Annotated in this window: 116 protein-coding genes, 1 tRNA gene, 3 pseudogenes and 1 riboswitch (2 of these 121 cut by a window edge); of the genes and pseudogenes, 76 read left to right on the plus strand and 44 right to left on the minus strand. The window is 38.1% G+C overall.

What is annotated here, in order from left to right:
* Positions 1–44, plus strand: a pseudogene (queF, locus tag ACM5BR_RS02265) (preQ(1) synthase); its annotated part reaches 286 nt to the left of the window's first position; the annotation flags it as partial.
* A gap of 71 nt (positions 45–115) precedes the next feature.
* Here the strand turns inward: queF and ACM5BR_RS02270 are convergent.
* Entirely contained in the window at positions 116–298 is a 183-nt protein-coding gene (locus tag ACM5BR_RS02270) for a YkvS family protein (RefSeq protein ID WP_416825564.1), read from the minus strand.
* 371 nt (positions 299–669) lie between these two features.
* Here ACM5BR_RS02270 and ACM5BR_RS02275 point away from each other — a divergent pair, with 371 nt between their 5' ends.
* The 8 genes from ACM5BR_RS02275 (at position 670) to ACM5BR_RS02310 (ending at position 7992) form a co-directional block, all read left to right on the plus strand.
* Entirely contained in the window at positions 670–1278 is a 609-nt protein-coding gene (locus tag ACM5BR_RS02275) for a histidine phosphatase family protein (protein ID WP_416825565.1), read from the plus strand.
* Between the two features lie 240 nt (positions 1279–1518).
* Positions 1519–1713 carry a hypothetical protein gene (locus ACM5BR_RS02280; RefSeq protein WP_416825566.1) on the plus strand — a complete coding sequence of 65 codons (195 nt, stop codon included), beginning with the start codon at positions 1519–1521 and terminating at the stop codon, positions 1711–1713.
* 29 nt (positions 1714–1742) lie between these two features.
* Positions 1743–2087: a YolD-like family protein gene (locus ACM5BR_RS02285; protein ID WP_416825567.1), complete on the plus strand. Its 345-nt coding sequence runs from the start codon at positions 1743–1745 to the stop codon at positions 2085–2087.
* Between the two features lie 158 nt (positions 2088–2245).
* The gene (locus ACM5BR_RS02290; RefSeq protein ID WP_416825568.1) at positions 2246–3088 is read left to right on the plus strand and encodes an SPFH domain-containing protein; all 843 of its coding nucleotides are present in this window, start codon (positions 2246–2248) and stop codon (positions 3086–3088) included.
* A 475-nt stretch (positions 3089–3563) separates the two neighbouring features.
* Positions 3564–3923 carry a class Ib ribonucleoside-diphosphate reductase assembly flavoprotein NrdI gene (nrdI, locus tag ACM5BR_RS02295; RefSeq protein ID WP_416825569.1) on the plus strand — a complete coding sequence of 120 codons (360 nt, stop codon included), beginning with the start codon at positions 3564–3566 and terminating at the stop codon, positions 3921–3923.
* Entirely contained in the window at positions 3910–5994 is a 2085-nt protein-coding gene (gene nrdE / locus ACM5BR_RS02300; RefSeq protein WP_416825570.1) for a class 1b ribonucleoside-diphosphate reductase subunit alpha, read from the plus strand. The genes nrdI and nrdE overlap by 14 nt, the downstream gene beginning before the upstream one ends.
* Positions 5995–6015: 21 nt before the next feature.
* Entirely contained in the window at positions 6016–6981 is a 966-nt protein-coding gene (gene nrdF, locus ACM5BR_RS02305) for a class 1b ribonucleoside-diphosphate reductase subunit beta (RefSeq protein WP_416825571.1), read from the plus strand.
* 42 nt (positions 6982–7023) lie between these two features.
* Positions 7024–7992: a quinone oxidoreductase family protein gene (locus tag ACM5BR_RS02310; RefSeq protein WP_416825572.1), complete on the plus strand. Its 969-nt coding sequence runs from the start codon at positions 7024–7026 to the stop codon at positions 7990–7992.
* Positions 7993–8042: 50 nt separating this feature from the next.
* On the opposite strand, the gene ACM5BR_RS02315 is transcribed toward ACM5BR_RS02310, so the two are convergent.
* Positions 8043–8810 carry a class I SAM-dependent methyltransferase gene (locus ACM5BR_RS02315; protein ID WP_416825573.1) on the minus strand — a complete coding sequence of 256 codons (768 nt, stop codon included), beginning with the start codon at positions 8808–8810 and terminating at the stop codon, positions 8043–8045.
* Positions 8811–9475: 665 nt separating this feature from the next.
* Here ACM5BR_RS02315 and ACM5BR_RS02320 point away from each other — a divergent pair.
* Together ACM5BR_RS02320 and ACM5BR_RS02325 are read left to right on the plus strand one after the other, a co-directional pair.
* Positions 9476–9964 carry a GyrI-like domain-containing protein gene (locus tag ACM5BR_RS02320; RefSeq protein WP_416825574.1) on the plus strand — a complete coding sequence of 163 codons (489 nt, stop codon included), beginning with the start codon at positions 9476–9478 and terminating at the stop codon, positions 9962–9964.
* 122 nt (positions 9965–10086) lie between these two features.
* Positions 10087–10263: a hypothetical protein gene (locus tag ACM5BR_RS02325; RefSeq protein WP_416825575.1), complete on the plus strand. Its 177-nt coding sequence runs from the start codon at positions 10087–10089 to the stop codon at positions 10261–10263.
* An 87-nt stretch (positions 10264–10350) separates the two neighbouring features.
* Here the strand turns inward: ACM5BR_RS02325 and ACM5BR_RS02330 are convergent, their stop codons facing one another.
* Positions 10351–10806, minus strand: a complete 456-nt coding sequence (locus tag ACM5BR_RS02330; RefSeq protein ID WP_416825576.1) for a hypothetical protein — start codon at positions 10804–10806, stop codon at positions 10351–10353.
* Between the two features lie 286 nt (positions 10807–11092).
* Between ACM5BR_RS02330 and ACM5BR_RS02335 the strand changes: the two genes are divergently transcribed.
* The gene (locus ACM5BR_RS02335; protein ID WP_416825577.1) at positions 11093–12136 is read left to right on the plus strand and encodes a CPBP family glutamic-type intramembrane protease; all 1044 of its coding nucleotides are present in this window, start codon (positions 11093–11095) and stop codon (positions 12134–12136) included.
* Between the two features lie 117 nt (positions 12137–12253).
* Here the strand turns inward: ACM5BR_RS02335 and ACM5BR_RS02340 are convergent, their stop codons facing one another.
* Positions 12254–12436 (minus strand): DUF3913 family protein, encoded by a 183-nt coding sequence (locus ACM5BR_RS02340; protein WP_416825578.1) that lies wholly within the window; start codon positions 12434–12436, stop codon positions 12254–12256.
* 309 nt (positions 12437–12745) lie between these two features.
* On the opposite strand from ACM5BR_RS02340, the gene ACM5BR_RS02345 reads away from it, so the two are divergent.
* On the plus strand, positions 12746–12949 hold the full coding sequence (locus tag ACM5BR_RS02345; RefSeq protein WP_416825579.1) for a hypothetical protein: 204 nt from the start codon (positions 12746–12748) through the stop codon (positions 12947–12949).
* 45 nt (positions 12950–12994) lie between these two features.
* Positions 12995–13396 carry an SseB family protein gene (locus ACM5BR_RS02350; RefSeq protein ID WP_416825580.1) on the plus strand — a complete coding sequence of 134 codons (402 nt, stop codon included), beginning with the start codon at positions 12995–12997 and terminating at the stop codon, positions 13394–13396.
* A gap of 90 nt (positions 13397–13486) precedes the next feature.
* Here ACM5BR_RS02350 and ACM5BR_RS02355 read toward each other — a convergent pair whose 3' ends face one another.
* Complete coding sequence (locus ACM5BR_RS02355; protein WP_416825581.1) at positions 13487–14410, minus strand: S66 peptidase family protein; 924 nt, start codon at positions 14408–14410, stop codon at positions 13487–13489.
* Positions 14411–14508: 98 nt separating this feature from the next.
* Between ACM5BR_RS02355 and ACM5BR_RS02360 the strand changes: the two genes are divergently transcribed.
* On the plus strand, positions 14509–15588 hold the full coding sequence (locus tag ACM5BR_RS02360; RefSeq protein ID WP_416825582.1) for an NAD(P)H-dependent flavin oxidoreductase: 1080 nt from the start codon (positions 14509–14511) through the stop codon (positions 15586–15588).
* A 352-nt stretch (positions 15589–15940) separates the two neighbouring features.
* Here ACM5BR_RS02360 and dltD read toward each other — a convergent pair whose 3' ends face one another.
* The 5 genes from dltD to ACM5BR_RS02385 form a co-directional block, all read right to left on the minus strand.
* On the minus strand, positions 15941–17116 hold the full coding sequence (gene dltD, locus ACM5BR_RS02365; RefSeq protein WP_416825583.1) for a D-alanyl-lipoteichoic acid biosynthesis protein DltD: 1176 nt from the start codon (positions 17114–17116) through the stop codon (positions 15941–15943).
* A complete protein-coding gene (gene dltC / locus ACM5BR_RS02370) occupies positions 17113–17352 on the minus strand; it encodes a D-alanine--poly(phosphoribitol) ligase subunit 2 (protein ID WP_416825584.1) in 240 nt (79 codons plus the stop codon). Before dltC ends, dltD begins: the two co-directional genes overlap by 4 nt.
* A 66-nt stretch (positions 17353–17418) precedes the next feature.
* Positions 17419–18567 carry a D-alanyl-lipoteichoic acid biosynthesis protein DltB gene (dltB, locus tag ACM5BR_RS02375; protein ID WP_416825585.1) on the minus strand — a complete coding sequence of 383 codons (1149 nt, stop codon included), beginning with the start codon at positions 18565–18567 and terminating at the stop codon, positions 17419–17421.
* The gene (dltA, locus tag ACM5BR_RS02380; RefSeq protein ID WP_416825586.1) at positions 18564–20075 is read right to left on the minus strand and encodes a D-alanine--poly(phosphoribitol) ligase subunit DltA; all 1512 of its coding nucleotides are present in this window, start codon (positions 20073–20075) and stop codon (positions 18564–18566) included. Before dltA ends, dltB begins: the two co-directional genes overlap by 4 nt.
* A 14-nt stretch (positions 20076–20089) precedes the next feature.
* Positions 20090–20236, minus strand: coding sequence for a teichoic acid D-Ala incorporation-associated protein DltX (locus ACM5BR_RS02385; RefSeq protein WP_416825587.1), 147 nt, complete (start codon positions 20234–20236; stop codon positions 20090–20092).
* 239 nt (positions 20237–20475) lie between these two features.
* On the opposite strand from ACM5BR_RS02385, the gene ACM5BR_RS02390 reads away from it, so the two are divergent.
* Positions 20476–21642, plus strand: coding sequence for a M20 metallopeptidase family protein (locus ACM5BR_RS02390; protein WP_416825588.1), 1167 nt, complete (start codon positions 20476–20478; stop codon positions 21640–21642).
* 153 nt (positions 21643–21795) lie between these two features.
* Here ACM5BR_RS02390 and ACM5BR_RS02395 read toward each other — a convergent pair whose 3' ends face one another.
* Together ACM5BR_RS02395 and ACM5BR_RS02400 are read right to left on the minus strand one after the other, a co-directional pair.
* Positions 21796–22221: a GNAT family N-acetyltransferase gene (locus ACM5BR_RS02395; protein WP_416825589.1), complete on the minus strand. Its 426-nt coding sequence runs from the start codon at positions 22219–22221 to the stop codon at positions 21796–21798.
* Between the two features lie 158 nt (positions 22222–22379).
* On the minus strand, positions 22380–23849 hold the full coding sequence (locus ACM5BR_RS02400; protein WP_416825590.1) for an amino acid permease: 1470 nt from the start codon (positions 23847–23849) through the stop codon (positions 22380–22382).
* A gap of 98 nt (positions 23850–23947) precedes the next feature.
* A riboswitch (Lysine riboswitch) is annotated at positions 23948–24139 on the minus strand.
* Positions 24140–24443: 304 nt separating this feature from the next.
* Between ACM5BR_RS02400 and ACM5BR_RS02405 the strand changes: the two genes are divergently transcribed.
* Complete coding sequence (locus tag ACM5BR_RS02405) at positions 24444–26015, plus strand: peptide chain release factor 3 (protein WP_416825591.1); 1572 nt, start codon at positions 24444–24446, stop codon at positions 26013–26015.
* Between the two features lie 51 nt (positions 26016–26066).
* Here the strand turns inward: ACM5BR_RS02405 and ACM5BR_RS02410 are convergent, their stop codons facing one another.
* Positions 26067–26237, minus strand: a complete 171-nt coding sequence (locus tag ACM5BR_RS02410; protein WP_416825592.1) for a hypothetical protein — start codon at positions 26235–26237, stop codon at positions 26067–26069.
* A 281-nt stretch (positions 26238–26518) separates the two neighbouring features.
* Between ACM5BR_RS02410 and ACM5BR_RS02415 the strand changes: the two genes are divergently transcribed.
* Positions 26519–27229 carry a VIT1/CCC1 transporter family protein gene (locus ACM5BR_RS02415; RefSeq protein ID WP_416825593.1) on the plus strand — a complete coding sequence of 237 codons (711 nt, stop codon included), beginning with the start codon at positions 26519–26521 and terminating at the stop codon, positions 27227–27229.
* 190 nt (positions 27230–27419) lie between these two features.
* On the plus strand, positions 27420–28652 hold the full coding sequence (locus ACM5BR_RS02420) for a YeeE/YedE family protein (protein ID WP_416825594.1): 1233 nt from the start codon (positions 27420–27422) through the stop codon (positions 28650–28652).
* Between the two features lie 54 nt (positions 28653–28706).
* Here ACM5BR_RS02420 and ACM5BR_RS02425 read toward each other — a convergent pair whose 3' ends face one another.
* Complete coding sequence (locus ACM5BR_RS02425) at positions 28707–29273, minus strand: hypothetical protein (RefSeq protein ID WP_416825595.1); 567 nt, start codon at positions 29271–29273, stop codon at positions 28707–28709.
* Positions 29274–29690: 417 nt separating this feature from the next.
* On the opposite strand from ACM5BR_RS02425, the gene ACM5BR_RS02430 reads away from it, so the two are divergent.
* The 9 genes from ACM5BR_RS02430 to ACM5BR_RS02470 all read left to right on the plus strand — a co-directional run bounded on the left by ACM5BR_RS02430 (position 29691) and on the right by ACM5BR_RS02470 (position 37765).
* Entirely contained in the window at positions 29691–31160 is a 1470-nt protein-coding gene (locus ACM5BR_RS02430; protein WP_416825596.1) for an efflux RND transporter periplasmic adaptor subunit, read from the plus strand.
* 1 nt (position 31161) lies between these two features.
* Positions 31162–31887 carry an ABC transporter ATP-binding protein gene (locus ACM5BR_RS02435; protein WP_416825597.1) on the plus strand — a complete coding sequence of 242 codons (726 nt, stop codon included), beginning with the start codon at positions 31162–31164 and terminating at the stop codon, positions 31885–31887.
* The gene (locus ACM5BR_RS02440; protein ID WP_416825598.1) at positions 31884–33101 is read left to right on the plus strand and encodes an ABC transporter permease; all 1218 of its coding nucleotides are present in this window, start codon (positions 31884–31886) and stop codon (positions 33099–33101) included. Before ACM5BR_RS02435 ends, ACM5BR_RS02440 begins: the two co-directional genes overlap by 4 nt.
* A gap of 190 nt (positions 33102–33291) precedes the next feature.
* Positions 33292–33888, plus strand: a complete 597-nt coding sequence (locus tag ACM5BR_RS02445) for a hydrolase (protein WP_416825599.1) — start codon at positions 33292–33294, stop codon at positions 33886–33888.
* Positions 33889–34084: 196 nt separating this feature from the next.
* Positions 34085–34804, plus strand: a complete 720-nt coding sequence (locus ACM5BR_RS02450) for a YwaF family protein (protein WP_416825600.1) — start codon at positions 34085–34087, stop codon at positions 34802–34804.
* Between the two features lie 158 nt (positions 34805–34962).
* Positions 34963–35106: a hypothetical protein gene (locus tag ACM5BR_RS02455; protein ID WP_416825601.1), complete on the plus strand. Its 144-nt coding sequence runs from the start codon at positions 34963–34965 to the stop codon at positions 35104–35106.
* A 197-nt stretch (positions 35107–35303) separates the two neighbouring features.
* Positions 35304–36029 (plus strand): ABC transporter ATP-binding protein, encoded by a 726-nt coding sequence (locus ACM5BR_RS02460; RefSeq protein WP_416825602.1) that lies wholly within the window; start codon positions 35304–35306, stop codon positions 36027–36029.
* Positions 36026–37078: an ABC transporter permease gene (locus tag ACM5BR_RS02465; protein WP_416825603.1), complete on the plus strand. Its 1053-nt coding sequence runs from the start codon at positions 36026–36028 to the stop codon at positions 37076–37078. The genes ACM5BR_RS02460 and ACM5BR_RS02465 overlap by 4 nt, the downstream gene beginning before the upstream one ends.
* A gap of 36 nt (positions 37079–37114) precedes the next feature.
* Positions 37115–37765 (plus strand): TetR/AcrR family transcriptional regulator, encoded by a 651-nt coding sequence (locus tag ACM5BR_RS02470; protein WP_416825604.1) that lies wholly within the window; start codon positions 37115–37117, stop codon positions 37763–37765.
* Positions 37766–37875: 110 nt separating this feature from the next.
* Here the strand turns inward: ACM5BR_RS02470 and ACM5BR_RS02475 are convergent, their stop codons facing one another.
* Positions 37876–38154 carry a gamma-type small acid-soluble spore protein gene (locus tag ACM5BR_RS02475; RefSeq protein ID WP_416825605.1) on the minus strand — a complete coding sequence of 93 codons (279 nt, stop codon included), beginning with the start codon at positions 38152–38154 and terminating at the stop codon, positions 37876–37878.
* A 228-nt stretch (positions 38155–38382) separates the two neighbouring features.
* Between ACM5BR_RS02475 and shc the strand changes: the two genes are divergently transcribed.
* Positions 38383–40263, plus strand: a complete 1881-nt coding sequence (gene shc / locus ACM5BR_RS02480) for a squalene--hopene cyclase (protein WP_416825607.1) — start codon at positions 38383–38385, stop codon at positions 40261–40263.
* A gap of 12 nt (positions 40264–40275) precedes the next feature.
* Here shc and ACM5BR_RS02485 read toward each other — a convergent pair whose 3' ends face one another.
* Together ACM5BR_RS02485 and ACM5BR_RS02490 are read right to left on the minus strand one after the other, a co-directional pair.
* Positions 40276–40746: a CBO0543 family protein gene (locus tag ACM5BR_RS02485; RefSeq protein ID WP_416825608.1), complete on the minus strand. Its 471-nt coding sequence runs from the start codon at positions 40744–40746 to the stop codon at positions 40276–40278.
* The gene (locus ACM5BR_RS02490; protein WP_416825609.1) at positions 40643–41833 is read right to left on the minus strand and encodes a DUF2515 domain-containing protein; all 1191 of its coding nucleotides are present in this window, start codon (positions 41831–41833) and stop codon (positions 40643–40645) included. The genes ACM5BR_RS02485 and ACM5BR_RS02490 overlap by 104 nt, the downstream gene beginning before the upstream one ends.
* A 307-nt stretch (positions 41834–42140) precedes the next feature.
* Between ACM5BR_RS02490 and ACM5BR_RS02495 the strand changes: the two genes are divergently transcribed.
* The 11 genes from ACM5BR_RS02495 (at position 42141) to ACM5BR_RS02545 (ending at position 53472) form a co-directional block, all read left to right on the plus strand.
* On the plus strand, positions 42141–44015 hold the full coding sequence (locus ACM5BR_RS02495) for a XylR N-terminal domain-containing protein (RefSeq protein ID WP_416825610.1): 1875 nt from the start codon (positions 42141–42143) through the stop codon (positions 44013–44015).
* Positions 44016–44231: 216 nt separating this feature from the next.
* Positions 44232–45743 (plus strand): 4-hydroxyphenylacetate 3-hydroxylase family protein, encoded by a 1512-nt coding sequence (locus ACM5BR_RS02500; RefSeq protein ID WP_416825611.1) that lies wholly within the window; start codon positions 44232–44234, stop codon positions 45741–45743.
* Positions 45744–45757: 14 nt separating this feature from the next.
* The gene (locus tag ACM5BR_RS02505) at positions 45758–46234 is read left to right on the plus strand and encodes a flavin reductase family protein (protein WP_416825612.1); all 477 of its coding nucleotides are present in this window, start codon (positions 45758–45760) and stop codon (positions 46232–46234) included.
* A gap of 14 nt (positions 46235–46248) precedes the next feature.
* The gene (locus tag ACM5BR_RS02510; protein WP_416825613.1) at positions 46249–47118 is read left to right on the plus strand and encodes an adenylyltransferase/cytidyltransferase family protein; all 870 of its coding nucleotides are present in this window, start codon (positions 46249–46251) and stop codon (positions 47116–47118) included.
* 66 nt (positions 47119–47184) lie between these two features.
* Positions 47185–48147, plus strand: a complete 963-nt coding sequence (locus ACM5BR_RS02515) for a catechol 2,3-dioxygenase (RefSeq protein ID WP_416825614.1) — start codon at positions 47185–47187, stop codon at positions 48145–48147.
* Positions 48148–48276: 129 nt separating this feature from the next.
* Positions 48277–49062 carry a 2-keto-4-pentenoate hydratase gene (locus tag ACM5BR_RS02520; protein ID WP_416825615.1) on the plus strand — a complete coding sequence of 262 codons (786 nt, stop codon included), beginning with the start codon at positions 48277–48279 and terminating at the stop codon, positions 49060–49062.
* A gap of 3 nt (positions 49063–49065) precedes the next feature.
* Positions 49066–49947: an acetaldehyde dehydrogenase (acetylating) gene (locus ACM5BR_RS02525; RefSeq protein WP_416825616.1), complete on the plus strand. Its 882-nt coding sequence runs from the start codon at positions 49066–49068 to the stop codon at positions 49945–49947.
* Positions 49944–50945 (plus strand): 4-hydroxy-2-oxovalerate aldolase, encoded by a 1002-nt coding sequence (gene dmpG, locus ACM5BR_RS02530; protein WP_416825617.1) that lies wholly within the window; start codon positions 49944–49946, stop codon positions 50943–50945. The genes ACM5BR_RS02525 and dmpG overlap by 4 nt, the downstream gene beginning before the upstream one ends.
* A gap of 21 nt (positions 50946–50966) precedes the next feature.
* Positions 50967–51758, plus strand: a complete 792-nt coding sequence (locus ACM5BR_RS02535; protein WP_416825618.1) for a 2-keto-4-pentenoate hydratase — start codon at positions 50967–50969, stop codon at positions 51756–51758.
* Between the two features lie 29 nt (positions 51759–51787).
* Entirely contained in the window at positions 51788–51991 is a 204-nt protein-coding gene (locus ACM5BR_RS02540) for a 2-hydroxymuconate tautomerase (protein ID WP_416825619.1), read from the plus strand.
* 5 nt (positions 51992–51996) lie between these two features.
* On the plus strand, positions 51997–53472 hold the full coding sequence (locus ACM5BR_RS02545; RefSeq protein ID WP_416825620.1) for an aldehyde dehydrogenase: 1476 nt from the start codon (positions 51997–51999) through the stop codon (positions 53470–53472).
* 81 nt (positions 53473–53553) lie between these two features.
* Here the strand turns inward: ACM5BR_RS02545 and ACM5BR_RS02550 are convergent, their stop codons facing one another.
* Both ACM5BR_RS02550 and ACM5BR_RS02555 read right to left on the minus strand, forming a co-directional pair.
* A complete protein-coding gene (locus tag ACM5BR_RS02550) occupies positions 53554–53772 on the minus strand; it encodes a hypothetical protein (RefSeq protein WP_416825621.1) in 219 nt (72 codons plus the stop codon).
* Between the two features lie 83 nt (positions 53773–53855).
* Positions 53856–55529 (minus strand): ribonuclease J, encoded by a 1674-nt coding sequence (locus tag ACM5BR_RS02555; RefSeq protein WP_416825622.1) that lies wholly within the window; start codon positions 55527–55529, stop codon positions 53856–53858.
* A 381-nt stretch (positions 55530–55910) separates the two neighbouring features.
* On the opposite strand from ACM5BR_RS02555, the gene ACM5BR_RS02560 reads away from it, so the two are divergent.
* From ACM5BR_RS02560 to ACM5BR_RS02570, 3 genes are all read left to right on the plus strand, one after another.
* Positions 55911–56438: a YcxB family protein gene (locus ACM5BR_RS02560; protein WP_416825623.1), complete on the plus strand. Its 528-nt coding sequence runs from the start codon at positions 55911–55913 to the stop codon at positions 56436–56438.
* 10 nt (positions 56439–56448) lie between these two features.
* A complete protein-coding gene (locus ACM5BR_RS02565) occupies positions 56449–57210 on the plus strand; it encodes an MBL fold metallo-hydrolase (RefSeq protein WP_416825624.1) in 762 nt (253 codons plus the stop codon).
* Between the two features lie 203 nt (positions 57211–57413).
* Positions 57414–57839 carry a ferritin-like domain-containing protein gene (locus ACM5BR_RS02570; RefSeq protein ID WP_416825625.1) on the plus strand — a complete coding sequence of 142 codons (426 nt, stop codon included), beginning with the start codon at positions 57414–57416 and terminating at the stop codon, positions 57837–57839.
* A 90-nt stretch (positions 57840–57929) separates the two neighbouring features.
* On the opposite strand, the gene ACM5BR_RS02575 is transcribed toward ACM5BR_RS02570, so the two are convergent.
* The gene (locus tag ACM5BR_RS02575) at positions 57930–58286 is read right to left on the minus strand and encodes a nuclear transport factor 2 family protein (protein WP_416825626.1); all 357 of its coding nucleotides are present in this window, start codon (positions 58284–58286) and stop codon (positions 57930–57932) included.
* 261 nt (positions 58287–58547) lie between these two features.
* On the opposite strand from ACM5BR_RS02575, the gene ACM5BR_RS02580 reads away from it, so the two are divergent.
* The 6 genes from ACM5BR_RS02580 to ACM5BR_RS02605 all read left to right on the plus strand — a co-directional run bounded on the left by ACM5BR_RS02580 (position 58548) and on the right by ACM5BR_RS02605 (position 61598).
* Entirely contained in the window at positions 58548–58775 is a 228-nt protein-coding gene (locus ACM5BR_RS02580; RefSeq protein ID WP_416825627.1) for a hypothetical protein, read from the plus strand.
* A gap of 297 nt (positions 58776–59072) precedes the next feature.
* Entirely contained in the window at positions 59073–59258 is a 186-nt protein-coding gene (locus ACM5BR_RS02585; protein ID WP_416825628.1) for a hypothetical protein, read from the plus strand.
* A gap of 370 nt (positions 59259–59628) precedes the next feature.
* Positions 59629–59961, plus strand: coding sequence for a PadR family transcriptional regulator (locus ACM5BR_RS02590; RefSeq protein WP_416825629.1), 333 nt, complete (start codon positions 59629–59631; stop codon positions 59959–59961).
* Complete coding sequence (locus tag ACM5BR_RS02595) at positions 59958–60533, plus strand: hypothetical protein (RefSeq protein ID WP_416825630.1); 576 nt, start codon at positions 59958–59960, stop codon at positions 60531–60533. Before ACM5BR_RS02590 ends, ACM5BR_RS02595 begins: the two co-directional genes overlap by 4 nt.
* A 341-nt stretch (positions 60534–60874) precedes the next feature.
* Positions 60875–61045 (plus strand): hypothetical protein, encoded by a 171-nt coding sequence (locus ACM5BR_RS02600; RefSeq protein WP_416825631.1) that lies wholly within the window; start codon positions 60875–60877, stop codon positions 61043–61045.
* A complete protein-coding gene (locus ACM5BR_RS02605; protein ID WP_416825632.1) occupies positions 61032–61598 on the plus strand; it encodes a hypothetical protein in 567 nt (188 codons plus the stop codon). The genes ACM5BR_RS02600 and ACM5BR_RS02605 overlap by 14 nt, the downstream gene beginning before the upstream one ends.
* Before the next feature lie 601 nt (positions 61599–62199).
* Here the strand turns inward: ACM5BR_RS02605 and ACM5BR_RS02610 are convergent.
* Positions 62200–62272, minus strand: a tRNA-Ala gene (locus tag ACM5BR_RS02610).
* A 132-nt stretch (positions 62273–62404) separates the two neighbouring features.
* Positions 62405–62941: an HXXEE domain-containing protein gene (locus tag ACM5BR_RS02615; RefSeq protein ID WP_416825633.1), complete on the minus strand. Its 537-nt coding sequence runs from the start codon at positions 62939–62941 to the stop codon at positions 62405–62407.
* Between the two features lie 311 nt (positions 62942–63252).
* Here ACM5BR_RS02615 and ACM5BR_RS02620 point away from each other — a divergent pair, with 311 nt between their 5' ends.
* From ACM5BR_RS02620 to ACM5BR_RS02640, 5 genes are all read left to right on the plus strand, one after another.
* Positions 63253–64452, plus strand: a complete 1200-nt coding sequence (locus ACM5BR_RS02620) for an MFS transporter (RefSeq protein ID WP_416825634.1) — start codon at positions 63253–63255, stop codon at positions 64450–64452.
* Positions 64453–64571: 119 nt separating this feature from the next.
* Complete coding sequence (locus ACM5BR_RS02625; RefSeq protein WP_416827815.1) at positions 64572–64913, plus strand: ArsR/SmtB family transcription factor; 342 nt, start codon at positions 64572–64574, stop codon at positions 64911–64913.
* Positions 64914–64926: 13 nt separating this feature from the next.
* A complete protein-coding gene (locus tag ACM5BR_RS02630; RefSeq protein WP_416825635.1) occupies positions 64927–65079 on the plus strand; it encodes a metallothionein in 153 nt (50 codons plus the stop codon).
* 213 nt (positions 65080–65292) lie between these two features.
* Positions 65293–65859 carry a hypothetical protein gene (locus tag ACM5BR_RS02635; protein ID WP_416825636.1) on the plus strand — a complete coding sequence of 189 codons (567 nt, stop codon included), beginning with the start codon at positions 65293–65295 and terminating at the stop codon, positions 65857–65859.
* 425 nt (positions 65860–66284) lie between these two features.
* Entirely contained in the window at positions 66285–67043 is a 759-nt protein-coding gene (locus ACM5BR_RS02640; protein ID WP_416825637.1) for a TrmB family transcriptional regulator, read from the plus strand.
* Positions 67044–67184: 141 nt separating this feature from the next.
* Here the strand turns inward: ACM5BR_RS02640 and ACM5BR_RS02645 are convergent, their stop codons facing one another.
* Positions 67185–68354, minus strand: coding sequence for an MFS transporter (locus tag ACM5BR_RS02645; RefSeq protein ID WP_416825638.1), 1170 nt, complete (start codon positions 68352–68354; stop codon positions 67185–67187).
* A gap of 447 nt (positions 68355–68801) precedes the next feature.
* Here ACM5BR_RS02645 and ACM5BR_RS02650 point away from each other — a divergent pair.
* The 4 genes and pseudogenes from ACM5BR_RS02650 to ACM5BR_RS02665 form a co-directional block, all read left to right on the plus strand.
* Positions 68802–69098: pseudogene (locus tag ACM5BR_RS02650) on the plus strand (cytidine deaminase); the annotation flags it as partial.
* A 65-nt stretch (positions 69099–69163) separates the two neighbouring features.
* Positions 69164–70345 (plus strand): NupC/NupG family nucleoside CNT transporter, encoded by a 1182-nt coding sequence (locus ACM5BR_RS02655; RefSeq protein ID WP_416825639.1) that lies wholly within the window; start codon positions 69164–69166, stop codon positions 70343–70345.
* Positions 70346–70625: 280 nt separating this feature from the next.
* Positions 70626–70985, plus strand: a complete 360-nt coding sequence (locus tag ACM5BR_RS02660) for a P-II family nitrogen regulator (protein ID WP_416825640.1) — start codon at positions 70626–70628, stop codon at positions 70983–70985.
* Between the two features lie 5 nt (positions 70986–70990).
* The gene (locus tag ACM5BR_RS02665) at positions 70991–72292 is read left to right on the plus strand and encodes an ammonium transporter (protein ID WP_416825641.1); all 1302 of its coding nucleotides are present in this window, start codon (positions 70991–70993) and stop codon (positions 72290–72292) included.
* Positions 72293–72340: 48 nt separating this feature from the next.
* Here ACM5BR_RS02665 and ACM5BR_RS02670 read toward each other — a convergent pair whose 3' ends face one another.
* Positions 72341–72889: a pyridoxamine 5'-phosphate oxidase family protein gene (locus ACM5BR_RS02670; protein WP_416825642.1), complete on the minus strand. Its 549-nt coding sequence runs from the start codon at positions 72887–72889 to the stop codon at positions 72341–72343.
* 266 nt (positions 72890–73155) lie between these two features.
* Here ACM5BR_RS02670 and ACM5BR_RS02675 point away from each other — a divergent pair, with 266 nt between their 5' ends.
* The 6 genes from ACM5BR_RS02675 to ACM5BR_RS02700 all read left to right on the plus strand — a co-directional run bounded on the left by ACM5BR_RS02675 (position 73156) and on the right by ACM5BR_RS02700 (position 80740).
* The gene (locus tag ACM5BR_RS02675) at positions 73156–74865 is read left to right on the plus strand and encodes an ABC transporter ATP-binding protein (RefSeq protein ID WP_416825643.1); all 1710 of its coding nucleotides are present in this window, start codon (positions 73156–73158) and stop codon (positions 74863–74865) included.
* A gap of 32 nt (positions 74866–74897) precedes the next feature.
* A complete protein-coding gene (locus tag ACM5BR_RS02680; protein WP_416827816.1) occupies positions 74898–76733 on the plus strand; it encodes an ABC transporter ATP-binding protein in 1836 nt (611 codons plus the stop codon).
* Positions 76734–76957: 224 nt separating this feature from the next.
* On the plus strand, positions 76958–77521 hold the full coding sequence (locus ACM5BR_RS02685; RefSeq protein WP_416825644.1) for an FAD-dependent oxidoreductase: 564 nt from the start codon (positions 76958–76960) through the stop codon (positions 77519–77521).
* A 240-nt stretch (positions 77522–77761) separates the two neighbouring features.
* Positions 77762–78295, plus strand: a complete 534-nt coding sequence (locus ACM5BR_RS02690) for a YceI family protein (protein WP_416825645.1) — start codon at positions 77762–77764, stop codon at positions 78293–78295.
* A gap of 173 nt (positions 78296–78468) precedes the next feature.
* Positions 78469–79911 carry a DEAD/DEAH box helicase gene (locus ACM5BR_RS02695; RefSeq protein ID WP_416825646.1) on the plus strand — a complete coding sequence of 481 codons (1443 nt, stop codon included), beginning with the start codon at positions 78469–78471 and terminating at the stop codon, positions 79909–79911.
* Between the two features lie 115 nt (positions 79912–80026).
* Positions 80027–80740 (plus strand): DsbA family oxidoreductase, encoded by a 714-nt coding sequence (locus tag ACM5BR_RS02700; RefSeq protein ID WP_416825647.1) that lies wholly within the window; start codon positions 80027–80029, stop codon positions 80738–80740.
* A gap of 51 nt (positions 80741–80791) precedes the next feature.
* Here ACM5BR_RS02700 and trpB read toward each other — a convergent pair whose 3' ends face one another.
* The 4 genes from trpB to ACM5BR_RS02720 all read right to left on the minus strand — a co-directional run bounded on the left by trpB (position 80792) and on the right by ACM5BR_RS02720 (position 83700).
* Positions 80792–81961, minus strand: coding sequence for a tryptophan synthase subunit beta (trpB, locus tag ACM5BR_RS02705; RefSeq protein ID WP_416825648.1), 1170 nt, complete (start codon positions 81959–81961; stop codon positions 80792–80794).
* Positions 81962–82036: 75 nt separating this feature from the next.
* Positions 82037–82585: a YpiB family protein gene (locus ACM5BR_RS02710; protein WP_416825649.1), complete on the minus strand. Its 549-nt coding sequence runs from the start codon at positions 82583–82585 to the stop codon at positions 82037–82039.
* A 106-nt stretch (positions 82586–82691) separates the two neighbouring features.
* Complete coding sequence (locus ACM5BR_RS02715; protein ID WP_416825650.1) at positions 82692–83330, minus strand: hypothetical protein; 639 nt, start codon at positions 83328–83330, stop codon at positions 82692–82694.
* Positions 83331–83499: 169 nt separating this feature from the next.
* Entirely contained in the window at positions 83500–83700 is a 201-nt protein-coding gene (locus ACM5BR_RS02720; RefSeq protein WP_416825651.1) for a cold-shock protein, read from the minus strand.
* A 244-nt stretch (positions 83701–83944) separates the two neighbouring features.
* Between ACM5BR_RS02720 and ACM5BR_RS02725 the strand changes: the two are divergent.
* The 3 genes and pseudogenes from ACM5BR_RS02725 to ACM5BR_RS02735 form a co-directional block, all read left to right on the plus strand.
* A pseudogene (locus ACM5BR_RS02725) lies at positions 83945–84097 on the plus strand (zinc ribbon domain-containing protein); the annotation flags it as partial.
* A 185-nt stretch (positions 84098–84282) separates the two neighbouring features.
* Positions 84283–84639 (plus strand): nucleotide excision repair endonuclease, encoded by a 357-nt coding sequence (locus ACM5BR_RS02730; protein ID WP_416825652.1) that lies wholly within the window; start codon positions 84283–84285, stop codon positions 84637–84639.
* Between the two features lie 66 nt (positions 84640–84705).
* A complete protein-coding gene (locus ACM5BR_RS02735; RefSeq protein ID WP_416825653.1) occupies positions 84706–85659 on the plus strand; it encodes a TRM11 family SAM-dependent methyltransferase in 954 nt (317 codons plus the stop codon).
* Positions 85660–85721: 62 nt separating this feature from the next.
* On the opposite strand, the gene ACM5BR_RS02740 is transcribed toward ACM5BR_RS02735, so the two are convergent.
* From ACM5BR_RS02740 to adhP, 7 genes are all read right to left on the minus strand, one after another.
* A complete protein-coding gene (locus ACM5BR_RS02740) occupies positions 85722–87185 on the minus strand; it encodes a sigma-54-dependent transcriptional regulator (RefSeq protein ID WP_416825654.1) in 1464 nt (487 codons plus the stop codon).
* 42 nt (positions 87186–87227) lie between these two features.
* Positions 87228–88868 (minus strand): sensor histidine kinase, encoded by a 1641-nt coding sequence (locus ACM5BR_RS02745; RefSeq protein ID WP_416825655.1) that lies wholly within the window; start codon positions 88866–88868, stop codon positions 87228–87230.
* 11 nt (positions 88869–88879) lie between these two features.
* Entirely contained in the window at positions 88880–90028 is a 1149-nt protein-coding gene (locus ACM5BR_RS02750; protein ID WP_416825656.1) for an iron-containing alcohol dehydrogenase, read from the minus strand.
* A 153-nt stretch (positions 90029–90181) separates the two neighbouring features.
* Positions 90182–90628 carry a collagen-like protein gene (locus tag ACM5BR_RS02755; protein WP_416825658.1) on the minus strand — a complete coding sequence of 149 codons (447 nt, stop codon included), beginning with the start codon at positions 90626–90628 and terminating at the stop codon, positions 90182–90184.
* Between the two features lie 316 nt (positions 90629–90944).
* Complete coding sequence (locus ACM5BR_RS02760) at positions 90945–91133, minus strand: hypothetical protein (protein WP_416825660.1); 189 nt, start codon at positions 91131–91133, stop codon at positions 90945–90947.
* 469 nt (positions 91134–91602) lie between these two features.
* Complete coding sequence (locus ACM5BR_RS02765) at positions 91603–93096, minus strand: aldehyde dehydrogenase family protein (RefSeq protein WP_416825662.1); 1494 nt, start codon at positions 93094–93096, stop codon at positions 91603–91605.
* Positions 93097–93162: 66 nt separating this feature from the next.
* Positions 93163–94173: an alcohol dehydrogenase AdhP gene (gene adhP / locus ACM5BR_RS02770; RefSeq protein WP_416827817.1), complete on the minus strand. Its 1011-nt coding sequence runs from the start codon at positions 94171–94173 to the stop codon at positions 93163–93165.
* Positions 94174–94626: 453 nt separating this feature from the next.
* Here adhP and ACM5BR_RS02775 point away from each other — a divergent pair, with 453 nt between their 5' ends.
* A complete protein-coding gene (locus ACM5BR_RS02775; RefSeq protein ID WP_416825664.1) occupies positions 94627–100152 on the plus strand; it encodes a lamin tail domain-containing protein in 5526 nt (1841 codons plus the stop codon).
* Between the two features lie 533 nt (positions 100153–100685).
* A complete protein-coding gene (locus ACM5BR_RS02780; protein ID WP_416825665.1) occupies positions 100686–101504 on the plus strand; it encodes an aldo/keto reductase in 819 nt (272 codons plus the stop codon).
* 78 nt (positions 101505–101582) lie between these two features.
* On the opposite strand, the gene ACM5BR_RS02785 is transcribed toward ACM5BR_RS02780, so the two are convergent.
* From ACM5BR_RS02785 to ACM5BR_RS02800, 4 genes are all read right to left on the minus strand, one after another.
* Positions 101583–103451, minus strand: a complete 1869-nt coding sequence (locus ACM5BR_RS02785; protein WP_416825667.1) for an ABC transporter ATP-binding protein — start codon at positions 103449–103451, stop codon at positions 101583–101585.
* The gene (locus tag ACM5BR_RS02790) at positions 103448–105175 is read right to left on the minus strand and encodes an ABC transporter ATP-binding protein (protein ID WP_416825668.1); all 1728 of its coding nucleotides are present in this window, start codon (positions 105173–105175) and stop codon (positions 103448–103450) included. The genes ACM5BR_RS02785 and ACM5BR_RS02790 overlap by 4 nt, the downstream gene beginning before the upstream one ends.
* Positions 105168–105647 carry a MarR family winged helix-turn-helix transcriptional regulator gene (locus ACM5BR_RS02795; RefSeq protein ID WP_416825670.1) on the minus strand — a complete coding sequence of 160 codons (480 nt, stop codon included), beginning with the start codon at positions 105645–105647 and terminating at the stop codon, positions 105168–105170. The genes ACM5BR_RS02790 and ACM5BR_RS02795 overlap by 8 nt, the downstream gene beginning before the upstream one ends.
* A 306-nt stretch (positions 105648–105953) precedes the next feature.
* Positions 105954–106454, minus strand: coding sequence for a GNAT family N-acetyltransferase (locus ACM5BR_RS02800; protein ID WP_416825672.1), 501 nt, complete (start codon positions 106452–106454; stop codon positions 105954–105956).
* 164 nt (positions 106455–106618) lie between these two features.
* On the opposite strand from ACM5BR_RS02800, the gene ACM5BR_RS02805 reads away from it, so the two are divergent.
* The 3 genes from ACM5BR_RS02805 to ACM5BR_RS02815 are packed head-to-tail and all read left to right on the plus strand — an operon-like array spanning position 106619 to position 107667.
* Complete coding sequence (locus ACM5BR_RS02805) at positions 106619–106828, plus strand: spore coat associated protein CotJA (protein ID WP_416827818.1); 210 nt, start codon at positions 106619–106621, stop codon at positions 106826–106828.
* Positions 106828–107085 carry a spore coat protein CotJB gene (locus tag ACM5BR_RS02810; protein WP_416825674.1) on the plus strand — a complete coding sequence of 86 codons (258 nt, stop codon included), beginning with the start codon at positions 106828–106830 and terminating at the stop codon, positions 107083–107085. Before ACM5BR_RS02805 ends, ACM5BR_RS02810 begins: the two co-directional genes overlap by 1 nt.
* A 12-nt stretch (positions 107086–107097) precedes the next feature.
* Positions 107098–107667: a manganese catalase family protein gene (locus ACM5BR_RS02815; protein ID WP_416825675.1), complete on the plus strand. Its 570-nt coding sequence runs from the start codon at positions 107098–107100 to the stop codon at positions 107665–107667.
* Positions 107668–107869: 202 nt separating this feature from the next.
* Here ACM5BR_RS02815 and ACM5BR_RS02820 read toward each other — a convergent pair whose 3' ends face one another.
* Both ACM5BR_RS02820 and ACM5BR_RS02825 read right to left on the minus strand, forming a co-directional pair.
* Positions 107870–108136, minus strand: a complete 267-nt coding sequence (locus tag ACM5BR_RS02820) for a hypothetical protein (protein ID WP_416825677.1) — start codon at positions 108134–108136, stop codon at positions 107870–107872.
* Positions 108137–108466: 330 nt separating this feature from the next.
* Positions 108467–109204 (minus strand): NADPH-dependent oxidoreductase, encoded by a 738-nt coding sequence (locus tag ACM5BR_RS02825; RefSeq protein ID WP_416825679.1) that lies wholly within the window; start codon positions 109202–109204, stop codon positions 108467–108469.
* 281 nt (positions 109205–109485) lie between these two features.
* Here ACM5BR_RS02825 and ACM5BR_RS02830 point away from each other — a divergent pair, with 281 nt between their 5' ends.
* Positions 109486–109800, plus strand: a complete 315-nt coding sequence (locus ACM5BR_RS02830; RefSeq protein WP_416825680.1) for an ArsR/SmtB family transcription factor — start codon at positions 109486–109488, stop codon at positions 109798–109800.
* A gap of 151 nt (positions 109801–109951) precedes the next feature.
* On the opposite strand, the gene ACM5BR_RS02835 is transcribed toward ACM5BR_RS02830, so the two are convergent.
* From ACM5BR_RS02835 to ACM5BR_RS02845, 3 genes are all read right to left on the minus strand, one after another.
* Positions 109952–110308, minus strand: coding sequence for a PH domain-containing protein (locus tag ACM5BR_RS02835; RefSeq protein WP_416825681.1), 357 nt, complete (start codon positions 110306–110308; stop codon positions 109952–109954).
* Between the two features lie 235 nt (positions 110309–110543).
* Entirely contained in the window at positions 110544–111902 is a 1359-nt protein-coding gene (locus ACM5BR_RS02840) for an MATE family efflux transporter (RefSeq protein ID WP_416825683.1), read from the minus strand.
* Between the two features lie 119 nt (positions 111903–112021).
* Entirely contained in the window at positions 112022–112423 is a 402-nt protein-coding gene (locus ACM5BR_RS02845; RefSeq protein ID WP_416825685.1) for a sporulation protein, read from the minus strand.
* Positions 112424–112854: 431 nt separating this feature from the next.
* Between ACM5BR_RS02845 and bacA the strand changes: the two genes are divergently transcribed.
* The 3 genes from bacA to ACM5BR_RS02860 form a co-directional block, all read left to right on the plus strand.
* Positions 112855–113655 (plus strand): undecaprenyl-diphosphate phosphatase, encoded by an 801-nt coding sequence (gene bacA, locus ACM5BR_RS02850; protein WP_416825687.1) that lies wholly within the window; start codon positions 112855–112857, stop codon positions 113653–113655.
* Positions 113656–113828: 173 nt separating this feature from the next.
* A complete protein-coding gene (locus tag ACM5BR_RS02855) occupies positions 113829–114596 on the plus strand; it encodes a sporulation protein (protein ID WP_416825689.1) in 768 nt (255 codons plus the stop codon).
* A 117-nt stretch (positions 114597–114713) separates the two neighbouring features.
* Positions 114714–115343: the 5' portion of an NAD(P)H-hydrate dehydratase gene (locus ACM5BR_RS02860; RefSeq protein WP_416825691.1), read on the plus strand. Its footprint extends 813 nt past the window's final position; only the first 630 of its 1443 coding nucleotides appear in the window; the start codon lies at positions 114714–114716; the stop codon falls past the right edge of the window.

The raw sequence follows: 115343 nt of genomic DNA on the forward strand, positions 1-115343 counted from the left end.
TTATGAATCATGATTTATATCCAGAGAAAGTAGATAATCGTTAGGATAATAAAAAGTGGCACAGTATGTGCCACTTTTCTTACGTATTTGTTTTTCGCTATTTAGAGTAATTGTATTAAAAATTTTCAATTACTCGGTAATTTTTATGATTGACCACCGTTAAAGGCTCTACATCTAAATCTCGATAATTCTTCATAATTGTGATGTCCACAATTACAGAGTTTTGATTCACCTTTTGAACACGGCCTTGCATTCCATTTTTAAATTCAACTATGTCTCCTGCCTCAGCAATCTTCATAAGCATTCTCCTCATAGTAAAGTATAGCAGATATTTTACATATTTTACCACATTCTATCCTCTGCTTTCATCTATTTTGAACTAAAAAGTTCCGTTTGTAAATGTTTCCAACGCAATTTGTTTGTAAGTTTTTTTACAAAGTCGCAGGAATATGAGTACACAAATCGAATTGGATGAAAATGGAATGTATAACTGTGCATGGTTTTCGTCTAGATTAGAGCGGATCGGAATAAAGTGGCGTTTATTAGTATTCAGGTAAAGAGTCGAATTTCAAAAAAGCAGGCAAGTGCATCTACTTTCTTATGACGTGGTATGATATATATATAGTAAACGATTGCAGAGAGTTTTCATGAAAACGGAGTGTGAGTGAGATGAAAATCTCGTTGATTAAGCACGGTCGCAAAGAAATGACATCCGATTTTATGAATGCACGACAATTCCGTAAATGGCTTGTACAGTATAATAAGAAGAATATCTTGCCGGAGAAAAATATACCAAATGATACGGTGGAGGCGATTCGTTCGGCTAAAATCGTTCTTTCAAGTACAGCTACATCAGCTATTCAGACGGCCACGTTGCTAACGGATTCTCTTTCCTTTGTGCAAAATCCTATATTTGATGAAACAGATTTACCATTCGTAATTAAGGTTCCACAATGGGTCAAGCTAAAGCCGAGCGGGTGGATTACGATGAGTCGTACTCTATGGATGGCAGGGTTTTCGAATCATATTGAATCCTATGCACAGGCAACCCATCGGGCTAAGCAAGCTACCGATTTATTAATTGGCTATGCTCTTTGCTATGATCGTGTAGCATTAGTAGGACATGATTATTTTAACACCATGATTGCGAAGGAATTACGCAAGCGTGGCTGGTCCGGACCCATGCTCGTTTCCTACGATTACTGGGATACAGCAACCTATGAATTTCCTAAGGCGTTAGAAGGAAGGAAGCAAGGCTTTGGCTTAACGGCAACGTAGGCATATTATCTGCTTACGTTGCACAATCGTTTTATGAGACGTAACTTAAATCAATTGAAGTCTCATTTCTTCCCTTTGTTTTTCCTACCGTTACATAGCATATACAATGCATACAGTAGAGGCACCCTAAAGCCATAGTGTTACGAAACATCCTCCCTTTTTTCAACCATTTCCCCTTGTACTCTTGTCGAAATATGGAAACCAAGGTAAAATAAATGATTATAGAGGTGAAATACGAATATGGAAGTAATGCAAGCAGAAGAAATTCTACAAAGCCTTCGAACAGGTGAGATTGCTGAATATGTAGTAGAGAAGGAAGATTTTTATTCCTTTCGCTCAGTTTTGGTGAAACAATCAGATTTTAAACGATTTCGCGGTATTGCTCAGCGAAATGCGATTGTCGTATACACGTATATGGAAAAGGAAAGATCATAAGCTAAGTAAGTGTTAGGGAGGTACAAAAAGTGGAAGAGAGAGACATGCGTCTTTCCCGCTGGGATTATATGTGGCAGGACAAGCGCGGACAGAGGTTTGTTGGAACAGTACTTTTTCCGGGAACGAGAAAACGGGAAGGCCGGTTCTTATGGGAGATGAAAAAAAGAATTTTTGAAGCATTCAAAAGTCAAGACTTTGTATCGATGACCATTTTGCATAAAGGTTCTTTTTTAGATATAGATGCACGTATATGGGATGTACGAGAAGAGAATAATAGAGTTACGCTTCGTGATGCCTCCGGTAAATACTATTACATTCAAATAAACGATGTGCTTCATATTGAAAAACAGCATGGCGAACATCATAATGAATAAAGCAGCTCTGGAGAGAGCTGCTTTTTTATATCTACTTTGTAAAATACTAAATTTCCATAAAATTAGCATATCCATACGAAACTTGTAATCTCATTTCTGTGCATGATAGAATAAATTAGGGAAATATTTCTAATATCTACCTGAAAGGATGTTGACTTATGAAGGAGAAAGCTTCGTGGAAAGTTAGTGGGTTTATGGGCTTTGCTTTGATCCTTATTTTAGTGGGGATAGGTTTGTATCTCACTAGTATTCAAGATAATCCTGCTTATGTTATTGGTTCTGGCGTTCTATCATTGTTCCTACTTAGTGGTATGACAATCGTTCAACCTAATGAATCGAGTGTTATCATTTTTTTCGGTAAGTATTTAGGAACGATTAGAGAGGAAGGCTTTTTTCTTACGGTTCCTTCCTTGCGTAAACGAGTTTCATTACGGGTATGCAATTTTAACTCGGATACATTAAAAGTTAATGACATCGATGGAAATCCGATTGAGATTGCAGCAGTAGTTGTGTATCGTGTCATTGACACTGCTAAGGCATTGTTTGATGTGGAAAGTTATAATGAATTTGTCCGTATTCAAAGTGAAACAGCACTGCGTCATGTTGCGACTCGATATCCTTATGATACGAATGAAGAAAAGGTATGGTCGCTTCGTGGGAATGCAGAAGAAATCGCAAACGAGCTCGCAAGGGAATTGCAGGAACGTCTTGCTGTGTCCGGTGTAGAGGTAATCGAAGCACGTCTTACGCATCTTGCTTATGCGTCTGAAATCGCGAGTGCAATGTTACAGCGTCAGCAAGCAAATGCAGTAGTAGCTGCCCGTCAGAAAATCGTAGAAGGGGCAGTTGGCATGGCAGAAGCAGCTCTTTCACAGCTTGAGGAAAAGAATGTTGTGCATTTAACGGAAGAAATGAAAGTACAAATCGTTAGCAATCTAATGATAGCCATTGTCTCTGAAAAAGGAACGCAGCCTGTTATGAATGCAGGACGAGTAAAATAAGGGAAGCTCACTCATGAGGATGCTGTTACATAGATAGGATCACTCTAAAGCAGCAATTAACTAGAGTGCTTTATACGGACGATAAGACAAAAAGACTCCATTACTAGGAGTCTTTTTGTCTTGCATTAACAATGTTTTTACATTTCATCTTCCATATTGCCAGACAAATGCATTGACAAGTTTTTTAAAATAGACATTATTGACACAGTATTTATAATGTTGTTTCATATGATTTGTACCTATTTTTTAGATCGGGTTTTCTATGTCGAAAAACAATTTTTTTTGCTCTTATTTATTTTATGTATATATCTTGTGTCATTTTATGAATCATACTACAATATATAGGTAAATAGAGACAAGCAGACTATTACTGGTTAAATTGTTCGGCAGTCCCTCACTTGCTAAAAGGTGGGGGTATTACCGCCATAGGAGGAATCGGGAATCAATAGTATCAAGTAGAGAAGGGGATTACAAAATGCGAATTGTGTATGATTCAATGACAGGGAATGTAAAACGCTTCATTCATAAGATCGGTATGCCAGCTATGCAAATTCGCGATAGTTTAGTCATGAATGAGGAATTTGTTCTTGTAACGTATACAACAGGCTTCGGAAATGTGCCGGATCGTGTGTTGGAATTTTTGCAAAACAATCATTCCTTCTTAAAGGGTGTATCGGCAAGTGGAAATCGAAATTGGGGTACAAATTATGGTGCCAGTGCTGATAAGATAGCAGTTCGTTATCATGTCCCCGTTTTATCTAAATTTGAATTGTCCGGTACGAATCGTGATGTAGAATACTTTAAGGAAAGGGTGCGGGAGATTGCGTCACATTGAGTTAAATAATGAAATTACACAGATGAAGGATGGATTCTATCAGCTTGAGAAAGATCAGGAGGCATTGCAAGAATTTATGAAGGAAGTAGACGAGAAGATGGTCCACTTTGGCAATGTTTCTGAACGTATTTCTTACATGATCGAGCAGGACTATTATTATAATGTTCTTGCGCAATATTCAGTAGAAGAAATTGAAGCTGTATACGAGATTACATATGGGGCAAACTTTCAATTTCAATCGTATATGGCTGCTTCTAAATTCTATAAAGACTATGCGTTAAAGACGAATGATTTAATGTACTATTTAGAAAGTTATGCAGATCGCGTTGCCATTGTATCCCTATATTTAGGACGCGGTGAGTTTACAAGAGCAAAGCAATTTGCAAGAATGATTATTAAACAAAATTATCAGCCTGCAACACCGACGTTTTTAAATGCAGGGCGCAGTAGACGCGGTGAAATGGTGAGCTGTTTCCTATTAGAAATGGATGATAGCTTAAATTCCATTGGCTTTAATATCAATACAGCGATGCAGCTTAGTAAAATCGGCGGCGGTGTTGCTTTGAATTTGTCTAAGCTACGCGCACGCGGTGAGCAAATTAAGGGAATTGAAAATGCAGCAAGTGGTGTTATGCCTGTTATGAAGCTTCTTGAAGATTCTTTCTCCTACGCAAACCAATTAGGTCAACGTAAAGGTGCAGGAGCCGTATACTTAAATATTTTCCACTGGGATATAATTGAGTTTCTCGATTCGAAAAAAATAAACGCAGATGAAAAGACGCGTATCCAATCCCTTTCGATTGGCATTATCGTACCTAGCAAATTCTTCGAGCTCGCTGAGAAAAATGAACCTCTATATGCGTTTGCACCATATACGATATTCAAGGAATACGGAAAACATTTAGACGATATCGAAATCGATGAAATGTATGAGGAACTAGTAAATAATCCGAACATTAAGAAGAAAAAACTAGATCTTAGCGCCCGAGAAATGCTCGTGAAAATTGCGATGATTCAGCTTGAATCCGGCTATCCATACTTGATGTTTAAATCGAATGCCAATAAGCACCATCCATTACAGGATATTGGATCCATTAAAATGTCGAATTTATGTACAGAAATCTTCCAATTACAAGAAACATCTGAAATTAATGATTACGGTCACGGAGATGTGATTCGCCGCGATATTAACTGTAACTTAGGCTCTTTAAACATCGTAAACGTGATGCATAACAAAGAAATTCGCGAGGCAGTTCATGTTGGAATGGAAGCCTTAACGGCTGTATCCGATATGACCGTTATTCCGAATGCACCAACTGTAAAGAAAGCAAATGAAGAGCTTCATTCGGTTGGACTTGGGGCTATGAATTTACACGGTTTTTTAGCAAAACATAAAATTGCTTTTGAAAGTGAAGAGGCAAAGGATTTTGTTCGTACCTTCTTTATGATGATTAATTTTTACTCGATTGAAAAAAGCATGATGATTGCAAAGGAAAAGGCTGAAACATTTAAAGGCTTTGAACAATCCGAATATGCGAAAGGGACGTACTTCCGTAAATATGAGGAAACGAGTTATATGCCTATTACTGATAAAGTACAGGAATTATTCGCCGATATGCATATCCCTACGCAAGAAGACTGGAGTGCTTTAAAAGAGAAGGTGCAAACCTACGGACTATACAATGCATATCGACTTGCCATCGCACCAACGCAAAGCATTAGTTACGTTCAAAATGCCACTTCCAGTGTGATGCCAATCGTAAATATTATTGAATCCAGAACCTATGCAAACTCTACTACTTACTACCCAATGCCAGGTTTATCAAGGGAGACTTTCTGGTATTACAAATCTGCCTATGAAATGAATCAATTTAAGCTAATTGATTTAATTGCAGAAATTCAAGATCATGTTGACCAAGGTATTAGCACAATTCTCTATGTAAACAGCGACATTTCAACTCGAGAATTGGCACGGTATTATATTTACGCTCATAAAAAAGGATTAAAAAGCCTCTATTATACAAGAACGCGTAAGCTTACTGTAGAAGAATGCGTAGCATGCGTAGTGTGAGTATAAAAAGGAGGGAATAGTATGCGTGCAGTAAACTGGAATAAGCAAGAGGATGAGTATAGTCTCGTCTTTTGGAAACAAAATATTTCGCAATTTTGGACAGAGGAGGAAATTTCCGTCTCCTCGGATAAAAATACATGGGTTCGCCTTTCTAAGGAAGAGAAAGAGGCGTACAAGAGAATTTTAGGCGGACTTACGCTTCTTGATACAAAGCAGGGCGGTGAAGGAATGCCATTGCTCCTTCTCCATATTAAAAATTTACAAGCGAAAAGCGTACTTGGCTTTATGGGTGCGATGGAAGAAGTACACGCAAAGAGTTATAGTCATATTTTTACTACGCTAGCAAGTGAAGAGGAAATCGAAGAAATTTTCGATTGGGTGGATCATCATCCGCTCTTAAACAAGAAAGCAACGATTATTACGGACTATTATCATCGCCTATTTCGTCCGGATGCCACGAATAAAGAACTTTACATGGCAATGGTAGCGAGTGTATTTCTAGAAAGCTACTTATTTTATAGCGGTTTCTTCTATCCGCTTTATTTAGCTGGACAAGGTAAGTTAACGGCAAGCGGAGAAATTATTAATCTTATTATTCGTGATGAAAGCATCCATGGAGTTTTTGTAGGGCTGCTAGCACAAGAAACATTCCAGCATCTCTCTAAAGAGGAACAAGCTGAAGTAGGGCAGGAAACGATGGAGCTTCTACTGACATTGTATGAAAATGAAAAGCTATATACAGAAGAAATATATGCTTCCATTGGACTTGTGGATGAGGTAAATGCTTTTGTCCGCTATAATGCAAACAAAGCATTAATGAATCTTGGGCTCGATCCGTACTTTGAGGAGGAAGATGTGAATCCAATCGTATTAAATGGACTCTCCACTGATACGAAAAATCATGATTTCTTCTCAGTGAAAGGAAACGGATATGTAAAGGCAACCAATGTAGAAGAATTAACAGATAGTGACTTTGTGTTTGAATAATATGATAGGATTAGGCTAAAAAAAGTAAGAGGGGTAGCCATCATGAAGGCATTATTTTTTGAAAGATTCGGTGGGCCAGAGGTACTGCAATATGGAGAAGTAGCTGATCCAATCTTACAAGAGGATGAGATTCTCGTTTCGATGAAAGCAATCGGCTTAAATTTTGCAGATGTGTATCGGCGTAAAGGAAATTACCACCTGGCAGGAAAGCCTCCTTATATATTAGGATACGAAGGGGCCGGCGTTGTTACTGCAGTTGGACGTAACGCTATAGGATTAGCCAATATCGGAGATCGTGTTGCATTTGCAGACGTTCCATTTGCTAACGCGGAGCTAGTTGCTGTTCCGAAAGATAAACTTATCCCGCTTCCAAACGAGATTTCATTTGAAACAGCAGCATCGCTTTTATTACAAGGATTAACAGCACATTATTTAACGAAGGATAGTTATGCTGTACGTCTAAACGATGTGGCTCTCGTTCATGCTGCTGCCGGCGGCGTTGGTCAGTTGCTCGTTCAAATAATCAAGCGGTATGGAGGTAAGGTAATTGGTTTAACATCTTCTGTGCAAAAGGCAGAGGCTGCGAAAGAAGCAGGCGCTGATGTTACATTTCTCTACAATGAAGATTGGAAACAGGAAGTGAAGCGAGTGACGAACGGAAGGGGAGTAGACGTTGTTTACGAATCCGTTGGTTCGACGCTTATGGATAGCTTTGAAGTGACGCGTACATGCGGAACCGTAGTCTTTTACGGTATGGCTGGAGGCGACCCGGCACCGATTGATCCGCGTATGTTAATGGATACGTCCAAAACCCTGACCGGTGGTGATCTTTGGAATGTGCTAACCTCTTATGAAGAGAGAAGAGCTCGTTCAAGTGAGCTATTTCGCTGGATTCTAGAAGGAAGCATAACGGTAAAGACGCCAACTGTATTTTCATTGCAGGACGGGGCACGTGCACACACCTATTTAGAAAGCCGGAAAAGTACGGGAAAAATATTACTGATTCCATAACATATGGAAAGGGGACCAACCAAGAGTTGGTCCCCTTTGTTCGTGATAGCCTATTTTCGGCAGTGCAAAAGCATGGACTGCCCTTGAAAGCTAACGATCTGATCCTTTTCAGTAATGAGATGAAAATGCTGTTTTGCTTTTGGAGTAGCCCGAATCATATACGATTGCAGCTGTTCTTTTTCTTCATCTGAGAGGCTCATTCGATTACACCAGCTTTCAAACGGAAATGTTTTAGAAAAGGTTTGCATGTTCAGTATGGAGAATCCAGATTGTTCCACGATTGTTAACCATTCTGATTTTTTGTAGGCGCGATTATGGCTATAATCACGCGTTTTTTCTACTGTATTGTAAAAGGAGTCCAGTTCATCGTCTTCGGGCGCAACGTTGTCGAGTAGAAGAAAGGATCCATTTTCCTTTAGAACACGGTAACATTCAGCTACAAAGGAAGATACGGAAGGGAAATGATGAGGTGCAATTCGGCAGGCTACAATTGTAAAGCTGTCATCGGGAAAGGGAAGCTGCTCAGCATCCCCTTGGACGAAGTGAACATTATTGTGACCATTTCCTCTTATGAATGCCTCGGCTTTTTCGAGCATACGTTTTGTAATATCAAGAGCGATTACTTGAAAAGCAAGGGGAGCAAAGCCGTTTGCAACATGGCCGCCGCCCGTTGCAATATCGAGTACGATATCCGCCTGGCTTGCATTTCCAGCTTGTAAAAGGGCAGCAAGATCCTTCCCCTTGGCATGTGTTTCACTTGTTACATAATGCTCAGCATGTGTTCCAAATTGCTCCTGTACTTCCTGCTTTTTATTCATTCCATTCCCTCCTTGTGAATGTTATATAGCTAATGATTTCTTTCAAGTATATTTCTATATATATGTAGGCTTCTTATGTTTTCCTGAAGTTCCTGCTTATTTCTACTATATATATGCGGATTTAATTAAATAATTAGAAAAGCATTAGAATGCTCTTAAAATGAATGATGCCTACTCAACTGTTTATAAATAAACTCTTACTTTCTATTTTTATGTCACAAGGAGTGGCTGCCCTCGCTTAGATTGAATTTTTGATTTCATTTTATGCATCACTAGGATGAAAAAATTAACAAAATATTCCTTTTGATAGAATGATGGTATATGATGAATTTGTACAGAAATTCGACGCTAGCTCTAAATTAAGTAGAATTGGTGGTGGGTGCAATTGGGAAATTTCAAGACAATAGCATTCTGGGTTTTAATGTTATTTTTTTTAGTAACTGATTTCATTCGAGGTTTTATAGATTCTAATTTTGGAGAACTTGTAAGGATGTATTTTCGTGACACTCCTATTTTTATAAAAATAGTAATAATTATTTTATATACATTACTTGTAATTTATTTGTTCCCTTATAAAAAAAGAAAGACTTATTAAGCACCATATAACAAAGAAAAAATTACATATTATAGTATTTTTGTTTAATTACTAAGGGGGGAAAGAAAGCATGTCAAATACAATTACTAAAAGTGAAGTGGTGGAAAGGAAAGGTTTTGTTTTCTTAGGTAGGTCAATAAAAACAACGAATAAAGCTGAGATGAATGGAAAAGGTGAAATACCCGGATTTTGGGACGCATTTTACGAGAATCAAGTAATGGATACAATACCTAATAAAAAGAATTCTAATATTATAGCCCTCTATACAAATTACGAGTCCGATGAAACTGGGGTTTACACATTTGCATTAGGTACAGAAGTTTCAGAGAGTGATGAAAAACCTATTGAGATGGATTTACTAAAAATACCCGATGAAAAATATATAATATTTACAACTAGAAAGGGACCTATCCCTGAAGTAGTCATTGAAGCATGGCGAGAAATATGGAGTTGGTCAGAGGATAGAGAAAGAGCTTTCAAAACAGACTTTGAACTGTATGATAGTAGAGCAAAAGACCCTCAAAATAGCCAGGTTGATATTTATATTTCTGTAAAATAAATAATACAGTAATCCTTTTTTATCTTAGAGAATAAAGATGTTTTAGAAAAAGAAAGGGAACTTCTTATCGATTGAAGTTCCTATTTTTATTTCATGATCAACGTATAAAAAGGAGGATAAGGATGCAACAAAACCAGTTAGTGGGTTTAATATGCGGGCTTGGTGTTATTGCAATTACACTTTCACATTTAATTCATACATCCGGTATTGCATCAACGATTTTTTTCATATTAGGTTGGGGTTTAGTAGGATTTGGGATTGTAAAATTTTTTGTAATCCGTAAAAAAGGTAAAGAATAATATTAAAATAGACAGAACGACTTAACACATTGCCTATGTAACGGGAATGAGACCACTGCATAGGCAATGTGTTAAGCTTAGGATACACTAATCTGTAGTAGGTTTCAGGAATGGAATCCAAATCCTTTCAATGCCAATATGGTCGGATTCACATACAATTCGAAAGAGGCCGAGTTCATGCGAAGCAACTTCATCGAATTCACTAAAAAACGGATTGATGTACGTAAGCAAGTGCTTTGCATGCAGCTTTTTCAAAATAAATACAACAGGTGTATTCGGAAGAAGAAGTTCCTTTTCAAAGGATAATGGAATAGTCCGATTCGTCTCCAAATCGTGATCACAATGAAACTCACTAATAACGGAAACAAGAGTATGATAGTGATGAATCGCTTCATCGAGAAGATGGAAGGAAAAAGAATCGTAACCACATATAACTTTCTCAATGCCATTTTCGATAAAAAAATTATTCAATTGCCTTCGTTGCATTCCTATTTCGGGTAGACTTATCGAATCTTCATAGGCAATCATGTATATATACTTCATATTTGCACCTCCTTTGCCACCTCTGATTGTATATTCCCTACATTTTATGCATGTTCCTTTATAAAGCGGGATAAAAATTTAGAAAAAAGATTATTATGCTCTAAGTAGTTTAAAGTGATCTGAGGCTCTAACACCATTCTTCATTGATTTCAGTCTATACAGGATGCTTGCTAATCTTACGTTTGATAAGGAGTAAACCTTTACAGATTTTCCTTTTTTCCATTGAAAAAGAAAGAAAAATAGATTGAAATACTGTAAAATTAGAGTAAATGAAAAAGGTTTGGAGGTGTTTTTTATTTCTACAGCGTTTGCGAATGTTAAACTTCGAAGCTTTTTCTTATGGATGCTACTTGGGGCTCTCGTTGTTATGGTACCGCTATCTGTATTTGTAGACAGTGGTCCGATAGGTGATAGTATAAGTACAGTCTGTTCCGATACACTCGTATTTTTTGCATTTCCACTGCTCTGGCTTTCTTATAAAATGAAACGTCAAAACCTACAGTTTCGTAGCTTTCTAGATCGCCCAATGAAGTGGGATTGGAAACTAATTATACTGGCAACCGCGATGGGGATGCTATTTTCTATCGGAATTTCAACCATTGAATTTTACCTATTATCGTATATAGCACCTAATTATATTATTAGCTTGTTAAATACGGATCAGGTCATTAACAATTACAATGGTTTCACAACCGTATTTAGCATTATATCAGCCTGTGTATTTGCTCCGATTATGGAGGAACTTATATTTAGAGGCTTTTTTCTTAATCGTCTTAGCTACAAGTGGGGCATTCGAAAGGCAATATTGGTTTCTTCCATCTTGTTCGGATTAGGACATTCCGATGTGATTGGTGCTACACTTTTTGGTATTACGATGTGTCTAATCTATATAAAGACGAGAAGCTTATTAGTTGGGATGGTCATTCATTCGTTAAACAACTTAACCGTTAGTATAACCCAGTTCATGAGTCCATCTGACTTAAATCATGCACCATTACAACTGGCTGATTTACGATCGACTCCAGATTTAATATTTTCGATCATTGCGGTTTTAATTAGTCTTATTTGGTTTATCCCTTTTCTACGGAATGCATGGCGCCATTCAACTGATCAAGGTCTGCCTGCCCTGCAACAGATTCATCCCGTTCAAGAAGAACGACATGATGTGATACGCCAAGTGAGAATAGGTGAGGATGCTATGATGGTTGACTTGCCAGATGAAATAGTTAACCAACTCCATCTTGAAGAAGAGGATTATGTAAAATTAGAGATGGACGGAGAAAAGTTAATTATTACGAAATCTAACCATGGTTATCCCATGACCTTATGAAGAAGCTCTCATGCAGAGCTTCTTTTTTTGCTGGAACGGAGAGATGAAATCAAAAAGAAAAAAGCCTTCAAATAAATAGCAATTGGCTTTTTTCTTGTATATGAAGGGGTAAAAGAGCTATGCAATCAAGATTTCTACTCTGAAGTTGCTGCCTTTTTTGATGTATTTGATGTCCATAACGGTACGGATTTGGTCGATGATTTCAACTTTTTCACCAATTCGTGGGATGGTAGGTACGTTGTCCCAGATTCCTAATAAGTCAGCTTCTTTATTTTCGTGTTCGTAAAACCAGATTTTCATACTGAAACTCCTTTCGTTGCCAATTCTTATTTTTATACATAATATATCATATTTATTCTTTTTTGCAATGATTCTATTATTTTTTGTAGAAGGGTTGTCCAAAAAAATAAATTTACCTATTTTAGAGATAGGAAAATTCACCCATTTGTATTAATATAGTAGATAGAGTTTATCCCGATATTAAGGGCAGTAAGACCTCTAATTTAAGGCTTACGAGATACAAGTGAGGGACACTACCTAAAAAGCTGATTGGTTCAACTAACCCCCGCTGAGGGAAGCTTCACTTTATGGAAGGGGCACATGATAATCTTGGATTGTGAGATTTGGCAGGAATGGCAGCGATTATGGGAACGTATGCTAGCACTTGAAAAGAAACTAGAGGATTCGATTCAGGTCTGTGAAGCATGGTATGTTTGTAAGCGAATTGTGTATGAAACACAGGTGATTATTCCGTTATTATTCCTATTGGAAGTTATAAAACGATTTATGGTGGATAAGCGTATAAATATTTGAATAATGATGCTTACATTACCAAAGAGAAGCGAGGATGAATCCTGTATGACTGAATATTCTGCATTAACAAGAGTGGAAGCGTTAGTGGCATTGGCTAAGACAGATGAAAAACGACGTAAGGAATTTTATGATGCTTTGCTTGATGCACACTTATATACGTTTGGCAAGCTTGAATCGGAAAAAGGTGCAGCGGAAGGAAAGATAACTCTTCGATATTTTCAAGGAGATAATATGTGGGTTCTTCCGATATTTACTAGAATTTCATATATGCAAGAGGCTATTCCGAGTGAAATGTCAGCGATTACGATTCGTGGCAAGGAACTTTTTAATATTATAGATCTTGAGGCAACAGTTGTGCTTAATATTGGTACGGAGGTAAGCAAAACATTTTCACCTGATGAAGTAAAAGATATTGCGAGCGGTAAAATATTTTCTTTATATTCGTAAATGAAAAGATTGCATGGTTAATGAATAGTGGATACTTAGATTCCTATCATAGTATCCACTATTTTTTGATGCATGCTGTTAATGGGCAATTCAGTAGGTCGATACGATTCCAGGTTCTAGTAGAAGGGTTCGTTCTGTTCCGTTCATCACGGCATATCCTCCAATTGGAATCGCGTAGTTTGGTCTGCAATGGCCGATGGGAAAGCCGGCAAGTATAGGGACTTGATTAGGAACAATGTGATCATAAACAATTCGCGTTAAAGAAAGAGACTCCTTACCTTTTTTCGGCTCACAGTCATGAAAATCCGCTAGAATGATACCAGCGCAGTTTTGCAGTTTTCCTGCTAGACGAAGTTGGTTGAGCATGCGATCAATGGCATAGGGCGCTTCGTCTATATCTTCGAGCATGAGTATGCGGCCTGTTGTATCGATTTCGTAAGGAGTCCCAAGGGTGCTGACAAGAACTGTTACATTTCCTCCAACGATAGGAGCGCGCACTGTGTGAGAGAATGAGGGATATTCATCCTGCTTCGCATAGAATAGAATGGGAGTAGGAAAAAATAGCTGCTGCAAGGAGGACAAGGAATGAGGATGAACGTCCATCGTTCCATATCCATCAGTCATAGGTCCGTGAAAGGAGATCATCCTTGCATGTTGGTTCATAATAATATGTAAATAAGTAATATCACTATATCCCCAAAAAATTTTTGGCTGACTAATCAACGGGGTTATATCTAAATATGGAAGCAATCTTGCACTTCCATAGCCGCCTCTCGCACAAAAGATTGCCTTGACATCGGGATTTGTGATAGCTTGCTGTAAATCTTCTAACCGCTGTGCATCACTTCCGGCTAAAAATCCATCCTTTCCAAAAATGTGACGTCCTAATTGAACATCAAGACCAAGATGCATGAGATATTGTTTCATCAAATGTACTGCATCCTCATTTACGGGACCTGCGGGAGCAACAATCTGTACAGTATCTCCCTTTTTAAGAGCTGGTGGTTTGTTCATGGATTTATTCCCCCCTATTCGAAATATATGCAAAAATAACAAGGATTTACCCTTCTCTAATAGAAGTTATGTACAGATAGAAAAAAGGAGGACTATTTATGGAACAAACTAAGCTTATGAATATGCTCGGTATAAAGTATCCGATTATTCAAGCAGGAATGGCTGGGTCGGTAACAACAGCTGAGCTTGTAGCAGCCGTTTCAGAGGCAGGAGGTCTCGGAACACTAGGTGCTGGATATATGAAACCTGAAGTCATTCGTTCTACGATTGCAAAAATACGTGAACTGACTGCAAAGCCTTTTGCTGTAAATTTGCTAATTGCAAGAAGAAGATTAATAGATGATCAAATGATTCAAAATGGAAAGCGTATGATTCGTCCTATGGAAGAACAATTAGGTTTACAAGAACATAGAACAGCCATTCCAGAAGAGGATTATCATGAGAAGCTAGCGGTGTTAATCGAAGAAAAGGTTCCTATCGTTAGCTTTGCCTTTGATATACCGGATGTGCAGGAGATACAAGAGCTAAAGAAGCATGGAACCATTATAATAGGCACGGCAACAAATGTGCGAGAAGCGAAGGTACTTGCCAATATTGGTGTTGATGCCATCGTTGGGCAAGGCAGTGAAGCTGGTGGGCACCGTGGCACATTTCTTGGAACTGAGCCTCATTCGCTAATTGGAACAATGGCACTGATTCCTCAGCTCATTGCAGCAGTTCCTACCATACCGATTATCGCTGCTGGTGGCATAATGGATGGAAGAGGTCTTATTGCAGCAGTGGCATTAGGAGCAGAGGGGGTTCAAATGGGGACTGCTTTCTTAACTTGTAAAGAAAGCGGGGCGCATCCTGTTCATAAGCAAGCTGTCTTACATAGTAATGATCAGAGTACGGTCGTAACGAGAGTATTTTCAGGTCGCTATGCTCGCGGAATTGAGAACGCATTTATAAAGCAGATGAAAGGTAGCGAACAGGATTTGCCTCCATATCCGATTCAAAATTCTCTTACGTCATCACTTCGTAGTGCTGCGGCCACGCAAGGAAATGCGGATTATATGGCACTTTGGGCAGGACAGGCTTCATCGTTAGCTCGTGAGCTAACAGCAGCTGACTTAGTTGAGAAAACGATGGAGCAAGCAAAAAAACGAGTTGCAGAGCTGCATCAATTTAGATTGTAAGGAATGCTAGATTAGTAAATCTTCTATGTAAAAAGGGACCGTCTAAAAAGTCCCTAAAATAAAAGTGCCAACGAAAAACAAATTGTTTTTCGTTGGCACTTTTTCATTTTTCAATAGATTGTGGGCCATTGCCACGATGCCGAACTCCATTCTTACTTTATCTAAGCTGCGAAGTTGGACCACGGAGGTTTTATCGACGAAATCAATATATTTATCAACGAAAAACATCGTTTATCGACGAAAATTAAAATATATCGACGAAAAGAAGACTTTTATCAACGAATTTCCTTGATTTATCGATTATTCGCAAAATCCGACACGTTTTGCCCATCGGCCTGAAGGAATCCTCCGTTTACTTTCCATCATAAAACTGTTTTATCGCTTCATCAATGTAAATCCAGCCTTTCCAGCCGACATGAATGGTATCTTTCATGAAATATTTATCATATTCATGGTCAGAGAAATCAGCCACGGTAAAGCCGGATTGTTCGATTTGATTTGTTACTTTTTTGTAGTAGGATTGCCGTCGTTCCTGTGGGAACCCTGCATAGTCATACCACGGCCCGTTTACAGGAACAGAGATAAAGAGTGCTTGTGCGTGTTTTTGCTTTAATAAATCTAGTACCATTTGCAAGTCATTGTATTCTGGTGATACATCGTACGATTCATTTGCTCGGTAGCCCTTTAATGCAGCTAGCTTTTGGGAAATTTTATCGTTATAGTAACTATCGTCTATACCGTATGTATTAGATTTTGAGTCGTTTTTTCCAGTTTGATCAGCGCGATGCTCGAGTTGATCCCATGTTAGATTTTTCAAATGTGGATCTGTATTGGGCTTACGTCCGTACACAGTTACGAGGGAAAGAATAAAATCCTTTCGCTGTAGAATGCTTCGGTACATGTATGCCAGTGGTTTAGCAGCCTGTGCTTTCCATGTGTGTGCAGAGTCTGTATATACAATTCCATCAAGCATTGTTGTGAGCAGCTTATCCTTTTTCACTACATCAAAGGTTAGGAGCCTTTCGGCAGCCTGCTTCTTAAGTGCGGGATCAATCGTTTGATTAAAGAGAAAGTCATATGCCTGGATTGATGAAAAATTAGGTGCGAAATGCTCCTCGTTTAATCCTTCTGCCACAAACCATTGCGGAGAAAGAACAAAGACGATTTTTTTTCCTTCTAATTGATCTGCGTTTGCAGCCAGGCTTAGGAAATGAGTTAGTGATTGCGTACCGCCTCGACCAATGAGAAATGGCGTAAACCCGTCAGGATTTACGCGAAAGTAGTTAGATGGATGGTATACATCTAACCGAGATAGCTCTGATGAGCCATACATTGGAAGGTATTTCGGATCCTCTAGCATTTTCTTCTGTAAATCAATTCCTTGAAATACGTTTGGATTTAAGGAAGTAGCTGCATCTTCCAACTTTTTATCGTTCAAAAGAGAAAGCAAAAACGAATTGGGAAGAAACAACAGGATACAAAAGATTAGGAATGCTAGAAGGATCGGTCCAAACTTGGGAGTTTTCATTGCATGTCCGCCAATTTTTTAATGATCAAGTTTGGTGTAGCCCATTCTTCGCGGTCGAAATCAGAAATGGATACTTCAATGCCTAAACGTTCTTGAATTTCTACTAATAAAGTAACGGTTCCAAATGAATCAAGAATGCCTTCTTCAAAAAGAAGAACATCTGGATTTTCTTTCACTATATCGTTTTCACACACTTCTTCTAGTAAGTCTAATACTTGTTCTGTTAATTCAGCCATGATTGTAATCTCCTTTTCCTTTTTTTTCATAACCTTATAGTACTCGCTTCTAGGCAAAACGCAACGTTAGATGATTTTGCCGGAGAAGATAAGAAATCCGAAACATACGAAGTGAAATGTAATGATAATTGCAATGATATGCGTTAGTTTATTTTTCGGCCAAAATTTATGCTTTTTGTTTTGCCGTTCAAATAGATCAAACAATATAAATAGAAGTGCGTGGTACAAACCATAAATGATATAATTCGTATGGAGTCCATGCCACATTCCCATGATAAAGAAATTCAAGAAAAATCCCATGTAGGAAACGATGTAGCGGTCTTTAATAAGCTTCTTTTTGGTCATAAGGAAAACAAAGCGCATATAAATATAGTCGCGGAACCAAAAGGATAGGCTCATGTGCCAGCGATTCCAGAAGTCCTTAATATTGCGGCTTATAAATGGTTTATTAAAGTTTTCGGGCGTCTTAATGCCCATAAAATAGCTAATCCCAATCGCAAAGGCACTATAACCGGCAAAATCAAAAAATAAATAGAAGCTATAGGCATACATATAAACGAGCACAGAAGAAAACGTATTGCGCATGATAAATTCTGTATGAAGCATATACTCATTAATCAAATAGCCGATGATGAACTTATACAGAAATCCTTGAAATATCCGATTAATCCCTATGTAAAGAAGTTCCTTGTATTCTTCTGCTGATGGTGTTTTTTCTATATCCTTTTGAAAGCGACGATAGCGATCAATTGGTCCAGATGTAATGGTTGGAAAGAAGAGTAGGAAACGAAGGAAGTCATAGAGTGACAGTTCTTTAATTTGCCCGTCTCTTATTTCAATAATAATTTGCACCGATTTAAATGTTAAATAAGAAATGCCAAGAAAGCCAATGGCATTTGACGGCTGTATAATCGGAATGATTTTCACAAGCAAAAGCGGTAGAATAGCCAAAAAGGTAGCAACATAAAATGTGCTCGCTTTATTGTTTTTCTTACGCAAAGGGAGATATCCCTTTGCAAGTAAGACTTGCCATAAAGTATAGCCGATGAGTGAAACGGCTTGCACCGGCTGATTAGCGAAAATAATAGCAAGTATGATAACAGTGACAACGGAGTTATATGTCCGCAGTGATTTTCCTCGTAGCCCAGCTATGATCGTAGGAGCAAGCAGGATCATTAGAATGAAAAAATAGGTAAACGTTGCATAAGGAATCATACTGTAACCTCACTCAACAATTTTTTTCGATCGACTTTTCCGTTTGCTGTCATCGGTATACTTTCACGATACTTAAATTTTCGCGGAATCATATAGCTCGGTAGAAAGGATGCAATTTCTTTTTTTATAGCAGAAGTGAGCTGATATTCCTTTTCAAACGAATGTTTTTTCGGAATCACTACTGCTAATAGGTGATCATATGATTCTCCTCTTTTAACAGGGACAACAACCGCTGCTTCTACATAGGAACTCGTTCGGAGCTGATGTTCAATTTCCTCTAGCTCCATACGGTAGCCGTGTAGCTTTATTTGAAAATCCAAGCGGCCATGGAAATAGAGAAGTCCATTTTGTATATGACCGGAATCGCCTGTCTTATAGGCACGTTGACCATTGATGATTGTAAAGGATTTGTTTGTTAAATCCGGGCTACCTAAATAGCCAATGCTTACGCTTGGACCATTTATAATGATTTCACCCTTTTCTCCTTCAGCTGCAACGGTTCCGTCTTCTTTGATAATTAGAATTCGACTGTCGGATTTACAGTAGCCGACAGGAAGAGAAGGATGTGTATGTAGAATATCTTCCGTCACTTCTACATGTGTAATGGCTACTGTCGCTTCGGTAGGACCGTATGTATTTATAACACGTGCGTTTGGAAACCGTTCCTTTAGTTTATTAGCTGTGTCAGTTGAAAGAACTTCTCCGCAAAACAGAAAGGTGCGTAAGTTTGGTAGCATATTTTCCGTAAATGAAGGCTCCATAAGACACATTTGTGCAAAGGAAGGTGTAGACGTCCAAACTTCTAGTTGGGACTTTGCAAGGAACGCAAATAAATCTTTAGGTTTGGCAATCATATCCTTGTCGATGGCCCACAATGTCCCCCCCGTTGTTAAGGCAGGAAATAAATCCATAACAGACAAATCAAATGAGAATGGTGCTTGATTTAAAAATATTTGGCCAGGCGTGATGGGAAAATCCTGCTGCATCCAACTCACAAAACTTTGCAAATTGCCAAGCGTAATTTGGACACCCTTCGGATTTCCTGTGCTGCCGGAAGTGTAAATAATATAGAAAGTATCCTTTTCCGTTACCGCCAATGTTGTATCTGCTGCTCTTCCCTTATAAGTAGAAAATATTTGCTGCAGCTCTTCCTTTTGAACGATAGGAATGGCTACATTTGGAATCGCAGTATCTGCTGCTGAAAGGAACAGCTTTGCACAAGAATTCGTAACAATACGATGAATACGATCAGCCGGTAGGCTGGTATCAACTGGAATGTATGCATGTCCTGCCTTTACGCAGGCAAGAAACATGATAATCATTTCTGGCTGCATATGTCCATATACTGCAATCGGTGCTTCACCTATCTGCTGCTGCGCTATCCAATATGCAAGTGCGTCAGATTGTTCTTTCAATTCTCCGTATGTTAGTTGTTGATCCCTCCATACGAACGCGTTACGGTTCGGCTCTGTAAGGGTCCATTGTTCTATTTGTTCTAACACATTCATATGCTTACCCCACTTTAAAACTCATTGTAAATAAATGTACTCGAAGTTGTATCTTTAAATCCATAAATCCCGAGAAGGGCTAGAAGAATGAATAAATAATAGAGGGTTTTCCATACCCATTGTGTCTGTGGTTTTACCCATATTTTTTGAATTACTTTCATGAGCTTCCTCCTACATAACATCCTGCTGCTATCACCATGTTCTATTTTTGATAGTATCACTGTACTAACAAAAAGAAAATCCTTTGCAATATGAAATAACCAGAGAATACGTTCATATTTTTGCGATTCCACCATATGGATATGGAGGGAAACGTTAAAAGAATCAGAAAATAGTATAGTACATTCTGCTTTAAATGTATATGCAAATGCTAAAATATAATAGGGAGAAGGGAAAGATCATGAATGATTTCCAAGGAAATAATATAAAGGAAAAAACAGTAAGTTGGAGAAGGCATCTGCACATGTATCCTGAGGTCTCTTTTCGTGAGCATAACACATCGCAATTTGTATATGAAACATTACAATCCTTTCCTCGCTTAGAGATTGTTCGTCCAACGGTGTCTAGTGTCATGGCAATTTTAAAAGGGAAGAAAGAGGGGAAAACGATTGCACTGCGTGCTGACATGGATGCACTACCGCTTCAAGAGGAAAACGACGTTAGTTATGCTTCAAAGATACCAGGAGTTATGCATGCATGCGGCCACGATGCACATACTGCTATCTTGTTAGGGGCAGCCGATGTACTTTCGCAGCAAGCAGATTCTTTGGCGGGAGAAGTTCGTTTTCTATTTCAGCATGCAGAGGAGCAATACCCAGGCGGGGCTGAAGAATTGGTACAAAAGGGGGTTATGGATGAGGTAGATGCAGTAGTTGGTCTGCATATGATGTCCGGCTTGTCAACCGGGAAGATTGGCATTACCTACGGACCTATGATGGCAGCGCCAGATGTGTTTGATATTATAATAGAAGGAAGCGGAGGACATGCAGCTCATCCGAAGGTGTGTATTGACCCCATTGCTATTGGTGCACAGATTGTCACGAACTTGCAGCACATTATTTCAAGGGGAAACGATGCCTTCGACCAACGCGTTCTTTCGGTAACGCAATTTCATGCCGGTACAGCTGACAATATTATACCAGAACGCGCACATATTATGGGTACAGTCCGTTCGTTTAAGGAAGAGCTTCGCAAGGATGCGGATACTCGAATTCGGCAAATCACAAAGGGCATAGTAGATGCGCATGGTGCAACATTTTCTTATTCCTATCGGTACGGCTATCGACCTGTCATTAATGATCCAGAGATTACAGGACTGATCGAACAATGTGCAAGTGAGCTGCTAGGCAATGAGAAAGTGATTATGCTCCAGCCATCGATGGGTGGAGAAGATTTCTCCGCCTATTTGCAAAAGGCAAAAGGCTGCTTCTTCAAACTTGGTTCTGGAAGTACACCAGAAACCTCTTATCCTCATCATCATCCTCGCTTTGATATTGATGAAGAATCTCTATCTATCGGTGTACGTATGTTCGTTCATATTGTGCATCGTTTTCTTTCAGCCGATTAATAAAAAGAGCAGCTGTTTATAAAACAGCTGCTTCAAGATTCGGACTGAAGAGGGGTTGAAAGAACTATGTCCACTATAAGTATATGCAAGCCGAGTAAGAAAGCTTGTACCTTTTACTTATTTTTAAAAAAGAGATTAAAATCGTTTCTCGTATTATAGAAGCTCCTTCACCATAATTACGTGAGGGATGCCGTCTTCCATAAATGGTTCTGTAATCGTATGATAGCCAAGTTTTTTGTAGAAATGTTCTGCTTGTGTTTGGCCATGCAGCATCGCTTTTGTCATTCCTTTTTCTTTTCCGAGATCTTCCATTGTTGTGACAATCAGCTTACCTACACCGTACTTACGATAGGAGGCTAATACACAAATTCTCTCAAGCTTCGCTACGTTATCAACGATGCGTAATCTACCTGCACCAACAGGCTCTTCGTTATTGTAAATGACAATATGATTTGCAACGTCTTCGTATTGATCAAATTCATCTTGTATTGGAATACCTTGTTCTTCTACAAAAACAGTTTTTCGAATGAAAAACGCATCATTACGTTCTAGTTCTGTCGTCACATATTTTGCTTTCAAAATTGATCCTTCCTTTCTAAAACAATGAAATCCGATATGAGGTAATATTCAGATTATAATATCGAATGGAAAGAGTATCAAACTTTTGAGAGGGCAATATTTATATGGAAATATAGAAGAGGGGTACTCATAAATTTTGAGTACCCCTTTTTAACTTCCTATTCTTCAACGAATTCACAGTCTTGAAGTGGAACGATCTTTGTCTTTTTCGCTGCTTTATACCAAAGCCAAACAATCAGAAATAGCGGTAAGCCGATGTAGGAAACAATCATGCTGTTCCAATCGATTTTTCCATCTGAAATAGCTGAGAAGCCTTGACCGATAATAACAATGGAACAAAGGATAAAAGCAAATATAGGTCCAAATGGGAACCATTTTGCACGGTAAGGTAGTTTGCTTATATCTCGTCCTTGAGCAACATAAGCCTTACGGAATCGATAGTGGCTAATCGCAATACCAAGCCATGCGATAAAGCCTGACATACCAGATGCATTTAATAGCCATGTGTATACGACACCATCACCAAACAAAGAAGCAAGAAATGCTATGGCACCAACGGATGCTGTTATTAGTAGAGCATTCACAGGAACGCCGCGTGAATCAAGCTTTGCTAAAAACTTCGGAGCTTTTCCATCACGAGCTAAATCCCAAAGCATACGAGTGGAAGCATACATACCGGAGTTTCCAGCTGATAGAACGGCAGTTAATATAACTGCATTCATAACAGATGCAGCAAATGCAATCCCTGCGCGACTAAACACAAGCGTAAATGGGCTGACAGTAACGTCGCTATTTGCTAAATCCGGGTTTGTATACGGAATAAGTAAACTAATAACAAAAATGGCTAGCACGTAAAAGAGAAGAATTCGCCAAAACACACTTTTGATAGCACGTGGAATGGCCACTCTTGGATTTTCTGTTTCTCCTGCTGCAACACCGAGAAGCTCTGTTCCTTGGAAGGAGAAACCAGCAGCCATAAAAACACCAAGTGTTGACATAAATCCGCCGTGGAACGGAGCATCGCCAATCGTAAAGTTTTGAAATCCAACTGCATTGCCGCCAATAATTCCAAAAATCATAGCAGTACCAACTATTAAAAAGATAATAACGGTTACGACTTTAATAATTGAAAACCAATATTCGGCTTCACCGAACCCTCTTACAGCTAAGTAATTTAATAGAAACATAATAACTAAGAAAAGTGCACTCCATAATAGGGACGATGTATGAGGAAACCAATATTTCATAATCATTGTTACAGCTGATAATTCTGCTGCAATCGTAATGGCCCAGTTATACCAATAATTCCAGCCGAGTGCAAACCCAAGAGAAGGATCTATAAATCTCGTTGCATACGTACTAAACGAACCGGCTACTGGCATATAGGTTGCCATTTCTGCAAGGCTTGTCATGAGGAAGTATACCATTATTCCAACAGCGATATAGGACACAAGAGCTCCGCCTGGTCCTGCATTATGAATTGAATTCCCACTGGCAAGGAATAATCCTGTTCCAATGGTTCCGCCGAGTGAAATCATCGTTAAATGACGTGATTTCAAACCTCTATGCAATTCATTTTGACTTGATGTAGTTTCATGTGATGAAACGGTCCTTGCTGTACTTTCCATAACTAAACACTCCTATTTTTATAGTTTGGAAGGAGTGGGGAATAAAAAAAGCCGTCGAAAGGATTCGACGACGTTATATACTACCCGCATCATGCCTTCCGTAAGATAGCACATCACATTTGCCGGTTTTTGCAAATGTGACAGTCCTGTTCCTATTCGAAAACAGTCCCAGCTCATGCTTCCAGAGTGGAGCACAAACTTCGGCAGCTTTTCCTTTCTGTACGGAGTCAGGCGATATTCTCTGTATCTCGTCCGTCATACTCTTAAAAGCCGCAACCTCTACCTCATCGGATTGATGAGGATTTTGTAATTATTAAATTGAAAAGACGAGATTATTATAGAAGATATATTGCAAAAGTACAAGTGTTTTTTCTCAAGGAACTAGTTGCAGGGAAGAAAATCGTAAAGAAATCAAAAATTAAGATAGGAAATGCATAGGAATTGTAAGTTAAACTTTAACTACGGGACAGGATTTGATATGATAAGAAGTGCTGAGTAGAAAGAGAAGACTCGTATAAGTCTCGTATTGACTACGATAATCACTACTGTGCATCGTTAGTTTTTTATATATATTTTTCGGAAAGGAATGCAGTTATGATTAGTGAGCAAATGAACAAGGAAATTGCGTCACGTCGGACGTTTGCAATCATTTCCCACCCGGATGCTGGGAAAACGACATTGACAGAAAAGCTATTGCTTCTAGGCGGTACGATTCGTGCAGCAGGAACAGTAAAAGCAAAAAAAACAGGAAAATATGCGAAATCAGACTGGATGGAAATTGAAAAGCAACGTGGAATTTCCGTTACATCGAGTGTGATGCAAATCCTCTATAATGACCATCGAATTAATATCTTGGACACACCGGGTCACCAAGATTTCAGTGAAGACACGTACCGAACGTTAACTGCTGTAGACAGTGCAGTCATGGTTATTGATGGAACGAAGGGGATTGAAGCACAAACAATCAAGCTTTTTAAAGTATGTCGGATGCGTGGGATTCCGATCCTTACCTTTATAAACAAATTGGACCGTGAGGGAAAAGAACCGCTTGAGCTTCTTGCTGAAATTGAAGAAGTGCTCGGAATTCAATCCTACCCAGTTACGTGGCCAATTGGCATGGGTAAACGATTCCAAGGTACATATGATCGCTTCGAGAAGCAAATAGAAGTGTTCCGTGGCAGCAAGGATTCGTTTTTTACTGATTTTGACGGCGAACATATTACGGATGAAGTAAAACAACATATTGACTCTTCCTACCTTGAGACATTAACTGAAGAGCTTGCTTTGTTAGACGAAGCTGGGAATGATTTTTCGGTTGAAAAGGTTAAAAACGGAACGCTGACTCCGGTATTTTTCGGAAGTGCGATCGCAAACTTTGGTGTGCAATCGTTCTTAGATGCATTTATCGAGCTAACGTCATCACCGCAGCCGCGAAATTCTTCAGCGGGAAAAATTGATCTGGATTATCCACATTTTTCAGGGTTTGTATTTAAAATTCAAGCGAATATGAATCCTGCCCATCGCGATCGTATTGCATTTGTTCGCGTGTGCTCGGGTAAATTCGAACGCGGGATGACGGTTACGCTTGCTCGTACAGGGAAGAAGCTGAAGCTTGGGCAATCTCAGCAATTTCTTGCCTCTGACCGGGAAACAGTTGAAGAAGCATATCCGGGAGATATTATCGGGTTGTATGATTCCGGGACGTACCAAATCGGCGACACGATTTTAGATGGTGGCGATGTATTTCAATATGATGCGCTGCCAAAGTTCCCACCAGAATTATTTATGAAAGTAACAGCTAAAAATGCCCTCAAGCATAAGCAATTCGATAAAGGGATGACCCAGCTTGTACAAGAAGGGGCTGTACAGCTGTATCGTACGCCATTTTTTGGAGATTATATTTTAGGAGCAGTTGGGGAACTACAATTCCAAGTTTTCGAATATCGTATGAAGAATGAATATCATGTTGATATTGAATTTGTTCCTATGAAGCATAGTATTGCGATGTGGACGAAGAAAGAGGAATTGCAAGATAACATGTTTGACTCGCGTATTATGCAGGTTGAGGATCGTGAAGGAAATCCGGTCATTCTATTTGAAAATGATTTTGTATTTCGTATGTTTAAGGAAAAGCATCCGAATATGACATTGGAGAGCAGCATGTAAGGCTAAATAGTAGAAGACAGGCACAACTAGGGATGTGCTTGTCTTTTTTCATTATTTCTCGGTTTTTCCTATCCAGTAGCTTGCAGTAACTAGGGAGAGGGTTCCTAATAAAAATCCAAAGGTTGGGGCATAGAGGAAGATTGTTTTTAACGCATAAGAACCTGCAAAGCATACAGTAGAAAGAGATAAAAATAAAATGCCTGTTTTTCGATCCTTGGACATAAGTGTATCCTCCTTTAGTTGTAATTACTGGAAATATTATTGTTTTAATTATAACAGAGCATTTAGAGTAAAAAAGATTTTTCTTTATTGAAGATTCTTTTACCGTATGTGCCTGTTTCTGTAAATTGTGATATAATAATGATAATCAAATAATTTGAAACAGGCATGGTGCTATTACATTTGTAATAGCACCATGTGGCATTTTAAGGGTAACGATAAGGATTTTCATTATCGCTGCTTTAGAATATGCAGTTGATTTGAAATATAAGGGGAGAATTTCTATGTCAGAGAAAGAATTGAACAAGGATACGCATGAAGAACAGCACTTTTTAGCTCCCGAATTTATTCGAGATGTGGTAATTGGAATGGCGGATGGACTAACGGTTCCTTTTGCCCTTGCAGCTGGTTTATCAGGTAGTGTTTCTAACCCAAGCTTAGTCGTGATTGCAGGTGTAGCAGAAATTGCTGCAGGTTCTATAGCAATGGGACTTGGGGGATACCTTGCTGCTCGTACCGATGAAGAGCACTATGCCTCTGAGCTAGCTCGTGAACGAAAAGAAATAGTGGAATTACCTAATCGTGAACGAGAAGAGGTAGCAGATATATTACGTGAATGGCATCTTCCTGAACCGACAGTCAAGGAGGCTGTTGATGCCATTAGTCAGGATGATGAAAAATGGGTAGATTTTATGATGAAATACGAGCTTGGACTTGAAAAGCCTGAGCCGAAGCGAGCGCGAAATAGCTCCTTAACCATTGGTTTATCGTACATTGTAGGTGGCTTTGTTCCTTTGCTCCCTTATATGTTTATTCAACAGTCGCAGTCTGCACTTATCGTTTCTGTTATTATGACACTCATTGCACTGTTTATCTTTGGATTTGTGAAGGGAAGATATACTGGGTCTAAGCCTATTAAAAGTGCTTGGCAAACAACTTTAGTGGGTGGAGTAGCTGCAGGTATTGCGTTTGTGATTGCAAAATTAATTTCATAACGTATCATTACTGGAGTACATCCTACCAAGATAGTAAACAAAAAAGGGTATCTCTAAAACGAAAGAGTACCCTTTTTTGTTTGCACACAAGAAATAATAAATTATTTAAATAAAACCTATTGGTAACGTTGGATATAAATGAATAATATGCTATAATGCTACTATTCTTTTAGTAAAGGAGGAGATGTATATGTCAAATTCAGCAAATGCTTCGCAAACAATTCCAAGTAAATCAAGTGGTATAGTTCCAAAAAGTAATCAAGCCATTATTTTCATTACTGTTACTCTATTTGTTATTGGAGCTATTTGGTTAGGTAATGCATTTTCAAGTAAACAGTCTGCGTTGTATGTGCTCGGAGGGTTTTTAGGATTGGCGTTATATCATGCACATTATGGCTTTACAAGTTCATTTCGCTACTTTTTAAGCGATAAAAAAGGTGTAGGGATACGTGCACAAATGATCCTATTTGTTATTACGAATCTATTATTTTTACCATTTTTACTTAAGGGAACGATGTTTGGTCATCCTATCGCAGCATCCGTATCACCAGTAGGGGTGTCTCTTCTATTTGGCGCTTTTCTATTTGGAATCGGGATGCAGATGGGAGACGGCTGTGCCTCCGGTACGCTTTATCATCTTGGCGGCGGCGATGCACGTTCGGTTATTACCCTCGTTGGTTTTATCATCGGGTCGGTTATTGGTAGTGCCCATTTTACATGGTGGGCTAACTTACCGCATCTTCAGCCTATTTCCTTCATTCAATCGTTTGGTACGGTAGGTGGACTCGCACTTAATTTATTGATCATTGCCATTGTTTTTCTCATTACCATTCTCGTAGAGCGTCGCCGTTATGGCAAACTTGAAACAGTATTTGGCAATGAACCGTTCTCGTTTAATACGCTTCTTCATGGTCCATGGTCCTGGATGACAGGAACGATTGCACTAGCAATTGGAGGAATTGCCTTTCTTCTTATTGCTGGAAAACCATGGGGAATCACATCTGCATTTGCATTATGGGGTTCGAAGATAGCTGGAGCTATTGGAGTTCCTGTTGAAACTTGGGGATATTGGCAGAGTGTACCGAATGCAGCTGCTCTGCATGCGAGTGTCTTTCATGACGGTACAACCGTATCCGATATAGGTATTATGCTAGGGGCTTTATTAGCAGTAGCACTTTCTGGTAAAGCAATCCGTTTTAGTCTTCGTTCGTATCCATTTAAGATGTTAGTTGGTCTATTCATTGGCGGCATTTTAATGGGATACGGCGCTCGTCTTGCCTTTGGGTGTAATATTGGTGCCTATTTTTCAGGAGTTGCATCCTTTAGTTTACACGGATGGGTATGGATGGTCATGGCTATGTTAGGAAGCTTAATTGGGATCCAATTCCGTAATAGCTGCGGATTTAAACGTAAGAATTCTTAGCACACGAAAACACTCACAAAGTTTCGATATAAAATGGAGCTTTGTGAGTGTTTTTTAATTCTGTTCTTTAGGGGAAGCTTTAATAAGGTATAATCCTAATCGAATAAATCCTCCGCCTGTAATAATTGCACCAATTACGCTGAAGATATCTTCGGCACTTCCTGCAAGACTTGCTACAGCAAAAATAACCGTTCCTATAATGAGTAAATAGCCGCCATCTCGAGGAAGAGTTGTTCCACGGGCCACAGAAATACCGAATAGAATCATTCCAAGTACAAAAAGTAAGGGACCAAATGAATGAATAGCATGTGGAACATTCGCTGCAAAAACTGCGTCTATAGAAGCTCCCGAAATTCCTGCAATTTCTACTAGAACAATAGCGGTAACAAGGATGGTACCAATAATCCCCGTAAGCATACCAAACATTCCAAGAATACTATTTTCTTCACTTTGTGCCTCATAGAGTACGAAAAATGCAAAAACCATAAGCAAATGGGATGTTAATATCATCGTCTCTCCTAATATCGTACCAACACCAAGGTTTATAATATGACCGATAAGTAAAAGAGCCCCTAATAAAATTGAAATAGAACCGCCTACAAATCTAAATGTAGATGCCATGCGTACATGCCTCCTTCCAAATGCATTATTTTTAATGTCTGAATAAAAGCAGTAAAGTCTACGAAGTCCCAAAATCTATAAGAATACATAGTGATATTCCAATAAAAACATCTGTCTAGATCATCCTTAACATTAAAACTAATTATATTATTAAATTAACTAATTATATTAGTTTTTGTCAAGATGCAATCTATGTAATTCTTAAGCAAAACTTAAGAATTTATAGATAATATATACTTGAAATTTTAATTATTTTTTTATGACAAACTGGTTACTTGAAGGAGGGGATGCTGAACCAGATACCGGTTCACTGTTAAACCAAGTGGAAATGAAGAATGTAATCGGTAGATTACTAGGTGATATTTCCTGATACAAAAAAGTTTCATTAACTGCATAGCAGTGAATAGGAGGCCTCTCATGTCTGAATTAGCATTGCAAAATGAAATACCTTTAAAGCCTAAAAAAAGAAAACGAGTCTTAATCATTAGCATTGTGGCTGTTTTTGTAATTGGATTGGTATCATATTATGTATATTCAAAAACAAGTGCACAAAGTAACACGGGAGCGCGAGTTCAATATGTTACCGTTCAAAAGGGAGATGTAGCGGAAACGATTTCGGCTTCTGGAACCGTTGCGGCAGCACAGCAAGTATCCTTAAATGGAGACAGTGCTACTAAAGTGACTGCTATCAATGTAAAAGTAGGTGATCAAGTAAAGGCTGGACAGGTACTTGCAACATTGGACGATACGGATGCTAAGAGTAAGCTGGCAAACGACCAAGCAAATCTTACAGTTGCACAAGCGAAATTAAATACAGTAAATCAAGGTGCCACTAGTGATGATATTAATCAGCAGCAAATTAGTGTGAGTAAAGCGCAAATTACATTGAATGGTGCACAGCAGAAATTAAGTGATACACAAGCACAAGTTGATGCAAAAAAGATGACTCAAAGTGATCTCAATCAAGCAAATAATGCAGCACAGCAAGCACAGCAAGATTATAATTTGGCAGTAGCGAAATTGAATCAATTAAAGGAGCCACCAAAGACAGCTGATGTACAAACTGCAAAAGCAGCAGTTGACCAAGCTTCAACAGCGCTGCAGGCACAACAAGCGGCGTTAGATAAATTAACGATTAAAGCACCGATAGATGGCGTCATTGTACAAGTAAATGGTGCCGTAGGCGATACTTCCACGAATGGGAAGGCATTAATTGTGATGGACGACGCAAATACAAGTCAGCTTAAAATTACGGCACAAGTAAGTCAGAGTGATATTAGTAAGGTGCAAAATGATATGAAAGCAACGGTTACTACTAGTGCTGTTGATAGTAAAACATTTAATGCGAAGGTTACTACCATTGCGCCTGAGGCAACTACAACATCTGGTGTAACTACTTATGATGTTACTCTTTCCGTGGATAATACAGATAATCTACTCAAACCTGGTATGACCACAAATGTAACGATACAGGTTGGGGATCATCCAAATGCTCTGTACGTTCCGTCTATGGCTTTGAAAAGTAAAAATGGCAAAGATGGTGTGTATGTTCAAAATACAGATGGTTCGGCATCTTCGGATTCTTCTCAAACCGGTAACGGACAAAGCGGCGGCCATGGACAAAATATTCCATCCAATTTACGATTCCAAGCTGTAACGGTTGGATATTATGGTACGGATAAAGTTGAAATTACGTCTGGATTAAAAGAAGGAGACAAGGTAGCCATCATCTTAAGCAATCCGAATGCGAATTCCAATAAAACCAATGGAACAAACGGATTATCTGGATTTGGCGGAGGCAATAGCTCTGGTGGTAGAAGCAGCGGCGGTAGCGGTGGCTTCGGCGGCGGTGGTGCCGGCGGTGGCGGCAGCCGAGGAGGTAACTAATATGAAAACCGTCATTGAACTGAAAAATATTCAAAAAACGTATGAGCTAGGTGGACAAACGATTCATGCCTTGCATAATGTGAATTTCTCTGTGCAGGAGGGAGAATTTGTCGCCATAATGGGACCTTCCGGCTCAGGAAAATCAACGATGATGAATATTATTGGCTGCTTAGACCAACCGACATCAGGTGAATATTTCATCCAAGAGTTTCCCGTTTCAGACGTAGATGACGATGGCTTAGCATTTATCCGTAACCGAAAAATCGGATTTGTCTTTCAAAACTTCAATCTATTGCCTAGACAAAGTGCTCTTGCAAATGTTGAGCTTCCGATGATTTATTCCACGGTTCCTCAACATGAACGTAGAGATCGAGCTGAAAAGGCACTTAAAAGTGTTGGGCTAGGCAATCGTTTATTAAATAAGCCGAGTGAACTATCTGGAGGTCAGCAGCAACGTGTTTCTATCGCCCGCTCTTTAATTAATGATCCTGTCATTTTACTCGCAGACGAACCAACCGGTGCTCTTGATTCCAAAACGAGTATTGAAATTATGAGCATCTTCCAAGAGCTAAATGACGCAGGTAAAACGGTTATCATGGTTACTCATGAACGCGAAGTAGCAGAATATGCAAAACGCATCATACTATTTCGTGATGGGAAAATCGAGCGTGACGAACCGGTAACGAATCGACGAATTGGAAAGCGGGAAGCGGAGGTTTTACAATGAAATTTCTCGAAAGCATAAAAATCTCCTTAAACAGCTTACGAACCAATGTACTTCGTTCCATTTTAACGATGCTAGGTATTATAATTGGTGTTTCAGCAGTTATATCCATGGTTGCGATTGGAGAAGGAGCATCTGCAAACGTTGCTGCGCAGGTTAATAGTCTAGGAAGCAATTTGCTTATTATTACATCAGGACAAGCGCAGCAAGGAAATGTTCGATTAGGAGCTGGATCGTTGCAAAACTTGAGCATAGATGATGCGAAGGCATTAGAAGGTAAGGATGGCATTAGCGCAGTATCAGCTTTTGCAAGTAAACAAGGGCAAGTTGTCTATAAAAATCAAAGTTATTCGACTACAATTGAAGCTGGATCAGATTCGTATGCGGATATTCGAAACTTGACGATTCGTTCCGGACGATTCTTTTCCCGCTATGAAGTACAAGGAGAAGCAAATGTAGCCGTACTTGGTCCACAGGTCGTAGCCAATTTATTTGGCAATGAGAACGCGAATCCGATTGGACAAACGATTGAGATTAATAATTTGCCGGTTACTATAATTGGTGTTCTGCAGAGCCAAGGAAGCCAAGGATCAACAAATAACGATGATCGTATTATTGTTCCGATAACAACTGGTATGAATCGCTTATTTGATCAATCGAAAGTTCGCTCTATTTTCGTATCAGCAACTTCTGCTGATAAAATGGATACAGCACAGTTTCAAATCGAGCAAACCTTGCGTTCGCAGCATCATCTAACTCCAAAAAGTGATGATGATTTCCAAATCAGTTCACAAACGCAAATTTTAAGTACGGCGCAAGGAGTTACATCTGTAATGACAGCATTATTATCTGGTATTGCCGCTATTTCCCTTGTAGTTGGCGGAATTGGAGTCATGAACATCATGCTCGTTTCAGTAACGGAACGTACACGGGAAATCGGCATCCGAAAAGCAGTTGGGGCAACAAGAGGAGCCATCCTGCAGCAGTTTCTAATTGAAGCTGTAACACTTAGTGTATTAGGTGGACTTATTGGAATCGGGCTTGGAATCGGTGTAGCGGATTTACTTACGAAGGTAGGCAATATCGCAACGTCCATCACCCTTGCTCCTATTCTATATTCATTTGGAACGTCTATTCTCGTTGGAATCGTATTTGGAGTATATCCTGCAAGAAAAGCTTCTAAATTGAATCCAATCGAGGCGCTGCGTTATGAATAATAGGGGATATTAACAATAGATAGTAGTAAAAACGGGAATGACCTATATTGGAGTCATTCCTGTTTTTTTTATTGAGTAACAATATAGTTGTTTCATTCAACCATATCTTATGGTGAACTTTTTGGGCCTTGTGGTAAACTATGATACGGTTATGGTATTGCAAAAAGTAAAATGAATAGGAGAAAAGAAAATGAAAGATTTAAAATCACCAGAAAATGAATTAATAAAAGCAGAAAAAACAGCGCTTGTAGTGATAGATTTGCAAAATGGAATTGTAAACAGAGAACATTCCCCTTATACTGGTGCGCAGGTTGTTCAGAATGCGAGCAGATTAGTGAGTGCATTCACGGAGAAGGGCGCATTTGTAGTTCTTGTAAGAGTCTCATCTGTTGATGGAAAAGATATGTTAAAGCCAAATACAGATTTAAAAATCAACCCGGTACAATTACCAAAAGGCTGGGATCATTTCGTACCCGAATTAGAAAATATGAACAATGTTCATGAGATCACCAAACGACAATGGGGAGCATTCTATGGTACTGACCTTGACTTACAGTTACGTCGCCGTGGAATTGATACGATTGTACTATGTGGTATTTCGACTGGAATTGGTGTTGATACTACAGCTAGAGAAGCATATCAACATGGCTATAAGCAAATCTTCGTAGAAGATGCAATGACAGCTTCAACAAAAGAAGAGCATGATTATGTTTGTAAATACATCTTCCCTAGGATCGGTCAGATTCGGACAAGCAAACAAATGGTTGACCTTTTTGATAATAACTAAATCCATTATTCAGCAGATTACAGCCACAGAAGCCTACGAGATTCCCCTTTTTTATTAACTCTTTTTTTTATATGGTCAGTATTACAGCGTCAATACATAAGCAGATGATTTGTAATACGTAATAGAACTGAATAAAAGAATAGCGATATAAGCCAAAATAAGTGTATTAGGTAGGTTTCTAAAACGGGGTGAAATGATGCAGAACTACTTCCAAAAGGATTATGCTTATGGTCCTTTTCAAATGTTTTCAAAAGAACATCTTGTAACATTAGTAGTTATTGGTTTGCTTTGTGTAGGTGTATTCGCTTTACGTAACTTATTTCAAAGGAGCAAATGGAATCGTTTATTTTGTTACTCATTAGCCTTCCTATTAATTCTTGCGGAAATAGGTTATCATGTTTGGCTGTTTTATTTTCATATTTGGTCCCTTGGCTTATCTTTACCTCTTCATCTAAGCGACATTTCTATTTTCCTTGCGATTATTATGCTACTAACAAAAAATTTCCGTATTTTTGAATTTTTATATTTTGCCGGGATAGGCAGTTCCATACAAGCACTTCTAACGCCAGACCTAGGTATCTATTCCTTTCCGCATTTTCGCTATCTTGAATTTTTCGTTTCTCATGGCGGCGTTATTCTTGCCTGTATTTTTATGCTAGCGGTCGAGAAGTACAAACCGACATTTCTCTCTCTATGGATAAGCTTGCTTATTGTGAATTTGTACGCTGGATGTGTATTTTTAATTAATAAGGAAGTAAATGGAAATTATATGTATTTAATGAGAAAACCTGAGATTTCTTCTATTTTGAATTATCTCGGTCCGTGGCCATGGTATCTTTTGTCGGTAGAAGGAATCTTACTGATTAGTTTTTTGCTCCTATATAGTCCAATTTGGATCATTCGGAAAGTTAGATAGTTGCATACGTTTAATTTTCGTCTGAAGAAGGAAGTCATGCATAGTATGTATAAATACACCACTAATAAGTGGTGTATTTTTGTTGATAATTTGTAGGTTGTTACAATGCTAAAACATGCATTCGATTCAAGGGAATAAAAAAGAAAGGAGTGAAAATGTTGGAACAAAAACCTATCTATTTTGATGGAAGTATTAAGATTGACTTTAGTACAAATAATGAAATTACCGTAACAAAATCATTCGAGATTACGGATGAAATAAGAAGGAGAATGAGTGGGAATCCTTATGAGGTTAAGTATTAAATGACTAGTTTTTTAAATAGAACTGACGAACTATCAAAGGGCTCATTTCGAGCTCTCTTTTTCTTTTTTTCGCATATTATTTATGATTGGATTCGGTTTTACTTTTCGATAAATACTATTGTATCTTGACGCAAAATTCAGTGAATTATATAATTTATGTGAGTACTCACTCACAATTTTGAGGGGAGCGAATAGAAATGGATTCTTCAATTAAGATTGATCATGTTAGCAGACATTTTGGAAAAAAGATCATTTTAGAAAATATTGATATGGAAATCGAGAGAGGACAAATTTATGGATTAATCGGACCTTCAGGAGCAGGAAAAACTACAATAGTAAAACTAATTGTAGGAATGGACAAGGCAAATGCTGGTGAGATTTATGTAATGGGTAACAAAATGCCTAACCTTAAAGTTTTACAGGAAATCGGATATATGGCGCAATCGGATGCTTTGTATGCAACTTTAACAGCTGAAGAAAATTTGAAGTTTTTCGCTTCGCTTTTTAAACTAAATAAACAAGAACAGAAATCTCGGATTGCCTATGCATCAGGTGTTGTAAATCTTACGAATGAATTATCAAAAAAAGTATCTGCATATTCTGGGGGAATGAAACGCCGTTTATCTCTCGCGATTGCATTGATTCAGGATCCTGCTATTCTTATTTTAGATGAGCCTACAGTTGGAATTGATCCAGAATTAAGAAAAGCAATTTGGGAAGAGCTGAAACGTTTGAAAGAAGAAAAAGGAAAAACGATTATTATTACAACGCATGTTATGGATGAGGCTGACAAGTGCGACAATCTAGCCATGGTTCGTGAAGGGCGTATTATTACAAGTGGATCACCAGAGGAATTAAAGGCTTTATATAAGGTAAACAGTTTAGAGGAAGTATTCATGCAGGCTGGAGGTGTAAATCAATGAGAACAGTAGCCTTAATCAAACGAATCATTTTAGAAATGGTAAGGGATAAACGTACATTGGCTTTATTGTTTTTTGCCCCTTTGTTAGTTTTATCACTTATGTACTTTATTTTTAACAGTACCACCGCGAATCCAACATTAGGTGTATCAAATATTGATAATCATCTTGTCCAAACGTTGCAAAATGCCAACATTGATGTAAAGCAAGAAAGTACCGTAACCGCTGATACTGTTAAAAAAGAAGGCCTGGATGGAATCCTGCAAATGGAAGATGGCAAGTTCAAATTGACATTGAAAAATGATGATCCCTCCACTGCCAAAGCATTGCAGATGAAGATTACACAAGCTATAGCTTCTCAAGCACAAGCTGCCCAAAATGTGAATATGGTTCAAGCAAATATAAAACAACCAAGCATTGACACACACTATGTGTATGGAAGTAAAGATACTACATTCTTCGATGTATTAGGTCCTGCACTCATTGCATTCTTTGTATTTTTCTTTGTGTTTCTTATATCAGGAATTGGTTTGTTACGTGAACGTACGACAGGTACGTTAGAGCGTTTAATGGCTACGCCAATTCGCAGAATGGAAATTATATTTGGCTATTTAATCGGGTACGGAATATTTGCTGTTATTCAAACGATTATCGTTGTTCTATATGCAGTAAAGGTTCTTGATATTACATTGGTAGGTTCTGTATGGAATGTAATTTTAGTAAACCTGATTGTAGCTTTTGTAGCGTTATCATTAGGTATACTCTTATCTACCTTTGCATCTTCTGAATTTCAAATGATACAATTTATACCACTAGTTGTCATCCCACAAGTATTTTTTGCAGGAATTTTTCCGCTAAATGGAATGGCCGCTTGGTTGGTTTCGTTAGGAAAAGTGATGCCACTGTACTATGCTGCTGATGCTATAAAAGGAGTCATGTACAAAGGTGAAGGATTAGGTGATATAAGTAGGGATATAATGACACTTCTCCTATTCGTGGTTGTATTTATCACCTTAAATGTATTTGTCATGAAAAAATATCGAAAACAATGATCAAGGTCAAACCTTTATACGAAGGTGGTGAACGAAATGTCGGAAAATATTTTAGATAAAATCATTTCGCAGACAAAATTATCAAAGAAAACGACGGATAAGCAAAAGAAAATAGAAGAAACAGCTATTAAGATGTTTGCAGAAAAGGGCTATGCTAACACATCAACGAGTGAAATTGCAAAAGCATCAGGAGTTGCAGAGGGGACCATCTTTCGTCATTACGGAACGAAAGATAATCTATTACTTTCCGTATTACTTCCCTTTATAAAAGAGTTAATGCCAGCATTAATGCAAGAAGTAATAGATGAATTTTCACCAAAGAAATTTGATAGTTTTGAAATGTTTCTTAGAGAATTATTAAAAAATCGAATGAAATTTATAAAAGAAAACAGAGAAATTTTCAAAATATTAGTAAAAGAACTGTTGTATCGTGATGATCTACGTAAGGAATTTCTATCCTTTGTAAATAAGGATATCTTTCTGTTCATAGGGAATGTAGTTGATACATTCAAGGAACAAGGAGAGTTGAAAAAACTTCCTACATTAACCATTATGAGAATGCTCGGAACTTTTATAGGAGGATATTTCACATCACGATTTATCTTTCTTCCTGATGATTATATCGCTGAAGATGATGTTGAAATCGAGTACATGGTTGGATTTATTATGAATGGTTTGAAAGCGTAGTTTGGAATCTGTTTTTTAGATATGTAGAGTCTTTTTTTCATTTGTAAACAATAAGGGAGCTCTTCAAAGTATTGAAATACTTTGGAGAGCTCTTCTCTTTTAGAGGATTATTAAGGTTTCACGTTTTGACTTTTACGTGATTCTGCTTGTGCATTTTGTTGTTTTACTTCTTGTACATTTGTTGCTGTTTCAGGAGCAAACTCTGTAAGATAGGATTGAGATCCACTTTTTGCTTGTGCAGATTGAGCATTCTGTTGTTTTACTTCTTGCACATTTGTCTCTGATGCAAATTCAGTTGCATATGTTCCTTGTGCAGATTGAGCATTTTGCTTGCGTACTTGTTGTATATCAGTACCAGCAGATGTTTTGTTCATTTGATTTTGGTTCATTATTATCACCTCCACACAAATAATTTGTCCAGTAGGAGGGGAAATACATACGGTAAATAATTGTATTTTTACCACTAATAACTCCAGAGATTCTCCTGTTTGAAAACGCCGTTTTTACCAACAAATCTGAGTACATAAATAATTTCTATGCTATCTCCAATGTATTTTCATGGGGGTTAAAGAATATGTATAGGAAGGTATATTTTGATAAGGGGAGGATCGTAGCGCATGAAGGTGGAGTCTGAAATCGAGCGAATTGTGAATGTATTAAGTAATGATCAATCTCCGGATGGATCATGGCGCTATCCGTTTGAGACCGGTATTTCTACAGACAGTTATATGATCATCTTATTGCGAACATTGGAAATTAATGATGAAGAATTAATCAAGTCCTTAGTAGAAAGAATTAGCAGTAGACAGGAGCGCAGCGGATCATGGAAGCTATTTCGTGATGAGGAGGAGGGAAATGTATCTGCTACGATTGATGCATATTATGCTCTTCTTTATTCAGGATATCGAAATAAGCATGAAAAGGAAATGCAAATGGCAAGACAATTTATCCTATCTAAGGGCGGAATTACGAAGGCTCAAATGTTAACAAAAATGATATTAGCTATAACAGGGCAATACGCCTGGCCAAGTGATTTCTTTATCCCCATTGAAGTAATGCTCCTTCCGCGTTCATTTCCGGTCAACTTTTTTGATTTGTCTGTGTACACAAGATCGAACCTTGCTCCGATTTTGATTCTTGCCAACCATCGATTTAGCATGAAAACAATACATTCTCCGGATTTATCTGACCTGTTACAGGAGAGGAAGATGACCATTATTAAAGATTTAGATTTGAATGAAGAGGCCAGATGGCATTCATTTATAACAATGATTATGCAAGGGATTCAAACACTTCAAGGTATTCCCGAAGAGCTTCATGAAAACGCTGAAAGACGAGCAGAACAATATATGGTAGAGCGAATTGAGCCAGACGGAACGTTATACAGTTATTTTAGCTCAACTTTTCTAATGATATTTGCCTTACTAGCTCGGGGCTATTTGAAAAGTCATCCGGTTATTACCCGTGCAGTGCAGGGATTAAAGTCGATGGTTTCTCGAATTGACGGGAACCTTCATATCCAGTATACGACAGCAACCATTTGGAACACAGCTTTAATCAGTTATGTCTTGCAAGAAGCAGGCGTTCCTTCTTCATCAAAGGTCATTCAAAAATCGAATCAATATTTACTTTCTCGCCAACATAATAAATACGGTGACTGGGCGATTCATAATCCAAATATACAGCCAGGTGGTTGGGGATTTTCAAACATTAACACGATTAACCCTGACGTGGACGACTCAACTGCTGCACTAAGAGCGATTCGAACATTTGCAACAGAACAGACTCTTTATCAAAAATCATGGGACCTTGGAATCAAATGGGTTATTTCCATGCAAAACAGAGACGGTGGATGGCCTGCATTTGAAAAAAACGTTGACAAACAATTTCTTACATCGTTGCCTATTGAGGGCGGGGAAGACCTACTAATTGATCCTTCGACAGCTGATTTAACGGGAAGGACATTGCATTTTTTAGGAAGCAGCACACGATTGAACTTGCATCATCAAATGATCAAACGTGGAGTAGACTGGCTTCTGCACAATCAAAAAGAAGACGGTTCTTGGCATGGACGATGGGGAATATGTTATCTTTATGGGACTTGGGCAGCCGTAACAGGCATGTCCGCTATTGGAATGTCATCGGATCGTCCCGCCATGCAAAAGGCGGTGAAATGGCTATACGAAATCCAGAATGCGGATGGTGGATGGGGAGAATCCTGTAAAAGTGATTTAGAAAAAAAGTATGTACCATTAGGAGTGAGTACACGTACGCATACTGCATGGGCGCTAGATGCCTTACTTGCTGCCTCAATGAAAATTTCACCTGAAATCGAACGGGGTGTAAAGTTTTTAGTAGACAAAAAGCAGGAAGATTGGACGACTAACTATCCAAAAGGAAGGGGAGTAGCAGGAGCGTTCTATATCCATTATCATAGTTACGAGTATATTTGGCCGTTATTGGCATTAGCTCATTATAAACAGAAAATGAATGAATAAATTCATCGTACGTTATTGAAACCATCGATAAAGTTTCCATAATAGAAGCATGAAAATTATGTATCCGAAAAAGGAATAAGAATGATGCCATGCATCGCTATGGGTAAACCATCCTACATTCTCCGTAATTTGTTCGGAAATACTTATACAAAGTCCAATCAAAACGATAAATAGGATTCTTGAAAATGTATCCAATATGTTTGCAATCCATAAAAAGAGCGTAGTAAAAATAGGCAATATCAATAATGTAAAAGCAACATTAATGGTAAATATATTTGGGAATGGTCTTACTGGAAAGGCATACAAGTGCCTCCCGACAAACAATAAGTCTAAATACGTTCCGATGAAACAAGAGAAAATAATAGTAGCTACAAAGGCCTTACTCGTCGTCTGCTTCTTCTCGGAGTAGGATATTTTTTTTTGCGAGAATGGCAAGTTCAATTTTTTCAAGCGTTTTGCAGTATTCATCATAAATCTCCCCATCTGTATGATCTCCCTTATCGATTAAGTAGTCAATGATGCGCCAATCTTCGAACCAGTCTACGCTTTCCGCCTCTTCATGATTCAGATCTTTCCACGCGTATAGTAATTGCGGACTATATAAACGATCTGCGCCTTTTCTTAACTGGCATTTTTTTATCCGTCGTTTATAAAATGCGCGGGAGAAGGATTCGTTTACATCATTAAACAAATGCTGCCAGTAGTCTTTTCGCGAACCGGTATGTGGATGATCCTGTGCCCAATCGACTACTCCTGTTAAGATGTTCTTACGGCGAAACAGCAGCGAGTATAGTCGCTTGCCGAGCAAAATCCGTTCATGAAGGGAGGTGAAATGCGTCATCGTATCACCGACTAGCATCGTCTCTTGTTCGGTTTTATCTTTATAGAATGGAAAAAGAATATGATTAAAACGAAAAAAATCATAAAGTTTAAATCCCATACTATTTAGTACGGTCTTTTTAAAATGGGCATTTTGAACGATCCTTTTTTCTAAATAGCTTTGTTCATTAATAACAGTTGCAATAGCTAATGTATAGGGGTCGCCTGTTCTCCAAAAATGGTTCCACATCGTTTCCATAAACGTGGATACATTGAGTATAGGTAGAAGATGAAACAGTTTTTTGGATCGTTTGATACTTTGTTCATATAATAAAAATTGTGGAAACACATCCTGGAAGATTAACCAATTTCCTCGTTCTAAAAACGAAAAGAAGGTAAGTTGATCTTGTTCGGACAAGAGTTTAGTATATAACTCACCTTTTAAATCTGTCATATTCCAACCGCCATTACGCGATACCATATGTCCTAGTAGTGCCCAATGTATTTCTGGATGGCGGATATAAAACTGATAATAAGCTTGCGTTCGCGTCACATTATTTTTGTTGTGTTGTCTTGTTTGTTCTTTAATTGTATGAATGAGCATTCTCTCTTCATCCGTTAACTCCCACATTTCTACAGAAGTTTGTTTATTTCTCCCTTTTTTCTTTAATTCATTTTTTACATCTAATAGAGAATGTGAAGTCGTGCTAGAAAAGCTGTTCCAATTTTTTCTCCGGCCGCTTTGGTGCATCCATCTTCCTCCCACTTCATGGCGAATACGTTATTGTAGCAGCCATTACGTGATTTCAATCTTTTCATTTACAGATCGTCTACCATCATTCTATTACGAATGTTAGGAATAAATGATGAACGTTTTTTTGTTGTGTAAGAGAGAAGGAAAAATAATGAATACTGCGGAAATATAACAAATGGTATCATAAATGGTTTAACCCTTAGCGAAAAAATGAAAACGCATTCAAGTGTGAAACAATGATTGCCTGCTCATTCTAAATGATCACATCAAGTATTTTAAAATTATGAAAAAGTGTGGTGGAGGTATGATAATCAAAAGTAATTTGGTAGAAAACTTGCACGTACATGAGGATGGCACCATTTACATAGATGACGACCGCTCGATTTTAATTTCCATTTCCGCATTTGGGACACTTAGAAGAGATTTAATTAAAAACATTGGGAATGAGAGGATGAAAGGCTTTTTAATCCGCTATGGCTGGGAGCTTGGTCAGCAAGATGCAAAAAGAATCCAAAAGCAGAATTTGAATTCAATCAGAGAAGTGATTGAATATGGTCCCATTCTACATACGATGAAAGGACATGTAATAGCAAAGTCTACAAAACTTGAAGTGAAATCAGAAAATGAGAAAATATCGATACATATGGAGGGAACCTGGAAGAATTCCTATGAGGCGAAAGAGCATCTTAGGCAGTTTGGTCTTTCGGAAACACCCGTTTGCTATACGTTAATCGGATATGCGAGTGGATATCTTTCTTATATTTGCAAGCAGACGGTTATTTTTAAAGAATTATCCTGCCATGCAGCGGGTAGCAATGAATGCAATTGGGTGGGAAAATCACTTGATTATTGGAATGGAGAAGTCGATCATGAACTTCAATTTTATAAGGAGTCACCAATCGTAAAAGAATTGGAAGAGACTTATGAAAAACTTCTGGAGGAACGGAATAATCTCACGAAAACGAATACCATCCACACAAAATTAACAGAGGAGATTTTAAAAGGAAACGATCTGGAATCTATTGCAAATGTCGTTTACGATGCCATATCTATACCTGTATTAGTTGAGGATATGAAACATAAACTGCTAGCGAATGCAGGCCTTTCCTCTTCGAAATTAAAGGATATAAATGAAGAATTTGATAATCAGAAGCTGATGACGGAACAAAATAGACAAGTTTATTATCAAACAAAGCTCATAAAATTAGACCATCACAGTCGGCTGATTACCCCTATATTCTTGCAAGGAAAAATTATTGGGTATTGCTCTTTTATTTATATAGATCATCAAACCATTGATTTGAATACTCATCAAATGATAATAGAACGTATATCTTCTGTTTGTTCCCTTTTTCTTTTGAATGAGAAAACAAAGTTCATAGCAGCGCAGCGAATGAAGGGGCATTTTCTTGATGAAATTTTGAGGGGGGAACAAACGGAAGATGAAATCATAAGACGCGGCAGTTTTATTCATCTCGATCTCACTGAGCCTTATTGGATTATCACAGTTACCTATCAAAATCAGGAAAATAATTTAAAAAAAGAGCTGGCCTTTCATGAAGAGGTGCTTGAAGCAACTTCTAGATATTTTACAAACAAAAATATAATAATAGGCCACCGTGCTAGCAGTGTTGTTTTGCTCGTTATGAAAAGCTACATCTATCAGGAAGGAATTGAAAGCTTCTGTAATCAATATTTGCGTTTTCTTTCCGATACTTTTCTTTCCACTCATTTTCGTGCAGGTATTAGTAAAGAGGCGGATCAAATTGGAAAGGCTGCGGACACTTATAATGAAGCACTTACAGCTTTACGAATGACAACAGGTACTAACAAGGTTATGTCGTTTGACATGCTAGGTGTTATCGGTCCGTTAATTAATCAAAATAATAAAAATGAGATACAACGAATTGCTAGGCATATACTGGAACCACTGATAGAGAAGTTTGATAGTAAAAGCTTAGATTTACTAAAAACTCTTTACGTCTTTCTTTTAAACGGAGGAAATTTGGAACAAACAGCTGCTGATATCACTTTGTCACTTAGCGGCTTACGATATCGCCTTTCTAGAATTGAAAGCTTACTTGGCAAGGATCTCAGAAATCCCTTTTATAACCATCAGTTATTATTATCAATCCAGTCTTTAATTCTTACAGGTGCATTAGTGCTTGATAATATATAGATGAAAACCACTTGCATTGTATGGAATTTCCCTTTTAGGACCTCATCATTGAGGCCTTTTTATTTTTCCCTCAAGAAATACTAACAGAAAATGATAGAAAATTCTTATATTTCAAACAATTCGTGTTGTTGTTTGAAATTCGATAAATTCGTAACATGGAATCAAGCAATACTTTTCAAACTTTCTAAAAAATGGGATGAGATTAGGGGGAGAAGAATGTTAAACGGAAAAGAGTATTTGGAAAGTTTACAAGATGGAAGAGAAGTGTATTTAAATGGAGAGAAGATCAAGGACGTAACAACTCACCCAGCTTACCGAAACTCTGCTCGCTCGTATGCCAGAATGTATGATGCTCTTCATGATGAGGAATTTAGCAAAACTTTGATAACCGAAACAGAATATGGAGATAAAACACACAAATTCTTTAAAACGCCGAAAACTGCACAAGACCTTGTTGAATCAAGAGATGCAATCGCAGGGTGGGCGAAATTAAACTACGGTTTTATGGGACGAACCCCTGATTATAAGGCCTCATTTACTGCACATTTGAATGCCTACGCAGACTATTACGAAGGATTTGAGGACAATGCAAGGGCTTGGTATAGAAAAGCATCAAAAGATGTTCCATTTATCAATCATACGATAATAAATCCACAAGTAGATCGCTCGAAGCCTCTCCATGAAAATAAAGATGTATTCGTTCGTGCCGTTGCTGAACGTGATGACGGAATAATTGTAAGCGGTGCCAAAATGGTTGGTACAGCAGCTGCCCTTACTCATTATAATTTTGTATCTAACTATGGGCCGATGGATTTAGGAGATGGTGATCAAAGCCACGCACTTATTTTCTTCGTACCGATGAATGCACCGGGAGTGAAAATGATTAGCCGTCAGTCCTATGAATTACAGGCAGCAATGACGGGTTCACCATATGACTATCCGCTCTCAAGCCGTTTTGATGAAAATGACGCGGTTATTGTATTAGATAACGTATTGATTCCATGGGAAAATGTTCTGACTTATAAAAATGTGAATGTAACGAATAAATTCTTTGTTGAAACGGGTTTCTTTAATCGTTTTACCTTCCATGGCTGTACACGTTTTGCAGTAAAGCTTGATTTTATGGCAGGACTCTTGCTGAAAGCTACCGAGGGATCAGGCACAAATAAATTTAGAGGAGTTCAAGCAAATATTGGAGAAGTGCTCGCCCTTCGCAACATGTTTTGGGGATTAACAACAGCAATGGCTACAGAGCCGGAGTTTGGAAGAAACGGAGTAGCGATTCCTAACGGATTCTACAGCAATGCTTACCGTGTGCTAGCTCCTATGACTTGGGTTAGAGTCAAGAATATTTTTGAACAGGTTATTGCTGGAGGATTAATCCAATTACCTTCTAGTGCGAAGGATTTCTTAAATCCAGAGCTCAGACCTTATCTTGATAAATACTATCGCGGAACTGGCATTGATGCCGAGGAACGAGTGAAATTAATGAAGATGATCTGGGATGCAATTGGTTCAGAGTTTGGAGGACGTCATGAGCTTTACGAAGTTAACTATGCAGGAAATTCCGAAAATATACGCTTAGAGGCATTGAAGCATGCAGAAGGTACAGGAGCAGCAGCCTTATTTAAATCATTTGTTGATTCTGCATTAAGTGACTACGACTTAAGCGGCTGGACAAATGACACTTGGATGAATGCATCCGAAAAAGAAACCATTAAACAATAAAAGGAGAATCCACTATGGATGATCGTACGTTTAGAAGTGCAATGGGGAAATTTGCTACAGGAGTAACAGTCATTACAACAGAAGTGGATGGAAATGTACATGGGATGACTGCGAACGCTTTTATGTCTGTCTCCCTTCATCCAAAGTTAGTTGTTGTTTCAATTGGCGAGAAGGCACATATGCTTGAAAAAATAAAAAAGAGCAAAAAATACGCAGTAAATATTTTGTCAGCCCAGCAGCAGGAGTTATCCATGATTTTTGCTGGACAAATAAAAGAAGAGAGAGAAGTTCTTTTTGATACATTAAACGGACAGTCTGTGCTAAAAGGAGCTCTCGCTCAAGTAACATGTGACGTCATAGGTGAACATGTAGAAGGAGATCATACCCTCTTTATCGGTAAAGTAACAGATATTCACCTTGAAGATCATGAACCATTACTATTCTTTAACGGAAAATATCGTTCCTTGCTTGCAGATGAGATTGTTTCGTAAAGGAGAGGGCTTACTTGGAAGTTATTCATGTCAACAACCATGACCGCAATTCCCATCTCTCTATAGGTGAACCTTGTGTAATGGCTTTAGGATTTTTTGATGGAGTGCATTTGGGGCACCAACAAGTAATAAACACTGCTAAGAGAGTAGCCGATGAAAAACAGCTGCCGCTCGTGTGTATGAGTTTTTACCCGCATCCGAAAGAAGTTCTCACAAAAGGTAGGAAAACAGTGCAATATTTAATGCCGATGGCAGATAAACAAAGAGTGTTACGAAAACTAGGTGTTACGAAATTTTATATTGTTCAATTTGATCCTAAATTTGCGTCCTTATCTCCAAAGCAATTTGTACACAAGTATCTTCTTGATTTTGGGGTGACCCATGTTGTCGCAGGCTTTGATTTTACGTATGGCTGCCGCGGGGAAGGGCATATGGATCGAATGAAGGATGACGCTGACAATATGCTAGAAGTTATAAAGGTAAAGAAGGTTGAGCTTGAAGGTGAAAAAATTAGTTCAACTTTAATAAGAAAAGTGATTTGTTCAGGAAGAGTAGAGGAACTCCACCGTTATTTAGGAAACCATTATCAAATTGAAGGTAAGGTGTTTGCAAGTAACGGTGCAGCTATGGTTCAAGTGAAGCCAGGTTATCTCCTCCCTGCCCCAGGTATGTATGAGGTAACAATTTCGAATAGGAAGAAGACATGGAAGCAAGAGGCTTTCGTCATACATGAACAAGGTACATGTAGGTTACATCTATCCGAAAACAGTTCTTTAGTAGTCAGACAAACGATTCGTATTGGATGGATAAAACGATTACAGCCTGAAGTGGTTATTCCTTTGGAGTATTCATCTCGGAAGGTACATTCTGAGATCGTATCCTAATCATCTAACAATCTATCTTTTAAAAAGAAATAGATTACTAACAATAAAAAACTAGGAGGTTTTATTATGACAAATTTTGATGTTGCCCAATTAGCTCATGTGGAATTGTATTCACCAAAGCCAGAAGAAACGCTTAAATTTTTTACGCAAATTCTAGGATTACAGGTGACAGCTACGGAAGGACAATCTGTATATCTTCGAGCGTACGAAGACTTCTATCATCATACTTTAAAGATTACGGAAGCAAAGGAAGCAGGTATGGCACATACTGCTTGGAGAGCAAGTTCAGAAGAAGCTCTCTATCGAAGAGCGCAATCTATTGAAAAGAGCGGGTATGGAAAGGGGTGGATCGAGGGTGATCTCGGTCATGGACAAGCTTACCAATTCCAATCACCTGATGGCCATAATATGGAGATTCTTTGGAATGTTGATTATTTTCAAGCTCCAGAAGATCAAAAGACAAAGCTAAAAAGCCGTCCTCAAAAACGTCCAAATATAGGAGTACCTGCAAGACGACTGGATCATGTTAATTTAATGTGCAGCGACGTTACGAAAAATAAGAACTTTATGGCAGATCAATTAGGATTTAAACTTCGTGAAAATATTGTGTTAAACGATGAAACAGAAATCGGTGCATGGATGAGTATTAGCCCGCTCGTACATGAAGTAGCACTGATGGCGGACAGAAGCGGAGGGAAAGGACGTTTCCATCACATCGCTTACTGGTATGGATACCCGCAGCATTTAATGGATATCGCTGATTTACTAGTTGAAAATGATATTGTGATTGAAGCTGGACCAGGAAAACATGGCGTTAGCCAAGCATACTTTATGTACGTATTTGAACCAGGTGGAAACCGTGTCGAGTTGTTCGGAGATAGCGGTTACCTCATTTTTGATCCAGATTGGAAACCAATTACATGGAGAGAAGATGAGCTTGAGAAGGGTATTATTTGGTACGGTTCCCAGCTTCCAGAGGAGTATTTCTTATACGGGACTCCTGATATCGCAAAGGTAAACGCGAAATAAATGATCTCCTGTTTTAAAGGAGAAAACGGCATGATTGCAAGCGCATTCATGCCCGTTTCTCTTCAACAAAAACTAGTATACATGTTTGGAAAATAAATAGAAAAGGATCTAGATAGGGAGGTTTACAGGGTGAACATTCAAGAGGTCGCAGAGCGTTTATTAGAAGCAGAGAAGAATAAACAGCCAATAGATCCGTTAACAGACATATTTCCAGATATATCTGTAGATGAAGCATACTATATTCAACAACAGCAAATACGGGAGAAAGTAACAAATGGTGCTGTAATTGTTGGGAAGAAGATTGGATTAACGAGTAAAGTGATGCAGAATATGTTTCAAGTAAATGAACCGGATTACGGACATATTCTAGACGATATGGTACACCTTGACGGAGACACACTTTCACTAGATGAGCTTGTTCAGCCGAAGCTGGAGTTTGAGATTGCCTTTGTGCTGAAAAAGGAGCTAACAGGACCAGGTGTTACCATTCTCGATGTTGTAGAGGCTACAGATTATATTGCACCTGCTTTCGAAGTAATCGACAGTAGAATCAAAGATTGGAAGATTCGTTTTGAAGACACCGTTGCAGATAATGGTTCATCAGCCAAGGTTATTATCGGCGGTAAGCCAACACGACTAGAAGATGTTGATTTACAACATATTGGCATGGTGGTGTATAAAAACGGGAAATATTTAGATTCGGCAACAGGAGCCGCTGTTATGGGAAACCCAATTCGTGCCGTCGCGTGGTTAGCGAATGCACTTGGAAAATATGATATTTCACTGCACGCAGGTGAAATGGTATTATCAGGAGCACTATCAGCAGCAGTACCGATTGAACATGGTGATACATTTACAGCTGAATTCGCCCATATCGGAACGGTTTCTGCTTCATTCAATAAAAAGGGGGAATAAGCAATGAGTAAATGTAAAGTTGGAATTATTGGTTCTGGAAATATTGGAACAGACTTAATGTATAAAATCGAGAGAAGTGAATGTTTGGAAATGAGTGTCATGGTTGGTATCGACCCGACCTCAGAAGGTATGAAGCGTGCCAAGGAACGAGGCTATCATGTTATCTATAACGGAATCTACGGCTTATTAGAGCAGCAGGAGCTTGTCGATATTGTTTTTGATGCTACAACAGCAAAAGCGCATGAGGACCATAGTAAATTACTTACAGCACTCGGGAAAAAAGTAATTGATCTGACGCCAGCAGCTATTGGTCCGTTCGTTGTTCCTTCAGCCAATTTAGAGGAGCATTTGGATGCACCAAACGTAAATATGGTAACGTGCGGAGGACAGGCAACCATTCCAATCGTTTATGCTATCAATCGAGTTTGTCCGGTTGAGTATGCAGAAATTGTGGCTACCGTTGCAAGCAAAAGTGCAGGACCTGGAACAAGAGCAAATATTGATGAATTCACGAGAACAACTGCTCGTGCTATTGAGAAAATTGGCGGTGCGAAAAAAGGGAAAGCAATTATTATTTTAAATCCGGCAGAACCGCCGATTATTATGAGAGATACGATTCATGTGCTTATAGAAGAAGGAAAAGAAGAAGAAATAACTGCTTCTATTGAAAAAATGATTCATTCTGTTCAAGAGTATGTTCCTGGGTACCGGATGAGGGGAGAACCAGTATTTGACGGAAAAAAGGTATCTGTCTTTATTGAAGTTGAAGGGGCTGGTGATTTCTTTCCACCTTACTCAGGAAATTTAGACATTATGACAGCTGCAGCAGCAAAAGTGGGAAATGAAATAGCGAAAAAAATGATTAAGTTAGGAGTAGGCCGATGACATCAGACATTCAAATTGTTGATGTAACGTTACGAGATGGAAGTCATGCGATGAAGCACGCATTTACGGAAGAACAAGTTCGTCAGGTAGCAAAAGGATTAGACCGGGCAGGAATTAAATATTTTGAGGTGTCCCATGGTGATGGACTTGGCGGTTCTTCCTTGCAATATGGCTTTTCCAAAGTAAATGAATTAAAACTAATAGAAGCTGCAGCAGAGGAATGCACCCAAGCCCAAATATCTGTGCTTCTACTGCCGGGTATTGGAATAAAAGAAGATTTGGAAGCTGCAGTAAAAGCAGGAGCGAAAATGGTTCGTGTAGCTACACATGTTACAGAAGCAGATGTTGCCAAACAACATATTGAACTCGGGAGAAATCTCGGAATGAAAACGGTTGGCTTTCTTATGATGGCTCATATGGCGCCAATCGAGAAGTTAGTAGAACAGGCAAAACAATTTGAAAGCTATGGAGCTGAAATCGTATATGTGACCGATTCGGCTGGTGCTTTATTGCCTCATGAGGTAAAAGAAAGAGTACAGGCGCTTAAGGATACTTTATCGTGCGAGATAGGTTTCCATGGACATAACAATCTATCACTGGCTATGGCAAATACAATAGCTGCTGTCGAAGCAGGGGCTACCTATATAGATGGAAGCTTACGTTGCCTTGGGGCAGGAAGCGGAAATACACAAACAGAAGTTATGGCAGCTGTTTTTGATCGTTTAGGCTACAAAACCGATGTGAAACTGTATCCGATTATGGACGTAGCCAATCAAATTGTTGCGAAATTTATGCCAAGGCCGCAGGAAATAACAGGATCTAGTTTAATTATGGGATATTCAGGTGTGTATTCTAGCTTTTTATTATTCACACAAGAAGCGGCGAAAAAGTTCAATGTCGATGAGCGTGATATTTTAGTAGAGCTAGGAAGAATGCAAGCTGTCGGAGGTCAGGAAGATCTTATTTATGAAGTTGCCAGAGAGATTGCAAGAAAGTAATCATAGAAAAGGTGATAGAACATGATTAAAACCGATGTTATTGACCATATTTCCTATGAGCTATATAAAGCAGAGCGGGATGGCTATGAGGTTGAAAAATTCGTCAACCAGTTTCCAGAGCTTGATGCTGAATTAGCGTATGAAATTCAAGATAAATTAATAGAAAGAAAGTGTACGGAAGAAAAAACGAAAATAGCTGGGCGAAAACTAGGATTAACAAGTCGTGCGAAGCAGGAAATGATGGGGGTCCATGAGCCGACATATGGTGTGCTGCTCGAGAACATGCAATTGCCTGAAGGAGAGCCTATCTCTATGAAACCCTTTATCCATGCGAAAATTGAGCCTGAAATTGCCTTTATTTTCGATAAAGAAGTGAAAGGGCCCATTGTTTCCGTAGCAGATATCTTGGCAGCAACTGCCTATATAGCCCCAGCAATGGAGATCATTGATAGTCGATATCGTAATTTTAATTTTACTCTTTCTGATGTTATTGCCGATAACTCTTCCTCCTCACGTTATATAGTAGGGGAAAAGCTTTATAGGGTCGATGATGTAGATTTACGCTTAATGGGTATGGTGTTTAAAAAGAATGGAGAAATTTTGGCCACAAGTACAGGGGCCTCTGTAATGGGTCATCCTGCAAGAGCGATTGCTTGGATGGCTACGAAATTAGTGAAAAGGGGTCAGAGCATTAAGCCTGGCGAGATTGTTCTAAGTGGTGCGCTATCTGGAGCTTCTTCATTCTCGCCTGGAGATCACTTCTCTGTCAGCTTTGACGGAATCGGTGTATTAGAAGCATCCTTTATAAAATAAATATTTCATTATTGAGAGGGGGGCAACACATGCCATTTATTCAAATCAATATATTACAAGGGCGGTCGCCTGAGAAAAAAGAACGATTAATACATGAAGTCACTCATCTTGTTGCGGAAGTATTAGAGTCTCCAGTAGAAAATGTCCGTGTGCTTATCCAGGAGATGCCGCCAGAACATTGGGGAATTGCAGGAGAATCCGTGAAAAAACGAAAAGAAAAAACAAAGGAGTGAAAGATGTGAAGCATGTACAAACGAATATGCGGGAAGTGAAACTCTTTATTGATGGAGAATATGTAGAATCTAGCAACAATTCTATGTTTGAAGTGAAAAATCCAGCAACACAAGAAGTCATTGCCCGTGTACACGAAGCTACATATGAAGATGTAGACCGTGCGTGCCGAGTGGCTAGACGAGCGTTTGAGGAAGGACCATGGCGTACGATGTCTGTAGAGGAGCGCTGTGCAAAAATTCGCCGAATGGCTGAAATTATTATTGAACGAAAAGAAGAATTGGCACGCTTAGAAGCATTGGATGTCGGAAAGCCATACCCTGTCGCACTTAATATGGAAATTCCAAGAGCCGCCCATAACTTAAAGTTTTTTGCGGACTTTATGGAGAAACAAGGCGGAGAAGTCTATCCGATGGGGGAAGAATATTTAAACTATACTCGTTATGAGCCTGTCGGAGTAGCTGCACTTATTACTCCTTGGAATCTCCCGTTTATGCTAACAACATGGAAACTAGGACCGTGCCTTGCATCAGGAAATACAGCAGTTATTAAACCAGCAGAGATGACACCTTTAACTGTATCCCTCCTAGGGGAAATCGCCAAAGATGCAGGAATCCCGGATGGAGTCGTGAATGTAGTGCAAGGATTTGGACCGAATTCTGCCGGAGAATTCATGACTACTCATCCAGATGTAGATCTTATCTCTTTTACAGGAGAAACGAGTACGGGAAAAGCAATTATGAAAAATGGGGCAGATTCGCTAAAGCGTGTTTCCTTTGAATTAGGAGGAAAGGCAGCAAATATCATATTTGAAGATGCGAATTTGGATAAAGCAATCCCTGTTTCTATTCAAGCAGCTTTCTTAAATTCAGGCCAAGTGTGTCTAGCTGGTTCCAGAATTTTAGTTCAGCGCTCTATCTTTGATGAATTTGTTGAGCGCTTTAAAAAGGCAGCAGCTGAACTTAAAGTAGGAGATCCGCAAGATATTTCAACGAATATGGGACCCGTTGTAAGTGAAGAGCACTACAAGAAAGTTACAAGCTATTTAGAAATCGCTAAGAAAGAAAATTCAACATTGGTGTACGGCGGAAAGCGTCCAAATCTTCCGGATTATTTAAAGGATGGCTACTACTTAGAACCTACAATTTATATCCAAGAGGATCCAAATGCACGAATTAGTCAAGAAGAGATTTTTGGACCTATTGTTACGTTAATTCCTTTTGACACAGAAGAAGAGGCGCTTGAAATTGCAAATGGAACCGAGTACGGATTAAATGGGGTAATCTGGACCGATAATTTACAGCAGGCACACCGTATATCTCACCACGTTCGTGCAGGAACCATCTGGGTTAACTGTTGGTTTGTTCGTGACCTCCGTGCTCCATTCGGTGGATTTAAGAAGAGCGGGATTGGACGAGAAGGTGGCCATCACAGTCTTGAATTCTTTACAGAAGCAAAAAATATTTGTATTGCATTGCAATAAAGTATCACAAATGAGAAATGCCCTGCTTTGTCGACAAAGCAGGGCGTTTTTCGTTATGTGTTACATACATCAGTTCTGCCGTTAAACTTCTGGTGAGATCCTGTTTTCCTCTTGTTTCCGCGCTCCTTTTACCGTTACCTCATCCGATTTCGCCGATACACCTTGGTTTTTCGCCGTTAAACACCTCGGTTTCGCCGTAACACCATCGATTTTCGCCGTTAAACACCTCAGTTTCGCCGTTAAACACCTCAGTTTCGCCGTTAAAACTATCTGATCCGCCGTTAACCTCTGTTTTTCCACTCTTATCTCTTTCCATATCCTTGTAGCAAGTATCGGTATGAGTTGTCTATTAAAATTGTTGCTTTTGTACCAATCACCTTTATTTAAATTTCAATTATAATGGGAAGAATCATCGGCTTTCTCTTCGTTTGGGTATATACATATTGTCCTATTGCTTTTTTAATTTGTTGTTTCATATTATTTCTTTGCTTTATATTCTCTTCTAGCAAGTTGTTAACTGTTGTTTTCACGATGCGATTCACATTTTTTAAGAGATCTTCGGAATCAGTTGTAATTACGAATCCACGAGAAATGGTATCAGGACCAGAAATCATTTTTTTATCTGATTTGCTTAGGGTTATTACAATTACCAGCATTCCATCTTCAGACAGCTGTTTACGGTCTCGCAGTATAATATTTCCAACATCACCTACACCCATTCCGTCTACGTAAGTATCTCCTGAAGGTATTTTCCGAGTTTGACGAGCTTTCTTGTTTTCAAAATCAACAACATCACCATTATTTATAATAAACGTATTTTCCTTCATGACTCCTACAGATTCTGCTAGCAAGCGATGCAGATGCAACATTCTAAATTCACCATGAACGGGAATTAAGTAGGTTGGTTTTATCAATGTAAGCATAAGTTTTAAATCTTCCTGATAGCCATGTCCAGAAACATGCATACCTGTTCGATTTGAAGGACCGTATATCACTCTTGCACCAAGTAGAAATAAGTTGTCCACGATTCGTGAAACACTTCGTTCATTCCCAGGTATTGGGGTTGCGGCAATAATAACGGTATCCTCAGGTAGGATGTCTACATCCCGGTAGTTAGAACTTGCAAGACGTGCAAGGGCAGCCATCGGTTCTCCTTGACACCCAGTACATAGGATTGCCACGTTTTCAGGAGGTAATTGCTTAATTTCTTGTGGTTCAATGAGCAGGTCATCAGGAATCTGCACATATCCGCGATTCATGGCAACAGAAACGACATTCACCATACTTCTACCAAGCAACGCTAGCTTTCGATTTGTTTTTAATGCTGCAGCAACGACTTGCTGAACACGATTCACATTCGAAGCAAAGGTAGAGATAACAATTTTCCGCTTAGCACTCAAGAAAGCTTCTTCAATATGGTTTCCTACGAGTCGTTCGGATGGGGTAGAGCCAGGACGTTCTGCATTCGTACTCTCTGAGATAAGAGCCAACACACCTTGCTCTCCAATTGCCGCCATTTTATGAATATCAGAATATTGGTTATTAACAGGAGTTAAATCAAATTTAAAGTCACCGGTATGTACGACATTTCCTTCTGGTGTATGTAAGACAATACCTAGACAATCAGGAATACTATGACTCGTTTTAAAAAAAGTAGTCCGAATTTCTCCAAACGTATGATTTGAATTTGAATCAATCTCAAACAATTTACTATCCCTTAAAAGTCCGTGCTCTTGTAATTTTAATTCAATTAATCCAAGGGTAAAACGTGTTGCGTAAATGGGTATATTCAATTTTCTTATAAAATAGGGAATCCCGCCAATATGATCTTCGTGTCCATGTGTAACAAGCAATGCTCTGATTTTTTCCTTATTATCCTCTAAGTAGGAAATATCAGGGATAATCAAATCGATTCCTAATAAGCTTTCATCAGGAAACTTAGCACCACAGTCGATAATTACGAGATCATTTGCATATTGAACCACATACATGTTTTTACCAATTTCATTTATGCCACCGAGGGCGAATATGGACAATACATTGTTATTTAAAGTCAAATTTATTTCCTCCTACAATTAATGCGTAATCGTAGTATTCCCTATTATGATTTGAATTAGAAGTCCTTGCAGTTAGTATGTGATTTACTTTTTTGATGATTTGATGCATCCATACCTGAATCCAGCCACACCTCATAAAAATGTAAATTTTTATATTCATTCCCATATTACGGTAGTAAAATAAAGTAGATTCAAAAAGTGGGAGAGGACGGTGAAAAAAACTCTAGTGTGAAGCTGACATTCCTGATTTGAACAAAAAGGATATACGACTGAAGATGATTATTATTGGTTTGCATAAGATTGTTTTCGTGACTTTTAATAATGTTTCAATGGAATTTTTACAAAAATAAATTACGAGAATAATAAAAAAGGTGGGGAATTATGAGAGTTGAATATGAGCTAAAAGAGGAAGATTTTCTTGCATTTCAGCTGTACTTTGTAAAACATTCAAAAACAGTACAACGATCTCTAATTCTACAACGTTTTCTTATTCCTATTTTGTTTATACTTGTTTCATTTTTCATATCCTATTCGACGCACAGTCCATTATTAAGCTTATTTCTCGTTTATTTTATCGCAGCTGTATTATGGATTATACTCTGGCCTAACTATTTTTACGGAATAATACGGAGAAGGACAAAGAAAATGCTGAGGGAAGGAAAGCATACAAATTTATTAGGTAAGTGTGTAGTAACGGTAACGGAAAAAGAAATTATTGAAGAAAGCCCTACAGAGCGATCTTCAGTACGATTAGCGTTAATTGACAAAGTAGAAGAAAATGATGATTATATTATTATCTTTTTGAACGCTATAAAGGCATGTATGATTCCCAAAAGATCTTTTCCAGATGAACAAAGTGAAAAAGATTTTATTGTGAGACTAAAAGAACTCTTACTTAAAGCAAAATAAAAGAGAAAAGGTGAAAACGCTGGAAATACAATTAATAAGAAATGCAACGCTTTTGGTTAATATAGATGGTAAAAAAATTCTGATAGACGCCATGCTTGGGGAAGTTGGTAGTATAAAAACTGTACCGTTAACAAGAAACAAGAAAAGAAATCCAATTGTACCTTTGACAGTTTCATTGCAAAAAATAACAGATATTGATGCAATTTTAATTACTCATCGACATTTTGACCATTTTGATGAAGAGGCTAAAAAAATACTTCCTAAAAACATACCACTATTTTGTCAACCACAGGATGAGATAAGAATTCGAAAATCGGGTTTTAATAACGTAACATCAATCGACAATTTTCACAAATGGGAAGGAATAAAGATTTATAGAGTTAATGGTAATCATGGTACAGGATTAGCTGGTCTTTTAATGGGAAAGGTTTCTGGTTTTGTTTTTGAAGACCGAAAAGGGAAAAAACTCTATATAGCGGGAGATACAGTGTATAACAAAGTAGTAGAAAAAGTTTTAGAATACTATCAACCTGATGTAACAGTAGTAAATTCAGGAGAAGCACAGTTAATCTTTGGCAATCCTATCACAATGACCAAAGAAGATGTACTGAAAGTCGCAAATATATCAAATTCAATAGTGGTTGCAGTACATTTAGAAGCAGTTAATCATTGTAGCCTCAAAAGGATTGACCTAAATAATTACATAAACAAAAAGGGCTTATACAAAAATGTTATTATTCCAAATGATGGGGAAATCATGAGTTTTACTTAAATAAAGTTGAACAGCTTTTTTCGAAGGCAACATTAAGGCTTAAGTGCCCTTTAATAAAGAGTATATATAAAATCTTTCTAAGTATTGTTTGGTACTATAGTGTTTCTTCAAACAAGATGAGGAAACTTAACGAAGTACAACTTTCCCCTCCCATACCTTGGCATACACTACAAGGAGAATAATCTGGAAGGGAGAAGCGGTACATGTACTATATGAATGACTATTATGCTCGTCCTTCGGCTGACCAGGAGCTAATTCAGGATCTTGCGAAAGCAATTAACGGTGAATACAGTGCGATTACATGCTACGAGCAGCTGGCAAAACTTGCTCCAAATGAGGAAGAAAGAAACCGAATACTCGAAATCCGAAAAGATGAAATTCGGCATTTTCATTCTATTTCACAGATTTATACATCTCTAAGCGGTGGACAGCCAACTCCGCAAATGCCTGAAGCTTGTGCAACCGACTATAAGCAAGGAGTAAAGGCAGCATTTAAAGACGAACAAGAAACGGTAGATTTCTATTTAGATATTGCGGATAAAGCAAAAAATCCTTTTATAAAAAAACAGTTTCGCCGGGCAGCATCTGATGAACAAAATCATGCCGTGTGGTTTTTATCTTTTTTCTAAACCGTAAAGGAAATAGATTGATACAGTTCGCTAAAGCACCTATTTAGGTGTTTTTTCTATATCTATAAAGGAAAAGGGGGAGGAAAGAATTTAACTCCTAATTGTTCCTTGGTGAAAAAATAATTTCCACGTGCCATTTCTCTTTCGCCAAATGGAGCTACGGATCGTCTTTATTGCTTTAGTTTCATTAAATATACGATACGTTGTTAACACGCAGTCTGGCGACAGGATTTGCATGTCAAAATCGGAAATCAATAAGCAATCGGGTGATAAAGGATGTTCATCACCGATATAGTCGCTTCTTCTCCAAACATTCCCCGAGCTCCCAATCTCAAAATAATCATCTGCAAGTATAGTTGAGAGCGCTTCTTCAGACACTCGAATCTCTGGCTTGAGATGACTACACTCGAGATTATAAATTGTTTGTTTTAGATTATTGCTTTCCAATGGAACAACCTCCTTGTTCGTGTGTAGTTTCTATCCAATTACTGCTTTATTTGAAATAAAAAAGCACATGAAACTCATGTTCAAAACGAACAACACTTAGATAGAAAATAGAATATGAAACACTCTTTATGAAGAAGAACACATTAAACAGCATGAGCAACATTGTTGTCCAGACTAATGTTGTAGGAAAAATATAGAAAAAACAGTAAATAAAGTATAAGTTTTCTGGTATAATATTCCTAAAAGGTGGGGGATCTAAATATGATATTAGGAATCTTATTACTAGTTGTTGGATTGGCTTCAATAATATCTGTAATCGTATATGTAGTACGTGAAATGAAAGATGAACGAAAAATTAATTATTTGATAGTTTCCTTTGTCATTATTTTTGAAATTATTACTGATGTTTGGTCTTTTCCATTTCTCTTGTTTTTCCTCGGACTTTTTCTAATTCTCTTAGGGGTTTTAAATATTATAGGAATAGCTTAAATATGTAATTTACTTCTTCTTGATTAATATTGATTCCGATAGATAAATAGACGAATTGAATTAGCTATACTCTAACATCTATCAGAACGATAGCATATTGAATTTGTGAATATGATAGGTGGTAATACCCGGTTAAGCAATACAGAGATGCCTATTTTTCTATTTCCTTATTTTCAATCATTATAGCATTGCCTCTCTAGATAGTTTTCCAAAGTATGTAATTTTTATTGTAGTCATTGTAAAGTAATATTTTGAATTCCAATAACGTACGTTATGTTAATCGAAGGAGGGGATTAATTGAAGAAGCATAAAAAGTTTCCTTTTCTTTTTGGAAGTGTATGTGGAAGTGAACTAGGGCTCATTTTATTATATTTTACCACTGGAAAATTCCAGTGGAGTTTTTGGATTACTTATATTTTAGGTAGCGTGATAGGCTGGTTTATCTATAATCGGCCTTCTAAAAATCATGATAAGGATTCATGAACGTCCAATTACATTGATTATTTCATCGGTCAATTTTACATAGAGCTATCTTTACATTTTTGTCTGTTTTTCGTATGGCATTTTGCCGGTAGCACTTCCTTTTATAAAGGTTTTTTTCCGCCATGGATCTTCAAACATAAAAAAAGCCCCCTATTATGAAATTAGCCTGTAATAAAAAACGTATGAACAAAGCGTTACGCTGTTTTAAACCTGACATGTACGTTGTCACCAATAACTTAGCCTCAAAGGTTGGTAAACCAATCAAGTAAGCTTATTTTATTTCTTTGAGAAATGGTATTGCCATTTTCACTACTTTGTAATACTATATAGCTGTACTTAGCGTTACAAAGTAGATGGTGGTGAGATATATTTGGAAAATCTTAGCGAGATGCTTAAAGGTATTTTAGAAGGTATTATATTGGAAATTATCGGACGAGGCGAAGTATATGGATATGAAATTATGAAAAAGCTTCAGCAACTTGGATTCGATGGCATAGCTGAAGGAACCGTGTATACAATTCTTGTTCGGCTTGAAAGAGGAAAAATGGTTCATATTACAAAAAAACCATCGGATATTGGACCGCCGCGTAAGTTTTATTCGCTCAACGAAGTGGGAATGGAAGAACTAGCGAAATTCTGGGAGAAATGGAAGTTCATTAATGAACGAATTCAATTATTAAAAAATGGAGGGCATGAATCATGAATATAAGTAATGAAACGAAGAAGAAAATGGAGATTTTTGCTCGAGAACAATCACAATTTTATTTGAGTGATGCTGAGCTTAGCTATATTGAGAGATTACGCAAGAAGGGTGTTCAAACGATGGGAAAGGTGTCCGAGAAGCTTTCACTTTTCAAAGGAACATCTGATAAAAGTGCAGAAGCGCAAGGTGATATGTTACTTTATATGAGCGATTATATGGAGGATTTAATGTCGCAGGGTATGAGTGAACTAGATGCTTTTGAAAAAGCAAAGCAGCAACTTGCCTTTGAAAGTAAAAGCGTAAATAATGCTGATTTGAAAGAGAAATATCTTCAATATTATGAAAATTTAACACCTGAATATTATGAAAAAGTCGGCTTATTTTACGGAGGTTTCGTTATTCTTGGATTAACTATTGGTGCATTGCTTGGATTTCTCATGAGCGGTGGTGTACCAACTTTTCTAAAAGATGGGTGGATTTATACACTTGTTGGATGTGGAGTAGGGTTGATGTTAGGTGTAGGGCTAGGGCTTATCAGTAATGCTATCATTGTGTCTAAAAAAAATTTATAGATTAAGTTTTTATAACTTAGCTTTCGTACTCAGAAAATTTTGTTTTTATCCGGGACGAACTTGGGCAAAGAGAGTCAAAAAATCTTGAGTAAATGATTGTGGGATTTTATCGCTAAGCCATTATATAAAAGTTGAGAGGGTACCAAGGTACCGAGAAATCCGTTAACTTAAGAGATTTATTCTTATTGCTGGAAAGATTAAAAATTATAGTATGCACAAATTTATTACACAATATTCCATTTTATGAAAATATTTATTTATGATTGTTATAATTTCTTGTATACTAATAATAGCTAATGGGAACACTTACCCTTATTATAAATAATAAGGGGGGTGTTTATATGACGAATAACAGGGAGGAAAAGGATATGACTGCCGCTACAGTATCCAATCAACCATACCAACCTTTAAACAAAGATAAAAAGGAATTACTCAAAAATTTTATTGGTTCTATTTCGTCTAGATTAGATTTAAATGCTGTTAAGGATGAATGGAAGAATGATCATAACTGATTTCAATAATGATACTTTTTCTGGATTTGAAGATGGCGAGAAGGTATTGGTAGATACTGGAGTTATACTTGCTTTAGCCAACCAATATGATACTTGGCATAACACAGTCAAAAATTTATTTGAGAGCTATATTTTGAATGATGAATCGGACGAAAAGCCATTATTTTTATTTATTAATCCTACAATTTTAAATGAGATAACTTTTTTATCAGGTAGACCATTCGAAAACTATAAAAAGAATCATACTCACATAGATTTTTCAAAAGTAAACGCTGAAGTAGTTATTGATGAAACGGTAGATGGCATAAAGAATTTGATTGAAAATGATGTACTATTAATAATTGATGGGAATAAAGAATCATCTCTGAAACAAATAGAAACATACAAGATATTAGGTTCAGCTGATGCAGTAAATGCTTCTATTGCTAATCAATTTAATTTAAGTTTTTTAACAATAGATATAAAATTGGCAAATAATTTATATAAGATTAAACGTAATATACCAAATGTATCTAAAGTCTATTTTACTACACCTACACATAAAAGTTACTAAAGTCTCCCTACATTGATTTTGTAATGGAGACTTTTTATTTCTTATCAATTAGAATATTCTCAGAATTTCATCAGTTGATAATAGAATCGAATTTGAGGCTTTTCTAACAGAGATATTATGGTTACTCCACAATTATTTGGCAGCTGCAAAAACTTTAATTGATCATTGGATCATTTAAATGAGAAAGAAGAAAACATAAAACTACTACAATTGATTTCAGAATATGCAGGGATTGTCATTGAATTTCAAGATTGGTTTCATAAGAAACAACTTGAAATACATAGTGATTCAATAAAAGAATTTGAAAGACTTCAAGAAGAGTACTGTATACTTTGCGAGAAAGCTGGAATAATGATATGGACATCGACAGGTGCTTCTGTTGAATAAAGGAACACAAAATAATTTCAAAATTTATATAATACGATACAAATTTTAATGAAGCGTGTTAATCACTTTTCTCAATGTAAAAAAATTATTTGTAAGTCAGAGGAATGTATAGAAAGTGATAATAAATATCTTCCCAATTTAGCGAATGTTCCCGGTAATTAATAAAGCCACTCCTGAATTAATCAAGAATGGCTTTATATCAACATTTTTTAGATGGAGCATAGGGGGCTCGAACCCCTGACCTCGACGCTGCCAGCGTAGCGCTCTCCCAGCTGAGCTAATGCCCCGTATGTAAATAATATTCTATTAAGGAGTATACAATAAAATGGTAGGAAAAGAAAAGCTATAATGTAAATAGATAATATGTCTTTTTTTCTTTATTAAACGTAAGTACTACTTGCAATAGATAAATAGAATTTTTATACTACTTTTTTCCCAATCCAATGAGCAAATATTGCTAAAGGAATAATTAAAAGACCGAGGGGTAAACATACAAAAATAATGTTCCATGTTATGATTTCATTAACTAATAATGCATTATACAAAACTAAACTGTATGGAATGATGATAATCATTGATGTAAATGCACCCGGAGTTATGGAACGAAAAAATATAGACTGACCAATGTGAGTAAAGGCATGTATAAAAAAAGCCAACGTAACAATTATAAAAAAATAAATATTATCAAATGCTCTTTGATTCACATATTGATTCGCCATAATAGTTGAACTACTTACAACTAAAAATATAACTAATACTGCTACTGCAAACTGTGCTGTTGACATAGAAAATTGCTTGATTACTCTATCAGCCAATTTTTTTGGTAATCTTTCATAAAAAATACCTGAATTCTTATTAAGAAATTTCTCTAGCATAATAATTTCTTCAAAGTCGTGAAAAATAAACAAAATAGGAAACATCCAGATAAGTGTTTGAACATCAAACCATTGTTCCATAATCTCCCCCATTTTTTAAACCATCTTATTTTCTAATTGATCCGTATTTAATTTTAACATATAATTACATTTGCGCTTCAAAAAAACTGAAATATTATAATATTCAAACAAGATACATGAGATGATTTGTTTTATTAAGATCTATCTACCATTTTGAGAAGCGAGAAATGATAAAAAGAAGATGGGAGCTTAATAAAATCAAATTCCGATAAAGCTCTATGAAACAAGGAGAGGTTCATGTAGGAGGTGTCAGTCCAATGTGAGTCCATTTTCGCTAAATCTATTACCTTAAAAAGCGAGGGTGGAAAAATATGAAACGTTCTTTTCATTATTTATGGATCGGTCAAAGCGCTGCGAATGCGGCTGATATTTTGCTGATTATGGTTGTGATGACGCTGATGTATAGGGTGACGGGGAAGGCGTCTGTTATGGCGGCTGTTCCGTTGCTTTCGATGAGCGCACGGTTTTTAAGCGGGATGGTATCTCCTATTTTCTTAGATAAATATGGTTTGAAGTCATTGCTTGTAAGTTCACAGGTTGGTAAGACAGTGTTTCTTCTAATCCTGTGTTTATCTTCCTTTAGCATGGCTGGACAATCAGTCTACCTTATTTTAGCTTTACATGTTTGTATTTCTTTTTTTGATGGATGGGCTGCGGCGAGCCGGAATGCAATGCTACCTTATTTAGTTACTACGAATCTATTAATGAAGGTGAATAGTTTTGTTGCTGCAGTAGATCAGAGCGTGCAATTAGGCGGTTGGGCATTAGGCGGGATTATTGTTGCTTTCTTTGGAGTAAGCTATACGCTCGTGCTTATTGTTTGCTTCTATTTGGCTTCTACTATTTTGATGCTGCTACTTCCAAGTATTGATGACAAAAGGGAAAAACGGAATGTGGGAGAGTCCTTGAGCGAGGGCTGGCGATATATAGGGAGTGTGCCATTTTTGTTTTGGGGAACCATAAGCGGTGGGCTTAGTATGCTTGGAGGCGGTGTGTGGATTGCAGCTATCTTATATGTCTTCATACAGAAGGTACTGCATACGTCGGAAGTCTGGTGGGGATATATTAACGCTTCGTATATGGGCGGACTTCTTTTGGGAAGTTTGTTTATTATCAAGGTCAGTAAGCAAATTGGTACGAGAAGAGGTGTGCTTTTGTTTGAAAGTGCAATGATGGCAGGCAGCACGTTTCTTTTTGGTATCGGTATTGGACCGATAGCCTGTCTTCTATTTTCGGCTTTATACGGTTTTTTTGAGCAATTTGTAAACATTCCCTATCAAACGATGCTGCAAACTTATGTGGACCGTAAGAAACTTGCGAAAGTATATAGCGTGACTGATATGGTTGGAACGGTTATGTTTGGACTTTCTACCATTACAATGGGTATGGTATCTGACAACTTTGGAGTTCAAACAAGCTTTTACTTAGGTACATCAATCTTACTGTTCTCCTGTTTTGGCTATGCATTGGCTATAAAATCGAACTGGAGAAATACGGAACATATACGTTAGTTAATAAGGTTTGAGTAAAACTCCTGTTTAAAGCAGGAGTTTTGTTTTTCAAACTAGACATCATAAACAATTACACTATATAATGTAATTGTGGAATGGAGGAGGATGCAATGGATAAAATGATCTGTAGTTGTACCCCTAAGCCTCAACTAACGGAACGTCCCTTATTGAATATAGAAAGTGCCGAAAATTTAAGTGAAACATTTAAAATCTTATCAAACGGGACTCGTCTTCGAATCTTACACGCTTTGGTTCGAAAATCAAATTTATCCGTTAGTGAGATAGCCGGACAGCTCGAAATGAAACCTCAAGCCATTTCCAACCAGCTTCAACGCCTGGTGGATAAAGGGATTATACGTTCGTATCGTGAAGGTAATTTTATTCGGTACCGAATTGTTGATACGTGTGTCATTAACCTTTTGGACCAGGGGCTTTGTTTAACGGAAGATTTGCCAAAATAGGAGGAGATTTAGGATGGAAAAGTGTGCACGCCCTAATTGTAATTGTCTTGTAGGTGAAAACAAAGTAGAAGTAGAAGGAAAAGTTTATTGTAGTCAAGAATGTGCAAATCATTGTACAGATGAAAAATGCGTATGCCAATCTTGCAAATGTGACAAAGCTGTTTAATACAGTTGTGGTTCTTGGTTAGGATTGTAGCTATTACATAATGGCTGCAATCTTTTTTTGTTTATCAGTTACTATAAGTGTTGTTAAACGACCTGGTGTTTTTTGCATAAATCAATCTCCTGTAAACCTAAAATTGATATAATAAAATATAACACATTGTTGTGTAATGGAAAGGGGAAGCAAGTTGAATTTGATGAGGTGGGGGGTAAATAGATGCCATATTTTTGGAGTAATTTTATTGCTTCAGCATTTGGAGCATTTGTAGGTGGACTTATATCATTTTTTATTTCGAAGTGGACGTTAAATAAAACGATACTATTAAATGAAAAATCATTTGTTTTAAAATTTAATAGATCAATCCATTACTTTGAAAAATATATTGTAATTTCTCGTAAACTTTTAAATCTTGGAAAGATAGATCCTAGTAAAGAACAAGAAATTATAGCAGATTTTCATGAATTAAGGGAGTACTTACTAAAAATCAGTTCTTGTTTTATTGATCTAGAAGACAATGAAAACTTTGAAGAAAAGTTAAAAGGTGAATACATTACAATATTTACTGAAGATAGTCCTTCATTATACTTTAAAAAATTGAATGCGTTATTTTATAAAACCATAGCATTATACAATCACCTTATTGATCTTTATAAAGATTTTATCCCTGAATGTATTCCGGACAAAATTGAGATGGAATTACTTATACATGACGATCATCATGAGGTAATATTGCAAGATTTAGAAAAGACTTTTAAAAGAGTAAAAAAAGTGATATGTATATAAATCCCACCATCCATTTGGAGGACACTGAACGATACGTAAAGCCTTGTTCAGTGTCCTTTTCAATTTGGAAATCTGCAAAGGGAGGGGATTGATTGAAAAAGTATAAAAAGTGTCCTTTTCTTTTTGCAAGTGTATGCGGAAGTGTACTAGGGCTCATTTTATTATATTTTACCACTGGAAAATTCCAGTGGAGTTTTTGGATTACTTATGTTTTAGGTAGCGTGATAGGATAGTTTATCTATAATCGGCTTTCTAAAAATCATGATAAGGATTGATGAACTACCGATTAAAAAGAACACGTACCGTAAAAGCTGACATAAAAGGTGAAATTGTTCTAAGATACTTTGAAAAACAAGATGCAAGATTGGAAAACATGCTACTATAGGTAGTAGTTATGCTTATCCAAACCGTTTTTAGGAGGAACCATGTTACAAAAATTCGGGTTTTCACAGTATGAAAGTCAAGTTTTTGAAGTTCTTGCATCCAGTGAGGAACCAATGGATGCGACGAACATCGTGAAATATTCAGGTGTACCGAAATCTAAAATATACGAGGTAATCTCGCGCATGATCGAAAAAGGGATGGTCCTTGATTCAGTATCTGAGAAGAAAAAGCTGTATACCGCATTGCCGTTGCCGATCGTGATCGAAAAACTGACGACTGAGTTCCAGGAAAACGTTCAGAAATTAAAAACAAACACCACAAAGAGAGCGTTCTATGACGAACATGTCTGGAGTTTAAAAGTGGATTCGTCTATCCGTGCACAAACGAGAGAGCTTCTTCAAGGAGCGGAGAAATCCATAAAGGTTTCCGCTTGGCAGGATGACGTTCTGTACTATCTGCCATTGCTTGAAGAAAAAGAGAAGCAGGGAGTGGATGTGGAAGTTCTGGTGGTAGGTGAGCTGAAGTCCAATCTGTCCCATGTATATACGGTTATCCCCACACAGGAGCATTATTCGCTAGAACGTTTTCGCTTAGTTGCCGTGGATGAGACAGAAGTCCTTTTTGCAGGGATGGAAAATCAAAGCTGGCAGGCGTTAAAAACAAAATCGAGGCCGTTTATCAAAGTGTTTATCGAGTTCTTTTATCATGATGTAGCACTTGCCAAAATTACAGAAAAGCACTCCGATCTAATAATGAATGATGAAGAGATTAAAAGTGTTTTGATGAAGTTAAGGTATTAAAAAAGAAGGTTAAAGGGGGCTGCTGACAAACTCCTCGAGGTAGCTAACTTTTTCTGAGTATTTTTTAAAGCCTGTGTAGTACGATAGACTACACAGGCTCTTTTTACGTTGGAGGTTTAATTCTCTTATGATGGGAAAACACTAGCTAATTGTATGTTCCTCATTTGAAGAACGCTCTTTTTTAGCCATTGAAAAAACAGCTGTTCCAAGTGCTAGTATGACTAACACTCCGCCTACTGTTGCATTCATTTCTACTGACGCGTTTTCAATCACGATTCCGCCGATCATGGACCCGAAAGCAATGCCAAAGTGTATCGCAGAATTATTTAAGCTTTGCTGGATATCCGATGTTTCAGGAGAAGACTCGATGAGATAACTCTGCATAGCAGGGGTGATCGCCCAGCTGAGCATGCTCCACATGATCATGACCGCTAAAAATAACGGAAAAGCAAACGTTGTATAGGGAATCATAAAGATTGAAATGCAAAATAATACGATTACAGCCAAAATGGTTGGCTTCGTGCCGAACCGGTCTGCAAGCATCCCTCCGAGTCCGCCGCCGAACACGGCTGCTACACCGAAGATCAGGTATACGATGCTCACCCATGTACCATTAAGCCCGAGCGCCATCTTTAGGAAAGGCGTTAAATATCCGTATAAAGTAAGATGGCCAGCCAAGAATAGAAATGAAGTCAACTGAGCAAACAATACTCTTCGATCTTTTAATGTACCTAGCTGTTGTCTGATCGGGATCGTTGGTTTTGGAGCAAGCCGTCCCATAAAGAAATATACACCGAGTATGGACAAAACAGTTAGCACCACAATCAAGATGAACGGAGCACGCCAGCCAAAAGCATTTCCGAGCATTAGGCCAATCGGTATGCCAAGTACGAGTGAGGCGCTTATTCCCATAAATACGACGCCGATTGCACGAGCACGGTATTTTTCATCCACAATTGTTGAAGCAATTGTTACACATAGTACGATGAGCAATGAACCGCTTGCAGCAGACAGGATCCGAGCGATTAATAGCATCGTATAAGAAGGACTCACGATCACCAATGCGTTCCCTATTAAGAATACCAATAAAGCTACAAGGGTTAAACGCTTTCTCTCTACTTGAGCTGTTATCGTCAGCAAAATGGGAGCTGCAACCGCAAAAACGAGGGAGAACACCGTAATGAGGAATCCGGCTTTCCCGAGGCTTACTCCTAGATCTTCTGAAATAAGGTCCAATATCCCACCTATGATCAACTCGACCATTCCAACGACAAATGAAACGATCGTCAATAAATAAACACGTTTATTCAAATTTACCCACCTCTTTTTTAAAAAAGTTACTCCTATAATGGTAACCTATAAAGAAAGGGGTATCAATAACTAATTATAGCCAAATAATAGAAGATTATTATGTTTGAGAAATCGATGTAGGATGTAAATAAGCTGTATATAAGTGATTCAACAATGCTATTAGGCGGAAAATAACCGTATATAGGGGTAGTGACAGCTTCGCTAGTGCTACCCCATTTATTTTAAGATTTTTTTATTGTTCACAAATTTTACCTATTGAAAACGTTGTCATTTTTTGTTGACTTATGTCGAAAACCCGGATATATTTATCATTGTCAGAGGTCATACATCCTACAACATTATACTTTACGATATATTGATTCAAACTCTAGCACGTATGAAATACACTATTGGAGGCAGAATTTATAGATATCCAGTGCTTATCAATAAAGCAATTGAAGATCGTAAGCAAGCTTATTAACAAAAAGCGATCAAGTATATCTTGGCAGCAATATTGATAGCGCTTCCAATAATCTAGAAAACTGTGCAGAACGAACAACTTTATTTAAAGTGGCTACAGAAGGCGAAAAAGACATTGCAGTATTTGCCGGCGACACTGACGGCCCTATTTCTCCTTGCGGGGCATGCCGTCAAGTTATAGCGGAATTTTGCGAGAAAGATACTCCTCTGGCGAACTTAAAAGGCGACTTTACAGAAATAAGCGAATTGCTGCCAGGAAGCTTTTCATTTAAAGATTTGAATTAATAATTCTATCAACATTATATCTTTCCATAAAAAATACTATATCTTTATAATTTGGAGGAATTTAAATGTCGATTTTAATCGCTATTATAGGTATTATTATATTATTTGGGTTATCTTGGTTAATGTCAAACGACAAGAAAGGTATCAACCTTCGAGCAATCAGTATTATGTTGGGTCTACAGTTATCCATTGCGTGGTTCATGCTTAACACTTCAATCGGTCGATCAATCTTACAAGCAGTAACAAACGGATTCAACAAAGTATTATCCTTTGGTGGAGACGGAATCAGCTTCGTTTTTGGTGGATTAGCTAAGCAACAACTGTTCTTCGTAAACGTATTAATGCAAATCATATTTGTAACAGCAATCCTTGGCATCTTGACTTACACTCGCATCTTACCACTAGCTATCAAATATATTGGTGGATTTGTTTCTAAAGTAACTGGTTTACCTAAAATTGAATCTTTCGTAGCAGTAAACTCAATGGTATTCGGAGATACATCAGCAATCCTTTCAGTAAAATCATTCATACCTAAATTATCTGGTAACCGTTTATTCATTGTTGTAACATCTTCTCTAGTAGCTGTATCTGCTTCAATCTTGGGAGCATATATGAGCATGGTCCCTGCAGAGTTTGTTTTAGTAGCATTACCAATCAACGTATTCTCTGGTTTAATCTTCAGCTCAATTGTTTGCCCAGTTCGTAAAGAAGCAAACGATGAAGAAATCGATTTTAATGAAATAATGATCCCCGAGAAATCACTGTTTGAAGCAATTGGTAACTGGACGCTTTTAGGAGGCAAGACCGCATTGATAGTGGGTGCGATGCTTATCACTTACATTAGCTTAATTTCAATGGTAAACTGGATCTTTACTTCAATCTTAGGAATTAGCTTCACTAGTGTTTTAGGTTATGGGTTTGCTCCAATCGCTTACATGATGGGTATTCCTTCATCTGAAATCGTACAAGCAGGTTCTGTAATGGGTACTAAAGTTGCGGCTAATGAATTCGTTGCAATGCTTGATTTCATGAAAATGATTCCTCATATGTCACATAAGACAGTTGGTATCGTGTCGGCATTCTTAATCAGCTTTGCAAACTTCAGCTCGATTGGTATCATCCTTGGTACTGTACAAGCTATCAGCCAACAAAAGGCTTCTGAGCTTGCTAAAGTAGGTTTGAAGGTATTGTTAGTTGCTACAATGGGTTCAATCTTAACTGGTACTATTGTTGGTCTATTCTTGTAAAATGGGAGCTTCGGCTTGCAAGATTTAGAAAAGATTTTTAAAAAAGTAAAAAAAGTGATATGTATATAAATCCTATCAGATATATAGAGGACACGGAACGATGCGTAAAGCTTTGTTCGTGTCCTTTTTTATTTCTATCTTAATGATTATGTAATTCCACAAACAACGGAATTATATTTTTGAATTTTCGAATTATCAAATTTTTGTTGACAGGGAATAATCCGCCGTTATAATAAATATCATGAGATGTTAGAAAACCTAACAAGGAATGGTGGAATTGATGAAAAAGATTGAAGCAATTATTCGACCAGAGAAAATTACAGAGACAATTAAAGGCTTGCGAAATATAGGAATTACCGGCTTTACTGTATCTCAAGTAGTAGGTAGAGGAAAGCAGAAGGATCAGCAGGGGGTATATCGTGGGAAGAATTATAAAGTGACGCTTCATCCGAAGGTCAAGCTGGAAATTATTCTTTCCGATTACATGGTGATGTCTACCGTTGAAGCGATAATGGAGCATGCGCATACGGGTGAAGATGGGGATGGCAAAATTTTTGTGTTTCCGGTATACGAAGCGTACAACATTCGTACGAAACAAATGGACGAAAGTATTGACGAATTAGTCGAGCGGGGAGAGTGACAACGATGGAACAACTGTATATGAATACGATTTGGGTTGTCCTATCGGCAGCCATGATCTTGTTTATGGAAGGCGGATTCAGCTTATTGGAGTCGGGATTTGTCCGGACAAAAAATGCAGTGAATGTAACGATGAAGATTTTTGTGGATTTAACCATCGGTGCACTGGCATATTGGCTCATTGGATTTGGTGTCATGTATGGGAAGGATGCATTTGGTGCAATTGGTACGAATTTATTCGGTAGTCCGGATCACATTGTTCTTTCGATTCCGCTGCCTAGTGCTGCTTATGTATTGTTTCAAATTGGGTTTGCGGTAGCGTGTATTTCCATTGTTTCTGGTGCGGTGGCAGAGCGTATGAATTTTAAAGCATACTTAGTAACGGCTGCCCTGATTACAATCGTTGTGTATCCACTATCAGGCCATTGGATTTGGAATAGTAACGGCTGGCTTGCAAAGCTAGGTATGAAGGATTTTGCGGGATCCGCTGCAATTCATGCCGTAGGTGGATTTGCTGCTTTAGCAATGGCGAAATATCTTGGACCGCGTAAAGGTAGATTTAATACAGATGGCAGTGCAAATGTATTTGCACCAAGTAATATTCCCCTTGCATCAGCGGGAGCTTTTATTCTATGGTTTGGCTGGTTTGGGTTTAATGCTGGAAGTACATTAGATGCATCAAGCGCTGCTCTTGCTCCGATTGCTATCAATACGATGCTAGCAGCTGCGAGCGGTGGTACGGTTGCTTTATTTTTAACAACAATGAAGTTTGGAAAAGCTGATCCAAGTATGACGATTAATGGTGTGCTATCTGGATTAGTGGCAGTTACAGCGGGCTGTGCTTATATTTCCGAATGGAGTGCAGTTATTATTGGTTTACTTAGCGGTATTATCGTAATATATGCAACGTTGTTTATTGATAATTTGAAAATTGATGATCCGGTTGGTGCAGTAGCGGTTCATGGTTTTAACGGTGTGTTCGGAACGATAGCGGTTGGCTTATTTGATTCAAAACAAGGGCTGCTTACGACAGGTCATGTTGGTCTTCTTGGGGTCCAGCTTCTTGGTGCAGTGGTTGTCATTGTTTGGGGGTTCATTGGTGGTACATTTATGGCGAAGGTATGCGACCTAACGGTTGGGCTTCGGGCAAGCGAACGGGAAGAGGAAGAGGGTCTCGATATGTCTTACCATGGCATTCCAGCATACAACGAGCTTGAACGATTTACAGATTTACCTACAAATTTATATGATTTTGAAGAAACGACAGGTATTACGGTAGAACGTGGTAAGAAAGAAGTAAGTGTCTAAGAAGAGAAGCAAAGGGAAGCTGTCTGTAATGAAAACAGACAGCTTTTTTTACAGATCATCCTGAATGGTACGGCCAGGGTAAAATTTGCTGGATTCGATTCCTTTGTTTTCTTTTGCCGAAATGTGAGTAGGGACGATTTTATACACCGCCGTTTTACTACCAAGTGACGATTGATATTTTTCTACGTGGCTTTGGGCAAGGGGGGAGTTGTAGTAGCCTGGAACATATTTATTTAACAGCTGCTGCAGTGAAGCAGTGGCCTCCTCTAGGCTAGTCACGATTTCGACTAGACCAAATAGGATAACACTCATATAGACGGTATCGGTATGAGCCGGAATGGGATTGACCAACGTACCATTCTCCTCACTTACGGTAAAACAGGCATTGGCATTATCTTTTATCATCTCAGTCTTTCGTCCCTCCGCTGCCCCGTGAAAGTAAATGGCATCTTTCCACCATATATAATTTAGCGGGACAACATACGGCGTCTCCTTATTTGTGAGTCCTAAATAGCCTGTTTTAGCTTCGGATAAAAATTGGTTTATTTTCGCTTGATTTGTGACTTCAAGCTTTTTTTGACGGATTGGATCGTTCATAGAGCATTTCTCCTCTCTTGGTATAAAATTCGGATTATTCTGACATGTGATTGTACATATTATAACGAAAGCTAAGAAGAAATGTAAGAGAAATCGAGTGGTGAATAGGAAGGTGGTATTCCTTTTGAATAGAACGTTTACATATGTGACATTTATATAAGAGTACCACCTGGGAATCACATATTTTCACGGAAGTGTGGATAGCTTCGGATTCGCGAGATTGGTAGAATGAAAACAAAAGTCTGTATATAGACTATGGGGGTAATATGAATTTGCACCGTAAATATATTAAGGCTTATTGGAAGCCTTTTAGCGTAGCGATTGCTTTTTTAACGTTTGAAGCATTGTGTGACCTGATGCAGCCAACATTATTATCGAAAATCATTGATATTGGCATCGCCAATAAAGATATGAATTATGTGTTGAAATACGGCGGGATTATGCTGATCATTACGTTGCTTGGTGCAGTTTTTGCTTCAATGCGGAATGTTATATCCAGCTATGTTTCGCAGCATTTTGGAACAGATTTGCGTGCAGATTTGTTTCGGAAAATTCAATCACTATCATTTGCGAATATGGATGAATTTGATCGTGCTTCCTTGATTACAAGGTTAACCAATGATGTGACACAGGTTCAAATGTTTGTGAATGGACTTATGCGGATTTTTGTGAAGGCGCCTTTAATTGGAATCGGAAGTCTGATTTTGGCTATTCGTTTAAACCCTCATTTAGCCGTTGTGCTAGCGGTTATTGTTCCAATCGTTGCCGCGCTTATTTGGTTAAACATGAGAATCGGATTTCCGTTTTTTATTAAAGTACAAGGCGCTTTGGATCGTGTCAATCGTGTGATAAGAGAGTATTTGTCTGGTATTCGGGTTGTCAAAGCTTTTAACCGTTTTGATTACGAGGTTGATAAATTTAAGGCAGTAAATGAGGAATATCAAAACAGATCCATTACCGCTCTGCGTGTTATGGCTGGTTTTAACCCAGCAATTGCGCTTACCGTGAATCTTGGAATTGTGGCGGTACTTTGGCTTGGAGGACTTGGCGTAAGTCAAGGAAATATGCAGGTAGGCCATGTTATTGCATTCATTAACTATATTACGCAAATATTATTTTCCTTGATGATTATTTCGATGGTGTTAACAATGTTTGTGCGGGCGAGAGCTTCCTATAATCGGATTGGTGAAGTGTTTTCACAGGAAAATCAGATGACCTGGAGTGAGCAGGACAGCGCACCATTAACAGGAAAAATTGAATTTGAAGATGTCAGTTTTTCTTATGAGGGAGGCGACCCTGTTGTTAGTCATATAACCTTTCACTGCATGCCTGGGGAAACAGTTGGAATTATTGGCTCAACAGGCGCAGGAAAAAGTAGCCTTGTAAATTTAATTCCGCGTTTTTATGATGCAACGTCTGGCTGTATCAAAATAAATGGAGAAGACATAAGGGAGATAGATCCGAAAAGATTGCGAGATAAAATCGCGATTGTCCCACAAAAAAATGTTCTATTCACAGGTACCATTCTCGATAACATACGATGGGGTAAGCAAGATGCGACAAAAGAAGAACTCTTGCAAGCCGCAAAGATGGCCGAGGCACATGCGTTTATCACTTCCTTCCCGGAAGGCTATGAAACGAAAATAGGTCAAGGCGGTGTGAATCTTTCTGGTGGGCAGAAACAGCGGCTTGCCATTGCGCGGGCGATTGTAAGAAAGCCGGAAATTCTTATTTTAGATGATTCGACGAGTGCTGTCGATGTAGCGACAGAAGGAAGAATTAAGAAATCGCTAGCTGCCTATACTTCGGTTACACGCCTTATTATTGCCCAGCGGATTAGCTCGGTTATGGATGCAGACAAGATTCTTGTATTAGATCACGGTGAAATCGTAGGTATGGGTAAGCATGAAGAGCTAGTTAAGAGCTGCAGCATGTATCAGGAAATTGCTCAATCTCAAGCAGGCAAGGTGGTGTAAGGATGGCCCGGTCAAAAGAAACACAACAGCCTATGCAACAGGCGTCTTTACCTGGAAGAGGAATGCGACCTGGCGGGAGCTTTGGCGGACATCGGGGAAGAGGCCCTGTTGTAAAACCGAAAAATGCAAAAGGAACATTCAAGCGTTTGTGGCTTTTTTTAGGAAAGGAACAAAAGCTTTTACTGCTTATTTTTTTATTTATTATTTTTGATTCATTGCTCACACTTGCAGCGCCGTATTTAATCGGCCGTTCAGTCGATGCTATGACACCTGCTAGAAATGTGAATTTCGGGATGCTTGGCAATGCTATTACGGCATTAGTACTGGCATACTTTATGGATGCTGTTCTTACGTTTTTACAAGGCTGGCTGATGGCGGGTGTTTCCGGACGAATTGTTATGAATTTAAGAAAAACCTTATTTGATAAGCTGCAAAAGTTACCGGTTGGTTTTTTTGATACACGGCCAAATGGAGATATTATGAGCCGCTTATCGAATGACATCGATAATGTAAGCACGACGATCTCACAGTCAACTACACAGCTGATGTCTGGTGTTATTGTACTGACTGGCTCCTTCGTCATGATGATTGTACTTAGTCCACTTTTGACGCTAGCAAGTCTCATTACGGTTCCTATGGTGTATTTCCTTACGCGGATGATTGCTAAAAAAACAAGTGTACTCTTTAAAGGGCAGCAGATGCAGCTCGGAATGCTAAACAGTCATGTCGAAGAAACGATTTCAGGTTGGAATGTTGTCAAAGCCTTTAACCATGAAGATAAAGCAATTGAGGAATTTGATGAGGTAAATAAAGAGCTTTGCAATGTAGGAATGAAGGCGCAAATTTGGTCAGGATTTTTAATGCCCATTATGAATGTGATCAATAATATTGGTTTTGCAATGGTTGCGATTGTCGGCGGAATACTCGCTGTGAAAGGTATGATTACGGTTGGGGTGATTGCAAGCTTTCTCAGCTATTCTAGACAGTTTGTTCGGCCGCTAAATGACCTTGCAAATATTTTTAATACGTTACAATCGGGTCTAGCTGGTGCAGAGCGGGTATTTGAAGTTCTTGATGAAGAAGAGGAGAAGCCAGACGTCCCGGATGCTGTTGCCTTAATGAATCCAAAAGGGCAAGTCGTGTTTGAAGATGTAAGCTTTGGCTATCGTTCGGATGTACCCATCTTAAAGCATATTAGCTTTACATCAGACGAAGGCAGCAGTACGGCACTTGTCGGACCGACGGGGGCAGGTAAGACGACGATTGTGAATTTGCTTACCCGTTTCTATGACGTATCAGCTGGGAGAATTACGATTGATGGAAGGGATATTCGCGATTATACAAGAGATAGTGTGAGAAGATGCTTTGGCATTGTCCTGCAGGATACGTATTTATTTTCCGGCACGATAAAGGAAAATATTAAATATGGGAACCCTGAAGCTACCGATGATGAGGTAGAAGATGCAGCACAAATGGCAAATGCAGATGAATTTATTAAGCGTCTACCTGATCGATATGATACATCATTGGCAGAGAACGGTGGGAATTTGAGTCAAGGCCAAAGACAGCTGCTAGCGATTGCAAGGGTAATTCTGGCAAAGCCTTCGATTCTTATTTTAGATGAGGCGACAAGTAGCATTGATACGCGTACGGAACTTCATATTCAAGATGCTTTACTGCAAATTATGAAAGGACGTACGAGCTTTATCATCGCCCATAGGCTAAATACGATACGAGATGCAGATGCGATTATGGTGATTGACCACGGGGAAATTGTAGAGCAAGGCAGCCACTCTTCTTTGCTAGAAGAGAAGGGGGCATATTACAATATGGTTCGGCATCAGATGCAAAATAGTATAACGGAATAATAGATGTAGAAAAGGTATGGAATCGAAAGAATCTATACCTTTTTCTTTTGTAAAAACAAGTTTTACGAGTAGTGCAGGGCAGAAAAATTGACTATCTAATCTATAAAGAATACGATTGATATAAGAGTTTTTTACCTAGGTAAGAAACACTTATACATACAACTTAGAAAGTACAACTTAGTTACATGATGTGTGTCAAAAAAGATAAAAGGGAGCGGTGTAACATGTATGATATTGCGATTATAGGAGCTGGTTCTGCAGGAGCAAGTGCAGCACTGTTTGCTGCAAGAGCTGGAAAAAAGACAGTAGTACTTGATCATGGTAAAAGTATGACAAACCGCGCATGGATTGAAAATCATTATGGGGTACTAGAAATTTCAGGGCCTGAACTGCTTGAACTAGGAAAAAAACAAGCAAGTAAGTTTGGAGCAGAACTTGTTGAAGATAAGGTTACCAATATTGTTAAAGCGGAATCCGGATTTCAAATCCAAGCAGAAAATGGATCATATGAAGCCGGGCATGTCATTCTTGCAACAGGAGTATCCCTTGATCTTGCAGAAAGCATTGGATTGAAAACAAAACCAGGAACGGAACCGCGAATTAAGACAGTTCTTGATGTAGATGCAGAAGGGAAAACAAATGTAGATGGCATTTGGGCAGCAGGCACAGTAGCTGGTGTAAGCCTTCACACGATTATCACTGCTGGAGATGGAGCAAAAGTAGCCGTGAATGTAATTAGTCAGATGAACGGAGAACGATACGCAGATCACGATATACTAAAAAAATAAGACATATAGCAAAAAAGACAGCATAATAATACATGTAGAAAAGGTATGGAATCGAAAGAATCCATACCTTTTTTACATGTAATGATGATTATTCCTGTTATTATGATATTAACACATAAAATAATAGTTTATTCAATTTAGTAATTGACATACTTAAAGTAAGTAAATATAATAAGAGTTGTAATAAGGAATTATATCGTTGATTAAAACGTATTAAAATAAAAATGGGGGTATTTAAAAATGACAATGACAAAATGGGCTTTAGATCCAGCACATACGGATGTAGATTTTTCAATTAGACATATGATGATTTCTAAGGTTAAAGGTGCTTTTGAATCTTTCAGTGCAGAAATCGAAGCAGATCCAACAGATTTAACAACTGCTGCTATTACTTTTACGGTTGATTTAGAAAGCATCAATACTCGTAACACAGATCGTGATAACCATTTACGTTCCGCTGATTTCTTTAATGTGGAAGAGACTCCAAAGCTAACATTTGTAGCAACTAGCATTGTAAAAACTGGTGAAAATGAATATGAAATGACTGGCGATGTAACTCTTCATGGAATTACTCGTGCTGAAACATTTGATGTAACATATGAAGGATCAGGAAAAGATCCATGGGGAAATGAAAAAGCTGGCTTTGCTGTAGAAGGAAAGTTAAAACGAAGTGATTACAGCCTAACATATAACGCTGCACTGGAAACGGGCGGTGTATTAATCGGAGACGAAGTGAAGATTTCTATTGAACTTCAAGCTGTTAAACAAGCGTAATGATAGGAAATAAGAATGAGGCTGGCTGAATGAGTCATGGAAATATGACTTGCATGAGCCAGTCTTTTTTTGAATCTCGTTATTCATGTTTTTATAGGGAAACTTCCATTATAATAAAACATAGGAAAGTTGTATTTTAAAAAGAAACTATTACAACAAAACGAGGTTATCCTATGAGTCAATATTTTACCGATTATTCACTAAGTGAGGAAATCATTCAGGCGCTTGCCCTCTTACATTATGAGGTTCCAACAGAAGTACAGCAAAAGGTTATTCCAGAGGCACTTAAAGAAAAAGATGTAATTGTTACATCGCAAACGGGAAGCGGGAAGACAGCAGCTTTTGGTATCCCTATTTGTGAAAGAATTGAATGGCAAGAAAATAAGCCCCAAGCGTTAATCCTTACGCCTACACGCGAGCTTGCGGCTCAGGTGAAGGAGGATATTTCTCAAATTGGCCGATTGAAGCGAATAAAAGCAACAGCCATTTATGGAAAGCAATCCTTTGCTTCGCAAAAGCTTGAACTCAAGCAAAAAACACACGTCGTTGTAGGAACGCCGGGCCGAGTACTCGATCATATTGAAAAGGGGACCCTTACGTTAGAAAAACTGAAATTTCTCGTGATTGACGAAGTTGATGAAATGCTAAGTATGGGCTTCCTCGATCAAGTGGAAGCTATTTTGCAAGCATTGCCTACAACTAGAGTTACGATGGTTTTTTCGGCAACCTTGCCAAAGGATGTTGAAACTCTTTGTCATCAATATTTGAACAATCCAGCCCAAATAAACATACATCCGGCAGAAACATCGACATTACGAATTGAGCACTCGCTATTGGAAGTAAAGGAAGAGGACAAGCTCGATCTTCTACGGAATATTACAATCGTCGAAAACCCCGATAGTTGTATCATCTTTTGCCGAACACAGGAACAAGTAGATCATGTATGGGAGTATTTAGAGAACCAACAGTATTCATGTGATGAAATTCATGGTGGAATGGTACAAGAGGATCGATTCGCGGTAATGAACGATTTTAAAAGAGGTAAATTTCGTTACCTAGTTGCTACAAATGTTGCAGCAAGAGGCATTGATATTGAAAATATAACGCATGTCATTAACTACGATTTGCCGCTGGAAAAAGAAAGCTATGTGCACCGAATTGGGAGAACAGGCCGTGCAGGAAAAGAAGGAAAAGCCATTTCCTTTGTTACTCCTAATGAGGAATCCTATATAGAAGAAATTCAGCAGTATCTTGGCTTTGCGATAACAAGAAGAGTAGCTCCTTCCAAGGAGGAAGTGGATAGATGCCAAGCTGCCTTTGAGGTAAAAATGAACAAGCGTCCGCAACTAAAACAAGATAGAAGTGCAGAGCTCAATCAAGACATTATGAAGCTGTATTTTAATGGTGGAAAAAATAAAAAATTGAGGGCTGTCGATTTTGTAGGGACCATTGCTAAAATTCCGGGTATGACTGTAGATGACATCGGAATTATTGCGATTCAGGATCATTTTACCTACGTCGATATTTTAAACGGAAAAGGTCCATTGGTTTTAAAATCTATGGAATATACAACGATAAAGGGTAAGCGATTAAAGGTGAAAGAAGCGCATCGGTAATCAAAAAGGTATGGATTCGAATGAAGCCATACCTTCTTAGTTAGGAGTAATCATTTGCATTTGGAAGTTGTTCCATTTCATAATAAAACTATTATAAAGAAAAGAGGGGATACAGATGAAAGTAGAAGTTTGGTCTGATATTGCTTGTCCGTTTTGTTATATTGGTAAAAAAAGATTTGATATTGCTTTAGAGCAATTTGATCATAATGAAGATGTGCAATTGGTGTTTAAAAGTTTTCAATTAAGTCCTGGTGCTGTAAAAGGATCTAAGCAAAACATTCATGAAGCCATCGCAGAAAAATATGGCATGCCCGTTGCACAAGCGAAGGCAAATAATGAGAATATTGCTAATCAAGCAAAGGAGCTTGGACTTGATTTTAATATGGACGGTATTGTTCTAACGAATACCGAAGATGCCCATCGTCTTAGCCACTATGCAAAAGAGCAAGGGAAAATGACGGAAATGATGCAACGTCTAATGAAAGCATATTTTACCGACTCATCTGATGTGGGCGAACAGGAAAATTTACTTAACCTTGCAGAAGAAATCGGACTAAATAAAGACGACGTGCAGCGCATTCTTACAGAAGGAACCTACCGAAGTGAAGTACGTAGCGAACAACAAGAAGCACAAGAATTAGGCGTGCAAGGTGTCCCATTCTTTGTATTTAACCGAAAGTATGCAGTATCAGGCGCACAATCGTCAGAAGTATTTTTAGAAGTAATGGAAACAGTTTGGAAAGAGGAACAAAGTACTCAGCCATTGAAAGTAGTTGGAGATAATAATACTGCTGATGCACAATGTTCGGATGGTTCTTGTAAATTGTAATATGGAATTGGAATGAAAGAAGAGCCTGTTTTTGTCAGGCTCTTTTTCTTATTATTTTAACTTAAGCATCTCATGAACTTGTTCTACGTCTTTGTCGCCGCGACCGGATAAGTTTACAATGAGAATATCGTCTTTTGTTAGCTCTTTTGCAAGTTTGATTGCATAAGCAACTGCGTGGGAGCTTTCGAGCGCTGGAATGATTCCTTCTTTTTTAGATAATAGTTGGAAGGCTTCTAATGCTTCTTGTCCTGTAACAGTTACATATTCGGCTCGTCCGATTGTGTGTAAATAACTATGCTCAGGACCAACTCCTGGGTAGTCTAACCCAGCAGCAATCGAATACGTTGGTTTCGGATTTCCTTCCTCGTCTAGCAAAGTTAAACATTTAAATCCGTGAATAATGGCAGATACGCCTTCTGAAACAGCAGCTGCTTCAGCTGGTTCTACCCCAATTAAGCGAACAGCGGGATCATCGATGTAGTGAGCGAAAGCTCCGATTGCATTGCTTCCTCCGCCAACGCAAGCAAGAACCGCTGTAGGTAATTTTCCTTCCTTTTCTAATATTTGACGTTTGGATTCCTCACTAATTATCGATTGAAAATGTTTGACGATCGTAGGGAATGGATGCGGCCCAACAACTGAGCCTAATAAATAGTATGTGTTTTCATAATTCTCGACTAAATCCTGCAGAGCAACGTCCACAGCATCTTTGAGGCGTCCTTGTCCTTTCTCAACCGGTACAACCTTGGCACCTAGCAATTCCATGCGAAATACATTCAATGCCTGACGCTCAGTATCTACTTTTCCCATATAAATGGTGCAGTCCATATCAAAAAGTGCACACGCTGTAGCAGTGGCAACCCCGTGCTGGCCAGCACCTGTTTCGGCAATAACCCGTTTTACGCCCATACGTTTAGCAAGTAAGATTTGTCCAATTGCATTGTTGATTTTATGAGCACCAGTATGATTTAAATCTTCGCGTTTTAAATAAATTTTTGCCCCGCCGATTTGGTCACTTAAATTTTTTGCATAGGTGAGAGGATTTTCACGCCCTACGTATTCTTTTAAATAAAATTTTAATTCTTCTTCGAATGTGGGATCATTTTTATATTTGTTAAACTGTTCTTCTAAGATGGAAAGCACATGTTTTAAATCATCGTTGACAAAGCTACCGCCAAATTCTCCATAATATCCTGCTTCTTTTGCTACATGTAAATTCAAATTCATCATCTCCTGAAATTTCTGATTATTTTAACATTATAACAAAAGGAGTGAGAAAAGGATGTAAAAAATCATTTAAATCTTTGGTAACTGATTTAATTTTTCTACGAGAGAATGAAATAACGGCTCGTTGTTTGCATCAAGTGCTTCGTCAATTTGTTTTTTGATGTGTTGTCGTCCTTGAATGGCTGTTAGTTTTTCAATCATCGCATCTGCTTCCTTAGCGTCCTTCTCATGCTGGCGATATTGTCGTAAATTATCAATAGCAGGGGATTCGATTACTTGTAAATAACGATAATTGGATCTTTTTCCGTAGAAATGAATAATTAAATAGATTCGCTCAGATGGATGTGCCATGAGCTCCCCTAAGACGAATGCGACATCTTCCGTTTTCCGCTTATTATAGTAAAATTCAAAGCCAGGTTCATCAGATTGTGTACTCGATATTACGATTGTTTTCCTATTCCATTGAATTTGATCGGCAAAGGACACGTTTTCAAGAATAGGAGGCTTGTTGAGGATATATTCCAGTACTTTTCGTGCTTCCGTTCGCTTCAATCGATGCGACTCTAAAAACCATTTTAGGAAACTTCTTTTCTCGTTTGCTGATACCCATTTTTTCATGCTAACCCACCTTTTTGAAAAGCAACTATGTAAGGTCAATCTACATTTATTTTACTATATATTCGTTTCGTAAGAAGTGAAGTAAGTTTGTAAATATATAATGGAATTAGAAAATACACTTGTTTAGAAGGGTAGCCAGAGAATCGAGCGGATTAATGATTGTAATGGAGTTTGTTTTTTGAACTTCATTGGCTGAATCGACCATTGATAGCTGAGCCACTGATAGGATTTTGTTACTAGCTTGGAATTGATTTAGAGATTTTGCTACGCTACTTTTATATTCTTCTATTTGGCCTTGCATGAGAAGATCAAATACACCGTCTATCAGAATGATTTCTACATCTAAGGATGTTTTCATACGACTAGCATACTCTTGCAATCGTTTGGTGGTGCCAGAAACTGTTTCTGGATTTGTAAAAAACATGGCCAATGGCTTCTGAACTTCACAAATCGTTGCAAAAAATGGTTCATCAATTTTAATAATAGGTACGGATAGGGAAGACGCTTCTCCTAAAATAGCAATATAATTCGTACATGTAATAACAATGGCATCAAAATCGCATCCTTCAATCCATGCCAGCTGTTCTTTCACTTTGTTTTGTAAGCTTGTTTCATTCCAATTATGATGATACATAAGTCCAGGATCCACAAAATGAATACATTCTATATTGTATAAAGAAAGTGCTTGTTCAATATAGGCGATATTAGAATGATGAGCGTGTAAACATCCGATTTTTCGTTTCATGACTCGTCTCCTTTATTCAATCTTTTTATTAACGATATTTGGAAATTATGGATAAGTCAATGACTTTCTGAGTCAGCTTTTTTTATTGATGCAGAGGGGATTGAAAGAAGAAAGAGAATAAAAAAAACAGACTCCCCAAAAGAGTCTGTTTAAAAGACGTTAGTTATAATTATGCTTTACGAACGTTTGTAGCTTGAGGTCCGCGTTGGCCTTGTTCTACTTCAAAAGTAACAGCTTGACCTTCATCTAAAGATTTAAAACCTTCGCTTTGGATAGCTGAGAAATGCACGAATACATCGTCTCCACCTTGACGTTCAATAAAACCAAAACCTTTGTCTGCATTAAACCACTTAACTTTACCTTGTTCCATTATTGTGTCCTCCTAGTGTGCTCTGCACACAATGTGTTACTATCCTTGCTCAAATCTTTAAAATGGAAAGCTTATCACTTATCGATTATTACCGAACAAAAATAATTCTTATTCAATATAACAGAAAAAGGAAGGGAATACAAGTGTTATATATGTTTATAATTAAATTACAATACATAGCTTTTAAAAGGGAGATTACTCAAACTATTCATCAAGGACATGGAAAGGAGGGTGGTTTCCTTCTTCTAAAACATGTTCCGGTTGTGGGCGAGTAAAAGAAGAATTATCTCTTTCTGAGCTTACATTCCACTGTGAATGTGGTTATGTGGCAGACAAGGACTGGAATGCTTCTATCAATATCAAAAGGGAAGGATTACGCATAGTAGCGTTAGCGTAAGGAGATAAACTCTTGGAATAAGAGGGTTAGCTTGGTCAGTTTTCGCCTTGCTACTATAAGCAACGATAAGTCGAGAAGCCCCCACTTCAAAAATCGTAAGAGTTTAAGTGGTAGGTAGTTCACTGGATTTTCTCTTAAACTTATGCTATTATGTACCTCTATATGAAAAGAGGACGTGAGCTATCGTGATCAATATTCAAATACCTAAACCGGATGTTACCATTTCCAAACAAAAGGATCCTGAAGGAAGTAATATATATGGATTTACGGATTTTCACCTGATTCCAAGAGATAAGGGTGGCATCTTTATGTTTTATAACAAAGACAAAGAGCTATTGTTTGTTGGGAAGGCAAGAAAGCTAAGACCTCGTATTAAAAAGCATTTTGAAGATTCCGTTTCTGTAGTGAAAATGAACCGAGACGAGATAACGAAAATTGCTGTTTGCCTAGTTGAGGATCCGATGGAACGAGAAATTTATGAAACGTACATTATTAATAAGCTTCATGCGAAATGCAATGTGGACAAAGTTTTTTATAAATAAAGAACAGACAATAAGCTGAGGCCTCATCTCCTCAGCTTATTGTCTGTTTGCAGGGAGTGTATCAGGTTGGAAAGAAAGAGACAAAAACCGGCGTATTTATATACTTTTGCTTGCCGTGAGGAAGAACTTTCCCTTTGCCAAATGGAGATGCGCGCTTTTTTCGGAAGGGACACGGCATCTTATATTTTAAAGAGCGAGATTGAGATTGATCCGAGTCGCAGTCCGTTTATGAAAGAACGGATTCAGGTTATGTTCGAAGGGGACGAGCTGTTTGATATTATCAATCAGGTGGGACAAGTCGAATTAAAGGGAGCAACTTTTAAAATTATTTTTGTTAAGATTAATGATCTCGGTGAAGAACAGAAAATCGAATACAATGAGCGGCGTAATATTGAACGGAAAATTGGAGCCAACATGAACGGGGAGGCAGATGTTCACCATCCAGAGCGAGTATTTGGCATTGTTCCATTTGAAGGTCGCTGGTACTTTGGCCCGTATGTGCAGGCCGAATCGGTTTGGTTTCAGCATGTGAAAAAACCGCGCATGTATTCTACGGCTTTAAGCACTAGAGTAGCACGAGCTGTTGCAAATATAGCGGTACCAAAGCCGGAGGGCGTCAAGGCAATTGATCCTTGTTGCGGGATTGGGACCGTATTAGTAGAAGCGAGATCTATGGGGATTGATATGGACGGCCGTGATATTAATCCGCTTGTGACAAGCGGTACAAGAGAGAACCTTGCCTATTTTGGTCTTACTGCAAATGTAACACTGGGACCGATTGCAGAGGTAACGAAGGACTATGACGTTGCTATTCTTGATATGCCATACAATCTGTTTACCCACGCTACTTATGAGGATCAGTTCGCAATTCTGCAGCATGCGCGTCGCTTTACGAAAAAAGTAATTGTTATTATGATTGAAGTGGCAGATGAAATGATTGAAAAAGCAGGTTTTACGATTACAGACCGCTGCGTAGCAAAAAAGGGAACCTTTTCAAGACAGATATGTGTTTGTGAGTAGAAGGTCGTGAAATGCAAAAGAGTAAAGAAGCGAACCATTGGTAAGACTGGCTCGCTTCTTTTTCATGTATTCTTTTCTAATTCTGAACTTTTTTCGTTTAATAAATAACGTAGCTTTCTCACCGTAATTTGCAGTCGTTTGGCTGCTTCTTTTCTGTTTCCAAGCGTATGTTGGAGCGTTCTTACGATAAAAGCTTTGCCAATCTCGGATTCGAGTTGTTTCACTTGAGCGAGCACTTCGTCTAAATCAAGCTCTTCTTTTTGGTTGAAAGTAGTAAGAATCTCATCGGTCCATTCCTGTAAGAGAAGAGCTAAATAACTTTCCCCTGTTACAGTAGGTAAGGGTTCTATTCTAGAAATAGGGGGAGATTGTACTTTCATATGTTTCATTACTTCATGGGCCGTTATAACTGCATGGCTGGAATCGGATAACGCAACGACCCGCGTAATAAAATTTGATAGCTCTCGTATATTTCCGGGCCAATCATAATTTTGCAGTATTTTCATTGCCTCTTCAGAAAAGGTGATGTTTACATTTGGGTGACGTTGAAGGCAATGCTGCAAGAGTAAGGGAATGTCTTCTTTGCGGGCACGCAGAGGGGGAATTTGCAAATGAACGACATTCAGGCGGTAATATAAGTCTTCCCGAAATTTTTTTTGCCGTACGAATTCCTGCAGGTCTTCGTTTGTAGCTGCAATGATTTGAGTATTTGTCCGTAATATCGCTTCACTTCCGACACGCATGAATTCGCGTGTTTCGAGTACACGAAGCAGCTTCACTTGAATTGCAGGGGATGCTTCTGCGATTTCATCTAGAAATAGCGTGCCCTTGTTCGTAATTTCAAATAGCCCTTTCCGCTGATTGGCTGCACCTGTGAAGGCTCCTTTTTCATGCCCGAAAAGTTCGCTTTCTAATAATGATTCCGAGATAGCGCCGCAATTGACGCCAATAAACGATTCATGACTACGCGGGCTAGCGTGATGGAGAAAGCGAGATAATAATTCTTTTCCTGTACCTGTTTCTCCTTCAATTAATACATTGACCTGCTTCTGGGCAACGCGGTAGGCAGTTTGAATCAATTGATTCATGTCTTTATTCTGTCCGACGATAAGTCCTACTTCACTCGCTAATTCTCTCATATGCTTTTGGGTAACGTTTATATTCGACAGAAGGAGCTGATCCAGCTGTTTTTCCAGTAGATCGATATCCTCAAATGGCTTTTCTAAATAATCACTCGCTCCTAGTTTAATGGCATCAACAGCAGTTTGAATCGTACTGTAGCCTGTCATAATAATCGCTTTACACATCGGCTGTAGTTTTTTTAGGTGTTGTAGTAGTGAAAGACCATCCGCATCTGGTAGTTTTAAATCAATCATAGCAGCTTGAAACAAATGCTTTGTAAAATCAAGGTTGGAAAAAGCCTTTCCACTATTAACAAAGGTTACTTGATATCCTTTCGAACGAAATAGGTGAGAGAGAAATGTGCCAATTTCCTTTTCGTCGTCTACAATTAATAGATTTGTCATTGTATCACCTCTCACATTAGCATTATGTAGATAGGTTTCGCGTTATGGGTTTATGGGGTCTCGCTGTAAAGGAAGCTTTAAGGTGAATGTGCTTCCCTTATTTAGCGTGCTTATCACATCAATGGTTCCGCCATGTGCTTTTGCAATTCCGATGCTGACGGATAGGCCGAGTCCGGTGCCTTTTTCTGATTCTTTCGTTGTATAAAACGGATGAAATATTTCGGAAAGTCTATTTTCTTCAATACCAATGCCATTATCCGTAACCGATAAATGGACTTCATTAGGCTGTAACGATGTTTCAATGATGATTTCTTTCTTTTCTGCAACTGTTAGGGCATCTTTTGCATTTAATAGCAAATTAATGATGATTTGTTCTATTTGCGGCTGGCTTGCTTCAATCATAGGCAAGTAGTCTGAAAGAAGGGTTTGTATTTTGATTTGCTGATCCTCTATTTGATATTTGAGTAGATTCAATACTTGCTCTACCGCTTCATTTAAGGAACAGGAAGAGAAAGTGTACGTATCCTGCCTGGAAAAGGTAAGAAGACTTTTAATGATTTGTTTACAGCGAACGCCGCAATTTTTAATGTCAGAGAGCAGTGTATAGGATGGTGAATCGCTTGCTATATCGCGAAGTAATAGCTGAGAATTACCAAGAATTGCGGTTAAAGGACTATTTAATTCATGGGCAACACCTGCCGCCATTTCACCTATGGCGGCAAGCTTTCCAGAGTGGAGCAGATGCACTTCTAGTTTTCTCTTTTCGGTTACGTCCTTCATGTACGCAATCACGGCATATACTTCCTGTTTATGATTGTGTACGGGGTAGGTATGCAGCTCACACGTTGTCTGCTCTTCAAAATAGATTTCCTTATAGCCGGGTTTTCCTTGGTGAAATGTTTCCATAACCAGTGTTTGACATGCTTTTTCTAGCATAAAATCGATGGATTGCTCCTGGCAATGGAAGAAAGCTTGGACAGAGTCATTGTAGCGAAGTATATGTCCATCTTGGTCAAATACAATGATCATATCTTCTACTGCTTTAAAAGTGTCTTCCCATTCCTGCTTGGCACGAAGCACTTCATGATACAATTGGGTGTTTTCGATACTAACAGCAAGATGTGTGCTAAGTTGTTCAAGAAAAGCAAGATCATCGATTTCCCATTCCGTTTCAGAGTTCCGTCCAATACTTAGTACAGCAATTTTTTTGTTTTTGCTATAGATAGGCAATACTAAAATCGTTTTTAGATGAAGTGCAGTAAGATAGGTTTTTTCGTAAAAGTCGTAATCAGCAGTGTCTTGTAAACGCTTTAAAATAATTTGCCGTGTTGATAAAGAAGACCAATAAAGTGAATTCTCGTTTGGTACTATAGCTCCAATTTCTAGCATATGACTATGATCGGGATAGACATTGGTTAAGGTAAGTCGTTCATTCTGAAAAAGTAATAAGCCGAGACGGTCAAACGGAACGAGTACATTTAATTTATGTATCATATTTTTTAAAATGTCATCAAGGGACATATCAATTTTGATGCTCTTCATTATTTCATTCATAATTTCAAGCTGCATATTTTTCTTGCGCAATTGTGTAACAGTTTGTTTCAGTTCGGTATAATAATTTTTTTTCGAGGATTTAACGCCCGTTAAGAGGGCAATCATGTCTTGTTTGTCCTCTAGCAACATGCTTCACCACCTTATAATGCATTATGAAGTAACTGTTTCATTTTTATAAGATCCATATCGCGAGGATTTGTAATCATACAGGCATCCTCTAAAGCCGAATTGCTAATCTGTTCAAGGTCTTCCTCTGTAATATTTACCTCACGAAGCCATTTGGGTGTTCCAATATCGGCAGAAAGATCTTTAACAAATTGAATCGCTGCATTACCAGCTTCACGCTCGGTTAATCCTCTCGTATCAATACCCATACAGGTTGCAATGGTCGCAAACCTTTTCGGAGAAGCAATCATATTAAACTCCATAACATGCGGAAGTAAAATTGCATTAATTTCCCCGTGTGATAACGGGAATTTTCCGCCAATTGCATGGGAAATGGCGTGAGCTGCGCCTAAGATCGCATTAGAAAAGGCAAGTCCGGCCTGCAAGCTTGCCATCGCCATTGCTTCTTTTGCCTCTTCGTTTGTTTTGGAGGCAACAGACGGCCGTAAATAGGTAGCGACAAGCGATAAGGCATTTTTTGCTTGCACATCCGTAAGGGGGGTTGCTGCAATACTGACAAACGCTTCAATAGAATGAGTAAGCACGTCCATTCCAGTTGAAGCGGTTAAGAAACTATCCTTGGTGACGAGTGTGTAGGGGTCGACAATAGCGATGTCTGGAACCAATGTTTTTGAAATGATCGTCATTTTTTTCTTACGTACTGAATCTACAATAACGGAAAACTGAGAAACTTCAGAGCCCGAGCCAGCCGTGGTCATAATCATAATCATAGGGGGGAGAGGCTTTTCGATTTTATCGACTCCTTCATAGTCGGAAATGGTTCCGCCATTTGTTACAAGAATGGCAATGGCCTTAGCAACATCTAGTACACTGCCTCCGCCTACACCAAGAATTGCATCACATTCATTCTCGATAAACGCACGGCTTCCAGCGAGAACAACTGCATCGTCTGGATTAACCCTCACATCTAAAAAAGTGGCGAAAGACAACTGTGCCTCTTTACAAATTACCATCACAGTTTCTAACCAGCCAACATTCGCAACTCCTTTATCGCTGACGATTAACACTTTCTTTGCACCAAGCCGTAAGCAAGCATCACCGGCTTGCTTGATCGCATTTTTACCAAATATAATTTCAGGTGTGACAAATTTCGTAATTCTCATCGCAATCTCCTATATGTAAATTATATTTATACTAATTTATCCGTAAAATATGTAAATTCCTGTTTTCTTTTTGCCGAATATAAGAAAAATTTTTTTGCAGCATAAAAAAAGGCGATGCCCTTATACAAGCATCGCCCTCGAAAATTAAAGTTTTTAAAAACACGTAAACGAAATAATTCTCCTTGTATCAATACCAAAAATCATCCAGGAACGACCATTCCATCTAAAACCAGCAACAGATCTTGGACCTACGAAAATGGGATAAAACCAAAACCCTTCACCATTGCTGAGCCATATATAAGTATTACGAAACTGGCACAACCTAATTGCTCCTGGGTCAACAGCAAATGGTGAAGCAGCTGCTTGTTGAGGAATAAATGGTGGAGGAGGAGCAGTTGGAGCTTGTGGAATTTGTGATCCGGGTATACCTGGAAAACCTGATGGTCCTGCAAACTCAGGTCCTGGAAAACCTGATGGTCCCGCAAACTCAGGTCCTGGTAAACCTGGTGGTCCAGGAAACGAGGGCACTGGTAAACTTGGAAATTGACGCTCCAATTGCTGATCATTATTTCTATAGGAGTATACTGTCTGATTATACATTTAAAACACCACCTTACCTTAAATAAATCTCTAGAGTATTAGTATGTTGTACTGTTCTTTTGTGAAGCTTATTCGCAGTCTAAATAACTGCCTATTATCTTCCAAAAATAAACAATAAGGGGCACCGCCACATGCCCATCTAGCTTACAACAAAGTATAACTTGAAGTTGTCCTACTAAGTGATAATTCAATATTGGTGGTATTCTTAAACTACAGACAAAATTTTTATTCAGCGTGCTGTGCTGAATGAGACGGCTTTCCTATAAAAAACTTATTGAAGATAAGCCACGGATTGTTTAAGTACATTAATCAAATACTAGTGTGGCGTATTCAATCCCCATGCAATAACTTGAAACAAAAGACCTAATGAAAGGAGCCCAAATCCCCATTTAATCATGGATTGTCTTGGGGCCGATTTTACATATTCCATAAAAATAAAGATTGAACCAATAAAAGATGCAATAATACCTAGACCACCTAAACTCCAAGCCCACCAACCTAACAAACCAATCACCTCTCACATATATAAACTTCAGCATAATCATATCAAACAAGGAATATATATTTGGTAATTTTACCAAAAATTACATTTAAAAAGTAGTCGATAAAAAGGGGAAATCAGTTTTTTCTACTTTGTGAAGAAATGTACTTAAACTAAACTGAACGTTACTTTAAGTACAAGCTTTCACAAACCTTCTATTTGTTTTAACAAATAATCCATTGATCAGCTTTCAAAGTATTCAATCAAGATTCTTTGTATCGCTATGTGAAGTGAAATTGTAGGGAATTTGTAGTGGTAAAAACATTGAAAAAGGCGAGGTTCATACTTTAAACCTCGCCTTTTTCAATAATAAGATTTCGTAAGGTTTTCGTACATATACCAAAACCTAAAACCAGCAATATTATACTTCAACTATATTTTGGTATAGATATTACTATATATTTGCATAATCGTACACTTTACCCAGAAAAGGTTAGTCCATGTTAATCCAGACGCTTTTCACTTCTGTATAGTTTTCAAGTGCATAGCTACCCATTTCACGGCCAATTCCTGATTGCTTATAACCGCCAAACGGACTTGCTGCATCGAAGACGTTGTAGCAGTTTACCCACACCGTTCCGGCTTTAATGCGATGTGCTACGTAATGGGCTTTCTTAATATCCTGCGTCCAAACACCGGCTGCTAGCCCGTAATACGTATCATTTGCCTTTGCAATCAGATCATCAATATCATCAAACGGCATTGCCGCGACCACCGGTCCAAAGATTTCTTCTTTTACAATCGTCATCGAATGATTGACATCTGCAAAAATGGTAGGGGCAACAAAATAGCCTTGGTCAAATGGAATCGTACCACCTGCTAACACTTCCGCACCTTCTTCAATTCCTTTATCGATGTAAGTTTTCACACGATCTTGTTGCGCTTTGGAAATAAGAGGTCCCATTGTTGTCTCCTTGGATAAACCATTACCTTGTTTAATTGTTTTCGTAAGTGAAGCTAAATCTGCTACCACATTGTCATACATATCCTTTTGTACATATAAGCGGCTGCCAGCACAGCATACTTGTCCTTGGTTAAACATAATGCCCATTAACGATCCTGGAACCGCACTAGTAAGATCAGCATCCGGTAAAATAATGTTTGGCGATTTTCCGCCAAGCTCTAATGTTACGCGTTTTAAGGAGTCACTTGCTTGGCGCATAATATATTTTCCAACCGCTGTAGAACCGGTAAATGCTATTTTGTCGACGAGTGGATGATCAACAAGCGGTGCACCAGCTGTTTTTCCAAACCCAGGAACAATATTGACTACACCTTTTGGAAATCCTGCTTCCTCCATTAATTGGGCTAAATACAGAGCAGATAACGGTGTTTGTTCAGCAGGCTTCAATACGACCGTACAGCCAGTCGCAAGAGCCGCGCCAAGTTTCCAAGTAGCCATTAATAATGGGAAGTTCCACGGAATAATTTGTCCAACAACTCCAACTGCTTCATGGCGTGTATAGTTGAAATAGTTGCCATTCACAGGAATAGTTTGTCCAGTCATTTTTGTTGCCCAACCTGCAAAGTAGCGGAAATGTTCAATTGCTAGTGGAATGTCAGCATTCGAGGTTTCTCGAATCGGCTTTCCGTTATCCAATGTTTCAAGTTGTGCTAGCTCAAGTTTATGCTCCTCCATAAGATCAGCTAGTTTATAGATTAAGTGACTTCTTTCAGATGCGCTCATTCTTGACCATGGTCCATGATCGAATGCCTCTCGTGCTGCCCGTACAGCTAAATCGATATCATTCGGATCCGCCTCTGCCACGTCAGCAAGTTTTTCCCCAGTAGCTGGATTCAATGTTTCAAACGTTTTTCCAGAAAGAGAGTTTACCCATTCTCCGTTAATATAGAGTTTTTTCACACCCGTTAAAAAGGCTATTAATCTCGGACTTAATCCTGTTTTTGTTGTACCTGTGTTTGTCATCATCATCTCTCCTAATCTACTTGATATCTATAAAAAGGCTTATCGACGAAGCAGCACTGTACCATATTACAAGGTTAGGACAACACGTCCATTAATCTTGCCCGTTTCCATACGATGAAAAACATCATTAATCGCATCTAGCGGTTGGGTTTCAATATTTGTGCGGACCTTACCTTGGGCCGCAAATGATAGGGCTTCTATTAAATCTTTTCTCGTACCAACAATCGAACCTTTTACTGTTACTCCATTTAGCACTGTATCAAAAATTGGAATTGGTAATTCATCGTTAGGAAGTCCGACTACTACTAATGTTCCGCCACGTTTTACAGATTGGTACGCTTGTTCAAATGGTCTTTTTGCAACAGCTACGCTAATGGCTGATTGAACGCCGCCTACCTTCTCATGAATGGCTTGTACCGGATTGACGTTTAATCCGTTAATCGTAAGGTCAGCTCCTAATTCCTTTGCTAGCTCAAGCTTGTCGTCTTGAATATCAACGGCAATGACATTAAAGCCCATTGCTTTTGCATATTGCAGTGCAACATGACCGAGACCGCCGATGCCAAAAATCGCTACCCAGTCACCTGGCTTTGCGTCAGATACTTTTAACGCTTTATAGGTCGTTACTCCTGCACAGAAAATAGGGGAAACTTCTGCGAATTCAAGATTATCTGGAATCTTTACTACATAGTTTGCAGGTGCCTTGCAATATTCGGCATAGCCGCCATCAACGGAATAACCTGCATTCAATTGATGCGGACATAACGTTTCGCGACCCGTTAAACAGTATTCACATTCGCCACAGGCTGAATAAAGCCACGGAATCCCAACCCGATCTCCTGCCTTAATCGAAGTTACACCTTCTCCAACTTCTTCGACGATTCCAACTCCTTCATGACCTGGAATAAGAGGAAGCTTCGGTTTTACAGGCCAGTCCCCGTGCACAGCATGTAAGTCAGTATGACAAACTCCGCACGCCTTAATTTTTACAAGAACTTCTCCATACTCGATTTCTGGAACAGGAACTTCCTTAATTTCAAGCTGCTGATTAAACTCATTCACAACGGCTGCTCTCATCGTTCTGTTTTGCTGATTTGTAGACATATAAAGCATCCCCCTTTTTATTTTGAGTGTGGTTCACTTTTTCTATATGCAAGTAGCGTGCCAATTTCTAAAACGCTTACAAGGAGAGGTTAATAGCTAGATAACTAGCAGATGTGCCAGAAAATCGGCATATTTCGCCGTAAATAAGGAAGGCTTGTGCCGAGTTATTGCTAGTGGGACGGATTGCTCCTGTGTGATAAAGCAAGTGGAAAGAATGTGTAAATCAAAAACGAGGGTAAGGAGACATATTGAGATTTTTAAAAGCAAAATATTTCATAATAGTTGGATTAATTATTGATTAAAGTAAGATTGTAAATTATGAATCTCATAATTTTACAAAAGACCCATAAGAATCCATAAAAAGTTAATATTAGGCATGTATAATTTGGTGTTGTTGTAATAACTATTAAGAATTTGGAGGATTTCATGAAAAACACTAAATTAAGAGCAGTCGTATTAGGGATTTTTGTTTTATCTACAGTCCTTACAAGTTTAGGATCGTATGTTTCAATGCCTTTTGTTCAAGCACAAACCAATAATTTTAGTAATTTACCAGAATTGCTTATTACGGAGATTATGCCGGATAATGCAGGAACAGATGAATATGAGTATTTTGAGGTATATAATAATTCCGACAAGCCACTGGTATTAGACTATTATTCTTTTGCTATTCGTTATACAGACGGAAGTGGTAAAGCGGACCAGCCTATACAGTTTAAGCCAGCAACAATAGGACCGAAAAAAACGAGTGTAATGTGGATAAACTTATCAAATAAGAAGTTAGCTGATTTCAATGCACATTACGGAGTGAATTTGACGGAAGATCAAGTCGTTCAGTCAACGAATGCAATTGGTCTATACAATAATGGTAATCGAAGTATTGTTATAAGTGATAGAGGGAAAGACATTGCTGTAGCAAACTATACCCTAGATGACATTTCTAGTGGTATGGCTGCCGAGTACAAATACCCGGATAGTGGTACTGAGATGACCAAGTTTCATCAAAAGGCTACTCCAACACCAGGAACAATTGATGTAACACAGATTCCAACAGAAACCGTGAAATTACCAGTAAACTCAGTACCTGTTATAAATCATACACCAATAAAATCAACAACTACTGCCAAGGATTTGAAAATTAGCGCTACAATTTCGGATGAAACGAATGTAAAAGCAACTCTTTCTTACAAAACGAAGTCAGATGCTCCTTCTCATACCATGCAAATGAATAAAGTAAACGGTATTTATGAGGCGGTCATTCCAGCAAATGAACTAGTAGAAGGAACCTTACAATATTCAATTCAGGTAACAGATAAAAATAATCGCGTTGTACTTCCAAACAATGATTTGTTCCAAGTAAAGGTGAGTGCATCAGTAGTGGAAGATTTCAACAGTTATCCACAACTGCTCGTAACGGAACTTTCTCCTAATTCAAAAGGAACAGGTACGGATTACTATGAGTATTTTGAATTGTATAATAACACCAATCAACCATTGCAACTAAATAATTATACGTTTGTATATCGTTATACGGACACTGGGGTGGAAAAGACATTCCAAGTTCCAACTGTAACGATACAATCGCAGGAAAATCTTGTTTTTTGGTTTAATAATGGAAATAAATCATTAGCCGATTTTAATAGTCAGTTTGGAACTTCTTTATCATCTAATCAAGTAGTAGAATTTAAAGATGTGTTTCCTGGATTTTCTAATGGAGGAAATCGTGCGCTTGTTTTAAAAGACAAGAAAAGTAAAGAAGTGATTTCCGCAAGCTACCTTGATTTAGAAACAGATAATAATGGAAAGGTTGTCCAATATAGCTATCCAAAGTCAGGAACTACCATGGACAAGCTAAAGGTACTTGCTGATCCAACTCCTGGCAGTATAGAAGCCAATCAAGTCCCCAATACACCAGTTATGCTTTCTGATGTAACACCAGATCTTGATAAACCTGTTATTGAGCATTCCGAAATTACTAATGCCTATGTAAATTCAACTATAAATATAGAAGCAAAAGTTACAGACGATAAGGCGGTTAATAGCGTAAATTTATATTATAAGAATGACAATGATTCAAACTATATTTCACTTCCAATGAATGCTAATGCACAAGAAACAGGTAAATATACAGCTGAAATCCCTTCACCTAAATCAGAGTCCACTATTCATTACTATATTGAGGCCTCTGATGGTGTAAACGTTGCAAAAACATCCGAATACAAAATTGCAGTGACGAAACCAGATGTTGATTTTAATAAAGTACCTATATTTCTAGTGACGGAAATTGTCCCAGATAGCACGAATGTAGGAGATATGGATGGATACGAGTTTGTTGAAATCTATAACAATACCAATAAAGATGTTAACTTTAAAGATTACAAGCTGCAATATCGGTACGGAAAGGATACATCGTCAGATATTGTTTGGCCGTCTGTCCCTGATGATATTATTATTAAGGCTCAAGGTACGCTTGTTTTCTGGATTATTAATGATGCAAATCGAGAAAAAACTGTAGCGGATTTTAACAAAAATTACGGTACAAATCTTATTGAGGATAAAGACATTGTGCGTGTCTACAGTAATGGAATGGCAAATGGAAGTCCACGAGGCCTTGTCGTTGCTGACAATACGAAAAGAGAGATTTCAGTATCTTATTATAATGACAAAGATGGGGTCGATGATACTCAGCCTAATAAAGGAATCTTTTATAAGTATCCGATTGATGGTTCTAGAGTTTCATCAAAGATAAGCGCTGGGGTAGAAAATGCAACTCCTGGACGTGTAGAAGCATCTCAAGTTCCTCCACAACCTGTGTATGTTGAAGAAGATGATACGAAGCCAACATTTGAAAACGTAACTACGCAGACAGAAGTAAAAGAAACAGATAATATTAAAATATTTATTGATGCGAAAGATGACAAACTTGTAAGAACAGTCAAAGTTTTTTATAAAACAAATACGGATAGTAAATATAAAAGTGCAATTCTACCACAAGACTATAACACTACTTTGTATCCTTATACGATTTATTCACCTGAATTCATTGCAAAGGATTTTGTAGAGTATTACTTTACTGTTTCTGATGGAATAAATGAAGTAAAAAGTGATACATACAAGGTGAAAGTGACAAATGATCGCAATATGGATAGCCTTCGTTTAAATGTAAAAGAAAACGAAATCATAAGCGGACAGAAAATTTTAAAGGGAACATCTGCAGACGATAAGGCAGATGATGTTCATGTAGCAATTGATAATAATGAAATTACACAAGGAACGTACAATGCCTTAGAAAATACTGCTTATCTTGCATTTGAGGTTAGTAATGTAGATACCTTCTTTAAAAACGGAGTAACTATGGGAGATGAAGTACTTCATATTTTTGATGATTGGATGTTAGATTGGCAAACCATTACAGTACCAATTGATCCAAACCGTTTAAAAGTAGGTGATAATGTTCTGACGATTCGTTCGGGTAACAAAGCATCTCCGTTTGATTTATTGTCACCTGAAAACCGAGACGATTACAATCTTCGTAATGTCCGCTTAGTATTAGGAGATGGAACAATTGTTACAGATCCAAGCTATAATAATCTAGAAAAAGTAATTGCAATGACAGACAACAACCCTTTTGTAGACTTCCACTTTAATATATTAGAACCATATGCCGCTTCTAAAGCATACAAATGGGATACTACAGCTATAGCAGATGGAAATCATATCATTACCGTGAAAGATACAAATGAAGAAAAGAAAATACCAGTAATTATTGATAATACAGCTCCAGTTATTTCAACTACGATTGAACAGGGAAAACAATATAAGGGTGCATTTGTGATCGATACGACAATTTCGGACGCAATTGCTGGAGTAGATACAACCGAGGTAACACTTGATGGAAAACGAATATTTACACCTTACAATACGTCATCATCAGCGCTTGCTGTGGGTACACATACATTGCATATTAAAGCTACTGATAAAGTTGGAAATGTAGTTGAGAAAGATGTTCCATTTTCTACTATGGATGAAAATCCTATAAAACCACTCTCTGATATAGTGACGGGAACAGTGGATGGTGCAGCAACGTTACGAGTAAAGGTAATCGATCCAACAAATGATATGTTAGATGTATCGTTTTATCAGGCGTACCAATATAAACCAGAAAGTACAAACGTAAAATCCTATCAAAATTCTGCTGAGATTGAGCCTCCTCAAACGATGATTCCAGCGGGAGAACAGCTTTTAACAGGAAATGATCTTTCTCTTATTTCAGCGAAAGATGGAAAGTACGTAACGACAGATTCTACTACACAATTCCCGTATCATCGATTCGATGTTACATTGGATCCTTCTGTGGATGAGAGTGATACGGTTGAACTCGAGTGGGCAGGAAATTCATTTGAAGGTCGAAAGGTAACAATGTATGCATGGAGTTATGTTCAAAACAAATGGGTAGCTTTAAAGTATCAAATAGCCGGTAAAGAAGACTTTACTTTAAAGGGAAATGTAAATGTTAAAGAATTTGCTAAAGATCATAAGATAAACATAATGGTGCAGGATGAAATTCCTGTTTCGCCTGAAAATTATGATTACACATTTGTTTGGATGTCTGATACACAGTATTATGCTGCAAGCTATCCATATATCTATGATTCAATAACGAAGTGGATTGTAGACAATACAGATAAATATAAGATCAAGTATGTGTTCCATACAGGAGATATAGTAGATGATTCAAGTAAACAGTATCAATGGGATGCAGCAAATCGTTCTATGAAACTATTAGATGATGCAAACGTTCCATACGGTGTTCTTGCAGGAAATCACGATGTTGGTCATAAGTCAGAAGATTATACAGAGTTCTATAAAAATTACGGTACAGATCGCTTTCAAAATAAACCATACTACGGGGAATCATACAAAAATAACCGTGGTCATTATGACTTAATTTCTGCAGGTGGGAATGACTATATTATGGTATATATGGGTTGGGGTGTTGATGATGAGGGTATTGCATGGATAAATGAGGTCCTTGCTCAGCATCCAGATCGAAAGGCTATCTTAAGCTTCCATGAATATTTGCTTGCTTCAGGTACAAGAAGCCCAATTGCAGAAAAAATATATAATCAGGTTGTATTGAAGAATCCTAACGTTATTGCAGCATTAAGCGGTCACTATCATGAAAGTCAAACATTAGTGGATGAAGTTGATGACAACGGTGATGGAACACCAGATCGTAAAGTATATCAAATTCTTGCCGATTATCAGGCAGGTCCAGAGGGTGGACAAGGATATATACGTCTACTTCACATTAATAAAGACAGCAACAAAATTATGGTTAATACATTCTCTCCGTACATGAATGATTATAATTACTATAATACGGATCAATACCCTGGAAAAGATGAATTTACGATGGATGTAAATTTACAGCCTCAGGAAAAGAGAGTTTCCACAGATTACTTTGCTGTAAATGTTTATACAGATACTGAAATTGGAACTGTGAAGCAAGTAAAGAGTGGTGATTATGCAGAAGTGAAATGGAATGGATTAAAAGAAAATAATGTATATTCATGGTATGCAATAGCAACAGATGCTTTTACAGGAAAATCAATTTCTGATATTTGGACATTTACAAAAGGAAAAGATGATGTTGTAACAGATCCTGGAACAGGCGGGGCAGAAGGAACAGGCGGGACAGAAGGAACAAGCGGAACAGGAGGAACAAGCGGAACAGGAGGAACAAGCGGAACAGGAGGAACGCAAGGAACAGATGAAACACATGAAACACATGAAACAGGAACGGTAGTGAAGCAAACTGATAACTTGATTGACAATGGACAAGAAAAGAAACTCCCTGATACGGCATCACCTATGTATAATGGAGTGGTGATTGGTCTACTAGTCGCTGGAGCAGGTTTATATCTGCTTGGTCGAAAAAAAACAATATGAATGGATAGAAACTAAAAAGATGAATCATTTCATAAGGGACCATTTTACATCATTTTGTAAGATGGTTCTTTTTTATTATATTTTATTGTGACTTTCACCTCCTACTACAAGGGGGAAAAGAAATCAGAGAAGGCAAAGAAAAGGGGTTGGCCGGGCTCATCCTAAAAGTAGGAGAAGAATACACCTGCTTTAGTTTAGCTATAATTATTAGTTGAAAACACTTGTGCTTTTATTTATGAGATGAATCGGCTTCGGATAAGAGTGTTTTGACACGTTAGTTATCCAACATATGTTTTTAAGGGATTATTTATTAAAAGTAATCAGTGTGTTAATCAGTGTGAAATTTTTCGAGCACTACACTACATTTAATTTTGATGGAACAATCATCTGTTGTAATATATATGTACATACATTTAGTGAGAAGCTGGATATAACACAATCTTTAGGATAGCTAAATATCAAAAAATTCCACTTAAACACAAATGTATTTATGATTAAAATGTGAGGTAGTTTAAAAAAGGAGGAACCATCCTATGTCAAAGGCACCTAGTTTTATTTTAAACAACGGACTTTCTATGCCTGCACTTGGACTTGGCGTTTATAAGATAGAAGAAGGAAATCAAACGGTTGAGGCGGTAAAGGAAGCGCTTCGGATTGGGTACCGTCTTATCGATACGGCTTCGCTTTATGCGAATGAAACGGGAGTCGGAACGGCTATTAAAGAAAGCGGTGTAAAGAGAGAAGATTTGTTTCTAACAACAAAAGTTTGGAACACTGATCAAGGCTATGAAAGCACGCTTAAGGCATTTGAAGAATCTCTTACTAAACTCCAAACGGATTATCTAGATCTTTATCTTATCCACTGGGCGGTGAAAGGGAAGTATATGGAAACGTGGCGTGCACTGGAGCATTTGTATGATCAAGGAAAAGTGAAGGCAATTGGCGTATGTAACTTTAATATTCATCATCTCCGCGATTTGGAAGGGGAAAAATATGTTCCTGCGGTCAATCAAGTCGAGTTGCATCCGCTTTTTAATCAAAGGGAACTTCGTACATACTGCAAAGAAAAAGGAATTCAAGTGGAAGCATGGGGTCCAATATTGCGCGGAAAAGATGCGCTGCAGCATCCTGTTTTTCGCGAAATAGGGGATAAGTATGGAAAAACACCAGCTCAGGTTATTTTACGATGGCATTATCAAAATGAAGTCATTGCCATTCCAAAATCAGTCCATGCAGCTAGAATCCAAGAAAATTTTACGATTTTTGATTTTGCGTTATCCGAAGAGGATATGAAAAAAATAGATGCACTGGAAGCTGGCGTACGATTTGGTAAAGATCCGGATCAATTTTGATTTTTAAGGAATTGAAAATAACACAGATGATGCAACAAAAAAAGAAGCTTAAGGACATCTCCCTTAAGCTTCTTTCCATTATACGGCCGGTGCTTCTTCGGAAAACTGGCTATTGTACAAGTCTGCATAAAAGCCGTTTTGATCCAGCAATTCATGATGCGTTCCTTGTTCAATGATCGTTCCTTTATTCATTACTAGGATTAAATCTGCATCCTTGATGGTAGAGAGACGATGTGCGATAACAAAGCTTGTGCGACCTTGCATCAATGTGTTCATTGCTTTTTGAATATAGATTTCCGTTCTTGTATCTACACTGCTAGTCGCTTCATCTAAAATCATGATTGGCGGATTTGCTAAGATAGCGCGGGCAATAGTAAGCAGCTGCCGTTGTCCTTGTGAAATATTAGATGCATCTTCATTTAATACAGTATTATAGCCATCTGGTAGTGTTCGAATGAATTGATCTGCATGTGCTGCTTTCGCTGCTCGGATTACATCTTCATCTGTCGCGTTTAAATGACCGTACGCAATATTATCCTTAATCGTGCCATTAAAGAGCCATGTATCTTGCAGCACCATTCCAAATGTCTTTCGGAGACTTTCCCGCGACATTGCCTTCGTATCAATGCCATCAATTTGTATCGAACCACTATTAATTTCATAAAAGCGCATAAGTAGATTGATTAACGTCGTTTTCCCTGCACCCGTTGGACCTACTATCGCTATCGTTTGACCAGGCTTTACCTCAATATTGATATCGTTAAATAGCAGGGCATCAGCCTTATAGCCGAAGTTAACATGTTCAAAGTGTACTTCACCTTTTACTAATGGTACGCTCACAGGATTTGCAGTTTCTTTAACTTCTTCTGTCTCATCGAGTACTTCAAAGACACGCTCAGCTGCAGCGATGGTAGATTGAATAATGTTTGCGATATTTGCTGTTTGTGCAATCGGTTGAGAGAATTGTTTTGAATATTGAATGAACGCTTGAATATCACCGATTTGAATAAATCCTTTTGTCACGTAAATACCACCGACTACGGCAATCGCAACGTAGCCAAGATTGCTGACAAATGACATGATTGGCATAATTATGCCTGAAATAAATTGTGCTCGCCAACCAGCTTCATATAATTTCTCATTCACTTCATTAAATTCCATTTTTGCTTTTTCTTCATGTCCAAATGCTTTAATGATGTGATGACCATTATACATTTCTTCGATATGCCCATTTAATTGACCGAGAGATCGCTGCTGGTTCGCAAAGTATTTTTGCGACCGTTTCATGATTGGTCCTAGCACGAAAACGGATAGTAGAACAACCACGACACTAATTAAAGTAAGCATCGGACTGATCGTTAGCATCATAATAATAATTCCGATAATGGTTACAAATGATGTAATAAACTGGGTAATACTTTGCTGCAATGTACTCCCAATCATATCGATATCATTAGTTACGCGGCTTAACGTATCGCCATGTGCATGTTCGTCATAGTATTTCAGCGGGAGCTTTGCTAGCTTCTGATTGACTTCAAGACGTAAATCATAGACTGTTTTTTGTGCAACATCCGACATAAGATATTGCTGTAAGTAGCTAAATAATGCACTCAGTATATAAAGTCCAACGAGTAGGAGTAGAATATTCCCGATATAATCAAAGTCAACTTTGGCACCTGGAATTCTTTTCATTTTTAGGATAATGCCTTCGAATAACTTAGTCGTGACCTTACCCATTAGTTTAGGACCGACAATCATGAAAATTGTACTAAGAATCGCAGTCAGGAATACAACTAGTAATTTAAAACGACGCGGCTTTAAATATTTCAGCAAACGGTTTAGTGTCCCTTTAAAATCTTTAACCTTAGCACCTTGTACCATCATGCCGCCGCCAGGACCATGACCAAATCCGCGCCCTTGCTGTGATTGCTTTTTTGTCTCGCTCATGCAATCTCCTCCTCTGATAATTGCGACTCGACAATTTCTCGATACACTTTGCAAGATTCTAATAACTGTGTATGCGTACCGATATCTTCTATTTTTCCACCATCAAGTACAATAATTTGATCTGCATGTAAAACGGTGCTAACCCGCTGTGCAACAATTAATACAGTGGCATTCACTGTTTCTTCTTTCAGTGCAGCTCGTAATTTCGCATCTGTTTTAAAGTCTAGTGCGGAAAAGCTATCGTCAAAAATATAAATATCAGGTTTGCGAACTAAGGCTCGTGCAATAGATAAGCGCTGCTTTTGCCCACCTGAGAGATTCGACCCGCCTTGGGTAATATTGGATTCGTAGCCTTCCTTCATTTGTTCAATAAAGTCAGCGGCCTGGGCGATTTTAGCTGCGTGCTTAATTTCTTCAGGCGTTGCGTCCTCTTTCCCGTAGCGAATATTTTCGTTTACGGTACCCGAAAATAATACAGCTTTTTGCGGAACAAATCCGATTTTGGAACGGACATCAGCTTGCGTCATTTCTTTAATTTCAGCGCCGTTTATTCGAATCGAGCCAGCATCTATATCATAAAATCTAGGAATTAAGTTTACGAGTGTTGATTTTCCTGAACCTGTTCCGCCAATAATAGCCGTTATTTGTCCAGGCTTAGCATGAAACGTAATATCGGATAGTGCGGGCTGTTCAGCTCCTGGATAGCTAAAGGTTACATGATCAAACTCAATTTCTCCTTTGCTTGTCTCGGTAGAAACGATGTCTTTCGTATCGACAATACTAGGCTCCATAGCAAGTACCTCATTAATACGATCTGCAGATGCAGAAGCACGAGGAATCATAACAAACATGATAGATGCCATAATAAGGGCAAACATAATTTGTGCAACATATTGAATAAATGCCATTAAATCACCAATTTGCATGCTGCCACTATCTATACGAAGGCCGCCGAACCAAAGAATAGCTAATGTTGTCAAATTCATAATCAACATCATCACAGGCATAATAAATGCCATAATCTTATTCACGCGAATGGAAACACCGGTTAAATCGTGGTTTGCCACGTCGAATCTTGATTGCTCATATGATTCCCGATTAAAGGACCGTATGACGCGCACACCCATTAAATTTTCACGAAGAATCAAGTTTAATTTATCAACCTTTTTTTGTACGATTTTAAAGAGAGGCAAAGCCTTATACATTGTTACAACAATGGTTAGTACAAGAATAGGAGCAATGGCAACAATGACAAGTGATAGCTTCGCATCCTTTGATACTGCCATAATAATACCGCCGACGAACATGATCGGTGCACTTAGGACCATTCGCATCATCATGATTAACACTTGCTGGACTTGCGTAATGTCATTCGTTGTGCGTGTAATTAAAGAAGCTGTTCCTATATTGTCGAATTCCTGTAGAGAAAACTCTTCTATATGTGAAAAGACTTTCTCCCGTAAATTTCGACCAAATCCCATTGCTATCTTTGAAGACAGATAGCTTGCTAATACTGAGAAAAATGCTCCACCAGCAGCAATTCCCAGCATGATTCCGCCAATTTTTAGGATGTAATTTACATCACCTTTGACGACACCTGTATTAATAATGTCAGACATCAATGTTGGTAGATATAAGTCAGACATCGTTTGAATAAATACAAATATGAGTACACTTGAAATCATCCAAGTAAATGGCTTTAAATTGCGAAAGAGTTTAATCACTAGCTTGGCCTCCGTTCTCTGTTGTTTCATCTTGCATTAATTCATAGAATTGCTGGTGAAGGTTAAGTAAGGTTTCAATCGATTCCTTAGGAAGCTTCGGTAAGATGTCATGTACTTTTTTGTGCATGCCATTTGGATCTTCATAGATATCTTTGATCTTCTGCTTTCCAGCCTCCGTGATTTGGAGGGATACTTCCCGACGATTTTCTTCAGAAATAATGCGTATTACGAACCCATGTGTAACCAATTTATCTACAGCTGAGCTAAGCGTGCTCTGCGGAAACATAAGCTTCCTACCTACTGTTTTTTGCGGTACGACCTTATCGTTTGATAAAAATTGTAAAATAACAAATTGTGGTACATTCAAATCGTGGTTTCCCATTGTAGCATGTAACCATTTACCGAAATGTCGATGAATCCGAAAAAAAGAGGAAAGAACAACTTGTGCTTGATCTTCACTCTTGGCATCCAATTTACTTCACCTCTCCCTTTATCTCAAATGAAATATTCACCAAAGGAAAGTTCACATGTGATAAGTTAACTTTGTTAAGTATTAGTTTATAGACGGAATAGTTCGATGTCAAGGAAAAGAGATGTGACATATTAACCGTTTATGATTGTGTGTAAGACAGAGATATAAGGGTAAATTGGATTGGAGATAGAGGAGAAGTACGAAAAAACGCTAGCTTACTAGTAAGATGACATAAATCTGTCCAAGTTTAATAGACTAAATAGAAGCAACTCTTGTTTTCATAAAAAGGTGCTTCTATTTTTGATCTTATGATTCTATAATTTTTCCCATATAGTATTCATCTACATATTTTCCATCAACAATAAGGGATTTCTCTTTGAATCCTTCTTTTTTGAACCCCATTTTTTCATATAAACGAATTGCGCCTTCATTATGGGTCATGACGGTTAGTTCTAATCTTGTAACATGATGCTCCTTTGCCCAGTTCTCCAACTTTTTGAATAATTGAACTCCTATTTTTCTTCCTCTATATTTGTTCAAAATACCTATTACGATATAAGCACTATGTCTAATTCTTTTCGTAAATCCTCTTTCTGCTGATAAAAAGCCGATTATGTCTCTGTTATCCTCTGCAACTAATAGGAGTGAATTTGAGTCGTGCATCTTTTTAATAGTTGCCTTCATTTCTTCGATTGTTGTTTTCCTTTCTCCTGGTTCAAACATCATATAAGTTGTTTCGTTATCTAGTTGCTTTAACATAGATAAGAATTTTTCTGCATCGTTTGTCTCAATTTTTCTAATAGTCATGTATGCCTCCTACATTTGTCTTCCATTCTCGTATTCGTTGTTTCATTCATCTTTTAAGCTATCTGATTCATATCATTTTTTTATGACGAATACAATAAAGAGAAACGATTCAGTATATAGATGTATAGGGAGGTACTCAGGATAAGATGAACGGTTCTTCAAATATGAAGGTTTATACCCCATACCATTCTCCAAATGATCCATGTCCGTCAATTGGAAAGAAATATTATTCAACACCGCCACATTTATACCTTGGCTTTCAGCCTGAAAACATGCCGCAATTTTCTCCAATGGAAGCGCTAAAAAAAGGAACATTATGGCCTGCATTCTATGATTATTATGATAATCCATATCGAAGCAGGGGGGAATCGTGATGCATGAACCATTACCAGCTGAATATTACTCGTTACTTTCAGACATTCAGGCCGTAGATTTTGTACTAATAGAGCTAACATTATATTTAGATACTCACCCAAAAGATGCGCATGCATTACAGCAATTTAATCATTTTTCAACGTATCAATCACAGATGAAGCAATCGTTTGAATCAAAGTTTGGTCCACTGCAACATGGAGGTAGATCAGAAGGGGAATGGAAGTGGGGAACGAGTCCTTGGCCATGGCAAGTATAGGAGGAAAAGACAATGTGGATTTATGAGAAAAAATTACAATATCCGGTGAAGGTGAGTAAGTGTAATCCTAAACTTGCTAAGTATTTAATTGAACAGTACGGGGGAGCAGACGGGGAATTGGCAGCCGCCCTCCGCTATTTAAATCAACGTTATACAATACCTGATAAAGTAATTGGACTTCTTACAGACATCGGAACAGAGGAATTTGCTCATCTTGAGATGATTGCTACAATGGTATACAAACTAACAAAAGACGCTACTCCTGATCAATTGAAAGAGGCGGGGCTCGGTAGTCATTACGCAAATCACAGTCAAGCATTATTTTATGAAAATGCAGGGGGATTTCCGTTTACTGCAACTTTTATTCAAGCAAAAGGCGATCCAATTGCAGACTTATATGAAGATATTGCTGCAGAAGAAAAAGCCCGTGCAACGTATCAATGGTTAATTGATTTATCGGATGATCCAGACATTAACGATAGTTTACGGTTTTTAAGAGAAAGAGAGATTATTCATTCTCAGCGATTCCGGGAGGCAGTGGAAATATTAAAAGAAGAAAAAGATAAAAAAACGGTTTTCTAACTTATAGCATGTATTGACTAAGTATCAGATAAGGTAGATGAGCAACTGGATGTGCTCCTTTATATAAAGTAGGAAACATAAGAAAACTAGCAGTCCTGCTATAGGATAGCTAGTTTTCTTATCGTATTTACGAAAGAAGTCTCCCTCCCATAAGAAAAATGACCAGTTGCATGATAGCTGGTCATTTTCATAAAACAATTACTTATTCGGATATATCACGTTCAGATTTGCTAGATGAAGAACCAATATTGTTAAACGTATTTATAGTAAATAAAATAACGCCTATTACAATGACGCAGGATGCGACAATTGCGATTGGAATGAATACTACACTTCCTGTTATGATTTCCAAAGCAATAGCACCTAACATAATGGGAACTCCAATATTATGAAGCCAGAATTGAATGATAGCTAACTTTGTTTCTGCGGCTTTAGGATAAAAATGATAAATAAGACCAAATAACGCCATTGAAACCCAACCTAGCAAGTTAAGATGTGCATGGACAGAGGAGAGACTAAAGTCATGTATAATCCCCATTGTCAGCCCAATCAAAACGGCGACTGTGAAATAAACCGTAGCAATCTTTAGGTAATTTTCCTTTAGTATAGTGACCCCCCCTTTATAAATTTTGATGGAAACATCCATCTATTACAGTGTATTTTAAGTATATGTATTTATAACTATTTTTTGGGTATTGGCTATAAAAAGTCCGAAGATATTGGCCAGTATAGGAATGTGCTAAGAAAATAAAGAAGCCCCCACTTACCAAATGGCAAATGGGGGAGGGGGTCAATTCCATTATTTCAGCTTAAAGCCTTGTTTTAAAATCGTTGGCTGGACATTTGGAGCGTAAATCCCTTTGTAGAATCCAGCAATTGCAGATGACCAAGTGCGATCTTCTTTTCCGTCTGTACGTTCCTTCATATATGCTGATATCGTATCATCATAGGCGTCGACAAATGGCTTTTGTTCTTTGTTGTAGCTTTCTCTATGATGAATAGCTTCCGACATGAAACGTGGTTTTTTTGCTGAAAGATCTGCAGGATGTCCAACTACAAGACCGCAAACTGGGAATACATATTCTGGAATACCAAGAAGTTCGATTAATTTTTGTGGATCTTTTCGAACGCCGCCAATAGGCACAATGCCGAGACCCATGGATTCTGCTGCAGCGATAGCATTCCCCATAGCAAGACCAACATCGGTTGCACCTACAAGAAGAGATTCAACGCCATCGGTAATGCCTAGTGGTTGGCCATTTTTTTCTGCAGCAATTTTTGCACGGTAGAAATCTGCACAGAATATAAGGAATACTGGAGCTTGTGCAACCCAAGGTTGGTTGCCAACATATTCAGTTGCCTTTGCTTTCTTTTCAGGATCTTGGATACTAATGATTGTTATCTGTTGCCCGTTAATGGAAGATGGAGCAGCTTGTGCCGCAGCGATAATTTGATTCAATTGTTCTTCAGATACAGGTTCATTCGTATAGCTGCGAATAGAACGGTGATTTGTTAATGTTTTCATAACTTCATTCATGGTTAAACATCCTTTCGAGTTGGGTATATTCGTTCATTGTTAGGAAAAGTTATTTCTATTAAATTCGCTTTCCCATTTGCGGATATGTTGCTTCTCACACGGTACAATGATACTGTTTCCATTGGAACGTTTGGTATGTAAATAATTAAAGACATTCAACAATTATTCATTTCCAATGTTCGATGATTATCGAACATTGAAACTATATCACGTCAGATTTATCTTTGCAACGAATTTGTCCGATTATTGCGGCTACATAGTGATTATGTTACAGTAATAATATGAAAACACCAATTCAACCCTCTATTGATAACATTAAGCTAACGAAAGTTTTGCATGCACTTAGCGATCCGATTCGACTGTTTATTGTACAGAGCCTTGCTGAAAAGAAGGAACAGCATTGTGCGTCCTATTGTCATTTGAATATTTCTAAATCTACGCTTTCGCATCATTTTCGTGTACTTCGAGAGGCAGGGGTCATTCAAGTGCGAATTGAAGGGACACAGCACATGTACTCACTTAGAACTGACGATTTAAATCAGTTGTTTCCCGGATTGATATTGTCTATTTTACGAGTCGATTCTTCACATACTTAAAAGAAACCATTTGAAAAACTCCGTACAAATGAAAAGTACGAAGTTTTTTTGTATGAAATGAAGTTTTGTCTAATAAAAATAAATAAGAGAGAAAGGAGTGCCGAACACGAAGGTAGATGAATCAAATCCTACAGAGTATGATGAAATTCGTCTATACGAAACGTAGGAGCTTCTCCTTTACATAGGTGACGAAGTCCTCAGCTTTCCCAATTTCAATATCCGTAATCATTTCTTGAGAGCCATTGTGAAAAAAGACAATTGAATGAACACCAAAAAGATTTTTATGAGAGGTAATGGAGCGTATATTTTCGTAATAATATTTTTCCACGACGGTTACACCGAAATAGTCCCCTACAAACAGAATCCGCTTTGTCGTAGCAATAAGAATACCTTTACGAAGTCCTCCAGGTGGCTGTAAATAGTAATGATAGGTACCATAGATAATTTTCCCAAGTCCTTCGCCATCTTTAAGCTTCATTTTAGCTATGCTCAGCAAATTTTTGTACATTCAGATCATCCTTCTCCCTTTGTTTGTGTTACGTAAGCAGTTAATAGGATATTTCGAACAACTAGAAGGTACACCAAGATAATGTGTATCAGACGTATAAGATGACGAACAACAAGTAGGATGGCTTTTCTTACATTATAATCCATTATTAATGGAAAATTTGTAAATATTTATTATGGTTGGAGTCTTTCTTATGCGAACCGGTATGTTTCATAAAATGCCAAAAGAAGCTGCCTTATGCTGCAGCTTCTTTCTGTTGTTTTCGTTGCACATATAGCAGTCGCATGAGTAAAAATATCGCGCCGAAAGCAAGCCCTGTAATAAGGCCAATCCAGTAGCCCTTTGCTGCTAACTCGGTAAAATTCGCAATAAAATATCCAAGTGGTAATCCGATAACCCAATATGCTACAAGTGTCATGACGAGAGCAGCATTGACGTCTTTATAGCCGCGAAGTGCCCCTTGAACAGGTGTTGCGATTGCATCGGAAAATTGAAATAAGATCGCAAATAATAGAAATTGCCCGGCTAGATTTTGTACGACGGCATCGCTTGTATAAATTGAAGCTATTTGCTGATCAAAGATATAGATAACGGCTGAATATAAGAGAGCAAATAAAAGGGCACAGCTTATTCCGATGAAACTATAGGTTCTTGCATCTCGCATTCTCCCTGCACCGACTTCAAAGCCAACAGCAATTGTAAGAGCCATTGAAATACTAAGAGGTGTCATATACAGCATAGAAGCAAAATTCATCGCAGCTTGATGGGCGGCAATGGTTGCTGTGTCAAAACGACTCATAAGTAGGGTTACAGCAGCAAAAATACTTGTCTCAAAAAAAATAGCAAAGCCAATCGGTAAACCAAGTTTCAGCTGTTCTTTCCAAGCTAATAGGTTAAGCTTGTGCAGCTTATGAAAAATCCGAAAGCTAGAAAAAGGACGTCTGTGATGAATAATAACGATTGCGATAACTAAAATGCACCAATAGGTCACAGCTGAGGCAATCCCTGCACCAACACCACCTAGCCTAGGCATCCCAAAATGGCCGAAAATAAAGGTATAATTAAGAAATACATTGATAGGTAAAGAACAGATTGTGATCAACATGGACACTCTCGTTTTTCCAAGGGCATCAATAAAACAGCGTAATACTGTATATACAAATAATGGAATAATACCGAATGAAAGCATACGCAAAAAATCGTTAGCGACATGGCGAACGTTAGGTTCAAGATTCATATGATTCAAAATAGGTTGCAATGTGAATATTCCAATGATAATCACAATTAGGGCAATTACTATAGCAAGATAGATTGCTTGCATAATAGAAGGTGCTACATTCTTTTCTTTTTTGGCACCGGTTAGTTGTGCAGTAATAGGAGTTACTGCAAGTAAAATACCAGTAAGCCCCGTGTTAATCGGCATCCAAATACTGGTGCCAATCGCTACACCTGCAAGATCTGCAGAGCTAGCGTGTCCAGACATTGTTGTATCAAAAAACGTCATCGCAAACAATGCAAGCTGGGTAATGAAAATAGGTAAAAATAAAGAAATAAACTTTCGTATCTTATGCAATTCAGTAGTAGTTTCTTTCATAAACTTCCCTTCTTAATCAAAAAAGTGCAATTCATTTAAAAAAGAGGTTGCTGTCTACACGGCAACCTCCCTAGAGTTAATCACAAATGTAGCGTTTATGTACCAGTTGTTTTTACTTTTTACATGGATGGAGGAAGAAGAGTAATTACGGTCTTTTGATGATCGTCTTTTCCAGCATCGATATCCAGATTCGTAACAAAATAAAATTCGTGCTCATCATCCCAATCCATTTCAGTTGGAAGTGTGATTGTAAAAGGAAAAGTTTTCGTTTCATGCGGTGCAATTACAAAGCTTTCCTTGACCACAGGTACGGCAGAAATAAGCAGTTGTTCCCCCATTGTTAGATTTGAAAATCCACGGTACAATTCTAACTTAATATTATTAATATGCTGTTCTACCTTTCCACCCTTCACGATGACGGATCCGCTAACAATTTCACCTAGATGAAATGTATCCTCGGGCAATTGTAAGTACACGTCTGCTGCACCTTTTCCTAGCTTTGCCATAAATTTATCTAACATGATTGCATCTTCCTTTCAAGATTATTTTATGAAAAAACAGATAGTTCTATATACTCTAGCATGAACAAATCAAATACAGTATGCTGTATTTCATATCTGAGTTAAGCACCTATCTTCGTATCAACGCTCTGTCATACTCTTATGATACCATATGTAAAGCGTTTTCCAAGTTTGCTAACATACAAGAATGACCCTAATTAAGGATTATTTTACAATACTTCGAATAATATTTAATATTGCACCGTAGTGTTTGGATGGGAATAATGCATGAGAGAGTATATTCATATACAGAATAAGGCAAAAAAACCATGAAAATTTTGTAATATTCTTGTATGATTAAAAGGATGAACTGAGGTTTTATCCCTCTAATTAAGGGTAGTACCCGTACGGAGGGACGTTTCATCTATTAGATACATAGAGGAGGAACCATCTTGGCAGAATGGTTAATAGGTCTCATACTTGGGACTGTAGAAGGATTAACAGAATTTTTACCTGTTTCTTCAACTGGTCATATGATTCTTGTAGGTCATCTTCTTGGATTTGAAGGAGACAAGGCTAAAACCTTTGAGGTTGTTGTTCAATTGGGCTCAATTTTAGCAGTTGTTGTTCTCTATTGGAAGCGGCTATGGTCTCTTTTTGGTATTGGTCGTAAAACAAGTGGCCCATCCTTAAACTTACTACATATTATTATTGCTGCGATTCCAGCAGGGATCGTAGGAGTAGTATTCCGTGATCAAATTAAATCGGTTTTATTTGGTACGGGACCAGTGGTAATTAGCTTAGTTCTTGGCGGTATTTTAATGATTGTTGCAGAGCAATATGCGAAAAAACATCCTAGCACATCCAAAACATTAGATGATGTAACTTACAAGCAGGCATTTATGATTGGCTTGTTTCAATGCTTAGCACTTTGGCCTGGTTTTTCGCGCTCAGGTTCAACTATCAGTGGCGGTATTTTGTCTCGTGTTTCACACAAAGCATCAGCAGAATTTACATTCATATTAGCAGTACCCATGATGATTGCTGCAACAGGTCTTGATTTAGTGAAAAGCTGGCATTTTCTAACTGCAGCAGATATTCCATTATTTGCAGTAGGCTTCGTTGCTGCATTTGTTGTGGCAATGTTTGCTATTGTAACTTTCTTACGCCTATTGCAACGTTTGAAGCTAACACCATTTGCTTATTATCGCTTTGTAGTTGCAATTGTATTTTATTTGTTTGTAATAAGATAGAGAAGGTGCTAACGCTGTTAGCATCTTTTTTATGATTAAAATGTATGCTTCGATGAAAGTAAGCCCTAGGTTGCTTTTCGTAGAGGCTCAATTATACTATGTGTATGGGTAAGGATATTTTACTTTATTATAATTTATAGAATGATGATGAGTGTTGTAAGGTAGGGGATTGTATGCTTCGACGTTTATTTCAAGCTTGGAGAATAGGGACTGGGAGAATCAAGTTTGTTCTTGAAAAGGATGTATGGAAGCAAGGGGAAGTAATTCACGGTGATTTGCAAGTGACAGGCGGTTCAGAGCCTCTTCAGTTTCTACGTGTTGAGCTAATGATGACTCTTATTACGATGAGAGGAAGAGAATATACGAGGTCTTTGCTCAATGTTCTGGACATGCAGAACATTGAGCTTGGTAAGGGTGAGAAGACAACGATCGTGTTTTCAAAACAGCTGCCGGAAGCCATAGCAATTTCTAGTACTCATATTATGTATAGTATTCGTTTATGCTCAGGAGTTAGGGAAGAGATAAAATTTATTGATATTGTTCCAAATGAGCCGTTTAAGCAGGTGATTAACGCATTGTATAATCTTGATTTTCGACGGGATCCCTCATTCGGATGCTTTGATGGTAGAATACAGAACTTTGTGTTTGTTCCAGCAGGTTATTTTATGCGTATGCTTGTTTTTGTTTCGTTTCATGTTGTACAACGAGCTAATGAAATTAGACTACTTATGTATATTTGCGACAATGAAAATCATGATTTGTTTCACGTAGCCAAATTTTCACATTGGGAATGGAATGAAATAGAGCTGCTTACGGAACGCCTTCGCAAAGAGATGACAGATATGTGCAATGAACCGGATTCCTATTTAAAAAAGCTAAATTGGATAGAAGAGGGAGCAGTTGGTTCTGTAGCTGACGGTTTGTTTCCTAAATCCATTTGAAAGTACGATCTACTGCGGTATAAGAAAGTATTTCATTTCCCGAACCACTTTGGCTCGGGTTTTTATGGTTAGTAAGGGTGAGATAATTTACTTTTGGTAAAGCTAGGAGGGAAAGGAATGTATGTCTATTTTAAAGATGATATTCGAAACATTGATCAGCTTTCAGTAAAGCGTGGATTATCTATAGAGACATTGATGGAAAATGCAGGCCGTTCACTATTTGAAGAAATTGTGAAGGTAATACATAAAAATCATACGATTTGTATTTTAGCCGGAACAGGAAATAACGGCGGAGATGGAATTGTTCTTGCAAGATATTTGAAGATAAATGGATATCAGGTGTCGCTATGTTTTCCCGTGGGGACACCAAAGACCGAACCAGCACTTGCTCATCTACATTATTATGAGGCAAGCGGCTATGATGTGGTGGAATGGCCAACAAACCGGGTGTATGATGTCATTGTAGATGCTCTTCTTGGCATTGGTTCTCGTCCTGGTTTACAAGGTCAACTGATGAATGTGATAAGATGGGCCAATGAACAACATACTCTTCGCATCGCTATTGATATCCCTACAGGTATAAGTGCGGATGTTGGTTATGCAAATGAGGCATTTTTAGCACATTATACCTTTTGTTTGCACGGCTTAAAGCCGTCAGCACTGTTGGAGCCTTCCGCTGCTTATTACGGAGAATGGAAAAGTCTTGACATTGGGTTGCCTCAAAACGGCCTTTGGAAAGTTTGGACG

This window comes from Ectobacillus polymachus, from assembly GCF_048159605.1.
Lineage (GTDB): Bacteria > Bacillota > Bacilli > Bacillales > Bacillaceae_G > Ectobacillus > Ectobacillus polymachus.

Excerpts from the sequence above, each read along its gene's own strand:
- ACM5BR_RS02270 (WP_416825564.1), bottom strand. The coding sequence starts at position 298 with ATGAAGATTGCTGAGGCAGGAGACATAGTTGAATTTAAAAATGGAATG.
- ACM5BR_RS02275 (WP_416825565.1), top strand. The coding sequence starts at position 670 with ATGAAAATCTCGTTGATTAAGCACGGTCGCAAAGAAATGACATCCGAT.
- ACM5BR_RS02280 (WP_416825566.1), top strand. The coding sequence starts at position 1,519 with ATGGAAGTAATGCAAGCAGAAGAAATTCTACAAAGCCTTCGAACAGGT.
- ACM5BR_RS02290 (WP_416825568.1), top strand. The coding sequence starts at position 2,246 with ATGAAGGAGAAAGCTTCGTGGAAAGTTAGTGGGTTTATGGGCTTTGCT.
- nrdI (WP_416825569.1), top strand. The coding sequence starts at position 3,564 with ATGCGAATTGTGTATGATTCAATGACAGGGAATGTAAAACGCTTCATT.
- nrdF (WP_416825571.1), top strand. The coding sequence starts at position 6,016 with ATGCGTGCAGTAAACTGGAATAAGCAAGAGGATGAGTATAGTCTCGTC.
- ACM5BR_RS02310 (WP_416825572.1), top strand. The coding sequence starts at position 7,024 with ATGAAGGCATTATTTTTTGAAAGATTCGGTGGGCCAGAGGTACTGCAA.
- ACM5BR_RS02315 (WP_416825573.1), bottom strand. The coding sequence starts at position 8,810 with ATGAATAAAAAGCAGGAAGTACAGGAGCAATTTGGAACACATGCTGAG.
- ACM5BR_RS02320 (WP_416825574.1), top strand. The coding sequence starts at position 9,476 with ATGTCAAATACAATTACTAAAAGTGAAGTGGTGGAAAGGAAAGGTTTT.
- ACM5BR_RS02325 (WP_416825575.1), top strand. The coding sequence starts at position 10,087 with ATGCAACAAAACCAGTTAGTGGGTTTAATATGCGGGCTTGGTGTTATT.
- ACM5BR_RS02330 (WP_416825576.1), bottom strand. The coding sequence starts at position 10,806 with ATGAAGTATATATACATGATTGCCTATGAAGATTCGATAAGTCTACCC.
- ACM5BR_RS02340 (WP_416825578.1), bottom strand. The coding sequence starts at position 12,436 with ATGAAAATCTGGTTTTACGAACACGAAAATAAAGAAGCTGACTTATTA.
- ACM5BR_RS02350 (WP_416825580.1), top strand. The coding sequence starts at position 12,995 with ATGACTGAATATTCTGCATTAACAAGAGTGGAAGCGTTAGTGGCATTG.
- ACM5BR_RS02355 (WP_416825581.1), bottom strand. The coding sequence starts at position 14,410 with ATGAACAAACCACCAGCTCTTAAAAAGGGAGATACTGTACAGATTGTT.
- ACM5BR_RS02360 (WP_416825582.1), top strand. The coding sequence starts at position 14,509 with ATGGAACAAACTAAGCTTATGAATATGCTCGGTATAAAGTATCCGATT.
- dltD (WP_416825583.1), bottom strand. The coding sequence starts at position 17,116 with ATGAAAACTCCCAAGTTTGGACCGATCCTTCTAGCATTCCTAATCTTT.
- dltC (WP_416825584.1), bottom strand. The coding sequence starts at position 17,352 with ATGGCTGAATTAACAGAACAAGTATTAGACTTACTAGAAGAAGTGTGT.
- dltB (WP_416825585.1), bottom strand. The coding sequence starts at position 18,567 with ATGATTCCTTATGCAACGTTTACCTATTTTTTCATTCTAATGATCCTG.
- dltA (WP_416825586.1), bottom strand. The coding sequence starts at position 20,075 with ATGAATGTGTTAGAACAAATAGAACAATGGACCCTTACAGAGCCGAAC.
- ACM5BR_RS02385 (WP_416825587.1), bottom strand. The coding sequence starts at position 20,236 with ATGAAAGTAATTCAAAAAATATGGGTAAAACCACAGACACAATGGGTA.
- ACM5BR_RS02390 (WP_416825588.1), top strand. The coding sequence starts at position 20,476 with ATGAATGATTTCCAAGGAAATAATATAAAGGAAAAAACAGTAAGTTGG.
- ACM5BR_RS02400 (WP_416825590.1), bottom strand. The coding sequence starts at position 23,849 with ATGGAAAGTACAGCAAGGACCGTTTCATCACATGAAACTACATCAAGT.
- ACM5BR_RS02405 (WP_416825591.1), top strand. The coding sequence starts at position 24,444 with ATGATTAGTGAGCAAATGAACAAGGAAATTGCGTCACGTCGGACGTTT.
- ACM5BR_RS02410 (WP_416825592.1), bottom strand. The coding sequence starts at position 26,237 with ATGTCCAAGGATCGAAAAACAGGCATTTTATTTTTATCTCTTTCTACT.
- ACM5BR_RS02415 (WP_416825593.1), top strand. The coding sequence starts at position 26,519 with ATGTCAGAGAAAGAATTGAACAAGGATACGCATGAAGAACAGCACTTT.
- ACM5BR_RS02420 (WP_416825594.1), top strand. The coding sequence starts at position 27,420 with ATGTCAAATTCAGCAAATGCTTCGCAAACAATTCCAAGTAAATCAAGT.
- ACM5BR_RS02425 (WP_416825595.1), bottom strand. The coding sequence starts at position 29,273 with ATGGCATCTACATTTAGATTTGTAGGCGGTTCTATTTCAATTTTATTA.
- ACM5BR_RS02430 (WP_416825596.1), top strand. The coding sequence starts at position 29,691 with ATGTCTGAATTAGCATTGCAAAATGAAATACCTTTAAAGCCTAAAAAA.
- ACM5BR_RS02435 (WP_416825597.1), top strand. The coding sequence starts at position 31,162 with ATGAAAACCGTCATTGAACTGAAAAATATTCAAAAAACGTATGAGCTA.
- ACM5BR_RS02440 (WP_416825598.1), top strand. The coding sequence starts at position 31,884 with ATGAAATTTCTCGAAAGCATAAAAATCTCCTTAAACAGCTTACGAACC.
- ACM5BR_RS02445 (WP_416825599.1), top strand. The coding sequence starts at position 33,292 with ATGAAAGATTTAAAATCACCAGAAAATGAATTAATAAAAGCAGAAAAA.
- ACM5BR_RS02450 (WP_416825600.1), top strand. The coding sequence starts at position 34,085 with ATGCAGAACTACTTCCAAAAGGATTATGCTTATGGTCCTTTTCAAATG.
- ACM5BR_RS02460 (WP_416825602.1), top strand. The coding sequence starts at position 35,304 with ATGGATTCTTCAATTAAGATTGATCATGTTAGCAGACATTTTGGAAAA.
- ACM5BR_RS02465 (WP_416825603.1), top strand. The coding sequence starts at position 36,026 with ATGAGAACAGTAGCCTTAATCAAACGAATCATTTTAGAAATGGTAAGG.
- ACM5BR_RS02470 (WP_416825604.1), top strand. The coding sequence starts at position 37,115 with ATGTCGGAAAATATTTTAGATAAAATCATTTCGCAGACAAAATTATCA.
- ACM5BR_RS02475 (WP_416825605.1), bottom strand. The coding sequence starts at position 38,154 with ATGAACCAAAATCAAATGAACAAAACATCTGCTGGTACTGATATACAA.
- shc (WP_416825607.1), top strand. The coding sequence starts at position 38,383 with ATGAAGGTGGAGTCTGAAATCGAGCGAATTGTGAATGTATTAAGTAAT.
- ACM5BR_RS02485 (WP_416825608.1), bottom strand. The coding sequence starts at position 40,746 with ATGGGGAGATTTATGATGAATACTGCAAAACGCTTGAAAAAATTGAAC.
- ACM5BR_RS02490 (WP_416825609.1), bottom strand. The coding sequence starts at position 41,833 with ATGCACCAAAGCGGCCGGAGAAAAAATTGGAACAGCTTTTCTAGCACG.
- ACM5BR_RS02495 (WP_416825610.1), top strand. The coding sequence starts at position 42,141 with ATGATAATCAAAAGTAATTTGGTAGAAAACTTGCACGTACATGAGGAT.
- ACM5BR_RS02500 (WP_416825611.1), top strand. The coding sequence starts at position 44,232 with ATGTTAAACGGAAAAGAGTATTTGGAAAGTTTACAAGATGGAAGAGAA.
- ACM5BR_RS02505 (WP_416825612.1), top strand. The coding sequence starts at position 45,758 with ATGGATGATCGTACGTTTAGAAGTGCAATGGGGAAATTTGCTACAGGA.
- ACM5BR_RS02515 (WP_416825614.1), top strand. The coding sequence starts at position 47,185 with ATGACAAATTTTGATGTTGCCCAATTAGCTCATGTGGAATTGTATTCA.
- ACM5BR_RS02525 (WP_416825616.1), top strand. The coding sequence starts at position 49,066 with ATGAGTAAATGTAAAGTTGGAATTATTGGTTCTGGAAATATTGGAACA.
- dmpG (WP_416825617.1), top strand. The coding sequence starts at position 49,944 with ATGACATCAGACATTCAAATTGTTGATGTAACGTTACGAGATGGAAGT.
- ACM5BR_RS02535 (WP_416825618.1), top strand. The coding sequence starts at position 50,967 with ATGATTAAAACCGATGTTATTGACCATATTTCCTATGAGCTATATAAA.
- ACM5BR_RS02540 (WP_416825619.1), top strand. The coding sequence starts at position 51,788 with ATGCCATTTATTCAAATCAATATATTACAAGGGCGGTCGCCTGAGAAA.
- ACM5BR_RS02560 (WP_416825623.1), top strand. The coding sequence starts at position 55,911 with ATGAGAGTTGAATATGAGCTAAAAGAGGAAGATTTTCTTGCATTTCAG.
- ACM5BR_RS02570 (WP_416825625.1), top strand. The coding sequence starts at position 57,414 with ATGTACTATATGAATGACTATTATGCTCGTCCTTCGGCTGACCAGGAG.
- ACM5BR_RS02580 (WP_416825627.1), top strand. The coding sequence starts at position 58,548 with ATGATATTAGGAATCTTATTACTAGTTGTTGGATTGGCTTCAATAATA.
- ACM5BR_RS02595 (WP_416825630.1), top strand. The coding sequence starts at position 59,958 with ATGAATATAAGTAATGAAACGAAGAAGAAAATGGAGATTTTTGCTCGA.
- ACM5BR_RS02600 (WP_416825631.1), top strand. The coding sequence starts at position 60,875 with ATGACGAATAACAGGGAGGAAAAGGATATGACTGCCGCTACAGTATCC.
- ACM5BR_RS02605 (WP_416825632.1), top strand. The coding sequence starts at position 61,032 with ATGATCATAACTGATTTCAATAATGATACTTTTTCTGGATTTGAAGAT.
- ACM5BR_RS02615 (WP_416825633.1), bottom strand. The coding sequence starts at position 62,941 with ATGGAACAATGGTTTGATGTTCAAACACTTATCTGGATGTTTCCTATT.
- ACM5BR_RS02620 (WP_416825634.1), top strand. The coding sequence starts at position 63,253 with ATGAAACGTTCTTTTCATTATTTATGGATCGGTCAAAGCGCTGCGAAT.
- ACM5BR_RS02625 (WP_416827815.1), top strand. The coding sequence starts at position 64,572 with ATGATCTGTAGTTGTACCCCTAAGCCTCAACTAACGGAACGTCCCTTA.
- ACM5BR_RS02630 (WP_416825635.1), top strand. The coding sequence starts at position 64,927 with ATGGAAAAGTGTGCACGCCCTAATTGTAATTGTCTTGTAGGTGAAAAC.
- ACM5BR_RS02635 (WP_416825636.1), top strand. The coding sequence starts at position 65,293 with ATGCCATATTTTTGGAGTAATTTTATTGCTTCAGCATTTGGAGCATTT.
- ACM5BR_RS02640 (WP_416825637.1), top strand. The coding sequence starts at position 66,285 with ATGTTACAAAAATTCGGGTTTTCACAGTATGAAAGTCAAGTTTTTGAA.
- ACM5BR_RS02655 (WP_416825639.1), top strand. The coding sequence starts at position 69,164 with ATGTCGATTTTAATCGCTATTATAGGTATTATTATATTATTTGGGTTA.
- ACM5BR_RS02660 (WP_416825640.1), top strand. The coding sequence starts at position 70,626 with ATGAAAAAGATTGAAGCAATTATTCGACCAGAGAAAATTACAGAGACA.
- ACM5BR_RS02665 (WP_416825641.1), top strand. The coding sequence starts at position 70,991 with ATGGAACAACTGTATATGAATACGATTTGGGTTGTCCTATCGGCAGCC.
- ACM5BR_RS02670 (WP_416825642.1), bottom strand. The coding sequence starts at position 72,889 with ATGAACGATCCAATCCGTCAAAAAAAGCTTGAAGTCACAAATCAAGCG.
- ACM5BR_RS02675 (WP_416825643.1), top strand. The coding sequence starts at position 73,156 with ATGAATTTGCACCGTAAATATATTAAGGCTTATTGGAAGCCTTTTAGC.
- ACM5BR_RS02680 (WP_416827816.1), top strand. The coding sequence starts at position 74,898 with ATGCAACAGGCGTCTTTACCTGGAAGAGGAATGCGACCTGGCGGGAGC.
- ACM5BR_RS02685 (WP_416825644.1), top strand. The coding sequence starts at position 76,958 with ATGTATGATATTGCGATTATAGGAGCTGGTTCTGCAGGAGCAAGTGCA.
- ACM5BR_RS02690 (WP_416825645.1), top strand. The coding sequence starts at position 77,762 with ATGACAATGACAAAATGGGCTTTAGATCCAGCACATACGGATGTAGAT.
- ACM5BR_RS02695 (WP_416825646.1), top strand. The coding sequence starts at position 78,469 with ATGAGTCAATATTTTACCGATTATTCACTAAGTGAGGAAATCATTCAG.
- ACM5BR_RS02700 (WP_416825647.1), top strand. The coding sequence starts at position 80,027 with ATGAAAGTAGAAGTTTGGTCTGATATTGCTTGTCCGTTTTGTTATATT.
- ACM5BR_RS02710 (WP_416825649.1), bottom strand. The coding sequence starts at position 82,585 with ATGAAAAAATGGGTATCAGCAAACGAGAAAAGAAGTTTCCTAAAATGG.
- ACM5BR_RS02715 (WP_416825650.1), bottom strand. The coding sequence starts at position 83,330 with ATGAAACGAAAAATCGGATGTTTACACGCTCATCATTCTAATATCGCC.
- ACM5BR_RS02720 (WP_416825651.1), bottom strand. The coding sequence starts at position 83,700 with ATGGAACAAGGTAAAGTTAAGTGGTTTAATGCAGACAAAGGTTTTGGT.
- ACM5BR_RS02740 (WP_416825654.1), bottom strand. The coding sequence starts at position 87,185 with ATGACAAATCTATTAATTGTAGACGACGAAAAGGAAATTGGCACATTT.
- ACM5BR_RS02745 (WP_416825655.1), bottom strand. The coding sequence starts at position 88,868 with ATGTTGCTAGAGGACAAACAAGACATGATTGCCCTCTTAACGGGCGTT.
- ACM5BR_RS02750 (WP_416825656.1), bottom strand. The coding sequence starts at position 90,028 with ATGAGAATTACGAAATTTGTCACACCTGAAATTATATTTGGTAAAAAT.
- ACM5BR_RS02755 (WP_416825658.1), bottom strand. The coding sequence starts at position 90,628 with ATGTATAATCAGACAGTATACTCCTATAGAAATAATGATCAGCAATTG.
- ACM5BR_RS02765 (WP_416825662.1), bottom strand. The coding sequence starts at position 93,096 with ATGACAAACACAGGTACAACAAAAACAGGATTAAGTCCGAGATTAATA.
- adhP (WP_416827817.1), bottom strand. The coding sequence starts at position 94,173 with ATGAGAGCAGCCGTTGTGAATGAGTTTAATCAGCAGCTTGAAATTAAG.
- ACM5BR_RS02775 (WP_416825664.1), top strand. The coding sequence starts at position 94,627 with ATGAAAAACACTAAATTAAGAGCAGTCGTATTAGGGATTTTTGTTTTA.
- ACM5BR_RS02780 (WP_416825665.1), top strand. The coding sequence starts at position 100,686 with ATGTCAAAGGCACCTAGTTTTATTTTAAACAACGGACTTTCTATGCCT.
- ACM5BR_RS02785 (WP_416825667.1), bottom strand. The coding sequence starts at position 103,451 with ATGAGCGAGACAAAAAAGCAATCACAGCAAGGGCGCGGATTTGGTCAT.
- ACM5BR_RS02800 (WP_416825672.1), bottom strand. The coding sequence starts at position 106,454 with ATGACTATTAGAAAAATTGAGACAAACGATGCAGAAAAATTCTTATCT.
- ACM5BR_RS02805 (WP_416827818.1), top strand. The coding sequence starts at position 106,619 with ATGAAGGTTTATACCCCATACCATTCTCCAAATGATCCATGTCCGTCA.
- ACM5BR_RS02810 (WP_416825674.1), top strand. The coding sequence starts at position 106,828 with ATGCATGAACCATTACCAGCTGAATATTACTCGTTACTTTCAGACATT.
- ACM5BR_RS02815 (WP_416825675.1), top strand. The coding sequence starts at position 107,098 with ATGTGGATTTATGAGAAAAAATTACAATATCCGGTGAAGGTGAGTAAG.
- ACM5BR_RS02820 (WP_416825677.1), bottom strand. The coding sequence starts at position 108,136 with ATGGCGTTATTTGGTCTTATTTATCATTTTTATCCTAAAGCCGCAGAA.
- ACM5BR_RS02825 (WP_416825679.1), bottom strand. The coding sequence starts at position 109,204 with ATGAATGAAGTTATGAAAACATTAACAAATCACCGTTCTATTCGCAGC.
- ACM5BR_RS02830 (WP_416825680.1), top strand. The coding sequence starts at position 109,486 with ATGAAAACACCAATTCAACCCTCTATTGATAACATTAAGCTAACGAAA.
- ACM5BR_RS02835 (WP_416825681.1), bottom strand. The coding sequence starts at position 110,308 with ATGTACAAAAATTTGCTGAGCATAGCTAAAATGAAGCTTAAAGATGGC.
- ACM5BR_RS02840 (WP_416825683.1), bottom strand. The coding sequence starts at position 111,902 with ATGAAAGAAACTACTACTGAATTGCATAAGATACGAAAGTTTATTTCT.
- ACM5BR_RS02845 (WP_416825685.1), bottom strand. The coding sequence starts at position 112,423 with ATGTTAGATAAATTTATGGCAAAGCTAGGAAAAGGTGCAGCAGACGTG.
- ACM5BR_RS02855 (WP_416825689.1), top strand. The coding sequence starts at position 113,829 with ATGCTTCGACGTTTATTTCAAGCTTGGAGAATAGGGACTGGGAGAATC.